The 115,343-nt window shown below is 41.6% G+C and carries 103 protein-coding genes, 1 tRNA gene and 2 pseudogenes (1 of these 106 running past the window's edge); 55 read left to right on the top strand and 51 right to left on the bottom strand.

From position 1 onward, the window contains the following. Positions 1 to 28, top strand: partial view of a glycosyltransferase family 2 protein gene (locus BV375_RS34500; RefSeq protein WP_086768985.1) — the end only. The gene continues 962 nt to the left of window position 1, outside the view; 28 of the gene's 990 nt are visible here — the last part of the coding sequence; its start codon lies off the left edge, out of view; the stop codon is at positions 26 to 28. 21 nt (positions 29 to 49) lie between these two features. Here BV375_RS34500 and BV375_RS34495 read toward each other — a convergent pair whose 3' ends face one another. Both BV375_RS34495 and BV375_RS34490 read right to left on the bottom strand, forming a co-directional pair. Continuing rightward, positions 50 to 3,307 (bottom strand): efflux RND transporter permease subunit, encoded by a 3,258-nt coding sequence (locus BV375_RS34495; RefSeq protein WP_086768983.1) that lies wholly within the window; start codon positions 3,305 to 3,307, stop codon positions 50 to 52. A 39-nt stretch (positions 3,308 to 3,346) separates the two neighbouring features. Beyond that, entirely contained in the window at positions 3,347 to 4,771 is a 1,425-nt protein-coding gene (locus BV375_RS34490; protein WP_086768981.1) for an efflux RND transporter periplasmic adaptor subunit, read from the bottom strand. Positions 4,772 to 5,287: 516 nt separating this feature from the next. Here BV375_RS34490 and BV375_RS34485 point away from each other — a divergent pair. Beyond that, entirely contained in the window at positions 5,288 to 5,830 is a 543-nt protein-coding gene (locus BV375_RS34485; RefSeq protein WP_086768979.1) for a phycobiliprotein lyase, read from the top strand. Between the two features lie 433 nt (positions 5,831 to 6,263). Continuing rightward, positions 6,264 to 6,572 carry an RNA-binding protein gene (locus tag BV375_RS34480; protein WP_086688497.1) on the top strand — a complete coding sequence of 103 codons (309 nt, stop codon included), beginning with the start codon at positions 6,264 to 6,266 and terminating at the stop codon, positions 6,570 to 6,572. A 243-nt stretch (positions 6,573 to 6,815) separates the two neighbouring features. Here BV375_RS34480 and BV375_RS34475 read toward each other — a convergent pair whose 3' ends face one another. Then, the gene (locus BV375_RS34475; RefSeq protein ID WP_086769028.1) at positions 6,816 to 8,528 is read right to left on the bottom strand and encodes a diflavin flavoprotein; all 1,713 of its coding nucleotides are present in this window, start codon (positions 8,526 to 8,528) and stop codon (positions 6,816 to 6,818) included. Positions 8,529 to 8,635: 107 nt separating this feature from the next. Next, positions 8,636 to 10,360, bottom strand: coding sequence for a diflavin flavoprotein (locus BV375_RS34470; RefSeq protein WP_086768977.1), 1,725 nt, complete (start codon positions 10,358 to 10,360; stop codon positions 8,636 to 8,638). A gap of 110 nt (positions 10,361 to 10,470) precedes the next feature. Here BV375_RS34470 and BV375_RS34465 point away from each other — a divergent pair, with 110 nt between their 5' ends. The 3 genes from BV375_RS34465 to BV375_RS34455 are packed head-to-tail and all read left to right on the top strand — an operon-like array spanning position 10,471 to position 12,589. After that, entirely contained in the window at positions 10,471 to 11,295 is an 825-nt protein-coding gene (locus tag BV375_RS34465) for a pantothenate kinase (RefSeq protein ID WP_086768975.1), read from the top strand. A 47-nt stretch (positions 11,296 to 11,342) separates the two neighbouring features. Further along, positions 11,343 to 12,020 (top strand): TrkA family potassium uptake protein, encoded by a 678-nt coding sequence (locus BV375_RS34460; protein WP_086768973.1) that lies wholly within the window; start codon positions 11,343 to 11,345, stop codon positions 12,018 to 12,020. 5 nt (positions 12,021 to 12,025) lie between these two features. Beyond that, positions 12,026 to 12,589 carry a DUF3124 domain-containing protein gene (locus BV375_RS34455; RefSeq protein WP_086768971.1) on the top strand — a complete coding sequence of 188 codons (564 nt, stop codon included), beginning with the start codon at positions 12,026 to 12,028 and terminating at the stop codon, positions 12,587 to 12,589. A gap of 53 nt (positions 12,590 to 12,642) precedes the next feature. Here the strand turns inward: BV375_RS34455 and BV375_RS34450 are convergent, their stop codons facing one another. The 3 genes from BV375_RS34450 to BV375_RS34440 form a co-directional block, all read right to left on the bottom strand. After that, positions 12,643 to 14,196 (bottom strand): Na+/H+ antiporter, encoded by a 1,554-nt coding sequence (locus BV375_RS34450; protein WP_086768969.1) that lies wholly within the window; start codon positions 14,194 to 14,196, stop codon positions 12,643 to 12,645. Between the two features lie 102 nt (positions 14,197 to 14,298). Continuing rightward, a complete protein-coding gene (locus BV375_RS34445) occupies positions 14,299 to 15,126 on the bottom strand; it encodes an alpha/beta hydrolase (RefSeq protein WP_086768967.1) in 828 nt (275 codons plus the stop codon). Positions 15,127 to 15,362: 236 nt separating this feature from the next. Further along, the gene (locus tag BV375_RS34440) at positions 15,363 to 15,857 is read right to left on the bottom strand and encodes an NUDIX hydrolase (protein ID WP_086768965.1); all 495 of its coding nucleotides are present in this window, start codon (positions 15,855 to 15,857) and stop codon (positions 15,363 to 15,365) included. Positions 15,858 to 16,954: 1,097 nt separating this feature from the next. On the opposite strand from BV375_RS34440, the gene BV375_RS37430 reads away from it, so the two are divergent. Further along, positions 16,955 to 17,119: a hypothetical protein gene (locus BV375_RS37430; RefSeq protein ID WP_009457656.1), complete on the top strand. Its 165-nt coding sequence runs from the start codon at positions 16,955 to 16,957 to the stop codon at positions 17,117 to 17,119. A gap of 132 nt (positions 17,120 to 17,251) precedes the next feature. Here BV375_RS37430 and argH read toward each other — a convergent pair whose 3' ends face one another. The 6 genes from argH to trmD form a co-directional block, all read right to left on the bottom strand. Then, on the bottom strand, positions 17,252 to 18,646 hold the full coding sequence (gene argH / locus BV375_RS34435; protein WP_086768963.1) for an argininosuccinate lyase: 1,395 nt from the start codon (positions 18,644 to 18,646) through the stop codon (positions 17,252 to 17,254). Positions 18,647 to 18,714: 68 nt separating this feature from the next. Then, a complete protein-coding gene (locus BV375_RS34430; protein ID WP_086768961.1) occupies positions 18,715 to 18,918 on the bottom strand; it encodes a hypothetical protein in 204 nt (67 codons plus the stop codon). Between the two features lie 74 nt (positions 18,919 to 18,992). After that, the gene (gene larB / locus BV375_RS34425) at positions 18,993 to 19,772 is read right to left on the bottom strand and encodes a nickel pincer cofactor biosynthesis protein LarB (RefSeq protein WP_086768959.1); all 780 of its coding nucleotides are present in this window, start codon (positions 19,770 to 19,772) and stop codon (positions 18,993 to 18,995) included. Positions 19,773 to 19,901: 129 nt separating this feature from the next. Next, positions 19,902 to 21,686 (bottom strand): ABC transporter substrate-binding protein, encoded by a 1,785-nt coding sequence (locus BV375_RS34420; RefSeq protein WP_086768957.1) that lies wholly within the window; start codon positions 21,684 to 21,686, stop codon positions 19,902 to 19,904. A 25-nt stretch (positions 21,687 to 21,711) separates the two neighbouring features. Next, entirely contained in the window at positions 21,712 to 22,197 is a 486-nt protein-coding gene (gene ispF / locus BV375_RS34415; protein ID WP_086768955.1) for a 2-C-methyl-D-erythritol 2,4-cyclodiphosphate synthase, read from the bottom strand. 47 nt (positions 22,198 to 22,244) lie between these two features. Continuing rightward, complete coding sequence (trmD, locus tag BV375_RS34410; RefSeq protein WP_086768953.1) at positions 22,245 to 22,973, bottom strand: tRNA (guanosine(37)-N1)-methyltransferase TrmD; 729 nt, start codon at positions 22,971 to 22,973, stop codon at positions 22,245 to 22,247. A 724-nt stretch (positions 22,974 to 23,697) separates the two neighbouring features. Here trmD and BV375_RS34400 point away from each other — a divergent pair. Further along, positions 23,698 to 24,561 carry a cyanophycinase gene (locus BV375_RS34400; protein WP_086688482.1) on the top strand — a complete coding sequence of 288 codons (864 nt, stop codon included), beginning with the start codon at positions 23,698 to 23,700 and terminating at the stop codon, positions 24,559 to 24,561. A gap of 171 nt (positions 24,562 to 24,732) precedes the next feature. After that, positions 24,733 to 27,435: a cyanophycin synthetase gene (gene cphA / locus BV375_RS34395; protein WP_086768948.1), complete on the top strand. Its 2,703-nt coding sequence runs from the start codon at positions 24,733 to 24,735 to the stop codon at positions 27,433 to 27,435. 97 nt (positions 27,436 to 27,532) lie between these two features. Here the strand turns inward: cphA and tatA are convergent, their stop codons facing one another. Further along, a complete protein-coding gene (tatA, locus tag BV375_RS34390) occupies positions 27,533 to 27,703 on the bottom strand; it encodes a twin-arginine translocase TatA/TatE family subunit (RefSeq protein ID WP_279432994.1) in 171 nt (56 codons plus the stop codon). Between the two features lie 44 nt (positions 27,704 to 27,747). Further along, positions 27,748 to 29,151 carry a serine/threonine-protein kinase gene (locus BV375_RS34385; protein ID WP_086768946.1) on the bottom strand — a complete coding sequence of 468 codons (1,404 nt, stop codon included), beginning with the start codon at positions 29,149 to 29,151 and terminating at the stop codon, positions 27,748 to 27,750. 94 nt (positions 29,152 to 29,245) lie between these two features. On the opposite strand from BV375_RS34385, the gene cbiT reads away from it, so the two are divergent. Then, on the top strand, positions 29,246 to 29,848 hold the full coding sequence (cbiT, locus tag BV375_RS34380) for a precorrin-6Y C5,15-methyltransferase subunit CbiT (protein WP_086768944.1): 603 nt from the start codon (positions 29,246 to 29,248) through the stop codon (positions 29,846 to 29,848). 159 nt (positions 29,849 to 30,007) lie between these two features. Continuing rightward, on the top strand, positions 30,008 to 30,898 hold the full coding sequence (locus BV375_RS34375; RefSeq protein WP_086768942.1) for a phosphatidate cytidylyltransferase: 891 nt from the start codon (positions 30,008 to 30,010) through the stop codon (positions 30,896 to 30,898). A gap of 202 nt (positions 30,899 to 31,100) precedes the next feature. Here the strand turns inward: BV375_RS34375 and BV375_RS34370 are convergent, their stop codons facing one another. Further along, the gene (locus tag BV375_RS34370) at positions 31,101 to 31,814 is read right to left on the bottom strand and encodes a DUF2993 domain-containing protein (RefSeq protein ID WP_086768940.1); all 714 of its coding nucleotides are present in this window, start codon (positions 31,812 to 31,814) and stop codon (positions 31,101 to 31,103) included. 137 nt (positions 31,815 to 31,951) lie between these two features. Between BV375_RS34370 and BV375_RS34365 the strand changes: the two genes are divergently transcribed. Then, on the top strand, positions 31,952 to 32,767 hold the full coding sequence (locus BV375_RS34365; RefSeq protein ID WP_086768938.1) for a pseudouridine synthase: 816 nt from the start codon (positions 31,952 to 31,954) through the stop codon (positions 32,765 to 32,767). Then, on the top strand, positions 32,742 to 33,554 hold the full coding sequence (locus BV375_RS34360; protein WP_086768936.1) for a RodZ family helix-turn-helix domain-containing protein: 813 nt from the start codon (positions 32,742 to 32,744) through the stop codon (positions 33,552 to 33,554). Before BV375_RS34365 ends, BV375_RS34360 begins: the two co-directional genes overlap by 26 nt. A 101-nt stretch (positions 33,555 to 33,655) precedes the next feature. Here the strand turns inward: BV375_RS34360 and malQ are convergent, their stop codons facing one another. Continuing rightward, positions 33,656 to 35,164, bottom strand: coding sequence for a 4-alpha-glucanotransferase (gene malQ, locus BV375_RS34355; protein WP_086768934.1), 1,509 nt, complete (start codon positions 35,162 to 35,164; stop codon positions 33,656 to 33,658). A gap of 146 nt (positions 35,165 to 35,310) precedes the next feature. Here malQ and BV375_RS34350 point away from each other — a divergent pair, with 146 nt between their 5' ends. From BV375_RS34350 to BV375_RS34340, 3 genes and pseudogenes are all read left to right on the top strand, one after another. Further along, positions 35,311 to 35,742: an NUDIX hydrolase gene (locus tag BV375_RS34350; RefSeq protein WP_086768932.1), complete on the top strand. Its 432-nt coding sequence runs from the start codon at positions 35,311 to 35,313 to the stop codon at positions 35,740 to 35,742. Between the two features lie 44 nt (positions 35,743 to 35,786). Further along, a pseudogene (locus BV375_RS34345) lies at positions 35,787 to 36,182 on the top strand (Rid family detoxifying hydrolase); the annotation flags it as partial. 186 nt (positions 36,183 to 36,368) lie between these two features. Beyond that, the gene (locus BV375_RS34340; RefSeq protein WP_086768929.1) at positions 36,369 to 36,851 is read left to right on the top strand and encodes a cupin domain-containing protein; all 483 of its coding nucleotides are present in this window, start codon (positions 36,369 to 36,371) and stop codon (positions 36,849 to 36,851) included. A gap of 106 nt (positions 36,852 to 36,957) precedes the next feature. Here the strand turns inward: BV375_RS34340 and BV375_RS34335 are convergent, their stop codons facing one another. Further along, positions 36,958 to 37,383, bottom strand: coding sequence for a hypothetical protein (locus BV375_RS34335; RefSeq protein WP_086768927.1), 426 nt, complete (start codon positions 37,381 to 37,383; stop codon positions 36,958 to 36,960). A gap of 96 nt (positions 37,384 to 37,479) precedes the next feature. Continuing rightward, a pseudogene (locus tag BV375_RS38515) lies at positions 37,480 to 37,917 on the bottom strand (endonuclease domain-containing protein). Between the two features lie 218 nt (positions 37,918 to 38,135). Here BV375_RS38515 and BV375_RS34320 point away from each other — a divergent pair. The 4 genes from BV375_RS34320 to BV375_RS34305 all read left to right on the top strand — a co-directional run bounded on the left by BV375_RS34320 (position 38,136) and on the right by BV375_RS34305 (position 42,416). Further along, positions 38,136 to 39,110 (top strand): phosphate/phosphite/phosphonate ABC transporter substrate-binding protein, encoded by a 975-nt coding sequence (locus tag BV375_RS34320; protein WP_086768922.1) that lies wholly within the window; start codon positions 38,136 to 38,138, stop codon positions 39,108 to 39,110. A gap of 74 nt (positions 39,111 to 39,184) precedes the next feature. Beyond that, on the top strand, positions 39,185 to 39,913 hold the full coding sequence (locus BV375_RS34315) for an ATP-binding cassette domain-containing protein (protein WP_086768920.1): 729 nt from the start codon (positions 39,185 to 39,187) through the stop codon (positions 39,911 to 39,913). A gap of 23 nt (positions 39,914 to 39,936) precedes the next feature. Continuing rightward, on the top strand, positions 39,937 to 40,731 hold the full coding sequence (gene phnE, locus BV375_RS34310) for a phosphonate ABC transporter, permease protein PhnE (RefSeq protein WP_086768918.1): 795 nt from the start codon (positions 39,937 to 39,939) through the stop codon (positions 40,729 to 40,731). 65 nt (positions 40,732 to 40,796) lie between these two features. Then, a complete protein-coding gene (locus BV375_RS34305; protein ID WP_086768916.1) occupies positions 40,797 to 42,416 on the top strand; it encodes a glycosyltransferase family 39 protein in 1,620 nt (539 codons plus the stop codon). A 748-nt stretch (positions 42,417 to 43,164) separates the two neighbouring features. Here the strand turns inward: BV375_RS34305 and BV375_RS34300 are convergent. Continuing rightward, on the bottom strand, positions 43,165 to 43,845 hold the full coding sequence (locus BV375_RS34300) for a (2Fe-2S) ferredoxin domain-containing protein (RefSeq protein WP_086768914.1): 681 nt from the start codon (positions 43,843 to 43,845) through the stop codon (positions 43,165 to 43,167). 48 nt (positions 43,846 to 43,893) lie between these two features. Further along, positions 43,894 to 44,145 (bottom strand): Asr1405/Asl0597 family protein, encoded by a 252-nt coding sequence (locus tag BV375_RS34295; protein ID WP_086768912.1) that lies wholly within the window; start codon positions 44,143 to 44,145, stop codon positions 43,894 to 43,896. Positions 44,146 to 44,677: 532 nt separating this feature from the next. Here BV375_RS34295 and BV375_RS34290 point away from each other — a divergent pair. The 4 genes from BV375_RS34290 (at position 44,678) to BV375_RS34275 (ending at position 51,246) form a co-directional block, all read left to right on the top strand. After that, positions 44,678 to 45,232 carry a Dps family protein gene (locus tag BV375_RS34290; protein ID WP_086768909.1) on the top strand — a complete coding sequence of 185 codons (555 nt, stop codon included), beginning with the start codon at positions 44,678 to 44,680 and terminating at the stop codon, positions 45,230 to 45,232. Between the two features lie 506 nt (positions 45,233 to 45,738). Beyond that, the gene (gene carB / locus BV375_RS34285) at positions 45,739 to 48,990 is read left to right on the top strand and encodes a carbamoyl-phosphate synthase large subunit (protein ID WP_086768907.1); all 3,252 of its coding nucleotides are present in this window, start codon (positions 45,739 to 45,741) and stop codon (positions 48,988 to 48,990) included. 708 nt (positions 48,991 to 49,698) lie between these two features. After that, entirely contained in the window at positions 49,699 to 50,655 is a 957-nt protein-coding gene (locus BV375_RS34280; protein WP_086769027.1) for an RNA polymerase sigma factor, RpoD/SigA family, read from the top strand. A 246-nt stretch (positions 50,656 to 50,901) separates the two neighbouring features. Beyond that, on the top strand, positions 50,902 to 51,246 hold the full coding sequence (locus BV375_RS34275; RefSeq protein ID WP_086768905.1) for a DUF760 domain-containing protein: 345 nt from the start codon (positions 50,902 to 50,904) through the stop codon (positions 51,244 to 51,246). A gap of 14 nt (positions 51,247 to 51,260) precedes the next feature. Here the strand turns inward: BV375_RS34275 and BV375_RS37420 are convergent, their stop codons facing one another. After that, on the bottom strand, positions 51,261 to 51,401 hold the full coding sequence (locus BV375_RS37420; RefSeq protein ID WP_166507592.1) for a hypothetical protein: 141 nt from the start codon (positions 51,399 to 51,401) through the stop codon (positions 51,261 to 51,263). Positions 51,402 to 51,559: 158 nt separating this feature from the next. On the opposite strand from BV375_RS37420, the gene mutT reads away from it, so the two are divergent. From mutT to nblB, 3 genes are all read left to right on the top strand, one after another. Next, positions 51,560 to 52,000: an 8-oxo-dGTP diphosphatase MutT gene (gene mutT / locus BV375_RS34270; RefSeq protein WP_086768903.1), complete on the top strand. Its 441-nt coding sequence runs from the start codon at positions 51,560 to 51,562 to the stop codon at positions 51,998 to 52,000. 93 nt (positions 52,001 to 52,093) lie between these two features. Further along, complete coding sequence (locus BV375_RS34265) at positions 52,094 to 52,558, top strand: CBS domain-containing protein (protein WP_208099237.1); 465 nt, start codon at positions 52,094 to 52,096, stop codon at positions 52,556 to 52,558. A gap of 101 nt (positions 52,559 to 52,659) precedes the next feature. Then, the gene (gene nblB / locus BV375_RS34260; RefSeq protein ID WP_086768899.1) at positions 52,660 to 53,322 is read left to right on the top strand and encodes a phycobilisome degradation protein NblB; all 663 of its coding nucleotides are present in this window, start codon (positions 52,660 to 52,662) and stop codon (positions 53,320 to 53,322) included. 266 nt (positions 53,323 to 53,588) lie between these two features. On the opposite strand, the gene BV375_RS34255 is transcribed toward nblB, so the two are convergent. The 4 genes from BV375_RS34255 to rpaB form a co-directional block, all read right to left on the bottom strand. Further along, positions 53,589 to 54,305, bottom strand: a complete 717-nt coding sequence (locus BV375_RS34255; RefSeq protein ID WP_086768897.1) for a PEP-CTERM sorting domain-containing protein — start codon at positions 54,303 to 54,305, stop codon at positions 53,589 to 53,591. A 1,028-nt stretch (positions 54,306 to 55,333) separates the two neighbouring features. After that, the gene (locus BV375_RS34250; RefSeq protein WP_086768895.1) at positions 55,334 to 55,852 is read right to left on the bottom strand and encodes a DUF456 family protein; all 519 of its coding nucleotides are present in this window, start codon (positions 55,850 to 55,852) and stop codon (positions 55,334 to 55,336) included. Positions 55,853 to 55,858: 6 nt separating this feature from the next. Continuing rightward, positions 55,859 to 56,521 (bottom strand): cofactor assembly of complex C subunit B, encoded by a 663-nt coding sequence (locus BV375_RS34245; protein ID WP_086768893.1) that lies wholly within the window; start codon positions 56,519 to 56,521, stop codon positions 55,859 to 55,861. Between the two features lie 53 nt (positions 56,522 to 56,574). Beyond that, entirely contained in the window at positions 56,575 to 57,303 is a 729-nt protein-coding gene (rpaB, locus tag BV375_RS34240) for a response regulator transcription factor RpaB (RefSeq protein WP_045868271.1), read from the bottom strand. Between the two features lie 170 nt (positions 57,304 to 57,473). Between rpaB and radA the strand changes: the two genes are divergently transcribed. Together radA and BV375_RS34230 are read left to right on the top strand one after the other, a co-directional pair. After that, the gene (gene radA / locus BV375_RS34235) at positions 57,474 to 59,015 is read left to right on the top strand and encodes a DNA repair protein RadA (protein ID WP_086768891.1); all 1,542 of its coding nucleotides are present in this window, start codon (positions 57,474 to 57,476) and stop codon (positions 59,013 to 59,015) included. Between the two features lie 286 nt (positions 59,016 to 59,301). After that, positions 59,302 to 60,195, top strand: a complete 894-nt coding sequence (locus tag BV375_RS34230) for a hypothetical protein (RefSeq protein WP_086768888.1) — start codon at positions 59,302 to 59,304, stop codon at positions 60,193 to 60,195. A gap of 31 nt (positions 60,196 to 60,226) precedes the next feature. On the opposite strand, the gene BV375_RS34225 is transcribed toward BV375_RS34230, so the two are convergent. Continuing rightward, positions 60,227 to 60,964, bottom strand: a complete 738-nt coding sequence (locus BV375_RS34225) for a peptidoglycan-binding domain-containing protein (RefSeq protein ID WP_086768886.1) — start codon at positions 60,962 to 60,964, stop codon at positions 60,227 to 60,229. Between the two features lie 261 nt (positions 60,965 to 61,225). Between BV375_RS34225 and BV375_RS34220 the strand changes: the two genes are divergently transcribed. The 10 genes from BV375_RS34220 to BV375_RS34180 all read left to right on the top strand — a co-directional run bounded on the left by BV375_RS34220 (position 61,226) and on the right by BV375_RS34180 (position 72,067). Further along, positions 61,226 to 62,668, top strand: coding sequence for a hypothetical protein (locus BV375_RS34220; protein WP_208096331.1), 1,443 nt, complete (start codon positions 61,226 to 61,228; stop codon positions 62,666 to 62,668). A gap of 237 nt (positions 62,669 to 62,905) precedes the next feature. After that, complete coding sequence (gene rimP / locus BV375_RS34215; RefSeq protein ID WP_086768884.1) at positions 62,906 to 63,367, top strand: ribosome maturation factor RimP; 462 nt, start codon at positions 62,906 to 62,908, stop codon at positions 63,365 to 63,367. Positions 63,368 to 63,403: 36 nt separating this feature from the next. After that, positions 63,404 to 63,559: a hypothetical protein gene (locus BV375_RS37415; RefSeq protein ID WP_166507591.1), complete on the top strand. Its 156-nt coding sequence runs from the start codon at positions 63,404 to 63,406 to the stop codon at positions 63,557 to 63,559. 75 nt (positions 63,560 to 63,634) lie between these two features. After that, positions 63,635 to 64,933 (top strand): transcription termination factor NusA, encoded by a 1,299-nt coding sequence (gene nusA, locus BV375_RS34210; RefSeq protein WP_086768882.1) that lies wholly within the window; start codon positions 63,635 to 63,637, stop codon positions 64,931 to 64,933. 147 nt (positions 64,934 to 65,080) lie between these two features. After that, positions 65,081 to 65,356 (top strand): YlxR family protein, encoded by a 276-nt coding sequence (locus BV375_RS34205; protein WP_086768880.1) that lies wholly within the window; start codon positions 65,081 to 65,083, stop codon positions 65,354 to 65,356. A 105-nt stretch (positions 65,357 to 65,461) separates the two neighbouring features. After that, complete coding sequence (locus tag BV375_RS37410; protein WP_208099238.1) at positions 65,462 to 65,644, top strand: hypothetical protein; 183 nt, start codon at positions 65,462 to 65,464, stop codon at positions 65,642 to 65,644. 135 nt (positions 65,645 to 65,779) lie between these two features. Next, positions 65,780 to 68,908 carry a translation initiation factor IF-2 gene (infB, locus tag BV375_RS34195; RefSeq protein ID WP_086768878.1) on the top strand — a complete coding sequence of 1,043 codons (3,129 nt, stop codon included), beginning with the start codon at positions 65,780 to 65,782 and terminating at the stop codon, positions 68,906 to 68,908. Between the two features lie 137 nt (positions 68,909 to 69,045). Beyond that, entirely contained in the window at positions 69,046 to 69,699 is a 654-nt protein-coding gene (locus BV375_RS34190; protein WP_086768876.1) for a low-complexity tail membrane protein, read from the top strand. A 91-nt stretch (positions 69,700 to 69,790) separates the two neighbouring features. After that, positions 69,791 to 69,988 (top strand): hypothetical protein, encoded by a 198-nt coding sequence (locus BV375_RS34185; RefSeq protein ID WP_086768874.1) that lies wholly within the window; start codon positions 69,791 to 69,793, stop codon positions 69,986 to 69,988. 396 nt (positions 69,989 to 70,384) lie between these two features. Then, positions 70,385 to 72,067: a DUF1565 domain-containing protein gene (locus tag BV375_RS34180; protein WP_086768872.1), complete on the top strand. Its 1,683-nt coding sequence runs from the start codon at positions 70,385 to 70,387 to the stop codon at positions 72,065 to 72,067. Between the two features lie 565 nt (positions 72,068 to 72,632). On the opposite strand, the gene BV375_RS34175 is transcribed toward BV375_RS34180, so the two are convergent. Next, on the bottom strand, positions 72,633 to 72,902 hold the full coding sequence (locus tag BV375_RS34175) for a DUF3493 domain-containing protein (protein ID WP_086768870.1): 270 nt from the start codon (positions 72,900 to 72,902) through the stop codon (positions 72,633 to 72,635). A 35-nt stretch (positions 72,903 to 72,937) separates the two neighbouring features. Between BV375_RS34175 and BV375_RS34170 the strand changes: the two genes are divergently transcribed. After that, a tRNA-Thr gene (locus BV375_RS34170) sits at positions 72,938 to 73,009 on the top strand. Between the two features lie 150 nt (positions 73,010 to 73,159). Here BV375_RS34170 and BV375_RS34165 read toward each other — a convergent pair. Together BV375_RS34165 and BV375_RS34160 are read right to left on the bottom strand one after the other, a co-directional pair. Next, a complete protein-coding gene (locus BV375_RS34165; protein WP_086768867.1) occupies positions 73,160 to 73,402 on the bottom strand; it encodes a hypothetical protein in 243 nt (80 codons plus the stop codon). 999 nt (positions 73,403 to 74,401) lie between these two features. Continuing rightward, positions 74,402 to 75,445, bottom strand: coding sequence for a M42 family peptidase (locus BV375_RS34160; RefSeq protein WP_086768866.1), 1,044 nt, complete (start codon positions 75,443 to 75,445; stop codon positions 74,402 to 74,404). A gap of 70 nt (positions 75,446 to 75,515) precedes the next feature. On the opposite strand from BV375_RS34160, the gene BV375_RS34155 reads away from it, so the two are divergent. Next, complete coding sequence (locus BV375_RS34155; protein WP_086768864.1) at positions 75,516 to 76,292, top strand: class II aldolase/adducin family protein; 777 nt, start codon at positions 75,516 to 75,518, stop codon at positions 76,290 to 76,292. Here the strand turns inward: BV375_RS34155 and BV375_RS34150 are convergent. The 5 genes from BV375_RS34150 to BV375_RS34130 form a co-directional block, all read right to left on the bottom strand. Beyond that, entirely contained in the window at positions 76,234 to 77,292 is a 1,059-nt protein-coding gene (locus BV375_RS34150) for an SGNH/GDSL hydrolase family protein (RefSeq protein WP_086768862.1), read from the bottom strand. The genes BV375_RS34155 and BV375_RS34150 overlap by 59 nt on opposite strands. A gap of 392 nt (positions 77,293 to 77,684) precedes the next feature. Next, positions 77,685 to 79,100, bottom strand: a complete 1,416-nt coding sequence (locus tag BV375_RS34145) for an S-layer homology domain-containing protein (protein WP_086768860.1) — start codon at positions 79,098 to 79,100, stop codon at positions 77,685 to 77,687. 109 nt (positions 79,101 to 79,209) lie between these two features. Then, the gene (locus BV375_RS34140; RefSeq protein ID WP_243714141.1) at positions 79,210 to 80,097 is read right to left on the bottom strand and encodes an LPS biosynthesis glycosyltransferase; all 888 of its coding nucleotides are present in this window, start codon (positions 80,095 to 80,097) and stop codon (positions 79,210 to 79,212) included. 96 nt (positions 80,098 to 80,193) lie between these two features. Then, positions 80,194 to 81,195: a hormogonium polysaccharide biosynthesis glycosyltransferase HpsE gene (gene hpsE / locus BV375_RS34135; RefSeq protein WP_086768858.1), complete on the bottom strand. Its 1,002-nt coding sequence runs from the start codon at positions 81,193 to 81,195 to the stop codon at positions 80,194 to 80,196. A 123-nt stretch (positions 81,196 to 81,318) separates the two neighbouring features. After that, entirely contained in the window at positions 81,319 to 82,860 is a 1,542-nt protein-coding gene (locus BV375_RS34130; RefSeq protein WP_086768856.1) for a hypothetical protein, read from the bottom strand. Between the two features lie 127 nt (positions 82,861 to 82,987). Here BV375_RS34130 and BV375_RS34125 point away from each other — a divergent pair, with 127 nt between their 5' ends. Next, positions 82,988 to 84,193 (top strand): histidine kinase, encoded by a 1,206-nt coding sequence (locus BV375_RS34125; protein ID WP_208099236.1) that lies wholly within the window; start codon positions 82,988 to 82,990, stop codon positions 84,191 to 84,193. A gap of 83 nt (positions 84,194 to 84,276) precedes the next feature. On the opposite strand, the gene BV375_RS34120 is transcribed toward BV375_RS34125, so the two are convergent. Continuing rightward, positions 84,277 to 85,299, bottom strand: a complete 1,023-nt coding sequence (locus BV375_RS34120) for a PleD family two-component system response regulator (protein ID WP_086768852.1) — start codon at positions 85,297 to 85,299, stop codon at positions 84,277 to 84,279. Positions 85,300 to 86,781: 1,482 nt separating this feature from the next. Between BV375_RS34120 and BV375_RS34115 the strand changes: the two genes are divergently transcribed. Beyond that, positions 86,782 to 87,042, top strand: coding sequence for a chlororespiratory reduction protein 7 (locus tag BV375_RS34115; protein WP_086768850.1), 261 nt, complete (start codon positions 86,782 to 86,784; stop codon positions 87,040 to 87,042). Between the two features lie 59 nt (positions 87,043 to 87,101). Here the strand turns inward: BV375_RS34115 and BV375_RS34110 are convergent, their stop codons facing one another. Further along, a complete protein-coding gene (locus tag BV375_RS34110; protein WP_086768848.1) occupies positions 87,102 to 87,650 on the bottom strand; it encodes a DUF2854 domain-containing protein in 549 nt (182 codons plus the stop codon). Positions 87,651 to 87,875: 225 nt separating this feature from the next. On the opposite strand from BV375_RS34110, the gene BV375_RS34105 reads away from it, so the two are divergent. Continuing rightward, entirely contained in the window at positions 87,876 to 88,058 is a 183-nt protein-coding gene (locus tag BV375_RS34105; RefSeq protein WP_086686403.1) for a hypothetical protein, read from the top strand. 143 nt (positions 88,059 to 88,201) lie between these two features. Here BV375_RS34105 and BV375_RS34100 read toward each other — a convergent pair whose 3' ends face one another. Further along, positions 88,202 to 88,624 (bottom strand): response regulator transcription factor, encoded by a 423-nt coding sequence (locus tag BV375_RS34100; RefSeq protein WP_086768846.1) that lies wholly within the window; start codon positions 88,622 to 88,624, stop codon positions 88,202 to 88,204. Positions 88,625 to 88,781: 157 nt separating this feature from the next. Further along, a complete protein-coding gene (ppk1, locus tag BV375_RS34095; protein ID WP_086768845.1) occupies positions 88,782 to 90,992 on the bottom strand; it encodes a polyphosphate kinase 1 in 2,211 nt (736 codons plus the stop codon). A 319-nt stretch (positions 90,993 to 91,311) separates the two neighbouring features. Here ppk1 and BV375_RS34090 point away from each other — a divergent pair, with 319 nt between their 5' ends. Further along, the gene (locus BV375_RS34090) at positions 91,312 to 92,718 is read left to right on the top strand and encodes an ATP-binding protein (protein WP_086768843.1); all 1,407 of its coding nucleotides are present in this window, start codon (positions 91,312 to 91,314) and stop codon (positions 92,716 to 92,718) included. 603 nt (positions 92,719 to 93,321) lie between these two features. Beyond that, positions 93,322 to 94,140, top strand: a complete 819-nt coding sequence (locus tag BV375_RS34085) for a hypothetical protein (RefSeq protein WP_086768841.1) — start codon at positions 93,322 to 93,324, stop codon at positions 94,138 to 94,140. Positions 94,141 to 94,198: 58 nt separating this feature from the next. On the opposite strand, the gene BV375_RS34080 is transcribed toward BV375_RS34085, so the two are convergent. Then, on the bottom strand, positions 94,199 to 95,335 hold the full coding sequence (locus BV375_RS34080; RefSeq protein WP_086768839.1) for a tetratricopeptide repeat protein: 1,137 nt from the start codon (positions 95,333 to 95,335) through the stop codon (positions 94,199 to 94,201). 104 nt (positions 95,336 to 95,439) lie between these two features. Continuing rightward, positions 95,440 to 96,066 (bottom strand): RNA polymerase subunit sigma-70, encoded by a 627-nt coding sequence (locus BV375_RS34075; protein WP_086768837.1) that lies wholly within the window; start codon positions 96,064 to 96,066, stop codon positions 95,440 to 95,442. Positions 96,067 to 96,264: 198 nt separating this feature from the next. Here BV375_RS34075 and BV375_RS34070 point away from each other — a divergent pair, with 198 nt between their 5' ends. After that, complete coding sequence (locus BV375_RS34070) at positions 96,265 to 96,861, top strand: glyoxalase-like domain protein (RefSeq protein WP_086768835.1); 597 nt, start codon at positions 96,265 to 96,267, stop codon at positions 96,859 to 96,861. Positions 96,862 to 97,141: 280 nt separating this feature from the next. Here BV375_RS34070 and BV375_RS34065 read toward each other — a convergent pair whose 3' ends face one another. From BV375_RS34065 to lysS, 3 genes are all read right to left on the bottom strand, one after another. Next, positions 97,142 to 97,621 carry a hypothetical protein gene (locus tag BV375_RS34065; protein WP_086768833.1) on the bottom strand — a complete coding sequence of 160 codons (480 nt, stop codon included), beginning with the start codon at positions 97,619 to 97,621 and terminating at the stop codon, positions 97,142 to 97,144. A gap of 44 nt (positions 97,622 to 97,665) precedes the next feature. Continuing rightward, positions 97,666 to 98,361 carry a hypothetical protein gene (locus tag BV375_RS34060; protein ID WP_086768831.1) on the bottom strand — a complete coding sequence of 232 codons (696 nt, stop codon included), beginning with the start codon at positions 98,359 to 98,361 and terminating at the stop codon, positions 97,666 to 97,668. A gap of 223 nt (positions 98,362 to 98,584) precedes the next feature. After that, complete coding sequence (gene lysS / locus BV375_RS34055; RefSeq protein ID WP_086768828.1) at positions 98,585 to 100,270, bottom strand: lysine--tRNA ligase; 1,686 nt, start codon at positions 100,268 to 100,270, stop codon at positions 98,585 to 98,587. A 393-nt stretch (positions 100,271 to 100,663) separates the two neighbouring features. Here lysS and BV375_RS34050 point away from each other — a divergent pair, with 393 nt between their 5' ends. Together BV375_RS34050 and BV375_RS34045 are read left to right on the top strand one after the other, a co-directional pair. After that, positions 100,664 to 102,295, top strand: a complete 1,632-nt coding sequence (locus BV375_RS34050) for a GUN4 domain-containing protein (protein WP_086768826.1) — start codon at positions 100,664 to 100,666, stop codon at positions 102,293 to 102,295. Between the two features lie 415 nt (positions 102,296 to 102,710). Next, complete coding sequence (locus BV375_RS34045) at positions 102,711 to 102,818, top strand: hypothetical protein (RefSeq protein ID WP_086769021.1); 108 nt, start codon at positions 102,711 to 102,713, stop codon at positions 102,816 to 102,818. A gap of 5 nt (positions 102,819 to 102,823) precedes the next feature. Here BV375_RS34045 and BV375_RS34040 read toward each other — a convergent pair whose 3' ends face one another. Together BV375_RS34040 and BV375_RS34035 are read right to left on the bottom strand one after the other, a co-directional pair. Continuing rightward, positions 102,824 to 103,234 carry a hypothetical protein gene (locus BV375_RS34040; protein ID WP_086768824.1) on the bottom strand — a complete coding sequence of 137 codons (411 nt, stop codon included), beginning with the start codon at positions 103,232 to 103,234 and terminating at the stop codon, positions 102,824 to 102,826. A gap of 142 nt (positions 103,235 to 103,376) precedes the next feature. Continuing rightward, positions 103,377 to 104,339 (bottom strand): M48 family metallopeptidase, encoded by a 963-nt coding sequence (locus BV375_RS34035; RefSeq protein ID WP_086768822.1) that lies wholly within the window; start codon positions 104,337 to 104,339, stop codon positions 103,377 to 103,379. A gap of 146 nt (positions 104,340 to 104,485) precedes the next feature. Here BV375_RS34035 and BV375_RS34030 point away from each other — a divergent pair, with 146 nt between their 5' ends. From BV375_RS34030 to BV375_RS34020, 4 genes are all read left to right on the top strand, one after another. Then, positions 104,486 to 106,045 carry an ATP-dependent DNA helicase gene (locus BV375_RS34030; RefSeq protein ID WP_086768820.1) on the top strand — a complete coding sequence of 520 codons (1,560 nt, stop codon included), beginning with the start codon at positions 104,486 to 104,488 and terminating at the stop codon, positions 106,043 to 106,045. A 33-nt stretch (positions 106,046 to 106,078) separates the two neighbouring features. Further along, positions 106,079 to 106,210, top strand: a complete 132-nt coding sequence (locus tag BV375_RS38955; RefSeq protein WP_279432992.1) for a hypothetical protein — start codon at positions 106,079 to 106,081, stop codon at positions 106,208 to 106,210. 80 nt (positions 106,211 to 106,290) lie between these two features. Then, positions 106,291 to 106,506, top strand: a complete 216-nt coding sequence (locus tag BV375_RS34025) for a DUF2839 domain-containing protein (RefSeq protein ID WP_086768818.1) — start codon at positions 106,291 to 106,293, stop codon at positions 106,504 to 106,506. A 955-nt stretch (positions 106,507 to 107,461) separates the two neighbouring features. Next, positions 107,462 to 107,806: a DUF1815 family protein gene (locus BV375_RS34020; RefSeq protein ID WP_086768816.1), complete on the top strand. Its 345-nt coding sequence runs from the start codon at positions 107,462 to 107,464 to the stop codon at positions 107,804 to 107,806. Between the two features lie 320 nt (positions 107,807 to 108,126). Here BV375_RS34020 and BV375_RS34015 read toward each other — a convergent pair whose 3' ends face one another. Beyond that, entirely contained in the window at positions 108,127 to 110,199 is a 2,073-nt protein-coding gene (locus BV375_RS34015) for a CHAT domain-containing protein (RefSeq protein WP_086768815.1), read from the bottom strand. A gap of 203 nt (positions 110,200 to 110,402) precedes the next feature. Here BV375_RS34015 and BV375_RS34010 point away from each other — a divergent pair, with 203 nt between their 5' ends. Continuing rightward, on the top strand, positions 110,403 to 110,903 hold the full coding sequence (locus BV375_RS34010; protein ID WP_086768812.1) for a thioesterase family protein: 501 nt from the start codon (positions 110,403 to 110,405) through the stop codon (positions 110,901 to 110,903). A gap of 57 nt (positions 110,904 to 110,960) precedes the next feature. Here BV375_RS34010 and BV375_RS34005 read toward each other — a convergent pair whose 3' ends face one another. Next, complete coding sequence (locus BV375_RS34005) at positions 110,961 to 111,158, bottom strand: hypothetical protein (RefSeq protein WP_086768810.1); 198 nt, start codon at positions 111,156 to 111,158, stop codon at positions 110,961 to 110,963. A 399-nt stretch (positions 111,159 to 111,557) separates the two neighbouring features. Continuing rightward, positions 111,558 to 111,962 (bottom strand): hypothetical protein, encoded by a 405-nt coding sequence (locus tag BV375_RS34000; RefSeq protein ID WP_086768807.1) that lies wholly within the window; start codon positions 111,960 to 111,962, stop codon positions 111,558 to 111,560. 676 nt (positions 111,963 to 112,638) lie between these two features. Here BV375_RS34000 and BV375_RS33995 point away from each other — a divergent pair. Further along, positions 112,639 to 113,067, top strand: coding sequence for a hypothetical protein (locus BV375_RS33995; protein WP_086768806.1), 429 nt, complete (start codon positions 112,639 to 112,641; stop codon positions 113,065 to 113,067). A gap of 55 nt (positions 113,068 to 113,122) precedes the next feature. On the opposite strand, the gene BV375_RS33990 is transcribed toward BV375_RS33995, so the two are convergent. Beyond that, positions 113,123 to 113,656 carry a CAP domain-containing protein gene (locus BV375_RS33990; protein WP_243714143.1) on the bottom strand — a complete coding sequence of 178 codons (534 nt, stop codon included), beginning with the start codon at positions 113,654 to 113,656 and terminating at the stop codon, positions 113,123 to 113,125. A gap of 622 nt (positions 113,657 to 114,278) precedes the next feature. Further along, positions 114,279 to 114,908 carry a hypothetical protein gene (locus tag BV375_RS33985; protein WP_086768804.1) on the bottom strand — a complete coding sequence of 210 codons (630 nt, stop codon included), beginning with the start codon at positions 114,906 to 114,908 and terminating at the stop codon, positions 114,279 to 114,281. Between the last annotated feature and the right edge of the window lie 435 nt (positions 114,909 to 115,343).

The raw sequence follows: 115,343 nt of genomic DNA, 5'->3' as shown, positions 1-115,343 counted from the left end.
TACAGAAGTTTGGGATAGTGGCACATAATCTCATTATGGATTTGCGGATTTAGGAAAAGTCTTTCTTCCATAAACGCAGTCGCGTAAAAATCGGCTTTGCCCAACGCCATCCCAAAAGATCGTGCAGCAGAATATAAAAACAAGGGATGATAAATAGTGTCAGCATTGTAGCGATCGCCATCCCAAAGAAAACTACAATTCCTAAGGGTTGCAAAAACTCCGAACCTTCGCCAATGCCTAATGCCAAGGGAAAAAGTCCCAAAATAGTAGTGACTGTAGTCATCATAATCGGGCGTAGACGCTGAGGAGCAGCTTTCAGGATGGCAATTTGGCGAGTACAACCAACTTCATCCCGAATTTGGTTTGCCAGTTCTACCATCAGAATTCCTGCGTTCACGACAATTCCCACCAGTAGCACCACACCGACGATGACAGTTGCGCCTATTGCCGTTTGGGTGATGTAAAGTCCAAAAATTCCTCCAGCTAAAGCCAGCGGTACAGTGAACATAATTACCAACGGGTCAATCAGCGAATTATATTGCACCGCCATCACTACGAAAATTAAGAACGTCGCTAACGCCCCCAAAGTTTTTAGAGCATTCTGAAGCTGCTGATTAGTGGCTTCGGCAGAACTAGGCACAATTGAAACGCCTTCAGGTAAATCTACACTCTTGAGTACCTGATTGACTTCTGCTATGGCTTCACCTAAGCTAGCTCCCTCGCTCAGGTTACCTGCAACAATAAAAGCTTGGCGCTGATTAATTCGCTGCACCTCGCCAGGCGCTTGACCTTCTTCGATGCGAGCAACATCTGAAAGCCGAACTAGTTGATTGTTTTCCGTAAAGAGTGGTAGTTGTTCTAGCTGAGAGGGACGCTGAATAGCTTCTTTATTCAGTTGCACCCGCACATCAACTAAACGGTTACCGCGTTGAATTTGTGTAGGTACTGAACCTTCAATTGCTGTCTGAATTGTGTCACCAATTTGTTGAGCAGTCAGCCCCAAAGCCGAAACTCTTTCCCAGTCTGGGCGAATTTGAATTTCCGGTTGCCTAGCATCGGCATCTGGTCGGAATGTGGCTAATTTTGCCTTTTCCTGCAAAGCTTGCAGTACTTCGGCTCCTGCTTGCGTTAAGCTTTCTTCATTATCACCTTGGAGAACAACGTCAATTTCTGACCCTTGTGCTGGAGAATTACTCAAGATTAAACCCCGCACCTGACCAGGATTGAGGCGCAACAGAATTCCTGCTAAGTTGAGTTTGTTAAATTCCTGAGTTACTTTTTTGACAAAGGCTTCAACATCTGTGCCTGGCTTTAGATTGATTGTGCTACTGGCACGTAAAGGATTCTCTGTAGTATTACTGCCAAACAGATTACCCCCGACAGTTGTGAAAGCATACTCGGTTTCTGGTTGTTTCAGCAAAATGTCATCGACAATTTGCATGACTTTCTCAGAAGTGGCTAAAGGTGTACCGGGAGGAAACTGCGCTCTTAAGTTGGCTTGTCCAGTACTAATCCGGGGTAAGATTTCTTGGGGAATTTGACCAAACATAAACAAACTGCTGCCGCCTAAAATTACCAAAGCAGCAATGACTACAAAGAACCGATAACGTACAACCTTAGTTAAGAAGTTACCGTATCCCCGCGTAGCATCTTCAAACCGATGATTAAACTGTCTCAGCAGCCAAAATTCGCTGATCCGACTAGACCAACGAATTCCCAGAAGTCGGGAAGTCAGCATTGGCACTACTGTGATCGCGACCACAAGGGAAGCTGCTACGGCAAAGCTAATTGTCAGAATCAGTTCATTAAATAGCAGAGCGATAAAACCACCAACTAACAGAAATGGCGCTACAGAAACTAAGTTGGCAGCAGTAGCCGCAACTAAAGCAGATTCTACTTCTTGAGAAGAAGCGATCGCACTTTCAATAAAGTATTTTGAATTATCCTGCTCCCCTTGCTCCCCCTGCTTCTCTCTCTCCCCCCGCTCTCTTTGATTGGGAGTCATGCCTGTTTTTTCGGAAATGTTTTCCAAAATCACAACCGATGTATCAATTGCTTGACCAATTCCCAATGTCAGTCCTGCCAAACTGAAGACATTCAAAGTCAAGCCAAAGATTTTCATCAATGCGATCGCGGCCAGAGTACACAGCGGAATTGTCAAACTGATAATTAATGTTTGCCTTAACGATCCCAAAAATAACAATACTGCTGCTGCTGCTAACAATGCCCCAGAAATTGCCGAAAAGATGACATCATTTAAAGAATTACGGATGAAGCGAGATTCATCTGTAGTGGGATTCAATGTCATGTCGGCAGGAATTGTACCCGATTGCCGTAATTGTTCAATTCGCTGCTTGACAGCTTCTACAACTGTAATTGTATTAGCATCAGGCTGCTTTTGAATTGACACTTTAACAGCAGGCTGACGGTTGAGATAGACAAATACTCGTTGGTCTTCTGTGTCATCAATTACCTCAGCAAAGTCTCGCAGATAAACACGGCGGGAAGGCGCAGGGGTAGTTGTAGTAGAAGGAGAGGAAGAAACTTCTAAAGAGAGATTTTCAATTTCTCTAGCATCTCGAAAGCGTCCTACAGTCCGAGTTAATGGCTCAGAATTCTGCCCTAAAATTCGACCACCAGAAGTATCTTGGTTACGGGCTGTTAATTCATCTAGTACATCATTTAACCCCACACCCAAAGCTTGTAATCGGTTTAAATCAACAAGCACTCGTACTTCTTCTTCAGCACCGCCTGAAACATCGACTGAGGCGACTCCTGGCACCACACCAAGTTCACGCGCTAAATCTTCATCGGCGAATACACGTAAATCTTTACCTTGTAGGGAAGAGGATGTCAGTGCCAATTCATAAATCGGCAATTGGGAGGGATCGACTTTAAATAAGCGCGGTTCTTCTATCGTATCAGGCAGTTGTCCTCGCCCTCGGTTAAAAGCAGCAGTAGCATCGTTGAGGGCTTGGTCAATATCGCCCCCTGGTTGAAAGTATAAATCGAGGCTAACTTGCCCTTCACGGGTGCGGGAAAACACTTGCACCACATTTTCAGTGGCTGATAAAGCTTCTTCTAGGGGTCTGGTGATTTCATCTACTGCTACTTCTGGGGAAATACCAGGTGCTTCTAGCCGGACACCAATTCGGGGATAGGTAATTGCTGGTAGAAGATCGACTTGGATAGTTGAGAGAAAGAACACCCCTACAACAATCACTGCCAGGGTGAGCATGAGTGTACCAATGTGTTGGCGAATAGCGATCGCACTAACACTAAATCCACTATTATTTGCCTGCTGCATCGTTTCTAATTCAAAATTCAAAATTTAAAAACACAATTTCTAATTGCCCCTAGGGACTGAATCTGTTTTTTCTGAAAGAATTGAAAGGCTTACAGCAGCCCCATCTTTTAGCGGTTTACCACTGCGAACAACATAGCGCTCTCCTGGTTGCAAGCCAGATAAAATTTCGACTTTGCCATCAGCCCTTTTCCCCAGAGTGACAGAACGGGCTGTTACCTTTGCTTTACCTTCTACGTCTGTAACTACGAATAAAGTTCCATTTTGGTTATTTGACTCATTTTTATCTACGGGAGCTAGGGAAGACGCTTTGTTCCTTGCTTCCTTGTGAAGAGCTGTTTGCGGCACCACTACTCGCTGTGCTGTCTGAGTTGCAAAATTTACTCGTGCTAGCAGTCCGCTACCAATTTTGCCGTCACTGTTGGGAATTACTACCTCTACAGGTATCAAGCGAGCTGTGGCATCAGCAGCTGGAGAAATGCGCGCCACTCTACCAATTAATTCTTTATTAGGAAAGGCATCTAAACGGACTTGTACAGATTGCCCAATCTGAATTTGTGCCAATTCTAATTCCGAAACTTGCACTACAACCTTGACTCGATTGAAGTCGGCAATTTTTAAGACTTCACCGCCTGCTTGGAGCAAATTGCCTGGTTCTGTTACCTTTTCGGTGACGACACCAGTGATAGGAGATGTCAACCGGGTGTAAGATCTACGTTCTTTGGCTTGGGCAACTACTGCTTGTTGGGCAACTACTCTACCTTGAGCAGCAGCGACGGCTTGCTGTTCTGTACGCACTTGTTCAGTAGCGGCCCGTAGGGCTTGGGCGGCTGTTTGCGCTTGAGTGCGGGCTTGTTGGGCAGTTTGTTCGGCGATCGCACCTTGTTTGACTAGCTGCTGCTGGCGTTGTGAGTCTGCTTGCGCTTGCAGCAATTCTAAGCGCGCTCTTTCCACTTGGGCACGGGCATTACTTACCTGATTTGTTGCCCTTGCTACTTCCGATTTTAGGGAGGCTAATTCGGCTTCTGCTTGCTTTAAGTCGGTTAACAGCAAGACATCATCTAATTGTCCAATGTTTTGCCCTTGTTTAACTCGATCTCCAACATCTAGATTCAACGCTAACAGCCTGGCTTCTACTTGCGATCGCAGGGACACTGTGCGGAATGGTGTGGTATTACCTGTATACTCTGGTGGTTTTTCCAGGATCTCAGTACGGGCGATCGCAACATCTACAGGTGTTGCACTTCCCCCCTGTCTAGCCGATCTGGGCCCTTGAGTTTCTGCTTCCGCAGATTCTTTCTCTAATGAGCCACAACCAGCTGTCATTAATCCCATGCTTAGGAAACAAGCAATCAATAAAGTAGACTGCGATCCAAGGCCACGGGAGGACTTCCGTCGATTTTCTATATTACCTATGTCATGTAACTGAGAGTTAATTATCTGAGATGCAGTTATGGTATTTGGCATTTTCAGCAGTTTGTGCGGCTAATGTCCGTCCAAAATCATTGATTTACTCCTTATAAAACGGCTTCGGGTTAAAACAGCCGTCTAGTAACGAGTGTTTTTGATAGCTTTGTTTAATAAGTCTAAGTTTTCTCTCAGAATTGTTCGAGTATAAAAAGTCATGTTTTTCTAAAACTGAAGCAGAAAAGCTCGCAACACCGTAATGCTGAAGCCGATGCTGATACTTTTGTCTTCAGTCAATTGTAAAGATTAGTATACGTATTTTCAGCTTTTCTAAACTCTGCCTCAAGGTATAAGCAAGATCAGAATGACAACAGTAGTTTTCTCATTTTTAGCTTCTCTCCTCAGACAGAATCCACTTGCCATTTGAATGCTTAGGATTGTAGCCAAACTATCAGTAAATATTCTCTTATCTAGTTTAGATTAAGAATAGTAAAGAAATTTGGTATTGGGGACAAAGGTAATGTATTGGGTCTCAACACCTAACTATATATTGATTGTGCGTGAGGAAGGCAAGCAGTGACATCACCTCTAAAAGTTGCAAAAACCGCTGAAGAATACCTGATTGCAGAATTTTTTCTAGAATCCGTGGGTAAGTGGCGATCGGAACGGCGCTATTACACTTTGTCATCTGGGACTACTAAAGAAATGGTGAGTGCGATCGCCGTCCGGTTTTTAGAACAGGGATGCAAAGAATTACAAAAGCTGGCTCAGTTGCACGACTTACCAGATTCAGTAAGTTTGGTATGTGGTACTGAAGTGATCTGGGAAAGTACAGATTCAATCACAGGAAAGAAAGAATCTCAAGGTTCCACCCTATTTGGTGCTTTAGGAAACATTTTGTATCGCGATCGCGGTTTTGCCACATCTAAACCAGTTACCGCCGAATATTATTTTCCCAATCCTAAAACACTGTGTTTGCGAACAGAATACAATGGCTCAGTCTTTGAAGAAGAGTTAAAGCTGATTGGTAGCAAATACCGTACTCGCCAGACTATTATCTCGCGTGCTGGTGAACAGTTGATGATTGGTCAGTATTTAGAGAAGAGATTAGAGAGTTAGCCTTTCAGGTAGGTGAGGCGAAGATTTGCAAGGGAAGGGAGATAGAGGGACAAGCAAATTCAAAAATCAAAAATCAAAATTCACAATTATGACTTTTGTCTCTTGTTTATTGCCTATTAACCCTTGTATGGGAGGGTTGAACTCACATATCTCATTGCCAACTGAAATATTTCACAAAACCCGACCCTACTCACCCTTGCCCATTACTTCTTGACAATCTATGATTCTAGCGATTTCACTTTATTTATGACTAGCTAATTAAAACTTTTTTAAATTCTCCTCTTCCATAGTGAGTTAGGGTATTATTATGAAAGATGAGAATTAATTCGGTGATAGTGTTTTTTGTTAGTATTGATGGGCTTTTTCCTTTTAGTATTTGCAGACTCTCTCCGAAATCTAAATCTCTACACTCTGATGATTTTGGAGACATTGTATGTCAGTTTATGTAGGTAACCTTTCTTACCAAGTTACAGAAGAGGCATTGACCGCTGTTTTTGCAGAATATGGTTCTGTAAAGCGTGTGCAAATCCCTACCGACCGTGAAACAGGCCGTGTACGCGGCTTTGCTTTTGTGGAAATGGGTACAGACACAGAAGAAACAGCTGCCATTGAAGCTCTTGATGGTGCTGAGTGGATGGGACGTGACCTGAAAGTCAATAAAGCCAAGCCCAAGGAAGATAGAGGTTCCTTTGGTGGTGGTAACCGTGGTGGCTACGGCGGTGGTAACCGCAATCGCTACTAAGTTACAGGTTTTATAAAAAAGGTTAGGGGCTGTTTGTAATTACATCAGACCCATCAACTAATTAAATTTGTAAAAGCTCAAGCATCGGTGCTTGAGCTTTTTTAATCTAAAAACTCTCACATCTAAGTTCAAGGTTGAGGAAGGCAGAGGGCAGAAGGTTCTATTCAGCTATAGGTCTGAATCCTATGGCTGAATCGGAACTTCAAGCGCAGAACTCGAAACTTTGAGCTTGGAACTCAATACTTAATAATGAGTCCCCGACTTGCGATGATGTACGGCTGTGACACCATCTTGATTTAGCACTTTGCCATTCTCGACAGTCGCATAAACCAGCCAATGATCGCCAGATTCCAGGCGATTTTTTACGGAACACTCCAAATATGCCAATGCATCATTGAGAATGGGAGAACCGTTTTCGGCTTCTTGAGTGGCGACATCCGCAAATCGGTCTTGGGCTGGGCCAAAGGGCTTGAGAAAGTGTTTCATCAAACCTAAGTGATTGCCTTCTTTGAGGATATTCAGGACAAATTTATTTCCTGTGTGCGTCAAAGTTTCCACTGCACGGTCTTTGGCGACGGCTATGGTTAAACCAGGCGGACTAAAGCTAGCTTGCGCCACCCAAGAGGCTAACATCGCACTGGATATTTCGCCTTGCTTGGCTGTAACAACGCATAGGGAACCGACAATCCGACCGACAGCTTGCTCTACAGTTGTAGCCGGAACACTTTGCGATCGCACTTTTTTGGCTTTCTTTAGTGTTTGGGCAAAGTCAGTTCCAGCTTCTTCGCACAGTTGCAAGGTAACATCGTTGGGTTTAAATTTAACGCGGATGGTGTCAAAGCCAAAACGATAGCCAGCGTCTTTGAGTTTTCCTTCAATTAAATCAACAGCCTCACCACTCCAGCCAAAGGAACCAAATACGCCTGCGAGTTGATTGTTAGTAGCGGTGGACAACACAATTCCCAAGGCTGTTTGTACAGGTGTAGGTGCATGACCACCAAGAGTAGGTGAACCGATGACAAAGCCACTAGATTTTTCTACAGCAGTACGGATATCTTCTGGATCGGTAAATTCACAATTAATGGATTCTACAGCGACACCAGCTTTAGTAATGCCACGAGCGATCGCTTGGGCTAAAGTGGCTGTATTTCCATAAGCTGAAGCATAAATCAACGCTACTTTTAAGTCGGCAGATGTCTGCTGTTGACTCCATTCCCGATAAGCTTTGGTCAGTTCGATGAGGGCATAACGCACCAAAGGCCCGTGTCCAGTGGCGTACAATCTTACGGGTAAATCGGCAAGTTTATCTAAGGCTGTTTCTACTTGCCGCGCATGGGGTGCCATTAAGCAATCAAAATAATAGCGTCGGTCTTCGTTAATTATTTCCCAGCCTTCATCAAAAACCTGATCGCCACAAATATGTGCCCCAAAAAATTTATCTGAGTAGAGAATTTCTGTTTGTGGGTCATAAGTGCAGAGTAAATCGGCATAGCGGGGATTGGGAGTGGGAATAAATTGCAAATTATGACCCTTACCTAAATCGAGGGTTTCTTCTCCCCGCATCACGATAATTGATAAATCCGGGTTTTCTAGTGCCCCACGTAAATTGATCGCCCCAGGATTAGAAGAAACAAAGGTAATTTGTGGTGCAACTTCTAGCAAAGCTTTTAAAGTAGCGGCGCGGTTGGGATTGACATGACCCAAAATTATATAATCAATGGCTTTGACATCAAATCTTTGCTGCAATGCATCCAGGTAGATTTGGGTAAAAGTTTCCCCTGGCGGATCGATCAGGGCGATTTTATCCCCTTGAATCACATAAGAATTAGCAGTAGTTCCCTTGGCCAAAGCGTATTCAATTTCAAATCTTAACCTTGACCAACTGCGCGATCGCAGTACTGTTGTATCCGTAGCGATGGGGAGTATTTGAACGTCGCGGGGTTTGGTTGTTGACATGGCGATTTGGGGAATTGGGCATTGAGCATGGGGCATGGGGTATGGAGCATGGGGCATTGGGCAAGAGTTTTCCTAATGCCTAATCCCTGTTCCCTGTTCCCTAGTCCTTAATAGTGATTACCAACTTTACGGTGATGCACAGCAGTCAAGGCATCTGGTTTAGAAACTCGTCCAGCATAGACGGTGCTGTAGACTGCCCAGTGATCGCCACAATCCATCCGGCTGACGACTTCGCACTCAATGTAGGCCAAAGCATCGGTGAGGATAGGTGCGCCGTTTTCAGCTGGCTGAGTTTTCACGCCTTCAAAGCGATCGGCACCAGGGGCGAATCGCTTCAAAAAGTGCTTCATCAGTGTTTGATAGTTACCTTCTTCCAAGACGTTGAGGACAAAGCGATCGCCTACTTGCATCAGTGATTCAATTGCCCGATCTTTGGCTACTGCAATCGAGAATCCAAGAGGTTTAAAGCTTGCTTGAGCCACCCAAGAAGCTAACATCGCACTGGAGACATCGCCTTTTTTGGCAGTGATGATATAGAGTCCGCCGCTAAGTCTACCTAGGGCTTTATCCAAATCAGCACCCAAAGATTTCATCGCTTTGATGCTGCGATCGCGTGTTACCCATTGCCCTAAGTCAGTTCCCGCTTCTTCACACTGCTTGTAGGTGTTTTCTGTGGGGGTTTGTTTAATCCGAATGGCCGGGAAAACTGTTGTTAGACCCAAATTCCGAAATTTACTTAATAAAGGATCTATTGGTTCGTCATCGCCACCACCAGTTTCAAATATGCCGATGGCTTGTTTTTCTTTAGCAGATCCTAAAACAGTGCTGAGTGCTGCTTGGGTACTAGCAGAACTAGAAACTGGAGGCATACCCACAACCAATCCAGCACAACGGCCTACCAATTCCCGCAGTTCTTGTAAATCAACTCCCGAACTCAAGTCTACCCATTCTACAGCCACCTCGGTTTTGCTAATACCGTTGGCAATTGCTTGTGCAAGGCGATCGCTATAACCGTATTCGGAAACGTAAAATATTCCTACTGTTGTTTCTGCTTTAGTTTGTGTTTGACTCCAACTGCGGTAACGTCCGGTCAGTTCTTCAACATTGTGAGCTAATAGCGGCCCGTGACCAGTGGCAATCATACCAATATGTGGTAGTTCTCCCATACGCTTAAGGGCAGACATTACTGACCGCGCATTCGGCCCCATTAAGCATTCATAGTAATATTTAAAATCTGGTTCAATAGCTTTTAAATCGTCATCAAAAGTAATTTCGGTGCAATAGTGCATCCCGAAAGCGTCGCAGGTGTAGAGGATTTGGGTTTTGTGGTCAAAGCTGAAGATGGTATCAGGCCAGTGAAGATTTGGGGCGATGACGAATTCAAATTCGTGACCGTTACCTAAATCTAAGCGATCGCCATTTTTCACAATCCGACGCTTAAACGGCTGATGTACCAAATCTTCTAAAAATTGAATCGCCACTTTCGAGGCGACAACAGTAATTTCCGGAGCCATTTGCAGCAAATCTTTAATTAAGCCGCTGTGGTCTGGCTCGGTGTGGCTGACTATTAAATAATCAATCTCTGTAGGATTGATTAACCCTGTGAGCGTGTCAAAATACAACTGGCGAAACTTTTCGTGGGAAGTATCAACTAGGGCAGTCTGCTCACCGCGAATTAGAAATGAGTTATAGGTTGTACCGTTTTGCAGACCAAATTCAATATCGAAGCGATCGCGATCCCAATCCAAAGAGCGAATTGCTGTAGTATCTTGAGCAATCTCCACAGTTTGTATGGTGAGCCGTTTTTCAACTTTTTCGGTGAGCGCTACCATAACTCCCTTCCTTGACAAAATGAGTATATTTTCCTCTGACTTTATTGTTACACGTGTTGAATGTTAATTTTTATTAAAAAGCCTATAGATAGCTTAAGAAAGTTAAAAGAGTGGAACCACAGAGGCACAAAGTACACAGAGAAAATATTTGGCTAGCCTTGGAGATTGGCAATTCCCGGCTACATTGGGCGTTGTTTATAGACGCAAAGCTTGACTGTACCTGGGACAGTGACTATTTACCTGAGTCAGTCATACAACAGTTAGCACAATGTCAAACACTGGATAATTTACCATTAGAAGTTTTCCCTACATCCCTGTGTCACCGCCTCTCCCCGTCCCGGCGTCCTCTCCCCCTCGTCATCGCTTCTGTAGTTCCCCGCCAAACAGTCATTTGGCAAACTTACCCCAATGTTAAAGTAATTACTTTAGACCAAATACCGCTTAAAGGTATCTACCCAACTTTAGGAATTGACCGCGCCTTAGCGTTATGGGGTGCTGGTAAAACTTGGGGATTTCCTATGCTGGTGATTGATGCGGGAACTGCACTGACTTTTACGGCGGCGGATGCTGACCAATGTCTAGTTGGGGGTGCAATTTTACCAGGATTAGGTTTGCAATTTGCCACTCTTGGTCAACAAACAGGACAATTACCTTTAATAGAGACGCAATTGATTTCATTCCTACCACCACGCTTCGCTGTAAATACAACAGAAGCCATTCAAAGCGGAGTGATTTATACGCTACTTGCAGGAATCAAAGATTTTATTGAGGCGTGGTGGCAATTATATCCTGAGGCTCATGTTGCGATTAAAGGAGGCGATCGCACAATTCTATTAAACTATTTGCAAGAATTATATCCTGCGATCGCATCACATTTGACTCTAGAACCCAATCTGAGTTTTTGGGGCATGGAAAAAATAGTAAGAGTCGCATAAAAGCCGCCTTTGGTAAAGTAAGAGTCGAACAGTAACAAAAAGTAGCCATGTACGTGCTAATTGGTGGATCTGGTTTGGTGGGACTAAGCTTGGCACAGAAATTGGTAGAACTAGGACATACCGTAGCTGTGATTGATATTGATCCTAATGCTTGTCGCTACGCACGCGAACAAGTAGGAGCAATGGCTTTTGAAGGTAGCGCTGTTAGTACAGGCGTGTTATTAGAAGCAGGAATTCGGAAAGCCGACGCTTTGGCAGCTATGCTGCGAAGTGATGCTTTGAACTTGGCAATGGTAACTCTCGCCAAACATTATGGTGTTCCCCACATTGTGACTCGGATGCGTCATGCCGATTTCGCTGAACCTTTTCGATTAGCTGGAGCCAATCATATTATCGGCACAGTTGAACTAGCGGTTTCCACAATGGTAAATGCGATCGAATATCCGCAAGTCGAATCAATGATGCATTTTGAACAAGGTCAAATTGAGGTTTTAAAACTTTCGATTCCTAACAATTGCTATGTTGTTGGTCGTAGCATTGCCGAAGTTGCGCAAGATTCACGCTTTCCTAGCGGTTCTTTAATTATTGGCTATCAACCTCATCCCCACGAGGATTTAAATATTCCTAATGGGAGTACAGTATTAGAACCAGGTTCAACAGTATTAGTTGTCACCAAACCAGGTTCATTGCATCAAATGATTGATTTTATTGAAGGCTGTAAATAAATTTAATGAAGCACTACTTACGTTTTTATTTAGTAATTGCTTTAAGTTTTTTGGTGGCTTGTACATCATTAAAGAATCCACCAAAGCCACAATCCCAAACTACCCAGCCACAATCATCTCAACAAGTAGTGACTCTCGATAAAAACTTTCAAATAGCAATGGGACAAACTATTTATGTACCTGTCTATTCTCATATCTATCATAACGATGAGCGCAAGATTTTAGATTTAGCAGCTACCCTAAGTATTCGGAATACAGATTTAGCTAATCCTATAATCATTACTGCTGTGCGTTACTATGATTCAAATGGTAAATTAATAAAGCAATATTTAGAACGTCCTATTCAACTTAATGCTTTAGCTTCTACAGATTTTTTTGTTAATAGAACAGATACCAGTGGAGGTTCAGGAGCAAATTTTATTGTAGAATGGGTATCCCAAAAAGTCATTTCTGAGCCTATAGTAGAAGCAGTAATGATTGCAACTGAATTCCAACAAGGAGTTTCTTTTGTTAGCCCCGGTAAAGTAATCAAAACTCAAAAAAACTCCGCAAGCACATCTTCAAAATAGCAAGGTAAATTTTGTGTTCTTTGTGTCTCTGTGATTTTTTATTTTATGACTGATTAATCATCTTCTAACTTCAACAATTGCTCATCAATTTTTCTCAGCCGTTCATACACAATCTCTTCTGAAAGAATGCGCTGACGTATTGCCTCATTTAGTGCTGCTTTCTCCGCTAGTAGCAATCGACGACGAATAGCATCAAGCTTACTGGGTTCACCACTTTTGGTTTCCAACTCATCCGAACGGCGATTATATAATTCTCGTAGTGCCTTTTCTGCACCTGCTACCTGCACTTGGTAAGCAGAACGCATCTCTTCATATACAGCTTTTGGTAACACCCCTGTTTTCAATAGGGTATCTAATTCATCCTGTGCTGCTTTAGCGGTGATTAATTGGGCTTGTAATTCTTCAACCTGCTGACGAGTTGCTGATACCTGAGACAATTGCAACCGCTTCACCAACCAAGGTAAACTTACTCCTTGCCCAACTAAAGACAGCAATACTGTGCCAAATACTATGGCAATTAGTTGTTCTCGTCCTGTTACTGTTGTAGGGATACTCAACGCCAACGCCATCGAAAGAGAACCTTTAATATTGCCGAAAAACAGAACGTGTTGCCAGCGCCAAGGAATTGGACGGTCAAACCAACGTACTATAGCTAAAAGTGGATAGATAGAAACTATGCGTGCTATCTGATAAGCTGCGATCGCTAGCAGTACAGCAGGTAAGGTTTTCCATAGAGTTGTTAGGTCAACTTCTATACCAATAAGCAGAAAAATAAAGCTATTCACCCCAAAAGCAATAGATTCCCAAAAGCTAAGTAATGTCAATCGTGTAGAAGCCGATACTTTCCCTGACAGTCCTACTGCGCCGACAATTAACCCAGCAACAACCACAGCCACTACACCAGAGACGCTAAAAGAATGTCCAAGTTGAAAAGCGCCTAAAGCCACAGCTACTGTGAGCAAAATACTACTAAGTGGTTCATCAGCACGTACAAATAAGCCCGTACTCAAATACCCTACAGCTAACCCTACTAAAGTTCCCCCAATAATCACCACAAATAATTCTTGCAGTCCGGCGAGAATTGAGAGTGAACCAGCTGCATGAACTTTTAAAATCAAACTAAATAAAACTAGCGCCACTCCATCGTTAAATAAGCTTTCTCCCTCAACAATAGTTGAAAGACGAGAAGGGACGTGTACCTCCTTAAATACAGCAATCACAGAAACAGTATCAGTAATTGCCAAAATCACCCCAGCTAGCAGTGCTGCTGTCCAATTTAGTCCCAGTCCCCATTTCAAGATTGCGGCTGTGACACCAGAAGAGATGATAATTCCCGGTCCAGCTAATAAAGCAATTGGTTTAACCGTGGTACGGAGACGGCTAATATCTGTATTAATAGCTGCCTCAAACACCAAAATTGGCAGAAATAAATTTAAAATCAAGGAATCATTGAGACCAATGCGCTGTGGTAAGAGTTCTGTAACTGCTAAACCTGCTAAAACTAAACCCGCAACATAGGAAACTCGTAGCCAGCGCGACAGTAGAGCGACAACGGTGGCTACGAGTAGGAGAATAATTGAAACAGTGACTAATTCAGCAACATTCACTTTGAAATGGGGAGGAAATGGCTGGAAGTACTAAAGAAGAATACCACTTCCTTGTGCACTTGTATTTAGTTTTATAAAGCCGTGATTCTCTGGCTGAAAAATCTACATAACCCAGGAACATCGTTCTTTGATATATTCCTGAATATCTTCAGTTACAACTCCAACACAAGATTCTAGAAGATCGTTTTCAGCATGAGAAATGATTTTTAACTCGACTTTAGGAATTAGTTGAGCATAAGTTTGACTTTTGGTTAGAGCATCTGGTGTATCTTTACCACCTTGTAAAATTAAAGCTGGGACTTCTATCAGGTGTAATCGGTTTTGTAGTAATTCTGCCTCCAATTCTGGCTGTTGCCTTTGGAACAATAACTGGCAGGCTGTAGGATATTGCAACATCAACTTACGTGGCTGCAAATATTGTTGAATTTTTGAGTGCAAGCCTAGAATTTTCGTTAAGGGACGAAGCAGTTGAAAAACTTTAAATATCAACGGAGAATATTTCACTAATCGCTGCATCTTTTGCCATTGCTTTTCTTGTCCTGCTATCTTTACACCCTCTGGTGAGAGCAACACTAAACCATCAACTTGCTCTGGATACTTTAAAGCATAGCTAGCCGCAATCCAACCACCAAGAGAATGCCCTACTAAATATACTTTTTCTAGCTTCAAAGCTCGCAAAAACTCAGCTAGACACTCTACTTGTAAATCAATTGAGTAATGGATATTAGGATTTTCGGATTCACCAAATCCTAATAAATCTGGTGCAAAGCAATGGAAATTACAAGACAAAGAATCTATCACCGATACCCATTGACTACTATCGTTCCAAGCACCATGTAACAAAATTACCGGAGTTCCTTTACCAGCTTCGCGCCAGAATAATAGCCCTTGCGAGAGTTTTCTCCGAGAGTTATGAAATAGCGTATCCATCTGAATTATAAGAGTTATAGCAATTCTCACTTGGTGATGTACATAAATTCTGGCATGAGGAAATAAAGAGCAAACAACCGTTGTCTATTGCCCGTTACCCTAAGACCAAAATTTGTATTACACTCAACTGCAAACCGCTTTAAGTTTTAGCATAGTTAGTCAATAGTTAATAGTCATTATTTATGGAAAACCGAATTTGGACACAGGACTAATGACTAATGACAAACAAAATATTGTTATGCCACTTTTGTCAAGCCATTTAAATAGTCTTGCAACTGCTGAGAGTGATCGTGAGACATGGGTTCTAGAGGTAGGGAGTTTGGAGAGAAAGCTTGAATATCTATGACTTCCAATGGATCGTAAATCTCCATTGTTCCTTGTACTTCTGCTTCCACAGCAATACAAATTGAATGAATTCTGGGATCGCGGTTTGGGGAAGAATAAACCCCGACTAAACGCCGGATTTGCACCAACTGCAATCCAGTTTCTTCCTGTAACTCTCGGCGGACTGTAGTAGGAATATCTTCCCCCCAGTCCACCATACCTCCAGGCAATGACCAGCGACCATTGTCGCTGCGCCGAATCAGCACAATCCGGCCATCAGGTAAAATCGGGATGATGCTGGTGCCAGTAATGGGATGACGAAATATTATACCCAATACCGTTTGTCCAAAGCGCCATAAGCTACGTGTGGACTTTACAGCGATCGTGAAAAAAGCAAGAACGTTCAATCTGCAAATGTTTGTGTTGTATTCTATAATTCCTTACCACTTAACATAGATGTCTAAATACTAATGTATTGAGTTATTAATTATACAACTATGTTGGTAGTTTGGATTTTTATTCTAACACTTCATTAGAATATCTCAATCTTAACATCAACGCTAATTTATTAGCGTATATCTTTATACAAATAAAACTGATAAATGAGTTTTTTAAATTTTACTTAGTATGTATGTACATTATAGCAATTTGAGAGTTGAGATCTTGAGCAGCAGGCTTTTAAAAAAATCTAATACAATACTAACTATTGCAAAATACTACTTGTACTAAAGAACGAGAGCAATTTCAAAAGCGATTTAGAAAATATACGGTTTAATCTCTTAAAACAAAATTTTGCATAAAACCTATTGATTATTGAGCAATTAACATTAAATATTTAGCAAAAATGCAAAATTAGATTTTGCAATATCTCATATATCATAAGGTTTTCCAAGCTTAACCAAAGTTATAGTTTGAGAAATATATCCGAAATTACAGATATTTTACTACCTAAGTCAGATTAGAGTCCAAAAAACATTATTGATTATTTAAAATAACAGATAAAAACCCATTGACAACGATGAATGATTGTGTTGACTCATGACTTAGTTATTGAGAAAATTGTTTTTTGGTCAAAGATGCTTATAAAGTATAAAGCCCAACAAAGACTGAAATTTTTTCCTTCTTTCTGCCTGATTTTTCAGATAAAAACCTGACTCGATTTTCCACAAGCAAGCGATCAAAATCTCTGTTTTTCTAATTCTATATTCCCTAATCTCCAATCCCTACTTTCTCTATTCAAGATGTCTGCTTATATAGTTAATACAAAACAAATTGAAGAAAATCCTTACCCGTTATGCAATATCTGTCACAGATGATTTGCTTAAGAATGCTAATTAGCAGTAAAATGATTCAATATACACATTGACATTTTAAATATAAATACGTTATAATTGTACGTTGTTCAAACTGTGTGATAGCTAGACTAGGCTAACAATATATCAATAACAACGGTAGCTGATATTGCCTAGTAGCTCTTTTTTGTTGTTTATTTAATGAGGTGAACATGGCTAAGCGCCGTAACCCGAAAAAAGAAAAGGCGCTACGGAACCAGGCATATGCCAGAAAGTTTCGTAAACGAACTACTACAGGAAGAATGCAGAGAAGGTTCCAACAAAGACCTCCTAAGAGTGAAGAAGATGAAGGCGCAGCAGCAATTGATGCTGAGTAAGCTGCCTAATAAAATCCTGACTCTTTGAGTTTTTAATTCTTCAGGGCGTACACAATTTGTACGCCTTTATTTATTTAGTAGGGCAATTTATTTCTTCCTTGTCTCTCTTGCCTCTGTTTCAGTTCCTAGCACTTAGTCTTTCGGTTCAGCAATTTGAGTACGGGCTGCAAGAATTGCATGGCGTACTTGTTCAAAGCCAGTACCACCATAACTATTACGAGCAGCAACTACTTGGCGAGGGGATATTGCCTGATAAATATCAACTGCAAATGCTGGATGAATTTGTTGCCACTCTTCTAATGTTAAATCTTTGAGGAGTTTACCAGCGGTAATACTAGTTTTTACAACTTTACCCACGAGATTGTAAGCTTCTCGGAAGGGAACACCTTTTGCTGCTAAATAATCTGCTACGTCTGTAGCATTGGAAAAGTCTTCTGTGACTGCTTGTGCCAAGCGCTGCGGGCGAAATTCCAATCCTTCTCGTAGCAAAATTGTCACTGCTTCTAAGCAGGCTTTAACTGTATTAACGCTGTCAAATAGGCCTTCCTTGTCTTCTTGCAAATCTTTGTTATATGCCAAGGGTAGCCCCTTCATAATTACCAACATCGCTTGCAGATGACCAAATACACGCCCCGTTTTTCCCCGTACTAGTTCTGGAACATCGGGGTTTTTCTTTTGGGGCATGATGCTAGAGCCAGTAGCACAGGTATCTTTGAGGGTAACAAAGCGAAATTCCTCTGATGACCAAAGAATCACCTCTTCTGAGAGGCGGCTGAGGTGAACCATAATGATACTGGCAGCACAGAGAAATTCGATCGCAAAATCGCGATCGCTCACTCCATCGAGGCTGTTAGCATAAATATTCTCAAACTCTAAGAGTTGGGCTGTGTAGTGGCGATCAATGGGAAAAGTTGTTCCTGCCAAAGCCCCACACCCTAAGGGAGAAATATTAACTCGCTGATAAACATCTCTTAGACGTTCCCAATCCCGTTGCGCCATCTGAAAATATGCTAGGAGGTGGTGAGCCAAACTCAGGGGTTGGGCCCGTTGCAGATGAGTATATCCGGGAATCAGAGTTTCAATGTTTTTTTCAGCTATATCTAGTAAAACAGTTTGAAATTCTCGCAGTTGGCTCTGAATTTGTTGGATTTGGTCGCGCAGATAAAGTCTAGTATCGGTGCCTACTTGGTCGTTACGCGATCGCGCAGTATGGAGCTTTTTACCAACATCACCCACAATTTCTGTCAATCGCCGTTCTACAGCAAAGTGAACATCTTCCGCATCAATACCAGGCTGAAATTTTCCTTGGCGATATTCCTGGCGAATTTGTTCTAATCCGGCAACTAGTTGTTCTCCTTCTTGTGCGGAAATGATGCCAGTATGAGCCAGCATTTTCGCGTGGGCTTGGGAACCAGTAAGGTCATATTCGATTAGTTCAATGTCGAAATCTATACTGGCATTAAAACGAGCGATCGCTGGATGCAACGCTGATTCAAACCGCTGGCTCCAAGTTTTTTGTTCGGTCATAAATTTTAAAAGTGGGGCAATCAATTTTAGATTTTGGATTTATCTAAAATCCAAAATCTAAAATTACCTTAACCGTAGCTACTTAGATTCCGAATGATATAGCCAATGATTAAACCAATCAACATTGCCCAAATTTGACCTGTCTTGACAAAGTGCTGCCAGCCCTGCTGAATCTGCCCCATAACGTTGGCATCGTGAACGTATTGAGCTAACACTGAATTTAGAGGCAAATGCCAAAATAACTCAGATAGTAAATCGCTGAAGTAGTTCATACTTAGTCACGTAAAAGATTTTTATGTCATAACCTTTACTTCTGGGTGATGTCCAGCGATCGCTCTACTGATGTTTAATACATTTTCTTTAATTTCTCAGCTGTTCGCAAAATTTGCCCAGCTAAAACTGCTGCACCAAAGCCATTATCAATATTGACTACACCCACTCCAGGCGCACAAGAGTTCAGCATTGTCAATAATGGTGCTAACCCTCCAAAACTTGCACCATAACCGATGCTTGTGGGTACAGCTACCACAGGACAATCCGCTAAACCTGCAACAACGCTGGGTAATGCGCCTTCCATCCCCGCTACGACAATCAAGACTGAGGCTGACTCGATCACGTGGCGATTACTTAACAAGCGGTGGATACCCGCAACTCCAACATCCCAAAGGCGCTGAACCCGAAAACCAGAAAGTTCTGCTGTTACTGCTGCTTCTTCAGCAACAGGTAAATCAGCCGTTCCCGCAGACAGAATACTGATCACACCGTCAAACTGAGGTTCGATTTCAGCAGGAGTAATTGCACAAATTCGTGCCAATTCGTAGTATTGCAAACCTCTAACTCTTGATTGCAATACAGCATATACCGCTGGTTCAATCCGAGTTGCCATCACTACTGGATTGCGGTGACGCATTACTTCTATAATTTGGACAATCTGATCGGGAGTTTTACCTAAACCCCAAATTACCTCGGGGAAACCAGTTCTCACCGCCCGATGGTGGTCAATTTTGGCAAAATCACCTACTCTTTCATAGGCTAAGTCTTTGAGTGAGTCTAATGCCTTATCGGGAGTAACGTTACCATGAGCAACCGCTTCTAAGAGCGATCGCAAAGCTTTTTCATTAGTCATTTGTAATTAGTCCTTTGTCCTTTGTTCTTTGTCCTCTGTTACAAAGTACTAAGTGGAGGTTTCCTTCGCTCAGACTTTGCACTTTATCAGTAGTTAGTTGCTACTACACCAATGACTAATAACCAATGACTAATCTGTAATTTTGATTTCATGAATATTCCAGAATGCTCCACCAAGTCCTGAGAATTTAATACCTTCAAAGCGATTACGAACCGCTGACATCGAATAGGCGTTAACTAAGTGAATAAATGGTAAGTATTCCTGAGCAAGTTTTTGAGTGTCAGCATAAATTGCTTTACGCTTGGCTTCGTCTAACTCTCTTGCTGCTTGGATGTAAAGTTCACCAATTTGCGCTTCCCAAGGAGCAACTTGCCAACCCTGTATTGGTTTTTGTCCTGCTTGGGGTTTTTGATTAAACATATGTAATCCCCCTTCAGGAGACCAAACATTAGCACCATCATTCGGTTCTAAACCACCTGTTAAACCTAACAAAGATGCTTCCCAGTCCAAGGTATTAGCAAGTTTATCTGTATATGTATTCCATGCAAGTGGAGTAAAATCAACTTGAATACCAATCTTGCTCAAATCTCGTTTAATTTGCGATCCTACTGCTTCACGAATTTTATTACCAGCATTCGTCAGCAAAGTGAAGCGAACATTATTGCCTTCAGAATCTATTAGCTGATTCTTTTCATTGTATTTAAATCCAGCTTTAATTAGCAATTGCCTAGCTTTATCTAGATTAAAATTATAGACTTTTAGTCCTTCTTTTGGCGAAAAATAATAGGGACTTTGTACAGAAATAGGTGAATCTTGAGGTTGCCCTAAGCCGCGAAACGTGTTGTTAATCATCGTTTGCCGATCGATTGCGTAAGCTACCGCTTGCCGGAATTCTACATTATTAAACCAGCGTGATTTTTTGGGATCAATTAGTGGTTTGCCATCTCGTGAACCCTTATTTAAATTAAAGATTAAAAAGGTTGTACCGGAGCCAGGTCCACCATTATATATCTTAAAATTACCTTGTTTTTCTTGCACTTTCAGCAAAGAAAAGTACTCTGGCGATACGCCTACTGTATCTAAACCGCCGGAACGAAATTGCAGTAAAGATGTATCTGTTGATTCGACAATTTGCCAAACGATTCTTTCGATATAAGGTTGGGCTTTTCCTTGTGCATCCTTGCGCCAGTAGTAGGGATTGCGCCGGAAAACTATACGTTGACTAGTATCGTATCGCTCTAGCTTAAAAGGGCCATTAACGATTAGCTGATCTGGTGGAGTATCCACGCTCCACTTTGAAAGAAACTTGGGTTTACCTTCCTGGTCTTTTGTGGTTACTGATTCTCGCAATGCGTGGGCTGGTAAAATCGGGTATCCTGTAGCGCTACGTAGGAATGGAGCAAAGGGTTCGGGAACAGCAAACTCAACTCGCCGATTATCAACTTTTCTGACAGTTGGTAGCTTGCGACTTTCACCAATCCTCATACCATCTCTGGCATCTGTGGGGATTGCTTCGTTGAGATAAATATCATTGTAGGTAAACACCACATCGTCTACTGTTAGTGGTTGCCCATCAGACCATTTCAGATTCTCACGTAGAGTAAAAACAATCTTTAATTTGTCATCAGAAATTTGCCAAGATTCTGCTAAAGCTGGTTCAACTTTGCCATTTTCATAATTTTCAGTAATTAAACCTTCATAAGTTAGACCAAAAATATTTGGAACTTCAGAACTTAGAGGAAAATTAAATGTTTTAGGATCACTGAGAATACTAGTTACTAATTGTGGGACTTGAGCAGCTGTTGTTTTGAAATTAGATGGGTTACAAGCAGCAACTGTTAGTACTGTTGCTATGCTGAGAATTATTAGTAACCAAAACCGTTTAATCGTAGCCAAGATAGTAATAAATTTCATAATTAAAAATACGCGCACAAAAAATTTAATCAGCAGCTACCAATAAGACAACGGCATAAGCGCATATGCCTTCTTCTCGTCCGACGGGTCCTAATTTTTCGTTAGTAGTAGCCTTGATGCCAATTTGATTCGGTTGTAGTTCTAAAACAGCCGCTAGCTTGTCGCGCATCGTTTCAATATGAGGTTTCAATTTTGGTCGTTCTGCTACTACTACAGAATCAATATTTCCGATTTGCCAACCGCGATCGCGAATCAGCTGGTGTACTTGAGTTAATAGCACCAAACTATCTGCTCCCGCCCATTGGGGATCGGTGGGAGGAAAATAATGACCAATATCTCCTAAAGATAGTGCCCCTAGCATGGCATCCATAATCGCATGGGTCAGTACATCAGCATCACTATGCCCCAGCAAACCCAGTTCATGAGGAATATTCACTCCTCCTAAAATTAAAGCGCGATCACTCACCAGTCGGTGAATATCGTAGCCGTTACCAATACGTATGTTTGTCATTTGTTATTTGTCACTTGTGATTGGACATAGGGCACTGGGCATTGATACTAATTATTCTCCTTGTCTTCCTTGTCCCCCTCATCTCCCTCCTTCCCCCGCTTCCATTTTTCCAGTAAATCGGGGCGGCGATCGCCTGTTCTTTTAATCTGTTGTTCGTAACGCCACCTGGCAATTGCTGCATGATTCCCAGACAGCAAGACATCTGGCACTTTCCACCCGCGAAAATTTGCCGGACGAGTGTATTGAGGATAATCCAACAAACCTTCTTCAAAACTCTCTGCTATCAGTGACTCTACCTTCCCTACAGTTCCTGGTAGCAGTCGTACCACACCATTAATCAAAGCCATTGCGGGTATTTCACCACCTGTCAGAATAAAATCACCCAAGGAGACTTCACGGGTAACTAAATGCAATACTCGCTCATCCACTCCTTCGTAATGTCCGCAAATAACAATTAATTGGTTGTAATTTGTAGCCAAATCGCGCAAAAGCGGTTGATTTATGGTTTGTCCTTGGGGACTCATCAAAATTACCTCTCTTTGAGGTAGAATCGGCAGCGATTCCACAGCAGCAAAGATGGGTTCTGGCTTCATCAGCATTCCCACACCGCCGCCGTAGGGTTCATCATCCACTTTCCGGTGCTTATCAGTGGTAAAGTCCCTTGGATTAATCAGATTGACTTGAGCAATCTGTTTGGCTAAGGCTTTAGCCAGCAATCCAGAACTCAAAACAGAGGTAAAACAGTCAGGAAAAAGCGTAACTATATCAAAGCGCACAGTTATTCGTATTCAAGAACACTAATCTTAAATTTGTATGTCTAGGAAAAACAAGAAGCTAATGTCTGCTAAAACTACAGATAAAGTTTGTCAATAGTAACTAAAAGTACCAGAAAATTTAGATCTCGCGTGAGATTAAAAGTTTTTCTAATTACTTGATTTATGTTTAAATATTGTCACAACTACATTTAAATTAATATTCTGAACTAAGTTAACAACTTCCAGGATGCATCGAGCCAGCCTCAGAACACAGCTTGTCAAAACCTGCTTGCCCCATTCTAGGGCGCAGTCTAGTCCCCACTTAGCCCTCCAAGCACTATTTTGCCAAATTGGCAAAAGTGGACAGGTGAACAACAAGGCACTGGCTTTGAGGACAATGGACATATGAAGACTGAGGCGTCGTGTGGATCGAGCAAAGAATTTGGAGCAGCGGCAATGGCTAATCCAAACTTTAAAAAAGTGTCCTCCCCAAGAAGCAAAGTGCTAAAAACAATCAGGCTACTGAACCTTGTTATATTCACACGCCATTCGCCATAAGCCGACGACAGTTCCTATGCAGGGGGAACCACCAAGACCCTTCGGGTTCGGTAGTCCCCCAGACGCTCGTTCCTCGCTACCGCTAGCGCTAACGCCGGGAACCGCCAAGACGGGGGCTACCTCACCGGACTGCCTTGGGAACCCGTCCAAGGCGATGGCTCCTGAAGTTGTTGACAGGAGAAACACAATGCCGCAATTACAAGCTAAATCGCTGGAAATGAGGACACCCCAAGCTACTAAAACCGCCGTTCTGGTTATCGGAGGCGCAGAAGATAAAGTTCATGGACGCGATATCCTCAGAACTTTTTTTGGTCGTGCTGGTGCTAGCAAAGCCTATATTACAATTATTCCATCTGCCTCTCGCGAACCTGCCATCATTGGTGGTCGGTATATTCGGATTTTTGAAGAAATGGGTGCTGAGAAGGTTGAGATTTTAGATATTCGCGAAAGGGAACAGTGCGAAGCCCCTCAGATTAAAGCATCCCTAGAAGCCTGTAGCGGAGTTTTCTTGACAGGGGGAGATCAATTGCGTCTGTGTGGCGTATTGGCAGATACGCCAGTGATGGAAATTGTTAGGCAGCGAGTTAGGGCAGGACAACTGACCTTAGCGGGCACCAGTGCGGGAGCAGCGGTAATGGGGCATCACATGATTGCTGGGGGCGGTAGTGGGGAGACACCAAACCGTTCTTTGGTTGATATGGCCACAGGTTTAGGATTTATTCCCGAAGTGATTGTAGACCAACACTTTCACAACCGTAATCGCATGGGGCGATTAATTAGTGCGATCGCCGCTCATCCCGATCGCCTAGGTATCGGTATTGATGAAGATACTTGTGCTGTGTTCGAGCGCGATGGTTGGCTACAAGTCATGGGCAAAGGTAGCGTCACAATTGTTGATCCCACGGAGGTAACTCACACCAACGAACCCCATGTAGGTGCCAACGAACCCTTAACTGTACATAATTTACGTCTGCATATCCTCAGCTATGGCGATCGCTTCCACCTGTACCAGCGGACTGTACTGCCTGCTGTACACCGGATCTCCAGCTGACGGAATAGAGTATCTGAGGTTACACTGAGTTGATCGCTGATTTGTTTCTTACTGTAGAAAAATCAGAGAAATAACATTTAAAAAGAAAAAACTGTTCATCATAAACAGTTTAGCGGTCAATTCCAGTAAGAAACTAGAATTTTGGTTCCGAATCTCCATCTACCTATTCCCATGAGAATCCTCAAGATCCAGACCTTACGCGGCCCAAACTACTGGAGCATTCGACGCCACAAGTTGATCGTCATGCGCCTCGATTTAGAAAACCTTGCCGAGACGCCCTCGAATGAAATCCCTGGTTTTTACGAAGGATTAGTAGAGGCGCTGCCAAGTCTGGAGGGCCACTATTGCTCCCCTGGCTGTCGTGGTGGTTTTTTAATGCGGGTTCGAGAAGGCACAATGATGGGCCATATCGTCGAACATGTAGCCCTAGAGCTTCAAGAATTAGCTGGTATGCATGTAGGCTTTGGTCGCACCCGCGAAACAGCTACACCTGGCATTTACCAGGTAGTAATTGAGTACTTAAATGAGGAAGCGGGACGCTACGCTGGACGAGCAGCAGTGCGGTTGTGCCAAAGTATTGTCGATCGCGGTCGCTATCCCAAAGCAGAACTAGAGCAAGATATTCAAGACTTAAAAGACTTCTGGCGAGATGCGTCTTTGGGGCCATCTACAGAAGCGATCGTCAAAGAAGCAGAAAAACGAGGTATTCCCTGGATGGCTCTAGGGGCACGCTTTTTGATTCAGCTAGGCTATGGCGTGAACCAAAAGCGGATGCAAGCAACAATGACCGACAACACCAGCATTTTGGGAGTAGAACTAGCTTGCGATAAAGAAGCCACCAAACGCATTCTCGCCGCAGCTGGCGTGCCAGTACCTAAAGGTACAGTCATCAATTTCTTGGACGATTTAGAAGAAGCGATTGAATATGTTGGTGGTTATCCCATAGTCATCAAGCCGTTAGATGGTAATCACGGGCGGGGTATCACCATTGATATTAGAACCTGGGAAGAAGCAGAGGCAGCCTATGAAGCAGCCAGACAGGTCTCGCGCTCAATTATTGTTGAACGTTATTACGTTGGACGAGATCATCGGGTATTGGTGGTAGATGGCAAAGTTGTAGCAGTAGCTGAACGCGTACCAGCCCATGTAGTTGGTAATGGCAGATCTAGCATTGCGGAACTAATTGAAGAAACAAACCAAGACCCAAATCGTGGTGAAGGACATGACAATGTTCTTACCAAAATTGAACTCGACCGTACTAGCTACCAGCTATTAGAAAGGCAAGGCTACACCCTAAATAGCATTCTCCCTAAAGGTACAGTTTGTTATCTGCGAGCCACGGCTAACTTAAGTACAGGGGGCAGTGCCTTAGACCGTACTGATGAAATCCACCCAGAAAACGTTTGGCTGGCACAACGGGTAGTCAAGATTATTGGTTTGGATATTGCAGGATTGGATATTGTTACCACCGATATTAGCCGCCCCTTAAGGGAAGTAGATGGCGTAATTGTCGAAGTTAACGCCGCCCCTGGCTTTAGAATGCACGTTGCGCCCAGTCAAGGCATTCCCCGCAATGTTGCTGGCGCAGTCATGGATATGCTGTTCCCTAACGAACAATCCAGCCGCATCCCTATCCTTAGCATCACGGGTACTAATGGTAAAACCACTACCACCCGACTGCTGGCACACATCTACAAGCAAACAGGAAAAGTAGTAGGTTATACAACCACAGATGGAACCTATATCGGTGATTACTTAGTGGAAGCTGGAGATAATACAGGGCCGCAAAGTGCTCATTTAATCTTGCAAGATCCCACTGTAGAAGTAGCCGTATTGGAAAGTGCCCGTGGTGGTATTCTCCGTTCCGGCCTGGGTTTTGAAGCCGCAAATGTTGGTGTAGTGTTAAATGTTGCTGCCGATCATTTAGGTATAGGCGATATAGATACCATTGAGCAATTAGCTAACCTCAAGAGTGTAGTAGCAGAAGCAGTATTTCCTGATGGCTATGCCGTACTCAACGCTGACGATCACCGGGTTGCAGCGATGGCAGAGAAAACAAAAGCTAATATTGCTTACTTCACAATGAACCCCGACTCGGAACTGGTGCGCAAGCATATTCAAAAGGGCGGAGTAGCGGCAGTTTATGAAAATGGCTATCTATCAATTGTTAAAGGTGATTGGACACACCGCATTGAAAGGGCAGAAACTATTCCCTTGACAATGGGCGGACGTGCCCCGTTTATGATTGCTAACGCTTTAGCAGCGAGTTTAGCGGCTTTTGTACAAAACGTCACAATTGAGCAGATTCGCGCTGGCTTGAAAACCTTCCGGGCTTCTGTAAGTCAAACCCCAGGAAGAATGAATTTGTTTAATTTAGGCAACTACAACGCTTTGGTAGATTATGCTCACAACCCGGCTAGTTACGAAGCTTTAGGTGCTTTTGTCCGCAACTGGAATACGGGACAGCGCATTGGTGTAGTTGGGGGACCTGGCGATCGCCGCGACGAAGATTTTGTCACTTTGGGCAAACTAGCAGCAGATATTTTTGATTACATCATCATTAAAGAAGATGATGACACTAGGGGACGTCCTAGGGGTTCAGCCTCAGAATTGATTACTAAAGGCATTACCCAAGTAAAACCAAATTGCCGTTTTGAAGCCATTTTAGATGAAACCCAAGCCATCAATAAAGCTTTAGATATGGCTCCAGATAACAGTCTGGTCGTGATTTTGCCAGAAAGTGTCAGCCGCGCTATTCGGTTAATTAGGGCACGTGGCGTAGTCAAAGAAGAAACACATCAACAAAATCCGACTACGGCAATCGTAGATTCTCAAAATGGCGTTGCATCTGGGATCGTCAATAAACTGCTTTAGTCAATAGTAGAGATGCGATCGCTCGTATCTCTACTATTGACCCTTGCTTGGCTCTCAATTTTGAATTTACACTTCCCCTGCCTCAGGGAGTTAAATATTATTGGTCTCGTTCTGAATTAGTATCGGCACCGGAACCTTTGATTTCCTCCTTAAAACCCCGGAGAGTTTTACCCAGTGCATTTCCTAGTTCGGGAATTCTTTTAGGTCCGAAAATTACAATAGCGACTATCATAATCACAGCAATCTCTGGCCATCCCAGTCCAAACAACATACGCCTCTCCTGTAAACCTTACTTAAATTAACTATAGACATTTAAGAGTCTTTCTCTGTTGAGATTTCCATACCTAACCAATCACTTAATTCATGAGCTAGCCATTGCAGTTCTGCTTCAGATTTAATCACACCATGATTATTACCAACCTGATATTTTTCTACTCCTGCCCAAAGCTCTAATTGGGCAGGAACTTGAGTTCTATTACCATCAGAGTCTTTAGTAAAGTGTTGCGGAATATATACTAACTTAGTAATATTTTGCTTGGGCGATGGTCGGGGACGATGGAATTTAAATCCGAATAACTCGTAAGTTAAGCCTACTTGCTGCCGATCCAAGCGTAGTCGGATGCTTCCCCAGACAGTAAATAAAAAACCATACATCATAAAGCAGCCAGCACCCCAAAAAGGCAGGGAGAACAAGGCAAAGGGGAGGTTCATGGGAAACGGTGCAGAGAGCGCGCCAATTGTCCAGAATAGGATAAATGAATTCCAGGCGATCGCAAACGAACCTAAGAACAACATCGACGATTGCCAACCACTTGGCGGAATGATAATTTCCAACACATCCGCATTTTTCGTTAGTTGAATTTTGCTGCCTGGTGGTTTGCTAATTACTAATTGTGAGGAATGGGGAATTTCAGGCCTATCTAGAGCTTTGAGTGCTTCCAAGGCAGAACTGACACGCCGTTGTAGGTTAGGTTCGATTAGCCACCGCAACCAATTAGTTAAGCTGGGGCTAAGATTAGCCACTGACTCAAACTGCATCCGAAAATCCTTTTGGGGTAAATCTGCTGGCTGGATACCCGTTACTAAATAAATTAATGTCGCACCTAAACTATAAAGATCGGAAGCGGGAACGGTGCGTCCACCAAATTGCTCTGGAGGCATATAACCATAGGTTCCGACTATAGTTCGAGTCGCCCCTTCAGTTGCCAAAACAGTTTGTACTGAGCCAAAATCTACCAAATAAACTTGACCTACACTGTTACCAGAGCGATCGCCCAATAAAATATTGCTAGGCTTAATATCACGGTGAATTACAGGCGGATGCAGCCCATGCAGGTAACAGAGAATTTCTAAAAGTGCTTTGGCTATTTGTTTAACTTCTGCTTCTGTAAAAATCTGCCCAGCTTTTAAATATTGCTCTAGAGTTTGTGCTGAGATATAAGTTTGTACAAGGGCAAACCCCTGAAGAGTAGTTGAATTTAGCTCAAAATAATCTAAATAGCGAGGAATAAAGGGATGTGATAAAGATTTTAAAGTTTCAGCTTCCCGCTCAAATAGCTTGAGATCGTCCCATTCAAAGTCACCGCCAAAAATAAGTAACTTGATAATGACAAGTTCCTGAGTTTGTAAATCACGGGCTAATAGCGTCCGCCGTCCTGCCTTTTTTCCTAATTGCTGCTGAACTTCGTAGCGACTTCCCAATATTTCTTTAGTCATGATGATTACTGATAACGCTACGCCTAAAGCTGGTTATAGCCTACGACCGTCAAATATAGACAAGCTGACATCTTTAGTATAAATATGTAATTCTATGCCCTCCGAAATTTGGCCTTATATTACGCCTGGTATTCCCGATGAATTGTTCGAGCACTTGCCAGGAATACCCATGAGCCAGCGAGAAGTTAGGCTATTGCTAATCGCTCAACTACGACTTCAGCCAGATTCCGTATTGTGGGATATTGGCGCAGGTACAGGTACAATTCCTGTAGAGGTGGGACTGTTGTGTCCAGGTGGGCAGATTATCGCTGTAGAACGGGATGAAGAAGTAGCCAATCTGATCCGCCGTAACTGCGATCGCTTTGGGGTAAAGAATGTCGAAGTTATTGAAGGTAGCGCCCCGGAGTGTTTGCAGAACCTTCAAATTACCCCTCATCGCGTTTGCATTGAAGGAGGACGCCCCATTCAAGAAATTTTGCAAGCCGTGTGGGATTATCTACCAGCAACAGGTAGAGTTGTGGCTACAGCTGCTAATCTAGAAAGTCTGTATGCTATTTCTCAAAGCTTTGCCCAATTAAGAGCTCGGAATATAGAAGTTGTTCAGTCTGCGGTTAATCGCTTGGAGATGCGCGGCTTTTCTCAAACCTTTGCCGCCTTAGATCCCATTTTTATCCTCAGTGGTGAGAAACTAGACTAAATCTACATAAATTTTAGATTTTAAACTGGGGATCAGGGACTAGAGAATAAAGAACGCGGACTAGGGAAGGAGATCAGAAGGATAATTAATACCCAATGCCCGATTTCCAATACCCGATTCCCAATCCCCTATCCCGCATACCTAATCCAAAATACTTCTATGCCTTGGTCTCGGATTATTAGTGGAATTGTTGCGATCGCTCTGGCTCTATTTGCAACCCTGTTGGGGGGTTGGTACTTTACCGTGATGATTGCGGTTGTGGTTTTTTTAGGGCAACAGGAATATTTTAATTTGGTGGTAGCCAGAGGCATAGCTCCCGCTGCTAAAACCACGATGTTTGTCAGTCAAGTCTTACTAGTGATTTGTACCCTTGATGGAAATTTAGCTGACGCTGTCATGCCAATAGCTGGGACATTTATTTGTTTTTACCTACTGTTTCAGCCGAAAATGGCCACGATCGCTGATATTTCCGCTTCGATTATGGGGCTATTTTATGTGGGTTATTTACCAAGTTACTGGGTGCGATTGCGATCGCTTGGCAGTGTTGCCGTCAGTAATCTACCTTTAGGGGGTTACTGGCCTACCACATGGAAAGATATTCTAAATCAAAGAAATATTGCCTTATTACCACAAGGTTTGAGCGCGACTGTGCTGACTTTTCTGTGCATTTGGGCAGCTGATATTGGCGCTTATACAATTGGCAAGTTCTTCGGTAAAACCCGTTTGTCTGACATTAGCCCCAAGAAAACTGTTGAAGGTGCCGTGTTTGGTATCAGTGCTAGCGTTGCTGTCGGTTTAGCAGGGGCTTATTATCTTCACTGGCCCAGACCACTCTACACTGGGTTAGCGTTGGGTTTGCTGATTGGGATTGCTAGTCTTTTAGGCGACTTGATCGAGTCTGTTCTCAAGCGCGATGCTGGTGTTAAAGATTCAGGACAGTTGATCCCTGGACATGGTGGCATCTTAGATCGTACAGATAGTTATATTTTTACGGCTCCGCTAGTTTACTATTTCCTGACTTTGCTATTGCCACTGATTGCAGACAAGTAAGTCGGCGCAGTACCTGACTACTATCGATCAAGAAAGGGAGTAGACGCTGGCAGACTGGGCAGATGAAGAAGCAAGAGAGACGAAGGAAGGGTAGTGGGGAAATCATAAATTACCCATCACGACTAATGTCCAATGCCCATTTTTCTTTAAAAATATAAATTATTATAAATAATAAGTATTATTAGTTTTTGATTTCTAATCTTCAGGGAATAACGTTAATCCGTCCGCGACACACTAGCTTACCTGGGATCAAGGTGAGTTCTTGGATATCAACCTCTGGACCGAGATCGAAATTGTACTCATGATCACTCTGTGCTAGAGTTCCCATGTTGTATTTTATTTGAAGCGGTGCTAGTTGCAACTCGTGACTACTGATTAAATCTAAACCTGTGCAAATCTCCACAGGCGTAGGTTGGCCTTCAGATGTTAGAATGCCACTCAGTATAATTTGATTATTCTCTAGAATAATTTTTTGCCAAGCAATAGACTTGGTTTTTGCGCATTGTTCTGGTAAAAGTTTAACCAGTACATCATTTAAAGCCCCTGATAATAGCTCAGATGAGAGGGAATGATTGAGATCCTTCTCTTCGACGAGCAATTCACCAACTACTGGTACTGTTTCTAACAGTCTTAGTGGCTGTCCTTTGATGACTGAGCCAATGTTGACCTGAATATTTTCTGCGACAAGTTGAATTTGTCCAATATGGAGACCTTGATAAACGGTATGACTAGCAAAAATCGATACCCAGGGAACTTTCCCCGAGAGAAGTTGGCGATCACTGGCTCTAATTTCCACTTCTATTTGCGATACTTGACTGACTTGCGCTCTCAACCATAGCTTTAGTGCTGTTGTGAGCATATTCGTAATTATCCGTATCTTATGGGTACGTTTAGAATCTGAATTTTGCTCAGGCATTTAACTTTTGTGTTTATGGGTAGAAATTCAACAATTGGCTGAAGTTAATCAGTCCTTAAATGTAACATTTATGGCTATTAACTCCAAAATGCAAATAATATGATTTAAATCCTAGCGAAAGAATAAGCAATTTCCACATGGAGGCACGGTTACAAAAAATTCTCGCCCAATGGGGTATTGCCTCACGTCGTGAAGCCGAAGAAATGATCCGGCGATCGCGTGTGCGGATTAATGGGGTATTGGCTCATTTAGGTCAAAAAGTTGACCCTGAAACAGACAAAATTACAGTTGATGGCAAACTTGTAGTTACAAAACAACGTCCGGCTCTTATATATTTGTTGCTCAATAAACCTGCTGGCGTAGTTTCTACTTGCTACGACCCTCAGGGAAGAACGACAATCTTAGATTTATTGCCAAAAGATTTCCGAGAGGGTACAGGTATTCACCCAGTTGGGCGTCTAGATACAGATTCCACTGGAGCATTAATACTTACTAACGATGGCGACCTCACATTCGCACTCACGCATCCAAGTCACAGCGTACCTAAAACTTATCGTGTTTTAGTTAAGGGACATCCCCCAGAAGAACTGTTACAAATGTGGCGTCAGGGTGTAGTGTTAGACGGCAGAAGAACAAGACCAGCCAGGGTGCGCCTCATAGAAAGTTTGACTACACAAAGCTCTTTAGAAATTGTTTTACAGGAGGGACGCAATCGCCAGATTCGCCGTATAGCCGAACAATTAGGCTACCCGGTAATCAAGCTGCATCGGACTGCTATTGGACCGATTCAATTACAAATTCCCAAACAACCCTACTTAAAAGAGGGTAAATATCGTTCCCTAAAAGATGATGAGATGCGCTTTTTGCAACAGCAAATCAAGCACATACCTATTAAAGATTCAGCTGAGTTAAGGAGTGTAACTACGCATGAAATGGTTAAGCAGGAAGGATAATCAGCCACCAACTCTTCCAGTAGAGCAACAAAGGGCCGAAAAGTTAGCAGAAATTGGTGGTCAACTATGGGCATCGCGTCAAGAACAGGGTTTATCTCTAGAGGAGGTGGTTTCATTAACCCGAATTCCTAAACGGCTGTTGCAAGCTATTGAAGAAGGTAACTTAGAGGATCTACCAGAACCAATTTATATTCAAGGCTTAATTAGGCAATTTGCAGATGCATTGGGCTTTAACGGCGTGGAATTTGCTAGTAATTTCCCTATTGTCTATCAACAGGTGAATCCCAAGCCAGCTTGGACCACTAAGCCAATTAACCAATTGCGTCCCCTGCATCTTTACTTGCTTTATATATTTGTGATTATCTGCTCTGTCAGCGGCTTATCTCAACTACTGAATAATTCTGCTTTACAAGCAAGTACTACCCCCAATCGGCCAAATTCACAAAAAGAGTCTTTGGCACAACCTCAACAGACACAATCAAAACAAGCACCAGAAGTCAACCCTTATAGCAATACCCTCCTGACCACGAAAGATGGTCAGCCAGTGCAGATTGGTGTCACCTTGAAGGCTTCATCCTGGATTCGAGTAGTAGCTGATGGCAAAACTCAGTTTGAGGGTACTCTTCCAGAGGGAAGTCATCGCACTTGGAAAGCTCAAGAGCAACTAACGGTGAAAACTGATAATGCTGGGGGTGTGCTGATGAGTGTAAATCAGCAGCAACCTAAGGAAATGGGAGAGTTAGGAAAGGTAGAGGAAGTTCAAATTGCTGCCAAACCTAAGTTTTGAATAGTACTGAGTCCTGAGTTAGTGCTGAGTGCTGAGTCCTGAGTATGAGCTTTTTTACTAAATACTCGGTACTCGGCACTTAGAAAGACTTAAGTTTTGGCTCAGGACTGTCTAGGAGCACGACCATAGAGTGTGGTAAGAATTTTCAGCCTCTGGCCTAATTCCTCAGTCAAAGCTGACTGAGGGTAGCGCCACTCCCAATTACCCTCAGCAATACTAGGAAAATTCATCCGTGCTTCTGTTCCCAATCCTAAAACATCCTGCAAAGGAATAATCGCTTGGTTGGCTATAGAACTCAAAGCCAGCCGAATTAAATCCCAGTGGATACCTTCGGGACTGATACAACCTAAATAAAGCAACAAGTTTTGCTTTTCCCATTCACTAGCTTGGTTGTACCAGCCTACAGTTGTGTCATTATCATGAGTCCCACTGTAAACTACAGCATTTCGCGGGTAGTTAAAGGGTAAAAAAGGATTACTGGGATCAGAACCAAAAGCAAACTGCAAAACTTTCATACCGGGAAATTCAAACTTGTCGCGCAGTGCTTCTACCTCTGGCGTAATTACTCCCAAATCTTCTGCCAACACAGGTAGGGTGCCCAACTCTTGTTTGATCGTCTCAAACAATTCTTCCCCAGGAGCTTTTAACCACTCTCCATTAATAGCTGTTTCTTCTCCTTTTTCCACAGCCCAGTAAGCTTCAAAACCTCGGAAGTGGTCAATGCGAATAACATCTACATAATCCAGCATTGCTTGAAAGCGTCCCAGCCACCACTTAAAATCTTGTTTTTGCAATTCTTCCCAGTTATATACTGGGTTACCCCAAAGTTGACCAGTAGCGCTAAAGTAATCTGGTGGAACTCCTGCCATCAGCGCCGGTTCCCCTGTCTCTTCATCTAAACAAAAGATGTCGGGGTTTGCCCAGACATCAGAGCTATCATGAGCTACATAAATGGGGATATCGCCGATAATGCGGATACCGCTCATATTGGCATAGGTTTTGAGTTCAGACCACTGGCGAAAAAATTCAAATTGAATAAATTTGTGAAAGAATATCTCAGCAGTTAGCTGTCGCCTTGCTTGATCAATTGCTTGGGGTTCGCGTTTGGCAAGTTCTGGCTCCCAAGTATGCCAGCTTGACCCTTCATGGGTATCTTTCAGCGCCATAAATAAGGCATAGTCATCTAGCCAATAAGCTTTGCTATGGCAAAAACCAGCGAATTCTTTTTGCTGCAAGGGCGTGGCTTTAGTTTGAAAGTTCTCGCAGGCTTTCTTGAGCAGATCAATCTTTATTGGTTTAATCTTCTCGTAATCTACTTTAGAAGAGTCAAATACTGGTAAGTTAGCAAAATCATCCTCTGCTAATAAACCTTGCTCTTTGAGTTGTTCTGGACTAATGATCTGCGGATTTCCTGCCATTGCTGAATAACAAGCATAAGGAGAATTACCATACCCAGTTGGACCCAAAGGTAAAACTTGCCAGTATTGTTGGTTGGTATTTTTGAGAAAATCAATAAAGGTATAGGCTTCTAAACCTAAATCTCCAATGCCAAATCGACTAGGAAAGGAAGTGGGATGCAGCAAAATGCCGCTGGATCTGGGAAAAGGCATACTTAATTTGATGATGTAGAGGAAGCGATCGCATCGAATTTATCACGGTAGGGCCTGGTTTAGAAGCTGCCAATAGTGAGAGAAGTACAGAATGTAACAAATCACTATGAAACCTCATAATTACTACTTAATACTTAATGCTGCGTATGAATTACCGCAATCCTGCTCCAACAGTTGATGTAATTATTGAATTAGTAGATCGACCTCATCTACCTATAGTGTTAATTGAGAGACATAATCCGCCTCTAGGTTGGGCGCTTCCTGGTGGTTTTGTAGATTACGGTGAAGCTGTGGAAGTGGCGGCGAAACGAGAAGCCCAGGAAGAAACGGGTTTGCAGGTGGAGTTAATTGAACAATTTTTGGTATATTCTGACCCCAGCCGCGATCCCCGTCAGCACACGATTAGCATTGTGTTTTTAGCAACTGCGAAGGGTGAACCAAAAGCAGGTGATGATGCTAAGAATATCGGCATTTTTGAGTCATGGCTTGTGCCTGGAAATTTATGTTTTGACCACGATCGCATTCTGCGAGATTATTGGCAGTATCGCCATTATGGGTTACGTCCCAGATTGGGTTAGGATAACGAACCGCAGAGGCGCAGAGGGCGCAAAGAGAAGAGAAGATGAGTAAGACTGTTATTCGTACTGATAATGCACCCGAACCAGTGGGGCCATATAATCAAGCGATCGCGGCTTCTGGTCAAATGGTGTTTGTCGCTGGACAAATTGCGATCGATCCCCGCATTGGTCAGGTTGTCTACACTGATGATGTGAAAAGGCAAACTGAGCAAGTAATCGCTAATTTGGAAGCTATTTTGACAGCAGCGGGCGCAAGTTTTAAAGATGTGGTTAAAACCACTGTATTTCTCGCTGATATGAATGATTTCGCGGCAGTGAATGCGATTTATGCCAAATATTTTCCGGAGGATACTGCACCAGCGCGGGCTTGTGTGGAAGTATCGCGGTTACCGAAGGATGTGTTGGTAGAGATTGATTGTATCGCAGTCATACCTGGTTAATAAAGGTTGACATAGCAGAAGTTGGAGGATGTAGGAAAGAATATCTTGAGATTTTGATCTATATATCAACATGATTGAACTTGCTTTAAGCATAATTATCTCAAAACTACCTGAAGAATATATCAGTTGAATTAAAGTACACCTATTGAAGATGCAGACTGTTTAACAAAAAACAGGAGAATCATAATGACAACCACAATAGTTCAGCCAGGTAAAGGTTCCACATATTTGGTGCTGGGTGACTTCTACACCTTTCTGGATAGCGGGGAAGATACAGGTGGAAAATATGGACTAGTGGAAATGGTATTGCAACCGCAAAGCGCTACACCACCCCATAATCATGCTGAAGCGGATGAAGCGCACTATATTGTTGAGGGTAAGGTTGAGTACCAGCTTGACGACCAAACTATCATCGCCACTCCGGGAATGTATCTCCACTTTCACAAAAATCAGAACCATGCTTTTAAGAACATCGGTTCAACGCCAGCAAAAATTCTTGCTTGGATCGCACCATCAGGCCCTGAACTATTTTTCGCAGAAGTAGGACAGCCAATCAACCTGCCTTTGAATGAAGAAGAACGCAATCTTTTGACTCCTCCCAATCCCGCCGATATCGAAAAAGCCATTGAAATTGCCATCACAAAATATGGCGTAAAGTTTGCCTTCTAGTAACGCAGAATTAGTTTAAGTTAGCGCCACAAACAAGGGGAGCGATTGTTATGCAAACTATATTAAATGCAATATTAAATGCGATCGCCCTCCTCTGTGCATTCTTTTAAACCCACTCAAACCCCTGTGCTGCTAAATATTCCTTAGCTGGTTCCAAAACATCTTTCCTCAAAATCAGCTTGATCTCTGGCGAACTGAGATACAAACGAAACCGTTCTACAAATAGTTGGTTAGCTGGTTCAATTTTCCTAATCGCACTCCAAGGAATTAGCAACGGCGGAAGCCCAAAGCTAAACAAAGGAAAGATACTCAAGTAAAGCCCTTGACGTGTTATACCTACATTCAAAGTTCCTTTGTAATACACCAAACCCACAGCACCGCTTTCCATCCGCCAGAAATTTGGTGGTGGCTCTTCATAGGTGCGGTAGAGTTGAGCGAGGCGACTCCAGTCATGACGGAATAGAAGAGTCATGCCTACAAAGTTAAGTGCAAAGAAAAAAACGATATATATCCAATGAGTATTATTTGACATTTATTAGTACTAGTAGAAGCAGTAATTATACATAATCTCAACTACGTCATTAGCCCCCTCCTCGCTTGCGGGGAGGGGGTTGGGGGTGGGGTGCTATCAACTTTGCAACCTATGCGCAATCTTTTCTAACGCCCCATCAATTGAATTTAAAACATCCTCATTTTTCAAGCGCACCACCCGCAATCCAAGACTTTCTAAAAATTCTTGACGAATTGCATCTTCTTATTGGGTATAGTCGTGAATTCCACCATCCACTTCAACAACTAAATACGCTTCCCCACAGTAAAAATCTACAATAAAGCGATCAATTACATGCTGGCGGCGAAACTTAAAACCTAGAAGTTGCTTAGATTTCAACTTCTGCCATAGCTTCTCTTCTGCAAGTGTCGGTTCACACCGCATCTGTCGTGCTAATGGCTTAAGTTTCTCCCAGAGTTTTGGCGAAGTTTGCCAAGGAACCCCACCCCCTAACCCCCTCCCCGCAAGCGAGGAGGGGGAATCGGAGGCGGAATTTGGCTGTTGGTGTTGAGACATTTATTTATGTGTGATTTTCACTAACGTTTACTTATCTTTCCCAGCCAAAGTAACTCTGCTTCATTGATGAACCTGCGGCTTCAGTCTATGAGCTTCATTAGCGAATCGCTACACATCTCATATTGACTTTTATTCTTAAAAAGCCTAGATTGCTTTATTAAGCTAGTTGCAACTAATTTGCAAAAATATTGAGAATCCTTACTAATGGAGAGTGAGCAATGAGTGTGAGGATAAAGGGCTTGTTGGGTGCTGGGGCTGTATTTGTAGCGCTTGCAGGTTTAGAAATCAGCACATTTGGAGAAGTAAAAGCGACTACTACTAATTCCACTTTTAATCAACAACTACCAACTTTGCTTGCCCAAAAACTGAAGACTTTGACAGTAGTTTTTCCTAGCAGAGCTGATTCCACAGATTTGCAAAATAAGGCGAATTCTGTAGGTGCATTTTTGTCTAAAGAACTGGGAATACCAGTCAAAGCGCAGGTAGGCGATGATACTGCTGCGGTAGAAGCATTAAGAGCAAATCGGGCTGATGTGGCTTTCTTGAGTAGCCGTCCGGCCTTGAAGGCAGAACAATTGGCGAATGCTCGCTTGTATCTAGCTGAAGTGCGTGAAAATTATTCAGGAAGATACACTTATAGCTCAGTATTTGTTGTCCCTAACAATAGCATTTTGAAAACAAGGAATAACGCCAAAGCAACCCTAGAACAACTGCGGGGTAAAAAAATGGCGTTTACTTCTCCTACTTCTGGTTCAGGGTTTATTTTCCCCGTAGGTGAATTGGTGAAACAGGGATTTGTACAGAGTAGCGATCGCTTGGGTGGTTTCTTCGGTCAAATTAGTTACGGTGGCAATTACAGTAAAGCATTGCAAGCCGTTGTTCGGGGTCAGGCAGATGTGGCTGTAGTATCAGAATATGCACTGAATTCGCCGTATATTACACCAGAAGAAACAAGTAAGTTGCGGGTGCTGCATAGAATTCCTGGTGTACCTGCTCACGGTATCGCCATTGATGATGACGTTCCAGCCCCCGATCGCGAAAGAATTATTAACGCTCTACTCAAGTTAAATCAGTCACAAAATAATCCGCTACTACGCAACTTGTATAACTCTACAGAGTTAGTGAGAGTAGATCACAATCGTCATTTAGCCCCCATCCGGGATGCACTCACACGTGTTGGTATTGCCCCTTAATTAAGTTAACAGTTGTCAGTAATCAGGCTGACAACTGTTAAGTATTAATAACTGTTAGCGAGATTGATCTAGGGATGAGAGATTACGTAATTGAGTGTCACAACTTAGAGACAGCTTATGCTGCTGCTCTAAATCGCCCCATTCTTAACGGTATAAATTGTCAGATTAAGCGGGGTGAATTTGTAGTGTTGCTGGGACTCAATGGTGCTGGTAAATCTACCTTACTGCGATCGCTTGTGGGATTAGTTCCATTAGTGCGGGGAAAAATCCAGATTAATGGTGTAACATTGGCTCCCCGCACACTACCAGCAATACGGCGTGATGTCGGGATGTTGTTTCAAGGTGGCGGATTAATTCGGCAATTATCAGCAATCGAAAATGTATTGTGTGGACGCCTCGATACTAGAACAACTTGGCAAACTCTATTTGGATTTCCTAAACACGATCGCCTATTGGCATTAGAGTTATTGGAACAGTTGGGTTTAAAAGAGTTAGCCAATCAAAAAACCAGTCAACTCAGCGGTGGACAACAACAACGAGTTGCGATCGCCCGTGCTTTAATTCAATCACCACAAATTCTCTTAGCCGACGAACCGATAACTGGGTTGGATGCGATCGCGTGTCAACAGGTGATGCAGACTTTATCAGAATTACACTCCCAGCAAGGCATGACAATTGTGGCAGTTTTGCATGATTTGGGGATAGCAGCAGAATATGCCCAAAGAGCGATCGTTATCGATGCGGGACGCATTGTTTACAATGGCCCTTGCGACAACCTGCAAGCGAAATTTTCCCAAGTGTAGAGTTTTCAGCGCAAGTACAAATCATGAATTACTTCTTAAATTCAAATCTCTTCCGGCGCTACCCTTGGGTGAGTCCCCTAATCATTCTGTTGATTGCGGTTGTAGTTTATAGTTGGGCTTTACAAGGACTGAAGGTCGATTTTAATTTAATTACTAACAGCTGGCCCTACATTACTGATTTCATCTCCAGGTTATTCCCTCCAGATCCGACAGTTTTAGATATAGCGATTAAAGCACTGATTGAAACTGTACAGATGTCGCTTTGGGGAACGACTATCGGGGCAATTCTTTCTTTGCCAATTGCTGTGGCTAGCGCCAACAATGTTGCACCGCAATGGTTGCAATGGTTAGCCAATTTATTGCAAAACGCTGTGCGTTCTGTTCCTTCGATTATCCTTGGTCTAATTTTTGTCGCCGCAACTGGACTAGGGGCACCCGCAGGAACCTTAGCTTTGGGAATTTATACTATCGGCTACTTAGCAAAATTCTATCAACAAGCGATCGAAGCGGTTAACGCTCGTTCAATAGAATCTTTAGAAGTGATGGGAGCATCCAGGTTCCAAATTGCTCAATACGGAATCTTACCCCAAGTACTGCCATTGGGGTTAGGTTATACCATATGGATGTTTGAGTACAATATCCGTGCTGCTTCTGTGTTAGGTGTAGTTGGCGCAGGTGGAATTGGCTTTCAATTGAAAAGTTACATTGACGGTTTTGAGTACAACAAGGCTACAACCATGATGTTGGTGTTGCTGGTAGTTGTGACGGTAATTGATGCTTTTAGTAGCCAACTACGTCGTCGCCTCGATTCGATGTAGTCACGCAAATATGCAGTAAATTGGTATAAGCTGAAAATCATTATTTATGATGATATTCTGTTTTCATGTCTGACTCATCTAAAACGATTCAAAGAAAAAATGATGATTTATTCTTGAATAGTTTCAAGCTGCTAACTATGGTTTTGATAGTCATAGGTATTTTGCTGAGATTTATTAATCTTGATGGAAAAATATCTTGGGCAGATGAAACATTTACTTATTTAAGAATTTATGGTCATACAAAAGCAGATTTAATGCAGGAAGTAGTTAATAGTCAAATATTAACTGCTGAAACTTTATTAGAGAAATATCAAAGTCCTGGTGTTGGTAAAACTATCATAGATACTGTTAAAGGTTTAGCGATAGAAGATCCAAAGCATCCACCCCTATATTTTGTTCTTACAAATTTGTGGGTGCAGTGCTTTGGAAGTACAGTCGCAGCCACAAGAAGTTTTTCTGCATTTATAAGTTTATTAGTTTTGCCTACTCTCTATTGGCTATGCCAGGAATTATTTCAATCAAAAATTGTCGCTTTAGTAGCAATTGCCTTTATAGCTGTATCACCATTTCATCTTGTGTATGCTCAAGAAGCAAGAATGTATAGTTTGCATACACTAGCTATCTTGGTATCTAGTGCCGCATTGCTCAGAGCAATAAGGTTGAATACAAAATTCAGTTGGGCCATTTATTCTGTAAGTTTATTCCTGGGATTATACACACATTTATTATTTGGTTTAGTAGCGATTGGACAAGGGATTTATCTAGCTGTAAATCAAGCAATCCGAACTAGGAGAATATTAATTGCTTATCTGAGTGCATTAGTAGCTGGAATATTACCTTTTCTTCCTTGGTTATTTTTAATTATTACCCAATCAGACAAAGTTCAAGAGACGATAGAATGGGCAAAATATAGTCTTCCACTACATGATTTAGTAGATGCATGGCAGATTCACTGGGCACGGATTTTTTTTGATATTACAGCCGAGTATAGTTACCCAAATAAGCTACAAAATAATCTCTGGTTTTTAATCATTAGACTTTTAGTAATTTTATTATTTTATGCAGTTTATTTACTGTGTCGTAAAACTCCTAAGACAACTTGGTCTTTTATTTTAATATTAATTTTATTGACAGCACTAACTCAAGCTATACCCGATGTAATTTTTGGCGGGATTCGTTCTATCAATCCGAGATATTCAATTCCTGTTTTTTTAGGATGCCATTTAGCTATAGCTTATTTATTTGCCCAAAAAACTATCTTATCTCCAGATATAAGAATACGTAAGCACTTGTGGAGGCTATTGCTGGTTGGCTTAATTTGTATGCAAATAATATCATGTGTGATTATTTTACCGAAAAAAGCTTGGTGGAATAAAGCTTATAATACAGATAATATTTCTATGGTAAATATTATTAAGCAATCTCCCAATCCATTAATTATTTGTGCGCAATGTAATCAAGATTGGGGTTGGGGAAATGTATTATCTCTAAGTTACCTTCTAGAACCACAAACAAAATTTCAATTATTTTCCGGAACAGATATTAAAGAAATTCCTGATACTTTCAGTGATGTATTTTTCCTCAATGCTTCTGAAAAATTACAAGCTACCTTCAAAAAAGAACACAACTGGAATATAGTTTCAGTTTTCAAGAAAAATCTATCTCTATGGAAGTTAAAATCATAAATTATATCATGTCTAGTTAAACACTTGTCATTGCGTTCGCCCTACAGCCCTTCGGGCATCCTACGGCAGGCGTTCCCCATTGGTGTCAACTTAAGAAGATTTTGCCCAAATTTGTTGGGTGTAAGCGTCAATCTCGCGATGGCGCTTACGCCTGGTTTTTACCAATCCAAACAACTTTTGTCGTTCAACAAGATAGGGAACAGCCTCAGTGCTATACCTCTTGTTCGCCACTCTGGAGACAAAGAAGTATTGAACATCAGGCGTGATTTGCAACTAAAAATGCACACAGCTGATTCATTGCGTGCACTTATATTTATTGGTTGTTGAAATTTTACCTCGGCAATTTTAACAATACGTAACCTGAGCTCGGGATAAGAAATCCTCAAACCCTTTGATTTTGCGTTGTCCGGTCTGAAGCTTGGTTTTCATATATTCTCAATAAGGCATGTTGTTGATATTAATCTCATTTGTAAACCTTATTGACGCAACGATTCCACTTTAATCACTTCTTTTACGACTTAGAATTTTTCTCAATCTATACACAATAAGCTTTTTAGCTTCTGGCTTAATCCGAACTCAGGTTACGTAGTAAGCAATCAAGTCTTGACTACAAACTTCTTCGCCTATGATGATTAATCGCACTCAACAATTATTTTTACAAATATCTTGTAAAAACTGACAGTAGAGAATCAAAAGGGAACACAAAAAATTTCTGATTATATTCTCTCATTAAAGAGTAGTTATTTAATTAACTGTTGATCGCTACAGGTATAACTATTTCCTTGTGATGATCTGACTGGTGTTCTTCGCTCTTGTCGGCAAAATGTTTATCCATGAGTGCGGGAACTTGTCCAGCTTGAATACGGCTGTAGCGAGTTTTATCTGGCATTACTAGGTTAGGCCCAGCTTTGCAGTTTTTCATGCAGCCAGTACCTTTGATGGTAACTTGGTCTTCTAAACCGCGATCGCTCAAAGCTGCTTCCAAAGCCTGACAAACTGCTTTACCACCGCGTTTCATGCAATCAGATTTTTGACACACCAAAATCGTGCTTTTAGCCTTAGTTGATTTTGCGTTGCCTTTGCTAGTCAATGAGGGTTGCTGTGGCTGAGAGATTGGTGAAGGAATTCCCATCTGTGTAATTCTGTCATTGTCTACATCTGCCCGTGCTGCCATCACCCGTTCAGCTTTCAGTGTGACTTTGCCTGTTGCAGATTCGTGTTTCTTTTTACCCACAATTTGTAGCCAAGTACCTGGCGGTAGACGCAAGTCAAAAGCAAACCTTAAATGTTTAGCAAGTTTTACATAGCATTCACCTTCAGCAGTCCATATCTGCAAGCCTTTGAGCTTATACCCATCCTTAAGTATAAAGTCTATAAACCTGCCTTCAAGGCAAAAATTTGATACTTCTTTACTGTGGGAATCACTCATTTTTTTCACCTATATGTTTATTGGGACACATTATTAAGCGAGACAGCCTTAGCGATAGCGACTTTGCCAGCATTTTTCAAGACTCCAAATTAGGTCTTGGCGGGGAAGTGTGAATTGCCGCATCAAACTCCAAAGTTGAATAGCTGCGATGGGATTGCCAATTTCAACTGTCAATGGCTGGTTAGACTCGCAACAACAGGGAATCTCTAGCTCCTGCAAGCGTTGATAGACTTGCCAGCGATCTGCCCAATTCACCTCTAAAATGTGCTTGCTTTCTACTTCTGAACTAAACGGTTTCAAGAGATGTACCCTCAAAGTGCAACAAACTTGCAGTAACTACCGCGCTTTTAGTACTTGCCGTCTCCCATTTTTGGGAGTTTAGCTTCTTAAACCAGCATAACCTAAGTGCAAACAATTCTCATTTATTTTGCATAAAAATCTCAAATATTTGGCATTATCTTCCATTAACAAAAGGACTAGGTGGCAAGAGGAGGGACGTAGGTAGAAATTTGACCTCATAATTTCTTTGTGTCACCCTACTTTTGGTAAAGCTGTCATGCGCGCCAGAAATTGCGAAAACGCGATCGCTAACACCGAAAGCAGCCGCCTGGGTTGGCTCTCCACGTCCCCGCGTCTGGTTTGGGAAAATAGCAACAGCAAGAAGATTGATAAGCAGTACATTACGGGCACGCAACCTTGTAAAGTGAAGATTTTTAATAGCAAAAAAATTAAAAGTATGTGAATTTAATTGGAATTGCTTTTAATTTTTAGAATGTTAATATGTAGAGACTCAGAAGTTAAAAACCCTAACTGAGAAAAAGCGAGGAGAACAATGTCAGAAACCACAACTGTGTTACGCAATTTTGGTCATGTATATGACAATCCTGTATTATTAGATCACAGTGTAACCGCACCAGTTACTGAAGGATTTAACGTTGTCTTAGCTAGTTTTCAAGCGCTTTCCTTGCAGTACCAAAAACATCATTTTGTAGTTGAAGGTGCAGAATTTTACTCATTGCATGAGTTTTTTAATGAAAGCTACAAAGAAATCCAAGAGCATATTCATGAAATTGGAGAGCGCTTGGATGGGCTGGGTGGCGTGCCAGTAGCTACCTTCAGCAAGTTGGCCGAACTAACCTGTTTTGCCCAAGAGCCAGATGGCGTATATTCTTCCCGCCAGATGGTAGAAAATGACTTAGCAGCAGAGCAAGCTATCATTGGCTTAATTCGTCGCCAAGCTGCTCAGGCAGAGAGTTTAGGAGACCGCGGTACACGCTATCTCTACGAGAAAATTCTGTTGAAAACTGAAGAGCGCGCTTATCATTTATCTCACTTCCTTGCTAAAGACAGCTTAACTTTGGGTTTTGTACAGCCTGCTCAAAACTAAACCCTTATAATTTAGATAAGTCGCTCTTGACTGAATAAAATCTAGGCAGAAATCAGTCTTAAAAAAATATAAAATGTAGCAGAGAGTAGTATAACTACATCTCTGCAATTTTTAATTGAGTATATAAATTAACACAAGATATAATATTAGCAATTATTAATAATAAGCTAGTTAAGAATTATTTTTATCAAATGTTACAGTTATCAACTTAGTTATCAGGTATCGATTATGTAAAAAACTCACAAGCTTCTGCCAAAAAATATCAGCACAAATAAAAAATATTTGCAAGTTATATGTAATTTCCTGAAGAGAATTACATAGAATTTCGACACACAAAAAATTGGAGACTAGCAAAGTGAAATAAACAATCATTCTTTGATCGCTCCAGTTTCTCATCCCCCATCCCTGTCATCAAACCTAGAAAACTTGATAATAAACAGCGTGACCAGGGAGAAAGAATCTTAAAATAATCAGGATTTGTATTCTCTTACTCCATCCCAAAGACTATGCCCCGCCGTCAAGACCTCCGGAAGATACTGCTGTTAGGCTCTGGCCCAATTGTAATTGGACAAGCCTGTGAGTTTGACTACTCTGGCACTCAAGCCTGTAAAGCTTTACGGGAAGAAGGCTATGAAGTGGTGCTGGTCAACTCCAACCCAGCAACCATCATGACCGACCCAGAGACAGCCGATCGCACTTATATTGAGCCGCTAACACCGGAATTGGTCGCAAAAGTCATTGCCAAAGAACGTCCCGATGCCTTACTGCCAACAATGGGTGGACAAACTGCCCTCAATATTGCTGTTGCTCTAGCGAAAAATGGTGTTTTAGAGCGGTATAACGTTGAGTTAATTGGCGCTAAACTCCCAGCTATTGAAAAAGCTGAAGATAGAAAACTCTTCAACGATGCAATGGCCAAGATTGGGGTGAGTGTGTGCCCTAGTGGCACAGCCTCATCTTTAGAAGAATCTAGAGCGATCGCCCGCCAAATCGGCACCTATCCCCTAATTATTCGTCCTGCTTTCACTATGGGTGGTACGGGTGGCGGTATTGCGTACAACCAAGAAGAATTTGAAGAAATGGCACAGGTGGGTATCGATGCTAGCCCAGTTTCGCAAATTCTCATCGACCAGTCCCTACTCGGCTGGAAAGAGTACGAATTAGAAGTAATGCGTGACCTAGCAGATAACGTCGTCATTATCTGTTCTATCGAAAATCTCGACCCAATGGGCATCCATACCGGAGACTCAATTACCGTTGCTCCTGCCCAAACCCTCACCGATAAAGAATATCAACGGCTGCGGGATATGGCAATTAAAATCATCCGTGAGATAGGTGTGGAAACTGGTGGTTCCAACATTCAGTTTGCGGTTAATCCGGTAACTGGGGATGTGGTTGTGATTGAAATGAACCCCCGTGTCTCCCGTAGTTCTGCCTTGGCTTCCAAAGCCACTGGGTTCCCCATCGCCAAGATGGCGGCCAAGCTAGCTGTTGGCTATACCTTGGATGAAATTAAAAACGACATCACCAAGAAAACTCCAGCATCCTTTGAACCGACAATTGACTACGTAGTTACCAAAGTTCCCCGCTTTGCTTTTGAAAAGTTTCCTGGTTCCGAACCAGTTTTGACAACCCAAATGAAATCTGTTGGAGAAGCAATGTCAATTGGCAGGACATTCAACGAATCCTTCCAAAAAGCACTGCGTTCTTTGGAAACTGGACGCGCTGGCTGGGGTTGTGACAAAGCCGAGAAATTACCTAGCGGTGAACAAATTCGTGCCCAATTGCGGACGCCCAATCCCGATCGCATTTTTGCTGTGCGTCATGCTTTGCAATCAGGACTAACTATTGAAGAAATCTACGAACTTACAGGCATTGACCCTTGGTTCCTCGAGAAATTGCAACAACTGCTGGAAGTCGAGAAATTCCTCAAACGGACTCCTTTAAAGCAGTTGACAAAAGCTCAAATGTATGAAGTTAAACGAGATGGATTTAGCGATCGCCAAATTGCCTTTGCCACCAAAACCACCGAAGACGAAGTTCGAGAATACCGCAAACACTTAGGAGTTATCCCAGTTTACAAAACTGTGGACACCTGTGCTGCCGAGTTTGAGGCGTTTACTCCTTACTACTATTCCACCTACGAACAAGAAACAGAGGTTTTACCGACAACCAAACCAAAAGTGATGATTTTGGGTGGTGGTCCCAACCGCATCGGACAAGGAATTGAGTTTGATTATTGCTGTTGTCACGCTGCCTATGCTCTCAAAAGTGCAGGCTATGAGACAATTATGGTCAACTCTAACCCAGAGACGGTTTCTACAGACTATGACACCAGCGATCGCCTCTACTTTGAGCCATTAACCAAAGAAGATGTACTCAATATCATCGAAGCTGAGAACCCAGTTGGCATCATTGTGCAATTTGGTGGACAAACACCATTGAAGTTAGCTGTTCCTCTCCAGCAAGCACTCGACACCGTACCCAACACGAAAATTTGGGGTACATCCCCAGATTCTATAGATATGGCAGAAAACCGGGAACGGTTTGAAAAGATCCTCAACCAGTTGAATATTGCTCAACCACCTAATGGAATTGCCCGCAGTTATGAAGACGCGCTAATTGTCGCCAAACGCATTGGTTATCCAGTGGTAGTACGTCCTAGCTATGTATTGGGAGGAAGGGCGATGGAAATCGTCTATTCCGATGCGGAATTGGAACGCTACATGACCTTTGCCGTACAGGTAGAACCGGATCAGCCAATTTTAATTGATAAGTTTTTGGAAAATGCCATCGAAGTCGATGTTGATGCGATCGCAGACCACACTGGGCGGGTAGTAATCGGCGGTATTATGGAACACATCGAACAAGCTGGGATTCACTCTGGAGACTCAGCTTGTACTTTACCTTCCATCTCGCTACCGCCAGCAGTACTCAATCAAATTCGCACATGGACGGTGCAGCTAGCACAGGCGCTTTCAGTTGTCGGGCTGATGAATATTCAGTTTGCTGTTGTGGGTGCTAGTAGCTATTCTCCGCAAATTTACATCTTAGAAGCTAACCCCCGCGCCTCTCGGACTGTGCCCTTTGTATCTAAAGCAACTGGTGTGCAATTGGCAAAACTCGCATCCTTGATTATGTCAGGCAAAACCTTAGAGGAGCTAGGCTTCACCAAAGAAGTCATCCCCTCTCACATTGCTGTTAAAGAAGCAGTATTGCCATTTAATAAATTCCCCGGTACTGATACGATATTGGGCCCAGAAATGCGCTCTACTGGTGAAGTCATGGGAATTGACAGCGACTTTGGCCGCGCCTATGCCAAGGCAGAAATCGGTGCTGGTGAACGCTTACCTTTGTCGGGAACCGTTTTTGTGTCCATGAGCGATCGCGACAAAGCACCTGCGGTTAACGTCGTCAAGGAATTTATGGATCTAGGCTTTACGGTGATGGCTACATTTGGCACGCGTAAAGTACTGCAAGAACATGGCTTAGATGTTGAGTTAGTGCTGAAACTCCACGAAGGTCGTCCCCACGTCTTAGATGCCATCAAAAATCAGAAAATCCAACTCATTATCAACACCCCTTCGGGAGAAGAAGCTCAGACTGATGCTAGATTAATTCGCCGCACAGCCTTGTCCTATAAAATTCCCATCATTACTACAATCGCGGGAGCAAAAGCCACTGTTGCTGCTATTCATTCTCTGCAAACTACGACTTTGGACGTAAAAGTTATCCAAGATTACTGCATGTTGAATTAGGGCAGAAGGCACAGAGAAGTCCGAGTGGAGGAAGCCTCCGCTCGGAACTTCGGGTAGGCAGAAGGAATAAAGTCTGATCTTTGTGCCCTTAGCCTGAGATCTCTGGCAAAAGGTACTTTTATCAGAGCAACAGAAAGGGTAAAAGTTAGGGAACAGACAAGGATGCATTTTTCCTTGTCTGCCTTGTCCCCTTCCCGCCCTAGCTCCTTATGGCTCACGATATAAAATCTCGCTTATGAGTACAGCAAAAATTAAGCAATTGTTATAGACGATTACTTATACTTATCATTGAGTTATTTTAAGAAATATGAGTAAGTTATTGCTGCTTACAGAGAGATTATTATTTAGTTGCTAAAGGTATTTAGCGATATGATTGCGTTACCCAAACTCAATCAGCTTTTAAATTTCAGGCTGCTAAATGTCCAAACTATTCTCATAAATGTTACAATTATTAATGATGAAATAATCCAGAAAATGTTCAACTTACAACCTTTTATCTAACTCTAGATACTTGTGAAACCGGGTAAATAACTGTAACGTCTAGAGCAGTTAAGAACCTAACTAGATTAATATGAGCAGCCGAGTTTCTCGGGCACATAAATCGCCAACCATAGCATGGGTTCCCCTTTAGACTGGGTATCACCCTGGCAAAGCATCTATCAGTTAATGACCCTACTGTCAAGTCCAACATTACCAATGAGTAGCGCCATGAAGACCGCTCAGACAGCCACGGACCTCGTGCGGACTTACCTGCGTGAGATTGGCCGTGTGCCACTCTTAACCCACGAGGAAGAGATTTTTTATGGCAAACAGGTGCAGCGTTCAACTGCTTTGCATGAATTGAGGGAGGAGCTTGCCACCCAGCTAGGCCGTCAACCAACCTTAGAAGAGTGGGCCAAAGCAACCCAGCTAGACTTGGCTCAGTTGAACGAAGCGATCGCTGAAGGTGAATATGCCAAGCGCAAGATGGTAGAGGCCAATTTGCGACTGGTAGTATCTGTTGCCAAAAAGTATATTAAACGCAATGTCGATTTACTAGACTTAATCCAAGAAGGTAGCATCGGTATGCAGCGGGGTGTAGAAAAGTTTGACCCCACAAAAGGCTATAGATTTTCAACTTATGCCTATTGGTGGATTCGGCAAGCAATCACTCGAGCGATCGCAGAAAAAGCTCGTACGATTCGCTTACCGATCCACATCACTGAAAAACTAAATAAGATTAAAAAAGCACAGCGACAATTATCGCAAAAACTGGGACGTGCCCCTTCAGCCTCCGAACTAGCTCAAGAATTAGAATTGACGCCCAAACAGGTGCGAGAGTATCTCGAAAAAGCACGTCTACCCCTATCTCTAGATTTGCGGTTGGGAGACAACTACGATACAGAACTCGGCGAAATGTTGGAAGATCCGGGTGCTTCTCCAGAAGAGTTTGTCATGCAATCTTCCTTATCTAATGACTTGGAGCGCATAATGGGGGATCTGACTCCCCAACAGAAAGAAGTGATCACACTCCGCTTCGGGTTAATGGATGGACAGGCTCTTACATTGGCAAGAATTGGAGAGATTCTGAATATCAGCCGCGAACGAGTACGACAAATTGAACGAGAAGCATTAACTAAGCTGCGTAAGTCTAAAGCCAAGATGGATGAATATTTGGCAAGTTAGTCAACAGTCAAGAGTCAAGAGTCAATAGCCAAAAGCTCTCTGGCTTTGGACTCTCGACTATTGACTAATAAGGTGAGAAAACACGCTGCTTTTGGTACGGTTACACCGACTGCCTAGCGATCTCTAACTTGTTACATTAGTTGACAGGAACAGCCAAGAACTAGCTAAGGTCAATACAAGCAAAGGCATTGATTCTTAAAAGTTGTAAGTACTGTAGCTAGTACTACTTAGTCAAGGAGATAAAACGTGAGTAACCCATCCAATCGAGTCTCAGAATTTTTTAACAGCGAGTCTGAAACTAGCGATTTACTCTGGCAATATGTTAAATCCTTGAGTCCAGAAACAGTCACCCAGCTATCTAAACCTACTTCTCCAGAAGTTCTCCAGGTGATGGAACGCAATATTGTGGGACTTTTGGGTAACTTACCTTCAGAACACTTTGACGTTAGCATCACTACCAGCCGAGAAAGTCTAGGTCGGCTTCTGGCCTCTGCAATGATCAGTGGTTACTTCCTGCGTAACGCTGAACAGAGAATGAACTTTGAACTCGCCATACAAGGCACTGAAATCAACGATAGCGAAAATGAGTAGCGATGTTGTTGGCTTTATGTCTTGAAGCAGCCACACTGACACAAGCGATCGTATTCCTCTGCGCAATCCTGATAGTCTCGCGATCGCTTATCCCAAATATAGCGAATTAAGTAAAAGCTGTGATTGCGGATAGCATCTAAGCAAAAACTCGCCATTTACGGTAATATACAGACAATCAAGGATTCATAAAAAAACAATAGTTCAGCTAGTAAATTGATTTTTAGATAGCAATAAAATATAAACTCGGCAGATAAGTTAACTTGCCGAGTTCTATTATTAGATAGCCGATAATAACTCCTTTTTCCCATAAATCATGAGTGAAACTAGTTCTCTGCTACCCCACAAAATTATTGGTGTTGCCGTAATTTGGAACGAGCAGGAGCAAATTTTAATCGATCGCCGTCGTGCGGGGGGTGCAATGGGTGGTTTGTGGGAATTTCCTGGCGGCAAAATCGAACCTGGTGAGACCGTTGAAGAGTGTATTCAACGGGAAATTTATGAAGAACTGGGAATAGAAATTGCCGTAGGAGAACATCTAATTACCATCGATCATACTTATACAGAGTTACGCGTTACCTTGACCGTACATCACTGTCGTCATCTGACAGGTATACCGCAAGCGCTGGAATGCGATGAAATTCGCTGGGTAAGTTTAGCAGATTTAGAACAGTTTGCTTTTCCCAAGGCAAATGTGCAAATTATCGCGGCGCTGAGGCAAAGTCAAAATTTAAAGGAGAGTAATTCTCTGGCGTAGCCTGGAAGTAACGATGTATTAACTCCATCAGGTTGCGACCCGCAATTTTTTAAAATAATCCCAAAGACGTTGATAAAAGGTGTCAGCAAACAAATGCCTAAAACCGTTGCCGACGTGATGAGCCGTGACCCAGTTGTTGTTCGATCTGAAACACCCCTGAAAGAAGCCATTCAAATTTTGGCAGAACGACGTATTAGCGGGCTACCTGTAGTGGATGATGTTGGTAAATTGGTAGGCATTATCTCAGAAACCGACTTGATGTGGCAAGAAACAGGTGTAACTCCTCCGGCATACATCATGTTTCTCGATAGTGTCATTTATTTAAAAAATCCTGCCGATTATGAGCGAGACTTGCATAAAGCTTTAGGACAAACTGTTGGGGAAGTGATGAGTAAGAACCCGATTACTATCTCCCCCGAGAAAACTTTAAAGGAAGCAGCCAAAATTATGCATGACCGCAGCGTTCACCGTCTGCCGGTAGTTGACAGCGCGGGTCAAGTAATTGGTATCCTCACTCGTGGTGACATTGTTCGGGCAATGGCAGCAAGTCAAGATTAGTCAAAAGTTAACAGTCAATAGTCCATAGTCAAATGTCCAATGACAAATGACAAATGACCCTTGACTGTTTTTTAAACGTTTGGAAAATTTAGGATAAGTAAATGAGTATTACTCCTGAGTCGGTTCAGCAATTGCTCAGTTCTGAAGATTTAGGCGATCGCTTGCGAGCTGTGAATCAAATTCGTGAACTAGAACCAGCGATTGGCTTTGAACTTATTCAAAGTGCAGTTGGTGATAGCAGTGCTCGTGTCCGTTACTCAGCAGTGAGTCAGATGGATACACTAGGAGCACAAGATTTAGAGTTATCTTTGAATTTACTGCGCGAAATGCTGAATGACCCCGAACCAGATGTCCAAGCAGCAGCAGCAGACTGTTTAGGTGCGCTGAAATTAGAAGCAGCTTTTGAAGACTTGCAGCAACTTTACAATACAACGCCTGAGTGGCTGGTAAAATTTAGTATCATCGCCACTTTGGGAGAGTTAGGCGATCCGCGAGGCTTTGAACTACTTAAAGAAGCACTCGCTTCCGAAAATGACTTAATTAAAACTGCTGCTATTAGTTCTTTTGGCGAGTTGGGAGATATAGATGCAGTTCCACTGTTAGCTCCCTATGCGAACAATCCAGATTGGCAAGTCCGCTATAGAGTTTTACAAGCTTTGAGCAGTTTGGGTGGCGCAGATGCCAAAGCTGTATTAGAGATTCTGGCGGACGATGAAGTAGAAGCGATCGCTAATGAAGCTAAAAAATCCTTGCAGTCAGTCTAAGTTCATATTGCAGTAAAGTTGCTTGTCTGAAATTTGAAATAGAAATCTTTAAGGGTACAAAATTTTTGTGCCCTTATTTTATAGGTGCATTCAAACGAAAAGGGCTACAAAAGAAAATTCGTAGTAATTATTTCAGTAATTACTACGAACTTACAGCTATAACACTTAATGCAAACCGAATATATTTGAATAATTTTTTACAACTTTGTTTTCTTGATAATAGTTTTACCTCCTAGATTTCTCACCATTTATTTTTGGGGGAATGCTCAAGAACTAACTTGAGCTTTGCGACGGCGAGACATAGCCATCACTGCACCTACAGCACCCAAGCCTAGTATTGTTGTTGGTTCGGGAACAGTAGCGAAAGCACCACCGGAAAAACTCAAGTTACTAACTGAACCACCACGATCGAGAATTGAATTAACCTGAGCAACAGTCTGATTATTTACTTGGAAAGTCAAATTTCCTGCACCATTAGATTTTTCTCCAGTCGCACTGGTAAATAAACCCCAAAGTTGAACATCAATAGCAACGTTGGCACCACTTTGAGCGATGGAGTAATCAGCAGATGTCAATGAAAAGGTATTTTTACCATCTGTTATGGAGCTAGTGTTATCTGTAGGAAGAATTACTCCAGGAATCAAAAGGTTTCCCAAGTCAATAAATGGATTCTCGGCAATATCTGATGCAAATGAAATGATGTTACCTATATTGCCTGTGTTGAAAGCGGCAAAAGTTCCCGTATTAGAAGCTAGACCAATTGGAGTAATGGGTTGAGGAGTGAAGGTTAAGGTATCCTTTGTTAGTGAGACTTGGCTAGTAGCAAATGGATTAACAGTTGTACCACCTTGAAACTGAAACTCTCCATATAATGCAGCTGCTTGAGCAGAACCAGCAAATGTAAACATCCCAGCAGTAGTCAAGGGAATTGCAACACTAGCCGCTAAAGTTGCATTTATAAGTTTTGATTTAAAATCAAACATTGTAAATTTAAGGCTCCTATAAAAGAATTTACGAGACCGAATGCGTTAATTATTAGGCAGCAATCTTAAAACTAGTTATGAATGTAAGAGATAGTTAGAAAATAGAGTATAAATGCATTTCGTATTCATAATCTATATGAGATTGCTGTATTAAAACTTAGGTAGAATAGTTGCCCTGTTGGTAATCAGTTGATGATTTGTTTGTTACTTCTACAGAATTACATACCCTTTTATTAATACGCAAGGTCTACCTATGTAACTTGATAGAATCTTCATTACTTGCATAGTGTTCTTTCTTATAGCCCTAATTTGACAGTATTTTAATTGACTGTATTTTCCTCAAATTACAGCAGTTTTGCTTCAGTATAATTGGCAGGCTTAAAAGTTTTATTTTTAAAGATTACTACACAATTGAGGATCTGATACGTGCTGATTTCTAGAAAATAAAGATGTTCATTTTTATATGAACTGTATTTGTTTTTTGTATAAACTCAATGCGAAGAGGCTATAAATTAAAATTGAAGAAATTGTATTTCAGTTTATTAGACTAAGTTGTAAGCAAAAGTAGTATCTGCCATTGCGATCTAGATTGCCATCCGCAACACGCTCTGAGGAGGTAAGAAACACAGATAGCAATTTAGTATTACTGTCTTTTATAAATTAATGAATTGTTGTTTATTGATAATTTAATTGCCTAATTTTCATAAAAAAATAACAGTAAGGAGACAATATATTGCTCCCTACAATCACCCATATTCGATACTTTTAAAAATAGTCCAGCCTCGGCAAATGAAATTTGTGCGCCAGTTGCTACGAGTTGGGAAACCCATCCAAGGCACTAGCTTGGCTACATAGAAAAAACTCCGAACTTCTACACTTCGTTCGCGTAGCGTCTTCTGATGGAGACACCATCGGCAGAAGCCTCCGTTTCGGCTTCTCTGTGCTTACGCGGGGTTCAAATTTCTGGAGTCCGCACAAGTGCTGAGTCCAGTGCTCTTGTTAGGGTTATGATAACTCTACATCAAACTCTAGCTACCAAAAACCTGGGGCCAAGTTGTCACCAAGAAAACTACAACTGCGGCGATCGCTAATACCCCTTGAATTAAATTTCCAACCACTGTTCCGACAACAATTCCGATCCCAGCTTTAATTGCCAATCCTAATTGCCGTTGGTAGAGGTATTCACCGATAATTGCTCCCAACAATGGCCCAATTAAAATACCTAATAGCGGCCCGCCAAAAGGTAAAGCTGGTAATAATCCGAAAAAACCCAGAAGCAACCCGACAAATGCGCCAATTTGTCCCCATTTGCTAGCACCTGCTTGTTTTGCTCCTATATAGCCAGCTAAGAAATCTACACCAATACTCAGAAGCAACACAATAACTGTGACAATCAGTGGTATCTTAATTGCTGCAAAGGAACTGCTAACTACTCCCCAGATAATAATTGCAATTAATATTAAACTGGTTCCAGGAATGGCAGGAACTACAGCACCGATGATACCCACAACCATTACCGCAACCAGTAACCAATAGATAATTTGCATAAAGTTTTAATTGTCTGATGCAACTTGCAAATAAAAACTGAGAGTAACAGCTAATTTATCAGCAATTCCGCTAATCCAATTTTCATCTTGCTTGGTGTAACTGCGAGGTGCATTTGCTCCTAAAATCAATACACCTTGATTACCAAGAGGTTGACAAATTACACCTTGAGTATTTTCTGGTAAATAATCAAATTCAATCCGTCCTGGATAGACTTTTAAAGCAACTAAATAAACTGCTTTTTGTGTTTCCAAAACCCTTTTTAAAATTGGCCCTGGTACAACCTCAGATTTAGGAGCTAAAATACCGCGACGTAACAAAACCTTACCTTGATAAAAAATTACTAGCGATCGCGTGACTGTGTTAGTTAATAATAAATGCGATGCCCAAGCTAGTTCTGTTTTTACGGCTTCTGGTAAATCCGCCGCCAACACAAAACCTTCCTCCCCAATCAGTTGTACAGTATCAGGCGATCGCGGTTGTACTTGCTGCCAAATTAAACCAGTCAAAATTAACACCGCACTCAAAATTACACCCAAGACATCCCCGCGTGCTTGGGATTCCGTAAGTTCTGGTGTTAATAAACGATTAATCAGCAAAAGTACAGCGCCTAGACAACCAACTACTATCGGTAGACGCCGTAAAACTAGATTGGGATCAGGTTTAGTCATTTGTCATTTGTCAACAGTCATCTGTCTCCTCTGCTTCTCTGCTCCCCTGCTCCTCATTCCTCTCCAGGTTCAATGATTCGTTGGAATAAATAACCAGTACCTCGTGCTGTAAGAATTAATTCGGGATTGCTAGGATCGTCTTCCAATTTGGCTCGCAGACGGGAGATATGCACATCTACCACGCGGGTATCTACATGGCGTTCTGGTGTGTAACCCCATACCTCTTGCAAAATTTCCGAACGGGAAAAAGCTTCCCCAGAACGGCTGACTAATAACTCTAGCAAGCTAAACTCCATCCCTGTTAAGCGAATGCGCTCATCGCCCTTGTAAACTTGCCGCTTATTGGTATCAATCTTGATATTGGCAACGTGGATTACCCCAGAACTGGGAATACCAGAGGCACTGGTTTTATCAACCCGTCGTAGGACAGAGCGAATGCGGGCTTCTAGCTCTTTTGGGGAAAAAGGTTTAACTACATAGTCATCAGCACCTAATTCTAAACCAGTGATGCGATCGGCTACGTCCCCCAAAGCTGTTAGCATAATAATAGGGACATCTGATTCCTTACGTAATTCTTGGCACACACCATAGCCATCTAGTTTTGGCATCATTACATCCAAAACCACTAGGTCAGGGTCAGCTTTGCGAAAAGTTTCCAAAGCTTCTTCACCATCGCCAGCCGTCACTACATCGTAGCCAATCATGGAAAGGCGCGTTTCCAAAATCCGGCGAATGCTGGCTTCGTCGTCTACCACCAGGATTTTTTCTTTATGACTTTCCAAGTTTCTCAATGCTCCTTAACTAAAATTTTTCATGATTAATTTTTAATACCATAATATTAAGATATCATTCCATGAATTGAATGAAAAAAAGCCGTAACTACTACTATTATTGAACTTTTCTTTTCTCCAAGAATTAAGGAAAAATTAAGATTATTTAATAAGATTTAAGAATGGCGAAGTCCAAAACCTTTTACGTTTGTAGCGATTGTGGAGCAGAATCTTCCCAGTGGTTTGGCAAGTGTCCAGCTTGTGGCACTTACAACTCTTTAGAGGAGCAGTTTTCCATCCAATCATCAGTGGATATACCTAGCCGGGGAGGAGTGAGTGGCTGGCAATCGGCGCAAAGCAATGGCAAGTCTCATGCTAAACCAGCTAAACCGAGATCTTCTCTAACATTTGACCAAATTAGCGATCGCCAAATCGCCCGATGGGAATCCGGTTATGGAGAATTAGATCGAGTGCTGGGTGGTGGGGTTGTTCCTGGTTCGATGGTGCTGATTGGCGGCGATCCAGGAATTGGTAAATCAACGTTGCTGCTTCAAGTATCGAATCAATTAGCGCAGAGATACCGCATCCTTTATGTTACAGGAGAAGAATCAGGACAACAGGTAAAATTAAGAGCTTCGCGCTTAGGAGTATCAAAAAGTGTAAATGTTGTTGGTGATGAGAATCCAGTCATAGCAGAAGCGATACCTATTCCCATAGATCCTAAAAGTATAGATCCTGACAGTATAGGTGCAGATTTATATGTATTGCCAGAAACCGATTTAGAAGAAATTCTGCGGGAGATAGACTCCTTGAAACCAAATGTCGCGATAATTGATAGTATCCAAACGGTGTTCTTTCCGGCACTAACATCTGCGCCTGGTTCAGTAGCTCAAGTTAGGGAATGTACAGCTGCACTAATGAAAGTGGCAAAGCACGAAGACGTGACAATGTTAATTGTGGGGCACGTGACTAAAGAAGGTGCGATCGCCGGTCCGAAAGTTTTAGAACACTTAGTTGATACAGTATTGTATTTTGAAGGCGATCGCTTTGCTTCCCATCGGTTATTACGGACAGTAAAAAATCGTTTTGGAGCAACTCACGAAATTGGTATCTTTGAAATGGTATCCCACGGATTACGTGAAGTTCCCAACCCTTCAGAGCTATTTTTAGGTAATCGTGACGATCCAGCCCCAGGTACTGCTATTGTTGTTGCGTGTGAAGGGACTCGCCCGATTGTTGTGGAATTGCAAGCTTTAGTAAGTCCCACCAGCTACCCCTCACCCCGGCGTGCAGCCACAGGCATAGACTATAACCGCCTCGTGCAAATTTTGGCAGTCTTAGAAAAACGGGTAGGAATTCCGATGTCGAAGCTAGATTCCTACGTAGCCTCGGCGGGAGGGTTGAATGTCGAAGAACCAGCAGTAGACTTGGGAATAGCGATCGCCATTGTTGCCAGTTTCCGCGATCGCATAGTCGATCCAGGTACAGTTTTGATTGGCGAAGTCGGGTTAGGGGGACAAGTGCGATCGGTTTCTCAAATGGAACTGCGGTTAAAAGAAGCGGCCAAACTCGGATTTAAAAGAGCGATCGTCCCTAAAGGACAAAAATTCCCCGATCTTGATATCGAGATTTTACCAGTTTCCAAAGTAATAGATGCGATTATTGCCGCCATCCCCCATCAAGAACTGACAGAAGACGATTTAATACCCGATGAAGATGAGTAGTTTGGCATGAGTTAAAATCCATGCTTCATAATTTTTAACCACAGATGCACACCGATAAACACAGATAAATATCGGTGTGCATCTGTGTTTATCGGTGGTTTCATTTCTTCCTAGAAGATTTTGATTACGCCTCACCACAGCAAAACCCACCATCATATCTCTCACCCAAAATTTACCAAATCACATAGCTTAGTCAACCCTCAGATAGACCTCCAGATAGAACTGCGATCGCCTGAAAATTGTCACAATTAATGACGACAACCGTTATTTTTTAACAATCAATCCTATGGCATTCGGTATTGGCGATTTATTCTGGATTTTTCTTCTTCTCTCTTCTCTGCAACCAATCTGGCAAAAGCGTCAAATAGAATATCGGCGTGTGCGTGCTTTACAAGAATTTGAGCAGGGACGTAACAGCCGGGTGATTTTGCTAATTCACCGTCAAGAGTCTATCAGCTTACTGGGGATACCCCTATCGCGCTACATTACTATTGAAGACTCCGAACAAATACTACGGGCAATTCGCCTCACCCCGCCAGAGATACCAATTGACTTAATTTTGCATACACCTGGTGGTTTGGTATTAGCTACCGAACAAATCGCTAGAGCATTAATTCGCCATCCAGCAAAAGTTACCGTTTTTGTACCCCATTACGCTATGAGTGGCGGTACGATGCTGGCGCTTGCTGCTGATGAAATTGTGATGGATGCTAATGCTGTTTTAGGGCCAGTTGATCCGCAATTAGGTAACTTCCCAGCAGCTAGTATCTTAAAAGTAGTTAAAGATAAACCCATCAGCGAAGTTGATGACCAAACGTTAATCATGGCAGACCTTGCAGGCAAAGCAATTCAACAGGTACAGCGCTTTGTGCGAACTTTGCTCAAAGACAGTATCCCCAAACAAAAAGTTAGCCCAGAAAATATTGAACCAATTATTGAAGCCTTGACAACTGGACGCGTCACCCACGACTATCCCATCACTGTAGAGGAAGCAACAGAAATGGGGCTGCCCATAACAGTTGGACTGCCCCGTTCGATTTACGATCTCATGGATCTATATCCCCAACCACAAGGAGGCAGGCCCAGCGTTCAGTATATTCCCATGCCTTATGATGACCGCCGTCCCCTTTTACCTACACCTAAAGGCAGACCTTTAGAAGAACCAAATCAGACACGTTAACACTTCGAGGTGATTATTTTAATGGTAAAGGCTAGGGTGTAGATGTTGGTGTCGGAGATGGTGTAGATGTTGGTGTCGGAGATGGTGTAGATGTTGGTGTCGAAGATGGTGTAGATGTTGGTGTAGCTGTCGGCGTAGCCGTTGGTCTAGCTGATGGTCTGGTTGTGGGTCTAGTTGTGGGTCTAGTTGTGGGTCTAGCTGATGGTCTGGTTGTTGGTCTGGTTGTCGGTGTAGCCGTCGGCGTAGGTGTTGGTGTAGCCGTCGGCGTAGGTGTTGGTGTAGTCGTCGGCTGACCTATGGCTGACTTAGCCTCTTGATTCAGCCTTTGGCGGAATGCTAAATCAGCAATACCAGTTTCTTGTAACTGGAATTTTCTCTGAGCTTCCTTTACCGCTGCCTCGGTCTGAGGTCCATAAAATTGATCGCGGGGTAAGGGAGTTGTGGGCTTAAGCACCGCATTCAAGTTTGCCTGCAAAATTTGAACTATCTGGGCAGCCCAATTTTGAGTTTTTGGACCTGCTACCCCATCTACAGGTAACTTATACCCCTTTTGAAATTCAGTGATTGCTTTTTTTGTTTCGTCATCTGTCAAGGGTGAATTGTTTACGGTCACTTTATAGCCCAAGCCATGTAGCACAGCCCGGAACTGTTGTGGCGAGTAATTACGCTGCTGGCGCGCAGCAAAAGAAGTATTGGAAGCTACCACGCTCGCTGTGATTAGGCAAGCAGTAGCAATGGTAACGCTTGATTTTCCAAAGCCACACCACATAAATTAAACTCCTTTGGGTTAAATCAGCAGAATATAAAGGCTTACAGGAGTATTTTAAGTTTCTTTAACATCTGTTTTCGCAATTATTAATGATTTTTGATTAAAAATACTTTGATTGGTTAGTTTAATTAATATTTTATTAATTATTTTTCATCTTTCTAGAGACTGATTTTTAAATAGTAGTAGTAAAGTCTGGAAAGCTCTAAAACAATATAATTTCAAGACTTATATACAATTAGGGTATAATTCAACACTAAAATAATGGCTAATCTTAAACCACTAAAGCGGCCACAACTTTACTTTGAAAGGTTGATGGCAATTACTGCCACAGTGAATTTGTGCTTAGTTTTGTTTGATTTAAGTTACGTACCTTGGCGGGATTTTTACTGGCGGCGATTTCCTCAAATTACTCAAATTTATGACCCAATTAAAGGGATTGAAGCCCATCGAGAAACAAATAATTATCTCAAAACAGTAGACGCATTAGAAGAACAGGTAAGCCAAACAGGGTTAAAGTCGCCTCAAGTACAAACAAAGCTAGAGGATATTAGGCAACTCAGCGCTGAAATGATTGACAGTAATCCTTTTGCAGCCGTGGGAAAGAGTGGGACTTTAGAAAAAATCAAAAACCGAATGCGCGATCGCGCCCATCAAGAATCTGCAAAGCAAGCTTTTAGAATTTTTTGGAGTCAAGCATATTTATCTCAAAAAGGCTGGAACCAAGAAATTAATTTTTTTAACCAGAAAATCCGACCTTTAATTTCCACAAACTACTACCGCCGTATCGGAGAAGATGGCGAACTTCTGGATAATTTTTGGCTAATTGACTTACCTTTTATCACTTTATTTGCTTTAGAGCTGCTAGTACGCAGCTTTTATATCAGACGTAGCCATCCTGGTTTTAGTTGGCTAGATGCTCTGTTGTGGCGTTGGTACGATCTATTATTGTTGCTGCCGTTTTGGCGATGGTTGCGAATTATCCCTGTCATCATCCGCCTCGATCAAGCGCGGTTATTGAATTTACGTCCGCTATGGCGGCAAATTAATCAAGGAATTGTCGCCAATTTTGCCGAAGAAATCACGGAAATTGTCGTGGTGAGGGTAATTAACCAGATTCAGGGATCGATACAGCAGGGTGAGTTCACGCGCTGGCTAATGCAACAAGAGAACCTGCGCCAATATATAGATATTAATAATGTCAATGAAATAGAAGCGATCGCAGGTATTTTGGTGCAAACCGTCGTCTACCAAGTACTGCCTCAAATTCAACCAGAACTCACTGCCATTTTGCGCCACAATATCGAAACTGTCTTGCAACAGTTGCCCATGTACCGCAACCTGCAAATATTACCAGGAGTTGTACAGACACAAACCCAGCTAAGTGAGCAACTGGCAAACCAAATCACAACTAACCTATATAACGCTCTGGTCAGTGCAGTCCAAGATCCCGTAGCGGCAAAACTCACCAGCAAACTAGTAGAACGCTTCACCCAAGCCTTAGGTGCAGAAGTGCAGAAAAAACAAGTACTTTCCGAAATTCAGAGTTTGCTTTTTGACTTTTTAGAAGAAGTCAAACTTAACTACGTTCAGCGTTTATCACAGGAAGATATAGATCAAATTGTCGAGCAAACCAGGCAGTTACGCACAAAAGTACCATTTCAACCAGTGATGGGTGGTAGTGCACTAACAACGAGGAAAAAGTAAAGGAGCAGGGGGAGTAAGGAGAATAATTAATAAAATGCCCCATGACAAATGACAAATAACTTTTGACTATTGACTGTTGACAAATGACTATATAATAATTTCTTCCTAGTCCCTCCAAAAGAAATGCGCTAAACTCAGATTAGAGTCGAACCTTATTAGGTTCGTCACAAGACTTCTTGGAAGATATCCCTATCGCAGGAAGTGGGTCGATGCCCACTTTTTTTATTGGATTTTTGCATGGCTCATCCCTTAGTCCCACAAATTATTGAATTGGCAACACCAGTGGCAGAAGAACTGGGGTTGGAAGTTGTTGGTGTAGTTTTTCATACTAACCAAAGTCCGCCAGTTTTGCGAGTAGATATTCGCAATCCCCAGCAAGACACTGGATTAGATGATTGTGAACGAATGAGCCGTGCTTTAGAAGCCTCCTTAGATGCAGTGGAGATCATTCCAGATACCTACGTCTTGGAAGTGTCTAGTCCTGGTATTTCGCGGCAACTGGTGACAGACAGGGAGTTTATTTCCTTCAAAGGATTTCCTGTAATCATTTCCACTTCCCCACCCTACGACGGACAGCAACAGTGGACTGGTCAGTTGATTCGCCGGGATGAAAAAACAGTTTACTTAAACCAAAAAGGTCGTGTAGTCGAAATCCCTCGCAGCCAAATTACTAGGGTGCAATTGGATGAGCACCGTTAATCGATTTTAGATTTTGCGAAAAGTTGAGCCAGTGCGTTGGACGGGTTTCCCGGCTTGAAGCAACTGGCGTTGTCAGGAAGGTTAGTCCGACCTAACAAACTTTTAAAGACAGATTTTGGGTCGGTGATTGAGGAAGACGTTGGTAGTAGGCCTGAAGTACTATTACCAGCTAATTACTATCGCCAATCCTAAGTATTTAATCCAAATTCCAAAATATAAAATCCAAAATTGTGCCGTGTACTTACGTAAAATTTAAGGAGATTGCTTATGTCAATGGTTAGTTTACCTGGATTAAAAGAATTAATTGAAAGTATAAGTCGTGAGCGCAATTTACCTCGTCTTGCCGTTCAATCAGCAATTAGAGAAGCCTTGCTTAAAGGTTATGAACGCTATCGTCGTGCCCAAAATTTAGAGCGCAAACAATTTGAAGAAGATTACTTTGATAATTTTGAGGTAGAACTCGATATCGAAGGAGAAGGTTTCCGCGTTCTTTCCACTAAAAGCATTGTTGAAGAAGTCAGCAACTCCGATCATCAAATATCCTTAGACGAAGTGCAACAAGTAGCTCCCGAAGCTCAGTTAGGAGACTCTGTAGTCCTAGATGTGACCCCAGACCAAGGAGAATTTGGTCGGATGGCGGCAATGCAAACCAAGCAGGTATTAGCACAAAAACTGCGGGATCAGCAACGTCAGATGGTGCAAGAAGAGTTCCAAGACTTGGAAAGCACTGTCTTGCAGGCACGAGTTTTGCGGTTTGAGCGCCAATCGGTGATTTTGGCTGTTAGCAGTGGTTTTGGTCAGCCAGAAGTAGAAGCTGAATTACCAAAACGGGAACAACTGCCCAATGATAATTATCGAGCGAATGCCACTTTTAAGGTATATCTCAAAAAAGTTTCTCAAGGACAGCAAAGGGGACCGCAGTTATTAGTGTCTCGCGCTGATGCTGGCTTGGTAGTTTATTTATTTGCCAACGAAGTCCCAGAAATTGAGGATGAAGTGGTACGGATTGTAGCTGTGGCTAGGGAAGCCAATCCTCCTTCCCGTTATGTAGGACCTAGGACTAAAATTGCTGTTGATACTCTGGATCGTGATGTAGACCCAGTAGGGGCCTGTATCGGTGCGCGGGGATCGCGGATTCAGGTGGTAGTAAACGAGTTGCGTGGTGAAAAAATCGATGTCATCCGCTGGTCTCCAGACCCAGCAACCTACATTGCTAATGCCCTGAGTCCAGCCCGAGTGGATGAAGTACGCCTCATGGACCCAGAAACTCGGCAAACACACGTACTGGTGGCTGAAGATCAACTAAGTTTGGCAATTGGTAAAGAAGGACAAAATGTTCGTTTGGCAGCCCGTCTAACTGGTTGGAAGATTGACATTAAAGATAAAGCTAAATACGACCATGCAGCAGAAGATGCTAAATTTGTAGCTTCTCGTGCAAAATATCAAGCAGAGCAAGATGAAGACGAAGATGAAGATGAATTAGATCTATTGGAACTAGAAGATGATGAAAATCAGGAAGAATTAGAATTAGAGGATGACTCTTTTGACAATAACGATGACGAGTAGTTTATTGACCTCATGCTATTTTGGTACTATTTTTGACAGGAAACTTATTAATAATTACCTTAGATTTAGCGAATTGGTACAAGTAAAGATAGATGGTTAACCACTATTTTATTAGCCAAACTGCTGAGGTGAGGTAGCACAGAAGCAATGAAACCGAATTATCGGCGATGTATTAGTTGCCGCCAACTAGCACTAAGAGAAGAGTTTTGGCGGATTGTCCGCGTCTTTCCATCGGGAACGGTACAATTAGATGAGGGCATAGGGCGTTCTGCCTATATTTGCCCACAAACGAACTGCCTACAAGCGGCTCAGAAAAAAAATCGACTAGGGCGATCGCTACATGCAACAGTGCCAGAAACACTGTATCAAACATTGTGGCAACGACTAGCCAAAAGCAATAACCAAAATCAAATTTTAGTTTAAGAAATTTGTGGCGGTAATCCCTAGAGGAAATGTGCCAAGAGCCGAACAGGTGCTAGCAACACATCCTCTCTAGATTGCTGGGGTTAGTGCCAAAATAGTAAAGGGGTGAAGTTGACAAACGGCTCTCATAAAATCAAAAGAGGCGGAGCAATACCCCCACAAGTTTTACTCGATTGTGTTGTGGAAGACTCAGAATCAGCAAAACAAAAAACTACAGAATGGCAACCTGGTAGCGCTCAGGCGCGGTTTGGTATCTATCATCATTACTGGTGGGGATGCCAGCATTAACCCGAGACATCTCTCTTTCCTGATTGGAGGCACCGACAAAATCTAAACGGCAACCAAAAAACAGTAGTCAAAGGATGGAGATGTCACAAACCAGGCAACCATCCGCTAAAACTGTAAATTAAAGGGGAAGAGTGGATGAACAACGGCAAAGTTAGAATCTATGAATTATCAAAGGAATTGAATTTGGATAACAAAGAGCTATTAGCAATATGCGACCAGCTCAACATCGCGGTTAAAAGCCATAGCAGTACAATTTCAGATTCGGAGGCAGAACGCATCCGTTCGGCTGCGGAAAAACTCGCAGCTACGAATGGAACACATAGAAAAGAAATAAGTATAACGACTCATCAAACAAACGCGCCACAAGCTGGCTCAAGAAACCGACCTGCCCTACCTCACAAACAACAAATTTTGGAAATTCGTAAACCCAAAATATTGAGAAATCCTAATCCAAACGCCTCAGAGGCGTCAGTTGCTAGCAATACCCAAACTGCTTCGTCTGAAGTTAATCCTCTTTCACCTCCACGGCCTTTCGCTACACCAGTCTCACCCATGCAGCCGACGGCACCAACTCGACCCGTACCCCGGAATCTGTCTGAGACCACACAGCAACCAGCTGTCACAGACGCGGATCAAACGCTTAATACACAGCCAAAAGAAAAAGAAAAAATAGTTGCGGAAAAACAGGAAAAAATAGTTCCATCCAGAGCTAAACCAGAAAAAGCGCCAAAACCCCAACTAGTTGCCCCACCAGCAAGACCAGCAGAAGCCCCACCAGCATCAGAGCAGCTTAATCAGGCGGATAAGCCGATCCTTAAGCGCGAACGCCAACGGCGCGTAGAAGACGAACGCGAGCAAGTGAAGCCTAGGGCTGCCAAGCCGACCACAGACCAAACTTCACAGTCTGTACCACAAAAACAAGCTCGTCCTACTCCAGGACCAGTTAAACCGGACAGAACGAATCGACCTCCTTCTGCACCAGGAACATTCGGGGACACGCAACGGCCAAGCAGACCAGTACGTCCGAGTGAAGCTGTAGCAGCAATGCCCATTGCCACACCACCAAGGCCGATGCAAGGCGGACAGGCAAAAGCGGCGACAGTCGATGAGGCGATTCCTAGCGACATTCTCGACTTAAAACGCCCCACACCACCACGTCCAGCTAAAGGTGGTAAGAAGTGGCAAGAAGAAGAAATAATTGATGAAATCAAAGAAAAGTCTGGCAAGGCTGGCGTCAAAGGCAAGCGGGTTAAGCCAGTCTTAGATGATGATTTTGAGGAAGAAGATTTACTAGATGAAGAAGGTCTAGAAATTCCAGCTACAGTCCAGGTCAGCCTTTCCATTGCCCGTCCTCCTAAACCAAAGGCGGCTCGACCTGCACAGCAACCAGCAATAGCTATTGCCACGCCAACTGCTAGAGGTAATAAAAAATCTAGTTCCAGCCGTGACCAGAACCGTCGCCAAGAAGTAGAGGTCAAGCGTGAGCGTCCAGAAAAAGTAGTGGTCACAGGTCCGCTGACAGTGCAAGAGCTGGCTGATGCTTTGGCTGTTGCTGATACAGAGATTGTGAAAATCCTGTTTATGAAAGGCATGGCGGTGAGTATCACCCAAAATCTGGATATTCCCACAATTACTTTGGTAGCAAAAGAGCTAGAAGTAGAAGTGGAAACTGCCGAACCAGAAGCAGAAGCCCGCAAAGTCACAGAAATGTTGGATGTGGCAGACATGGAAAATCTCCATCGCCGTCCGCCAGTAGTGACAATTATGGGACACGTAGACCACGGCAAAACAACTCTGCTGGATTCGATTCGCAAAACCAAAGTGGCTGCTGGCGAAGCTGGTGGTATTACTCAGCACATTGGTGCATATCATGTTGATATAGAACATGAGGGTCAACCACATCAAATAGTATTCCTTGATACCCCTGGTCACGAAGCTTTTACAGCGATGCGGGCACGGGGAGCGCGGGTGACAGACATCGCTGTTTTGGTAGTAGCTGCTGATGATGGCGTGCGTCCCCAAACTATCGAAGCTATTAGCCATGCTCAAGCAGCGGAAGTGCCAATTGTTGTAGCAATTAACAAAATTGACAAGGAAGGGGCACAACCAGAGCGCGTCAAACAAGAACTTACCAATTACGGACTGACCGCAGAAGACTGGGGTGGTGAGACGATTATGGTTCCGGTGAGTGCGATCAAAGGCGAAAATCTGGATACACTCCTAGAAATGATTCTCTTGGTCGCAGAAGTGGGCGAACTATCTGCCAACCCAGATCGTGTTGCCAAAGGAACTGTCATTGAAGCACATTTGGATAAAGCCAAGGGAGCAGTTGCGACCTTGTTAATTCAAAATGGCACCTTGCATGTCGGAGATATGTTGGTAGCTGGCTCGGCATTCGGTAAAGTCCGGGCAATGGTCGATGACAGAGGCAGAAGAGTAGAAGTTGCTAGTCCCTCCTTTGCTGTCGAAGTGTTGGGATTAAGCGATGTACCAGCCGCAGGCGATGACTTCGAGGTCTTTGCGAACGAAAAAGAAGCACGTGCATTGGCCAGCGATCGCGCCGACAAACAACGTCAATCCCGCCTCTTACAGGGACGTGTTACTCTCACAACCCTGTCGGCTCAGGCACAAGAAGGCGAGTTGAAAGAACTCAACCTGATTCTGAAAGCAGATGTGCAAGGTTCAGTGGAAGCAATTGTGGGAGCTCTCAGACAAATCCCGCAAAACGAAGTCCAAATCCGGATGCTGTTAGCTACCGCTGGGGAAATCACCGAAACAGATATCGACTTAGCTGCTGCTAGTAACGCTGTGATCATTGGTTTCAACACCACCTATGCTAGTGGAGCCAGACAAGCCGCCGATGAGGCTGGTGTAGATGTGCGGGAATACAACATCATCTACAAACTCCTAGAAGATATTCAAGGAGCCTTGGAAGGGCTACTAGAACCAGAATTGGTGGAAGAACCCTTGGGACAAACCGAAGTTCGTGCCGTCTTCCCAGTCGGTCGTGGTGCGGTTGCCGGATGCTATGTTCTATCTGGCAAGCTAGTCCGCAACTGCAAAGTGCGGGTGCGTCGTAGCGGTAAGGTGATTTACGAAGGCGTTCTTGACTCCCTAAAACGGATGAAAGAGGATGCCCGCGAAGTCAACGCTGGTTATGAATGCGGCATTGGCGTTGATAAATTCCATGATTGGGCTGAAGGTGACATCATCGAAGCCTACCAAATGGTAACTAAGCGTCGCACTCTGACAATGACGAAGTAGTGCTGAGTCTACTAGTGCTGAGTTCTGAGTAAAAGATCTGGGTCTTGAGTTGAAGAAGTTTTTATTTTTCATCCTCAATACTCGCAACTTAAAACTTACAACTCAGCACCCATAACTCAGAATGGATAGATGTAGCTATGTCCTCATTTCGCTCTGAACCTATCTTGTGGATTCACGTCGCTGGTTTGGCGACGCTGCCAATTTTTTTGTTTTTGTGTTTATTGTTCCTGTCCATAGGTGAGCCACTCTTACCTGTATGGATGGAGCTATTTTTGGTTGCAGCCATAGGAGTATTCCCACTTCTGTGGATGCAATTCCGTCGGCCTTTTTACATATTTGCTATTTTGGGAGTCGCGCTCAAGCCAGAAAATCTGACTGAGCAGCAACGAAAAATTCTTTGTTTAATTAATACAAATTTCAACCGCGTGTTGGCCCTTTTGGCCGCAATATTGTTAGTAGGGGTGCTGTGGCAGATATACCAAGTTGCTCCACGAGTAGCAAATATTTTTGGTTTTTTACCCCAATGGCGTAGCCTAAGCTTGCTGCTCGCTGCTTTAGCTTTTCTAGCAAGCAATCTATTTTTGCAAATTCCCGTGAGCGTAGCCAGAGTTTTGGTGACTAATGACACAGAATTTGCTGCCATAAAACCATTACCTTTAGAGAAGATTCAGCAAGATTTTACAATCGTAGGGGTGCAGGTAAATAACATATTACCGCAATTATTTCAATCCCTCATCGGGAGGAACACAAGTACACAACCGCCCCTGGAGCAAAACTCCGATGAAGATTAAGTAAATATACTGTCTGATATGGGCAAGCTTGTATTTGCTTAAACTAAAAACTGCTACAAGTTGTGAATTTAAAACTGAGGAATGAAACACTATGACTCAAATTCCAGCTTCCAGCGATCGCCAATTCGCTCATGATAGTGAAATTTGGCACAGCCTCAAATACGCGATCGCTGCTAGTTCTGGTTTCCAACGCTGGCAACTAGAACGTGATATACAATCACAAGGGATACGTTTAGAACAGCAAGTACAACGGTATTTGCGAGAAACTTTAGAAACACTAGCTTACTAAAAATTAAGTAGCTGTTTTCAGTTTGCTAGCAAATGATGAAGTTGACAGTAGCCACTTTGCTTCAACTTCCACTTTAAATATTATAAATATTTAAAATTAGTTACATTGGCTTAATCTGTTTTTAATAGGAACTTCCAATTAAAAAAATATTCAATATGTAGGGTGCGTTAACAAAGTGTGGCGCGCCCTAGTTGCTTTGCACAGCTAATTTAATGGGTTAATTTTGAGGCTGTAAGGCTTAATAAAATAAAAACTGTTTTTTATTTAGGTATTTTAGAAATTAGCTGATCAAACGCTGATGATCCGGTATAGTTTGGCATGGGTTTGATAGCTAGATAGCTGCTACCTAAAACCTTGTTTAAGGTAACGTAATTCAGCAATTCACAGACGAAAAAAATGATATATCGGGGTTTTCACATTTCTCTAGCGAAACATCTTCGCTTTGTTTTTGACAGTAGTCTGAGATCTCATCTACCATTACGAGCCGGACTCACTACTGTGTTGGTTTTTTCCAGCGGTTTAGCACTATTACCTGGTGTAGTAAATGCTGATCCCATCCACCCAGAGGGTATCGCGCCAACTCTGACAGCCCAAGTCCCTGCAACTGCAACTGTGATTTACGTTAACCCAGCTACGGGTGCAGATACTGCTAGTGCTGGTGCAACGGAAGCCGCACCTTACAAAACTATTACTTTTGCTGTTAGTAAAGCCCAAGCAGGTACAGTCATTCAACTGGCTCCGGGAACTTATAACCAGCAAAGTGGAGAAACGTTCCCACTTTTGCTGAAATCAGGAGTAACACTGCGAGGTGATGAATCAAGCAAAGGCCAGGCAGTATTGATTACAGGTGGAGGTTTCTATACTAGTCGCACTTTTGCCAGACAAGACATCACAATTCTTGCTGACAATGGAACCACTATCGCAGGTGTTAGTGTTACTAACCCGAATCAAAGGGGTACAGGTGTATGGGTAGAATCTACTAATCCACTCATCACGAATAACACTTTTGCTAACAGTGTCAGAGAGGGGGTTTTTGTCACAGGTACAGGAAATCCCAAAATTGAAAACAATATCTTTGTGCAAAATAAAGGCAATGGGGTTTCCGTAGCTAAATCTGCCCAAGGAGAAATTCGGAATAACTTGTTTCAGGATACTGGTTTTGGTATTGCGATCGGTGGTTCTTCCACACCTTTAATCGCGGAAAACCAAATCATCCAAAACCAAGACGGTCTTTTTATCTCAGAAACTGCTAAGCCAATCCTACGTAAGAATGTAATTCAGAACAATAAACGAGATGGCGTTGTAGCAACTATTGATGCCTTACCAGATTTGGGTACCAACGAAAATCCTGGTGGTAATCTCATTCGTAATAACACTCGTTATGACCTGAACAATGCCACGAAAATTAATAAGATTGTCGCTATTGGCAACGATATCGATCAAAAGCGCATCTTTGGTTCCGTAGATTTTGTTGCGGCAAACGTTGGCGGTGCTACTGCCTTTAACGATGTTCCCACAGGTTACTGGGCTAAAGGCTATATCGAAGCCTTAGCCTCCCAACAAATTATTGCTGGCTTTCCGGATGGCAGCTTTAAACCGAACGATCCTGTAACACGCGCGCAATTTGCCACTATTATTACCAAAGCTTTGACACCACCAGCTAAACGCGCAGCCATTGAATTTAAGGATGTCAAAAGCAATTTTTGGGCTTACGCAGCAATTAAATCTGCTTACCAGAGTCAATTTGTCTCTGGCTATCCTGATGGTACCTTTAAACCACAGCAGCAAATTCCGAGAGTACAAGCTCTAGTTTCTTTAGCTAGTGGTTTAGGTTTAACTGCGGACAATCAAAATATTCTGAGTTTTTACACTGATGCTGCTCAAATTCCCAATTATGCACTTAATCAAGTTGCTGCTGCAACTGCACGGCAATTAGTGATCAACTATCCCACAGTTAAGCAACTCAATCCAAATCGTGATGCAACTAGGGCAGAAGTTGCTGCCTTTGTTTACCAAGCACTGGTAAATGCTGGACGTGCCCCAACAATTCCATCAACCTATGTAGTGAAAGTTCCATAACCGCAGTACAGTGTGGCGGAAATAAACGGACTAAAAGCCCATAATCTCAATTAGTTTCCGCCTACTGAAGTTTCATATTCAGGAATTACGATTGCAACAGGTTTTTAGGTTTGACTGTATAAAAACAGACCTAATATTAAGAACTGAACACGGCATAAACCTGATAAAGACAATTGATTGTTAGGGCAGAATATGAATTAAATTCCATGCAGCAGTAATAGTTTGAAAAATAGAAGCGCCAAGACTGACAAATTGTTAGCTTGGCGCTTTTAAAATTTTGAGTTTTTTAAACTTAGGTCCTAAAAAATTAACTGACCCGGATTTAAATTTGATTTGTATATATTCAGGATCTTTATATTTGCTGACCCCGTTTGAACAATTTTCAGTTTCCCAGAAATTTTTGCATTTTCAGATTTCCTAATATTTTTTTTATTTTTTCTCTCTTTAGATTTCAAATTCTGAAAAAAAATTAATTAATCTAAAGAATATAAATATATGTAAAGGAAAAGGTAGTAGAACATTAATTGCTCAGTCTTTTCTGAGAGCCTGTTACTTTTCCCCTATTTTATGAGCGTTTTTGGCGGCTCTGTTCCCAGCGCCAGAGACATCCGATTAGGGTAACAATCCCTATCTGGAGGAATAGATTAGACAAAGCGTTATCAACGTCTCGCCCTGCAAGCAGTTTAAAAAAAAAGATGAATATACCTATTAAGCCAGAAGCACCACAAGCAATATAGATAAATTTTCGCAAGCTACGATAAGGTGTTGCTATTTCAGCTTTCAGACGGGCATATTGTTCAGGGGTAAGGCGACTTTTGGAATTTTGTTCTACCATGAAGAAAAAATATGCTATGATTTTCGATTGTGTACGCCGATGTGGCTCAGTGGTAGAGCAGCTGATTCGTAATCAGCAGGCCACGGGTTCAAATCCCGTCATCGGCTCTAATTGAATGTTGTTGTCTACTATAGACTGAACATAAAGTAAGCTTATAACCAATTGGGTGTAAAAAATTGCCCTCAGATTAGGATTGTTTCTTCCAATATTTATGCTTGGCTGTACAAAACTTACCTAATGAAGCTTCTGAATTCGCCTCATAACTCTGGAATGTCTTCGCCAATTCTCAATTTTTGTTTGGTGCGTTTTAATTCTTTCCATAGCAATTTTATTTGCTTGTAAGCTTCATTAGGTGGTATTTTTCCACCTGTTTCTAAATTACAGATATAGCTTACTCGCTGACTAAATTCTTGCAAATTCGCATTAAAAATTAAGTTTTTAGGCTTAACTCGACCGTAGTAGCGACTACGTGGGTAGAGAAAATCATCTTTGCTAACCAATATGTTTTCTCCTTATTAATTTATGATTATATTCAAAATAAAAATAAACTTATAGCAGCCCTATTTGATTTGTAAAAAACCTAAGTACACCTGTACATATTTCTCACTATCCCTGCCTCAACGAGTAATTTTACGACGTCTACGACTCATTGAGGATTGCTATATAGCGATTGATAGTAGTTTATAAATTAGATATTTTGACATTATTTTTAAATAAAATTATTGAGATTAAACTGATAATAATTATCAAGCCTCAAAATTTTTAAAGGTTCTAAGATTTTACTGATAATAGGATCATCAGTCTTAATTCCGTGTTAACGATTTGTATCTTTGATGAAACAAAAAAATAGTAGGGCTAACGTATCTCAACTCTAGAGGTTGTATAAAATAAGGCTTGTAGGTTATTTAAGCGTAAATGCTTAGAGCCTAGAATCCTTTAGGAAAACAAGTTTTACAACTAAATGCGTTAGCCCTACTGTAAACTGACGTACTCACTATAAATTTATGCCTTCTACCAACCCTTTTTTACTATGGGAAAAAATCATAAAAAATCAGGTATTTCGCCTAACAAGACAATTTAGTTAAGTTAATAAACTTAATATCGGTATGAAAATCAATTTTAATGGCAAAATTAGCATAGGTTTATCACCTAGATGCCTCCTTTTTAACTAGTGGATTCTAAAACTAACTTAATGAAAAACTTTCAATAGGCTAAAATGCATAGATTGCAATAAGAAATATGGCAAGGGTAGAAATGAAAAGTTAATTGAATATGCAGCAATACACAAAATATCTCGTAATTAACGATAGTTGTGTAGTAATAACGAGTAATTCTTTAGTAGAGAAGCGATCGCCGTTTACACTCACAATCTGAATCTAAAAATTATCCAGTGAGTAAAAAGGAATTATTTTAATACTAGAAAATTTAGATTATAAACGCCTAAAAAACGCCATAAATTGGAATTATGTCCATCTTATAGCTTAATTCTTGACTGTGAGTCACTCAAACTCAGTTTGACAAAAAGCTGTTAACAACTCTATACAGTTAACGATCGCCCCTAGATGCGCAATTTCATAGCCATGTGTATTTTCTGTAGGAAATGCCAAACAAGCAGCACGACCTACATGACCAAATTTCATCGCAATTGAGGCATCGCTACCAAACTGACTCAAGATTGTGAGTTGCACTGGGATATCTCTCTGTTTGGCACAGTGGCGTAGTTGGCCATTTAGGGTTTCATCATACATTCCATATGCATCTTGAGAAAGGATGACAGGGCTTTTACCATCCTCAATGGGATATTCGCTTGATAGCGGACAAACTTCCAAAGCAATCAATGCATCCAATAGCTGATTTTGGGTGAAAAATAGTGCACCAATTGCGCCAACTTCTTCTTTTGCTGACGCCACCAAATAAACATTGACTGCTGGCTGTTTCAGTTGTTGAGCCAGCGCTAGGAGAATTGCCACAGAAGCTTTGTTATCTAAAGTGTAACTAGCAATATGATCCTTTAATCTAACTGGGCGCTTGCGATGCTTGCCAATCACCATTCTCGTTCCGGGTCGAATACCAGCAGATTCAAGTTCGGCAGTGGTAAGTTTTGTTTCAATCCAGGCATTTTCCCACTTCACAGTAGAATCTTCCTGTTGGACTTTTTGAGGTGATTCATGAGAAACATGACGGGAACCAAAGCTGAGAATACCACTAATAGTTTCGTTATCGCCCAATAAATCTACAACACCTTCACCGTAAACCCACGGGTAAGAACCACCAAGCTTACGAACTTCTACACGACCTTTATCGCCAATAGTTTTGACAATTGCACCAATCTCGTCTTTATGAGCAGTAATAGCGATCGCTCTGTCGGGATTTTTACCAGAAATTTTTGCAATCACATTATCAGCGCGATCGCTCCAAACTTCCACACCCAAATCTGCAAATTGCTGGAGCAAAAATTGGTTAATTTCAGTTTCTACACCGCTAGGAGAATGGTGCATCACTAATTCTTCAATAATTTTAAATAACTGCTCGTAATCCCACATAGATATATGATTTTAAGTTAACAATTAAGTATAAAAATTTTTTCTGACAATCACACACATTCAGGGCAATATGCAAGCTATATCCACAACAAAGCCAAACTTTTTTCAGCAACCAACCTTTGCTTCGTTGAAAGAAGAACGTCTGCATCGTAAGCAACGCCTAGCAGCAGCATTCCGACTATTCGCGCGATTCGGATTTGATGAAGGTATTGCAGGTCATATTACTGTACGCGACCCAGAACACTCAGAGCAGTTCTGGGTCAATCCATTGGGAAAACACTTCGGTTTAATTCGAGTCAGTGACCTAATTTTAATAAATCATCAAGGAGAAGTAATTGAAGGCGATCGCCCAGTAAACACAGCAGCTTTTGCCATTCATTCCCAAATTCATGCAACTCGTCCCGACGTAGTAGCAGCAGCCCATGCCCATTCTATCTATGGCAAAAGCTGGTCTAGCCTTGGTCGTCTTCTTGACCCCTTGACTCAAGACGCCTGTGCTTTTTATCAAGACCATAGCCTCTTTGATGACTATACAGGCGTGGTTTTAGAACTAGCAGAAGGTAAGCGGATTGCCCAAACATTAGGCAGTAATAAAGCCATGATTCTCAAGAATCATGGCTTACTGACAGTTGGTCATTCAGTTGATGAAGCTGCTTGGTGGTTTATCGCTATGGAGCGTTCTTGTCAAGCCCAGTTACTTGCTGAGGCCGCTGGTAAACCTAGCTTGATCAAACCAGAATCTGCTAGTGTGGCACATCAGCAAGTAGGAGGACATGATTTAGGTTGGTTTAGTTTTCAACCTTTATACGAGTTGATTGTCCACCAGGAACCTGACCTGCTGTCGTAAGTAGTGTCTGTTTGCGTTTACGCTTTAGTACTGCTGCTGCACCCCAAGCGCCTATTGCCAATGTTCCCAATGCTGTTGAAGGTTCGGGGACTGACTTAGCCTTAATCGCGGAGAATGCTGCATCTGCTAGTAGCTGATGAGCACGCGTTGTGGGATGGATAGGGTCCCAATATAAATACTCGTCTGGGTTAGTACAAATTGTTTGAGCAACTGTATTTAGACAAGGTTCAACAGAATTCGTGAACCCTAACTTTGTTGGATCGCTGAACAAAGAATTGACATCAACAGAGATAATGTCTAAACCCAAACTAGGGTCTTGGTCTAACTTTTTTAACAGTTGTGACAATCCGTCATTATGTAATTTGGTTAAATTGTTGAAACCGTCAGATTGACCTAAACTCCGAACCAGTGGAGTATTGCCCAGATTTGGCAAATTGGGCACCAAAACATTTTTAACCCCCAGGCTGGCAAGGGTTCTCAGCGAATCTGAGATATTTTTTAAGGATGTGTCAGGGTTAGTAAAAGGTATAAAATCTTTAGATTGGGTAGGCAGATAATCATTGGCCCCTGCCCACAGTATATAGAGTCCATTTTGATCGGCAGACTGAGAAGTTGAATTTAGCAGAGTTTGAAATGCCCCAATCTCCTGTGGTAACCCAGGTAATAACGACGAGATTGTATTTGCCGATGTGGTAGTAGCTCCGCCAAAGGCAAAGTTAATCCCATTTTGAGGAACTACACCCTTGGCAACATCAGTATACAGAGTAGGAGAACTATCTAATTGCAGCTTCTGTGCCAGCTCATTTATCCAGATAGGGCCATTGGAAAAATGTCCATTGGAGTAAGGAAAAGGCGGAAATCCGACTAAGTTATATACATTACCGTCATCGGAAAGACTATCGCCAAATACATAAAGTCCACTAAACTGTGCAGCTGAAGCTTTCAGCGGCAACATGAAAGAGAAGAGAACAAATCCTGCCGCGACAAATTGTTTTTTCATGATTATCTGACCCTAGTATTATTTGATGCTTATTAACCTAAAAGGCTTTAAGAGAATAAATATACTTACTGATTTTCTTTTAGTCTGTTGCAAAAAAAGTATATTTTCTTAAATTCTCCAAATTTTTTGCGTGTTTATAATGAGCTAATAGGAAAATATTTATCAATAAAATATTAAGCTGAAATCACTGTTAATGCATAGATTTACTGAAATTTTATATACAAGCCACAGTTTTATTATAAAGAAATTACAGAGGTGGCTTTCAAAAATTCGTAAGTTGAAATACTTACCTTACTGCTAACTACAGATCAATAAGGTTAAGATAGCTGCATCCTGTAAGCGATCGCTACCTTTAACAAAAATCTTTCAAATGTGGGTTAACCACCCCAGAATTAGGTTTGTGGACGCTTTAACTTTAAAGCATCAACAGCCGATATTCCCTCACCCTGAGTTCCGAAGTACCACAAAGCTGCTGCCGCCTCAGCGCGAGTAACTGGTTTTTTGGGTTGAAAAAGTGTTGTATAACCAAATACCCTGCGGATATTAGATTGTTCACCATTTTGGTAATCAGCTAACACTGCTCTTAAAGCTTTGGGGTCAATTTTACCTGCATCTTGGAAACCCCAGGTTTGTTTTACAGCATCTAAGTTAGCTGCGGGTAAGGCTTGGCGAGTATCCAAAGGTAATTTCCACAGTACCAACTGCTCCCGCGTTAGAGGAGCATCAGGGCGGAATAAAACTGCTGTAGTATCGCCAGACAACGAACTGGGAATTAATCCCGCTTCAGCTAATCCTTGAATTTCTGGAAAATCAGGATCTTTTGCCGACACATCACTAAAAGCAGGTTGAGCAGTTTCGGAAGCTAGGCGAATCTGCTTCGCTGGATTGTTAACATTCATTGCATTGTTAGCAGCCACTAGCCAACGGGCGTATTCTCGACGAGTTATGGTTTTACTTGGTGTGAATTGATTAGTTGTACTATTCGAGTTGCTCTTAGTTACTTGAGATTCCGTAGATAAAACACCTAATGTTGCTAAGTCTTGGATGTGTTGTCGCAGTTCTTGAGGTGCTTTGTTCAAATCGTTAAATTCTTGAGAAGCCACTGTAGGTGTAGCGGCTGATGGACTTTCAGATGTAGTTCCTGGCTGTGTTGCTACGTTTTGAGGTAGTAGAGGACCTATAAATTCAGAATCGCCTGGTTGGGGAACCTCGTTAGTAGTTTGAGCGTTAGTAGTTTCTCTCGGATTGGTAGTTGGCGTAGGTTGTGCCGTTGTAGTGCTAGAAGGTGAGTACTCAATTAGTAATTGAGTGGCTGTTTGTGGTTGATTGGGTGTTGGGTTGGTGACTGATTGAGCTTGAACAGAAACCTTTACCAGCAGATCATTGCGCTGCGCCTCAAAAACACCTCCCACATCATCTGTTGGTTTTTGCAAAATCTGCCAATTATTCGCTTGCAACTGGTTACGGTAAAAATCGGCAATAAAATTGCTAGGGTCAGAACTTAGCCAACGAGTGGAGACTCTGTTTTCTGTACCACTAGTTGGTGTAACTTCTTCTAGTTTGGCATTAGGATATAACGGAATATCTTGGGGAAAATCAGCTGGCAATTTAACTGTGGATTGGTTTTGCTGTGCTTGCAGTTGGTTATCTTTAGCTTCTCCAAACACAACTGGGTTAGTTTGCAACTGAGGATCAGCCGCCACAGACTGCTCAAGGTTTTTGGCGACGGGACTATTAGCACAGGCTGTTAACGAAGAGAGTAAAACAGCCAAACTCAGAAATACAGCTGGGTTTTTACAGGGCAGCACAGGAAATTATCAAATCTAGTGTCAATTCCTACCCTAGCGCAGACTGTCAACTGAAGTTAAAGCCTCAAGTAAGAAGTTTCAAAGATAATAATCTTTGAGACTTGACTATTTACACATTCAAGGTCAACTGTCTGAGAACTGCAAAACTGAGTAGTCTTATAGGAGAGCTAGAACCCTGGAGCACTTTTACTCGCAGAAAGCGTCCAGTTAGCAAACGGGTAATTCCCTTAATACGTGCCCAGAACCTTACTGACAGTAACCTCAAGTTACCATCATTTTTACCAACAGCATACAAGGGTATAAAAGCAAGCTTACCGTGGAGAACATCAGCACGGTGAGTTTTACTTAACTTGTTTTGGTAATGCTCTGGATTAGGTAAACCTCCATGTTCACCATAATTGCGCCAAGGAATGTAATTCTTCAGTTTTTTTTGGCGGAGAAAGGAATCAATGGTGGAATCCCAAGTTGAATAGTTAGTCACACCCACATTTGTTCGGATTTCCTCTGCCAGTTCTAGTAAATAACAGGCACTTTGAGGATTCACAATATAGGCAACGGCTGAAGTGGAAAACCCTTCAGCATAACCATCAGATGAAACGTAGTATAGTTGCGGTGCACAAGTGTATAGCCAGCTAATCCCAACATCATTTTGATTAGGATTGAAAGGTAGAGGTAGCTCACCAAAATCAACTACTGGCACAAAGTCTGCTTCAATAATTATCGTTGGTTGGGCTGCTTGCATCGCTCTTTGCCAAGCTCTGCAATGATTCATTAGGCAAAGATAACTCCGGGAAAAATTTTGATATTCTGGTTTGGCTTCCTGCCTGAGAACTTCAACATCAAACCCTTCACTAGTTAATAATGCTTCAAGTTCTTGAGTTGATTCTTTATAAGCAATAATCAAGACTCTGCTAATACAATCAACTAGCTGAGTTCTAGTAAGTCCATCTTTAGAACAAGTCTCAATAGCCTTAATTTCCCTAGAATCTAGTTGCATAAATTAATGAAATTTTTAGAATAATTTTTATAAAATCTTTGATTTCAAATAAACCAAAATTTCAGCCTTGGCAAGACCTTATCAAATATATGAGTTTTAACTCTTGTTTAATTTTAATAAAGCTCTTTTCCAAATATAAAAAGGGCTGAAAAAAGCTCCAATTAAAAGTTCCATTTCACAGGCTGCTACAATATCGGTTCTGAGAACCATACGATATTTAAGCAAATGCATAACTATTTTTCGGATATCATTAGCCATGTAAGCCAGAGAAACAAACGGCTGTTGCCAAATTTGCAAGTCTAACATCCGAGTGTAATGACGGCTCAGACCTATACTACGCATCAATTTTAACAAATACCCTTTTTCTAAACGCTGTTTAGGAATGCGGTGATAAATTTCCATTTCGGCGTTGTGCCAAATTTCCCAGCCAGCTTTTTTAATGTGAGTTAAAGCTTCTATATCTTCAGCAGTTACTAAGGAACCATTAACTCGACCCTGAAAAAATAGATTTTGTGGAACATTTTCAATCCATGCTTGTTTGCGAACTACTAATCCTGCACCTGCGGGCAGGACTTTTTTATAGTACAAGCTGTTTTCAGGGGCAGTATAGCAAATTGTTTTGCTACTACCGCCAATAGCTAAAAACAAGCTGATTCTATCAAAATTATTTGGGGGAGTAACTTCATAGTCACCGTGAATTCTTCCACCGTAAGCCCCAGCTTGAGGATGATTTTTTCCAAAATTATAGGCAGATGCAATCCAATTACGCGTAGGTAAATTATCATCATCTAGAAACCCAACAAATGTACCTTGAGCTTCTTGAATAGCACGCTCTCTAGCAAAGCTTAATCCTTGCTTATATTCCAAGAAATACTTAATTGGGTACGTTGCGGGCCAATCTGCTTGATATTCTTGAACTATTTTTGCTGTATTATCTTTACTATTATTATCAATAATAATAATTTCCCAATTTATCGGCTCTGCATCAATTGCTAATTGGGTAGTATATGCACAGCATTCTTTTAGTTTATCTAAAACATCCGGTAAACGTTTTTCTCCATTAAATGTACATATAGCCACACTAAAATCAATCATCATTTTAATGATAAAAAATTAGAAAAGTTTATATCTTTTCCTAAAATGGTAGTGATTGATGATATGAATGTCACCAGCAGAAACACTGAATAGGTATTGGCGAGCACGGAAATATGAGAGTAACGATCAAGAATTTATAGACGTTTCTAAGTCTTTAATTTGTGGTTCGGGAAACTGAGTTAAAACTCGCCAAAGAATCGTGTAGCTACCATCAGAACGGCGACGCACTGGTCGAAAGGCAAGCAGGATATCACTGCTGCGCAACTGTTGTATTTGCCCTAGAGATTGGCGTTCTTGTGGGGAAAGTGCTCTACCGCTCAAAATCATATCTGGTAGTTGAAATTGTAGCGATCGCACTAAATACGTATGATTTAATTCAGCTTTAGCATCAGCTAAAATGACTTGATTTAAATTCCAATTTTGGTCTTTGCCAGTCAGAAACCGCCGCCGCTCTACTTGTAATTCATTTAATTGTTTGGGAGGCTGGTAGTTGAGAAAAAATTCTCGTGTTGACCGTGCTACAGCTTGTAGCTTCGGCTCTAAGTTGTTTAGAGGAACATCCCCCAAATCTACCATGAAACTGTAATCTACACCTTGATAGCCAAGCCCAAAGCGTAGACCGCAGGACTTGCCGCAGGAGGCATCGCCAACCAGCTGAAGTGCTAGACTGGGAGTAAATCCACCTTTAGGATTATCCAATAAAGGAAAAGGATAGCGTCCGCTGACATCTATTACCAATCGATTCTGGAGCGTATTCAGCGGACGCTGGTAAGCCAAGTTAGGTAACACACGGAAAATGCCAGTATGAGGCAATTTCAGAAAGTTAGCGTAAGTTTGCGGTTCTTGGGGATCAATGTCGTAGGTAAATCGGTCTAGTATCGCAGTAGTTTCCTGAGGATTTGTAAATTGATTTTTTAAGGGGAATTCTACCTGTGCTGCGCTCAAGAATTTCTTGGCAGATGCAAGCGTAGTGAGCGCTTCTGGAGGTGCTGTGATCGCGGGTTGTATGGGTGATACATAATCAGCTATGGCTGTTTTCGCAGTCCTACCAATAATTGGTGGTGAGGGTGAAACTACGTTTGGTTCTTGTGCCGAAAAGGGTGTCGCTAGCTTGTCGAGTTGAGGATGCTGTATCGGTGCAATAGCCAACGCCGGATCTGATTGTCGCTCGCCAGTTACAAGGGGTAGACTTCGGACTAAAGCCAGCTCCCCCCGCCGAGATAACAAACGATCCAATATTGGAGAAAGTTTTAATAATTCTTGGTTAGAAGTATACAAAGAGCAGTAAATTTTTATTTGTGACCCAGTTAATTGCTCGGCTAAAGGGAAATTCTCAGTTAAATCCACTCCTGAGGTACATAAAGTTTTGGGACTTTTGCTTTGACGGTTCAGGAAAGCGTCTACAGACTTCGTCTGGACAGTTAATTGCCCTAGAACGGATCGCATCTGATTAGCATCGGGTGTGATCAGAGCTTGCTCAATGCGGGCAATCAGATTGATCTGTTGCTGTACCAGATGGCTGGCTGTAGTATAAAAGCTTTCATTGGCTGGTTCTGCCGCCAGATTTTGATTTGGAGAGGATGTGAACTGACGATCAAGAATTTGCATCTTACCTGGAACAGAAGCAAAGCTAAAAGGAAGCAAAAGGCTGAAAAAGATGTATCTCATATGAAAAACGCAGGACTGATAGGTGTAGAAAAATCTAAAATAGATATTAAATTTAAAAGAAAGAACGACCACCGACAAGCGTCAGTCCATCTTAAACTTTCTGTCAAGCGCGACCGGGTTGTTACCAGTGCTGAAACACGATTACATGCCAGTTTCCCAAGATCAGCCGATCTCTTCTGATGCTCCGCTCCAGCTATTGCTGTTTGTCGATGGACGTCCCAAGTCCCGACAACAAGTACAGCGAATACGTGCTTACTTGAAAGAATTGCAGACTGGATATCACTTTGAACTTCAAATTATTGATGTCGGGCAACAACCCTATATGGCGGAACACTTTAAATTAGTGGCGACGCCAGCTTTAATCAAAATCCACCCGGAACCCAGGCAAATCATTGCGGGGAGTAATATCATCGGTCAACTAAAAAACTGGTGGCCCCGTTGGCAAGCCTCTGTAGATGCCTATTTAAAGCTACAAGAAGACTTACAAGAACGTCTAGACGAAAATGGTCGGGTGGTATCACCCAAATCTACAATTAGTTCAGTTGCTGTTTCCGCCGAACTTATCCGCCTCTCGGACGAAATTTTTCGCTTAAAACAGGAACAAGAGAAACTCCAAGAGCAGTTGCAATTTAAAGACAGGGTGATCGCTGTGCTGGCCCACGACCTCCGCAATCCTTTGACTGCTGCCGCGATCGCTATAGAAACTCTCCAATCTAACTACAACATAGATACAGGCCAATTCCAGCGCCTCAAACCAGCAATGACGGCGCATTTATTAAAACAAGCCCGTACTCAAACGAAGACAATTGACCGTATGATTACTGATCTTTTGCAGGTAGGTAGGGGCAATGATACTGAGCTACCAATCGTACCGCAAAAAATGGAAATCGGCAAACTCTGTCTAGATGTAGTCGAAGAATTGCGCGATCGCTACACCGCTAAATCTCAACAGATAGAAACAGATGTCCCTCAGGACTTACCCTATGTGTATGCCGATCCAGAACGCATACACCAAGTACTGGTTAATCTGTTGGACAATGCAATTAAATATACGCCTGCTGGTGGCAAGATTAGTCTTGCCGGACTACACCGCACTACTCAAAAAGTTCAGATTAGTATTGGTGACACTGGTCCAGGAATTCCTTACGAAAACCGCGATCGGATCTTTGAAAATCATTTCCGCCTACAACGGGATGAAGCTACAGAAGGGTACGGCATTGGTCTTTGTCTATGTCAACGGATAATTCGGGCGCACTATGGTCAAATCTGGGTTGACTCTGTTCCTAATGCTGGAGCATGGTTCCACTTCACACTGCCAGTTTACCCTTCTTAGTCACCGCATTTTTTACCTGAAAACCGATTATTAAAATTGTAATTTTTAGATTTTGATTTATTGGCTAGTTCAATATTTATTAATTATTTGAGGATAATGCGATCGCGCCCCTCCGCCTTTGCTTGGTAAAGTGCCTTATCTGCGGTCACAATCAAATCTGAGGGTGATGATTCCCAAGTAGGAACTATAGTTGCCACACCCATACTCAGGGTGACATATTGGCTCACCTGTGACCCATCATGAATAATTTTTAAATCTCTGACTCCAGCTTGCATAGCAGCAGCAACGTGAACTGCACCAAATGCATGAGTATTGGGCATAATTACAGCAAATTCTTCGCCACCATAACGTGCTACTAAATCTTGATTTTTTTGTGCCGTATGATTTAAGATAGCACCCACTTTTTGTAAGCAAAGATCTCCCGCAGGGTGACCATATTTATCATTATAAAATTTAAAAAAGTCGATATCACACAAAATCAGTGACAGAGGTAATTCTTCTTGTGCTAAATTAATCCACTGAGTATTCAGGTAATCATCAAAGCGGCGACGATTAGCTAACCCTGTTAAGCCATCAACGTTGGCGATATGCTGCAAAGCTTGGTTTGCCGCCTCTAACTGTTTGTAGACTTGTGCTTGTTGCAATAACCGTCGCAAACGCTGGCGTAAAACTGCCCAGTGAATTGGTTTGGTTATGTAATCCATTGCCCCCGCTTCAAAAGCACGGTTGACGGACTCTTCATCGTCCAAGCATGTGATCATCAATATAGGAGTGCGCTCCCATAGTTTAGAAATAACAGTATTACCTAAAGCAGAGTCAGTGTCAAAACTTGCAAGTGCTGACATCAAATTATTTCTAGCAATTTTGAGTAATTGCTTACAGCATGTAAAGCCATCCATCACGGGCATTACCGCATCTAGCAACACTATATCCGGTTTAATAGTATCGTAAGCATCTAAACATTGCTGACCATCATTGACCTCGACCACTCGATAGCCTTCTTGTTCCATAGCTTTACGCAACAGCACTCGCATGGTCTTGTCATCATCAGCCACCAAAATCAGTGGCGGTTGTTTGGAAAGAGAAAATGGACTTATGCCTGACATGAGTTGCGTTCCACAGAAAATGAGAGTATCGGTAAGGGCGAACGTGAGAAAACTTGCCCCCTTAACCAAATCACCTGTAAGTAAAAGTTTTTTGCCTTAGTCACAATCCTACTGAACAAGCAATTTGATAGAAGATACTTAGGCAACACATGTGTTTTATGTACAATGATTGCCCAGTTTGTACTGGATTTCTCGAGGCAAGCAAAGATCTGCTTGCTGATGAATCGATTTTTTGTGCAGTGTAAATATTACGATTGAACAATTTGTTTAGGCGGAAAGCTTTGAGAGTAGCTTGAAAAAAACTTCTCCTCCCAAGCAATAGGGCTGATAGCTCTCTGTTTAATGCCAACAGTCGCCGTAAAAGGCTATCCAGCAGTTGAAAAATAAAATGCTCAATTATTCTTAGCCAAGCAAACGGTAGATGACTAGGTTGCATAGACAGTTTATTTGAAACACAAAGGCAATTTTTACCTTCTTGTCTAGTTAAGGAACATGGTCACAAAGGTGTTATCTACGTTGAATGTGAATTAAGTCTTGAAACCCTTGTAATTTCGTTGATAGACACAAAACCATGATTTTGGGCTAGTTGAGAAACCCTTATGGGGTAAAAGACCTTTCTCATTCACATCAGGCGTATTATTTATATTTCCCTACTGCTAAAGTCGAATTGTCATTTCCGGGAAAACTTCAAATATTAACCTTGCTTTTTTTGTTAGACGGTGATTTTTAACACTAAAGATAGGTGATGTAATAGCTAAAATGTGCTAGATAAATATCTAGCTATAAATCCCATAATCGCTTAGTTTCAACCCCTTTATTACCATAGGCAAGCTTTTCAGAGTTGTAAGCTCATGACATTGGCTAAAGGAATAGTAAATAGTAATACTTGGTTTTTAAGTAACTCTTAAGTTAATAAGTTAAGTGAAAACGCTGAGAATAAAACTGAGCTACTGATCTATCTCCCCTCACAAGCTTTAAAGAAAACTCTGCTTGTGTCCAGATGGTATTGGAAAAAGACAAAATAAAAGTTATTTGTTTAGCTGTTCGGGGTTTTAGTAGAAGTAGCAATGGTTCTAAACCTTCCTTGGCTCTTTAATGAAGTAGCCTCGTTTCATCGCTCGCCTTGCGATCGCATAATCTAGGTGACAAGCTTGAAAATACACCCTGGGATTATCGGTTTAGATTTTTTGCTGTATTCCGCCTGGGTATGCTCACTATCTTGACAATAAAGTAGAAAGATTATAAAAGTTTTATAATTGGTTGTGTACTAAGTAGGTATCAGCATAAATTGCCAAACACAATTGGCTTTTATGAAAATTCATAAATTTGATAGCTACAATAATATTAGAAATTTAAAATTTTCAACCAAAAAAACTTAGATTAATAAAGAATTTTTCTTAGTAATTGTAAAATTATTTCATATTAAGAACGCCTTTCTTCAAAAGCCAGTAAAATCTTGACAAGAATCTATAAATAACCTCAATGCCCGATCCCTTAATGTATGCAGAGGACTACTTTGTTGTCCTAGAAACAAACCAACCGGAACAATTTCTCACTGTCTCGGAGTTATTAGAAAAGCTCAAATTAGTTCTGCAAAATTTAAGTTTTGGCGATTTACCGCCAGATGTTCAAAAAATTGAGGCTGTACAAGATCGAGCTAAGTATTTAATTGATACGAGTTGCGAATTAGATCTAGGGCCTGGAAAATATTTACAGTGGTACGCAGTCCGCTTAGAAAAGTGAATTTTTCAGTCAAGAGTTATTAGTATTTGAGCTAATAACTCTTGAATATTGACTAATACCTATTTTTGATTAGTAATCAATGCTAATTCAATTTTATTTTCACCAGGCTGTGTGATTTGGACTTCTACTCCAGGCCCGAAATAGCTAGTCATTTTTTCCTGCTTTTGCTGCCAAACATCAATTGGAATCAAGGGTGAATCAAATTCTAAAATTAAAGCGTAAGCTCCATTAATTTCTTTTTCTCGTAATCCTGTAATGATTGGTCTTTCTTCATCCGTCGGACTTAGACCGAGAAAAGAAAGTGCCCTATCAAAATGGGCATCTTGACCATAGCAAAATCGGGTGATGTCTTTACGAATTTTATTTTGGGTAACAGTTGCCTGTTGTTCGCGCAATCTCAAAACTGCGGGTGTAGTAGTTTGGCTAAAAGGTATAGGTTTGAGTTCATTAGCTTTCAGCGCTAATCCTCCTAGCAAGAGAGGAAATCCGTAAAAAAATCCGGCAAGATTGAGTGTGGCATTATCAGCGGCGTAGGCTATAAAGCCGACAATGGTTAAGATACCGCCGACTGTTAAACCGAGTGTTCCCAAAGAAATTTGGCGTAGCATGAGCTGAGGTTACTATAAATTCTTAAAACCTTAATTTTACTATCATCTGATATGAGTAACATATAAGGGAAGAGTCTTAGCTAAAGTAAAGCTAATCAGTAAGTGTAGCGTTGGCAAAACCGGAATTTATTTTGCAAGCGACCTAGAGTTAACCAGTAAATTCTCGCCCTAGCCTTTTTTTGCGTTAATTTTAAACTTGAAGATAGTTAAGGACTGCAAAAAACAATGGATATACAGACTATAAAAGAACGAATTGCCGCAGTTGAGAGCAAACGCCAATACCTACTGAGTTTATTAGAACAACCCAATCTAGGAACTTTGAGAATTGACGTGAATCAGGCTTTGGAAGAATTAGATGATTTAGTAGACGAATTTAGACGCACTATTCCGGAGACAGGAAGTAACTAAGCCTATCTAAGCGTTACCAAAGAGCAAAATTGCGTCGGTACACCGTTAATTATCCGGTCTACCGACGCTTTTAAGGCTTAAAATGTCCCTAAGTCCCCAGAATTTAACTGTACCTGGGTTCACCGACCAATTTTGCTGCATCATTAATCTGGTAACTCAGTTAAGTCATCTCCTGCACGGTTTCCTAACTGTCTAACCAAAGCAATGAGTTCGGTTGTCGGTACATCCTTTCTGCAAAAATCATCAAAGCTAGGCATGGTTTTAGTCTGGAGCAAACTTGCATCTTCTACTGAAGAGTAAGCAAGGATTTGAGTATTAGGAGAGATAGCCTTAATATGACCAGATGCACTCCAACCATCCATGACTGGCATCTGCAAATCTAGAACAATCACATCAGGATGGTAACGCTTAACCATTTCTATAGCTTCTTGACCATTCTTGGCTAAACCGACTACTTGAATATTTTCTTGGCAAGAAAAAGCTAATTGTAGAGTTAAGCGGGTTAGTTCGTGATCGTCAACCACTAGAACACGTAAGGTAGAAGACTTACAGGACAACATTAACATTTATTAGGAAAAGACTAAATAGAATAACCTTTATAGTTTATGGGAACAAGTGCCAGGAATTACTCTATCCTATGGTTGAATAATCTAGTTTCTAGCAAGGGCAAATAATTGAGATTTTGTGAGGAAAAATTAAAGTTTTCTAAAAGAATACATTGAGCTAGTTGTCAAGATAGAAAGAATTCTTTTTTGAATCAATGAGAGTTGAGGCAATACTAGTTGAGCGTAGTGCCATATTGATGAGACTTTTTTGTGAGTTAGCTTCTGGAGCATGATCGCATGGATGCCGTTGGATGTAGCTGCCATTGGCTTGCAACTCCCAAGCTTGCCGATTGTCTGCCAGCATAATTCCCAGGATTTCTTGCAAGTCTTTGGCAATATCTAGATCTTTTATAGGAGTAATTACTTCAACTCGGCGATCTAAGTTGCGACGCATCCAATCAGCGCTGCCAATATAGATTTCCTCTTGAGCATTGTTATAAAAATAAAAAATGCGGGAGTGTTCCAAAAATCGTCCAACTATGCTGATGATACGAATATTGTCACTAATATCTTTCAGTCCTGGGCGCAAACAGCAAACACCTCGGACAATTATGTCAATTTGGACTCCGGCACGAGATGCTTCATATAAAGTGGCAATAATTTGCGGATCGACAAGGGAATTCATTTTGGCAACAATTCGCCCGGTAAATCCATTTTTAGCATTTTCGATTTCACGATTAATTAGTGCCAAAAAGCGATCGCGCATATTTACAGGGGCAACTAGTACTTCTCGATAAGACTTTTGCCGCGAGTAACCTGTTAAAAAATTAAACAAATCGGTGATGTCAGCACCGATTTCTTCTTGACAGGTAAATAATCCTAAATCTGTATAAAGTCGTGCCGTTTTCTGGTTATAGTTGCCAGTACCAATATGCACGTAGCGACGCATCCGGTCTTTTTCTCGGCGCACAACCATGATAGTTTTACAATGAGTTTTCAGCCCGACTAAACCATAGACAACGTGAACGCCAACTCTCTCTAAACGCCTTGCCCAGTAAATATTGTTCTCCTCATCAAACCGCGCTTTCAATTCTACTAATACAGACACCTGCTTACCATTTTCGGCAGCAGCAATTAAGGCATTGACGATAGGCGAGTCACCAGAAGTCCGGTAAAGAGTCATCTTGATGGCTAGCACATTCGGATCGTGGGCAGCATGAGTAATAAAGCGCACCACTGTTGTGGAAAATGATTGATAAGGATGGTGTACTAGTAAATCCTTTTCCCGAATGACCGCAAAAAAGTCTTTTCCTTCGTCTACCTCTGGTATATCGGAACTGACACTGGGTTCTCGCAACCATTGCAAGCGCGAAGGTACTACAGATTGTCGTGGTGGATCTTTGAATTCTGGTAGCGGTAACGCTATAAAATACATCAAATCTCGCAGTCCCAAAAGCCCATCTACTTCGTAAACATCACTTTCGGTTAATTCCAAATCTTGTAACAAACGCGATCGCACTCCTTCGGGAGTTTGAGATTGAATTTCTAACCGTACGGGAGTTCCACCAATGCGACGTTTTCGTAATTCTTGTTCGATCGCCAACAGCAGATCGTCGGCTTCATCCTCTTCTAATGCCAAATCAGCGTCACGAGTAATCCGGAAGGGATGATACTCCTGAATATTCATTCCCGGAAATAAAGAATCTAAATTATGCGCGATCGCCTGTTCCAAAGGTACACCAGTCCAGTGAGCAGGTTGACCGTTATGGTGAATTCCTAACTCTGGCGGTAAAGGTAAAAATCGCGGTAAGACTTTTGGTACTTTAACTCTGGCAAAAAACTCTTCCTCAGTTTCTGGGTTTTTGACCACTACTGCCAAATTTAAACTGAGATTGGAAATGTAGGGAAAAGGATGGCTAGGGTCAACAGCCAGGGGAGTCAGAACGGGAAAAATCTGTTCTTCAAAGTAATTATCTAGATAATTCCGCTGTTTTTCTGACAAATCTATATAATCCAGAATGTGTATCCGATGATTTGCCAGCAGGGGTCGGAGTACTCGCTCAAAATGTTGATGCTGTTTGGTCACCTGGGGACTCAAGGTAAACCTAATATCGTCTAGCTGTTGTTGTGGTGTGCGACCATCAGGGCTTAACTGGCTGACTTTTGCCTCTACTTGTTGCTTTAAACCTGCAACCCGTACCATGAAGAACTCATCTAAATTTGAGGTGAAGATAGCCAAAAATTTCAGTCTTTCCAAGAGTGGCGTTCGCTGATCGCAGGCTTCATGTAACACCCTGCTATTAAACTCCAACCAGCTTAATTCTCGGTTGATGTAGTATTGTGGATCGCTCAGATTGATGGGAGTAGCGCTCTTCTTGGATTTTGCCATAATCACCTTAGGGCGGATAGTTGCAGCCCATTCAACAGTCGAATAATAAACATAGTAAATGAAATAGTGTATTGGGCGCGAAGCAGCTTGTTATCTGGCAGCGCTTTTATATATAGAAAATCGCAATAGTGTTAACAATATCTAACGTTCGCTAGTGCTTTATGTGATTAATTTTGAGAGGAGAATAAGTTTCTAGACAGGACTTTAGTCCTAAATTTTTACACATTAAAGTACTTACCCTGCGGGTTCGTTAGTCGCTCATGAGGGAAACCCTCAAGACCGCGCTAACTCACTACAAACCTATTAACAAATAAGATCTATGTTTCAAGTTACTCGCCGCCGTCTCGCTCTTTGGTACACTGCCGTAACGGCCGTATTACTATTATTATTTGCGAGTGGAGTATATTTATATGTCCGTAGTACGCTGGTTGAGCGGATTGACGATACCCTCAATCATGTGGTGGAAGTAGTAGAGCGATCGCTGGTAATTGAGCCTGTCAACACTGGTAGTGAGACATTACGCATTAATGTAGAAGCTAGTTTTCGCGACAATGCTGACACCGTAGAAGACGATCACATTGATTTGGAATGGTTTAGTGCCACTGGTGAATTACTGTGGTCAACTCTCTCCACACCTCTCAATATCCCCATTCATGCCAATCGTACTGGTGAAACTGTACGTGTAGCACAAGAGGGATGGGGAAAATCAGCAGTATTATTACGCCAAGTAACACAACGGGTAGAAGTAGGACGGCAAGTCTTAGGCTATTTGCGTGTTAGCCATCCCTGGTTTGAAGTTACCAAACCTAGTCGTCAATTAATTTTTGATTTGGCGCTGGGTACTGGATTGATGGTGCTTTCTGTAGGCGCAAGCGGTTGGTTCCTTTCTGGTAAAGCAATGGAACCAGTAGGCGATTCGTACCAACGCCTCAAACAATTTACTGCTGATGCTTCTCACGAACTCAGAAATCCGATTACTTTGATTCAAACTAATGTGCAAGTTGCTCTTGCTGATTTAGAGTTAGCAGAGGTAGAAGTTACTACTTCTTTACACTATCGCCAACAGTTAAAATTAGTTGAACGACTCACCCAACGTTTAGGTAGATTAGTCAATGATTTACTGTTTCTCGCCAGGCAAGATAGTGGAATAAGTAAAGATAACTTTTCATCTTGTCCAATGGACGCTTTGCTGATGGAAGTGCTGGAAGAACAGCAATTGTTAGCGACTGAAAAGACAATTACCCTTGCTTTAGACTTAGTAGATCCTCCCGTTGCGGAAACTAGCCCGGAATTGCTTGACAATTGGTTCACACTTGTAGGCAACTGGGATCAGCTGGTGCGACTTTTCACTAATTTGATTGCTAACGCTTTGCAGTACACTCCATCTCAAGGACGGGTAACTGTCGAGTTGGCGCGTCTAGAGGGTAGCGATCGCATTTCTGGACTACGCTACAGTAGCGCTCAATTACAAGTTAAGGTAAGCGACACAGGGATTGGCATTCCAGGGGATGCACTACCACGCTTGTTTGACCGCTTTTATCGGGTAGATCCAGCACGTACCCATAACAATGGGAATACAGCTACAGATATTTCTACTGGTTCAGGATTGGGGCTGGCGATCGCTCAAGCTATTGTCGAACATCACCAAGGTCAGATTCAAGTTGAAAGCAGCCTGGGCAAAGGTACTACTTTTACAATTACTTTACCAGTAACTCTTGAGTCTTAATTCTGTCCTCGATATTTGTTTCCTGTGACAGATGAATATAAACAAGTTTATTGAATAACTTAGATAGCAAAACTTACAGTCTTGATCTATCTATTAATAGCTAACAGTAGAAAGGTTCTGGTAATTTTAAGATTAATAGCAATAGCTTAAACTCCACCTTGACAATATAAAATAATTATCTAAATCCTGATTTTGCCAGCAAGTTGAGCAGATATTGAACCTCTATTCCTAATTAGAATTAAAGATAGCTTATCTAAGCTTAATATTATTTCAAAAAAGTAATAATTTTCATTTTTTCCCTTTAGCAAAAGAAAATAAAGTAGTCAGCAATACTTATTTTTAACTATTGGATTATAACTAATGATTTATATTAATCATACTTAGGAAGTATACCATTGCTTTAGCTTGCATAAATTTTCAAACCTATAGTTAGATCCAAAAACTTCAGCTAATAGATAAATTAATATCATCTAAATAATAGTCATAAAAAGCCGAATAAATTCAATGGCAGAGGGTAATTTTTGACAAATTTATTACCTGAAATATTTTGCTGATTTAGAAAATTTCCAAAAAGCTAAGCTGAGATTTTTCCAGGAGTCAACAATGAAGAGCAATTATCCAAAGTTTCGTAAGTCGGCTGAGTTAGTGGCTGCTATCTGTGGCGGTTTACTGATGAGTTTTCCAGCATTTGCTCAAACACCAGTAACACAGCAGCCTAGTTCTGCTAACGCTAAAGTCAATCCCTGCCCGAGTATTTTCTACGAACCTCAACATACTAATCGTGTATTGGTTCCTCAAGGATGTCCACCCAATGCTCTAACTCAAAGAATGCAATCCCAAGGGATGCTTCCTTCTAGTTCCGTTCCGGCTACGCCATCGGCAGATCAAACAAGAATGGGTGTAGGTGGAGAAACACCTTCAACTACTACTAACTCAACTAACTCAGGAGTTAACCCCAATCCTGGCATTTTAAATGAACGTCCCTACAATCGCTCCCAGCAACCTTCACAGACTGATAGTTCAACTACCTACACAACGCCTCAGCAGGTTCCTACACAACAAAATTCTGTAACTGAACCGTCATTACAACAACAGGGACAAACCCCAGTTACTACAGTGGCACTCGCAAATGGCAATGTTAATGTCAGGCTAGTGAATGATACTGGAGCTAATGTAACTTACCAAGTCATTGGCGATACTGACCAGCGATCGCTAAGCGGCAAGTCTGATGTAGTATTACAGGGTTTACGTGCGCCAGTAACAGTGACATTTCAACGAGAAGATGGCGGATTGCTGTCAGTGACTCCACAGCCTTCTTCAGAAACAGGATTATTGGAAGTTAGATTAAAGGAAACCACAAACCTAGCCCAAGATAAAAAAGCCATGAGAATTCAATCTAATGGCTCAGTGTATTTGAATTAGATAAGAATCAAAAATCCTCAGGATAGGTGGGCATTGCCTACCCTACGAAAGATTGCCTTTAACGTTTGGGCAATTTAATCAGCTTATCAACTAAGAATACTTCCTGTTTGCTGTCTTCTAGAGCTTTTGCTAACACAAGTGCTCGTTCGTAAAAGTTACGGGCAGTTAGATAATTATTTAACTGCTCGTACAAATTACCGTAAGTCATAAAAGATTTAAATTCTTCCCGCAGATTTTGCAATTCTCTAGCAGTTACTAAGCGTTGTTCTAATAAGTCAAAAGCTCGCTCATAACGTCCTACAGAACTGTGCGCCATAACTAAACCATCAATCGCGCGTAAATAGTTAGTGCGATCGCCTGTGGTTTTGGCTATCCGCATAGCTGCTCCATAGGTGCCAATTGTATCGGGATAATTTCCCACTGCTAGGTAAGCGTCGCCTAAGTTGTTTAGGGTATTGGTTTCACCAAGAATATCGCCAACTTGACGGCGGAAAGATAAAGCACTTTCATACAATTTAATTGCTTTATTGTAATTGCCTAACCTGGCGTTTACTAACCCTAAATTACTTAAAGACAGTCCTTCACCTGCACTATTTTGGACATTCTGAGCGATTGTCAGTGCTTCTTCAACGGTTTTACCAGCTGGAGTAAATTCTCCTTTTTGCAGCAGCACAGTACTAATATTATTCAGTGCGAAAATCTGAGCCTGAAAATCTTTAGTGTCGCGCGCGATCGCTAAGCGTCGCCGCAACGCATCTTCCCCATCCTGAAAACGATTGAGCTCGATGTAGGCTTTAGCTAGCAAATCATAAGTCATCCCTTGGGCTTTGTAGTCACCAAGGGCGTGATAAATTTCCAGTGCTTGCAAGCAAGAGTCAATTGTTTTCTCAGCATAACCGGAGATTTGTTGTTGCTCACCGATACGCAGTAAGCTGTCTGCTTGATCTCTTGATTCTCGCAACGAGGAATTATTTAATGGGCGGTGCAATTGTTGCGTAATGTCAGCAGCATTGGCCGTTAGCGGGCTAAAAAAAACAGCCAACATTAAAAAGCAAGAAGTCAAAAATTGGAATTTACCATTTGGGCGCGAGGCTAGAATAGCAAAATCCAAAATCTCCAACCCATAGCGTCCAGATCTGAGGGTGGGATTGAAATCCAGAATGCTACCCTCTGGTAAGAAATACCGTTGTTTCATAAAACTTACCCGGGAAATTTCGCTTTTAAGTACAAAGTCTAAGAAGGAGTGTTAAATTTCCAAAATAGAGGTAGAAAATATACGCGTTTATACTTAAGTCGTGATTAAGCTAAATCTTCACCCAAGTAAATGGCGCGAATATCTCCAGGTAATTTAGCCTCTAACATACGATATCCTTCTTGAAGAAAATTGGCTACTTCAAGCGGCGTAATATTTTCTCCTTCGGCTTGGAGATAGGCAGCAATTCGAGTTTCGCTCCAGCGGAAAGTTTGAGCCATTAAGACCACAAACCGCAAAATCGGTGATAGCTGTTCTAAAGCCTGTTCAACGTAGCACCATAAAGCAGGCGAAGTTGCCTTGAGAGAATAATGAATTGCTTCTGTTGGTGGTAGTTCAATCTCATTAATGCAGAAGGCTGTGATATTAATCAGCCAATTTTGCAGGGTTAAGGACTCTTGATCTGGTTGGGAACTTTTGCTTAAATCTAGTCCACCAAGTTCATAATAGATATGTCGCCAAGTGAGGGCAAACAAATAATCTGCTTGTACAGGCGATCGCGCCGAATGGCGAATCAAGGTGTACACTATCGGGCTATAGCGACAAAATATCGCTGTAAAGTACTTTCCGGTATCCGGAGAGCGCTGAAAAGAAGTTAGCAGTTCTTGGTCACTTTGATGAAACAGTGACTTGACTAGCGGGTGGTTAGCTTCAGGAAAGTGGGGTATTTGCACAAGCCTTGGAGTTGATAGTTGTTAAAATATGTGTGGGATGTTAGTCTCCCATTTAAGCGCACAATATCTTCATGTTTGTCTGTTTTGCTTCAGACTTCAGACCACTAGAGTTATTGATACACTATAAACAAAGACTTAATTTTAGTCTTAATCGACAATAATAAAAGCGGCTCCCTTATACAATAATTTGACTTGTTCATGGTTATAGCAGCTAGTGTGATACCCTTCCTACTTAGTCCTTTGACTTTAGGCTCTTTTTTACCTTCTTTGCCCCTGGATAGCCTGTTCTCTACTCAAGGCATTATGGTGTTGCTACTGGCGGCTTATGCTGGTGCGATGTGGATGTTCCTCACCAGTGCCCCAAAAGTACATACCGTAATGGTGTCGGATATGGAGATTGCGCGACAGTTGTATGAAGGGTTGCTAGATTTACCTGCGGCTGAAGTGCCTTTGCACTACTACTACAACTACGAACAAACCATAGGCGCAACAGGCATAGATCCACTTTATATGTCCACAGGCCCTAGTTTCTCTGGCAGAATGATGAATAATGCTAGCGATGGTTTGTGGTATCAGCTTAAGAAAAATACCCAATTACACGTAATTACTGGCGCTAGTTTGGGGACAAAAAATCAGCAACGCCATGTTTGTTTTGACCGTGACTGCCTCGAAATGATTCTAATGCGAGTCGAAACACGCGGTTTGAAGTTTAAGATTCGGAATCAGAAGCCCCTAAATTTTTTAGTGAAAGATTATGAAGGGCGAATTATTGAAATGGCTGAAGTTGCCAATTAACGATTATTTGAGGGTGCGTTCAGTAAATCGATAACGCGCCCTCTTCATTTTTGATAGATTTCCCCCGATCAAGTAATATCAAGTTTGGTTAATTACTGACTGATTCATCATTGCCAGTGGAACTTAGACGGAAACTGGCTTCCCCCAGGGTAGCAATATCTAAATCTTGTCCTCTCAAACACGCTACACGAATGACTTCGCTGAACGCTAAGGTTTCACCTACGTAATGACAAGTAATTAGCAGACTTCATATAAATTAATTTTCAGCACCGGAGGAAAATTACCGAAATTCCTCTAGATTGTTTCCTTGAATCTCTACCAATTTCTTTAAAAGTTCTGCGGCTAAATCCCGAAGTTCCATTTCCTCAGATTCATTACTGATATTTCTGTTAATTTCTTCGACTGTAAACCTACTTGCTAAAAAATTCTTTATAGCAAAAATGCGCTCTTCTTCTGGGAAACTTAGGTATTTTTCTAGCTTTTCGGCAATTTCTAGGATTGGTTTGTTTGCTAGCTGCTTACGTACTCTTACCGCAAGCCAGTCATCACTTTTGAGAAACTCTATAACTGAGTCTACAAAACTTTGGTGTTCTTCTTCTGCCCACTTTTCCCACCAGTCTTCATCCACATCTTCAACATAGATGTTTACACAGTCAAGCCCATAAGTCATCCAATTTCTTTGTAATTCTCTGGCTGCTTCTAAATGTTCTAAAAATTTTTCTAATCTTTGTTGAGCTTCAACTGAACTGTGTTTCCCCATAATTATGTAGTTTGGTTAAGACAGTGAAGGAAAATGACCTGAAACTATAAACTAAATTTTAAATAAACGCCCGTTTTCAAATGATCGCTGTTATACAGTGATATATTCACTACTTGATTAACAAAATCCGTAATGTGGGGATTGTAACTTAAGAATAAACCTCTATCTATGCCCCAGCGTTGCAAAGTATTTTCCCAATTATCAGACTTTTCTTGAGAAAATTCATCAGAGAGGCTAGTGATCTGAATGCATAGTGGCTCTTTGTGCCTACTACTAACAATTATATCAGTTGCCATTGAGAAGTCTGCGATATAGCACTGCCAAAAAGTCCCTTCACGATGGACGATATCACTAGCAATCAATTGCAGAACATGAGTATCAGCCGGATTAAACTCTCCAGCCATTAATTTTTGTTTCCATATAGAAAACTTTGGATCAGGTTGATTTATCCATTTGGGAAATAAATACCTATACCAATAATATTCCGTTGGCGTCATACGGTCATAATACTGTTGCTGCTCCTCTGGTGATGCTAGGGCTTGAATATCCAGCCAAATTAAAGCATCTTTAATTAACTGTTGCAAAAAAAAGAGTACAAATTTTTTAGCCGTTAAAGAACCAGGCTTAACATCTTTAACCCAGCGATTGATCTCTTCTAATCTTTTCGCCAAACTAGGATCTATTACAGATGCTTCCTCAATAAGCAATTTTAACTGTTTTTTAATATCTTTTGCTTGCAAATAATGCTAAACCTCAAAACTGGAGTGAGTCGCAGGAATTTTAAGATTATTTTATAGCATTCTCAAGCCAGAACTTGTAAAAACGCAAAAGCAACGTCTTTCAGCTTTTACCTTGTTGTCAGTGTTAGTAATAGAAGATGGAAAATAGGACTTGCCCAAGTCATAAAAATAGTGCGTTAGGCAAAGCCATAACGCACCTAACTCTTGAATGGCACTTACTATCTCAACTTAATTGTTCATACTTAAATTTCCCTTTAATAAACTTGTTAAAATATTGACCTTTAGACGGTGCATTGTCTAAGTCTTCCTTGACACTAGGAGGTACTTTGAAATATTCGTAAACACTTCCACTATCAAATTCAATAGTCAGTGTTTGAGTTGTTGGATCATAGCGAAATTCCTTCAGAAAGCTGCCTTCGGGTTTAAGAAGGGGAAATGCGATCGCATCCCGAATGCTGGCACAATCTGTTAATAACATCACCAACCGATCAATCCCAATCCCTAATCCGCCCGTAGGTGGCATTCCGTATTCCAGGGCAGTCAAAAAGTCTTCGTCAACACCTTGGGCTTCCAAGTCACCAGCAGCTTTACGTGCGGCTTGTGCTTCGAGACGTTCTCTTTGATCAATCGGGTCGGTAAGCTCTGAGAAACTGTTGGCAGTTTCCCGCCCAACTATAAATAACTCAAATCGCTCTACCAAACCAGGCTTAGAACGGTGCGGTTTTGCCAAGGGTGAAATTTCTACTGGATAGTCAATCACAAAGGTAGGCTGAATTAACTTGGCTTCTACCTTTTCTTCAAAGGCAAGATTCAGTAACTTACCAATCGATTGAGCTTCATCTACACCAGGAATTCCAGCATCCTTACTTGCTGTTTTGGCTGCTTCTAAGGTTGAAAAAGAATTGAAATCCAAGCCTGTGTATTCTTTGACTAAATCGTGCATTGTTACTCGTCGCCAAGGTGGTGTCAAATCAACAGCTTCCCCTTGGTAGGTAATTTGCAATGTCCCGAGTACATCTTGAGCGACAGTGGTAATAATCCCTTCTGTCAGCGCCATCATATCGTTGTAGTCGGCGTAGGCTTGGTAAATTTCTATCGTGGTAAATTCAGGGTTGTGTCGAGTCGAAATTCCTTCATTACGGAAAATTCGCCCTAATTCAAATACCTTTTCAAAACCACCTACAATCAACCGTTTGAGATGAAGTTCTGTGGCAATCCGCAGATACAACTCCATGTCTAAGGTGTTGTGGTAAGTGATAAACGGACGTGCATCCGCACCCCCAACCTCACTTTGTAGAACAGGTGTTTCAATTTCTAGAAAATCCTGCTGTTCTAAATAGCGACGAATACCCGCAGTAATTTGGGCGCGACGGCGGAAAGTTTGTCTTACTTCAGGGTTGACAATCAAATCAACATAACGCTGACGGTAGCGCTTTGCTACATCCGTCAACCCGTGCCACTTGTCGGGTAGAGGCAAGAGTGATTTGGTGAGGATGCTGTATTGTTTGACATAGACCGATAACTCGCCCTTTTCAGTCCGTTTTATAGTGCCTTTAACTCCCAGGATGTCACCTGCATCTGAGAGTTGCTTAAGATGATTGAAAGCATCAGCATCAATATCTGCCATGCCTTCTTGGATGCGATTTTTCTCTAGATAAAGCTGAATAGTGCCTGTTTCATCTTGCAAGGTAAAGAAAGCTAGCTTACCAAAGACGCGACGCGCTAGAATGCGTCCGGCAATAGCGACTTCTAAATCAACTTCTTCACCGCTGGGTAAATCAGCAAATTTTTCCTGCAATTGGGCTGCGTAGTGGGTAGATTCCCAACGATAGGCATAAGGATTCATCCCTAGCTGTTTGAGCTGCTCTACTTTTTCCAGCCTCGCGGCACGGATATCTTCTTCCGACATGGTAACGAACTAAAGAGGGCAAGATTAATTATAGATGCTGTAAAAGTAGCCGAGACTCTCAAGGATCGAATATTTGGTGAGCAGATGTGAGGCAGCTAGCCTTTTGGCTATCAACTTATTCATTTCTCAGGTCAAAGCTGCTAGTATCATTGTGTCCCTAGTACTCCAAAACTTTTAATTATCCATCTTTTATTAGTCTCTATCTTTAAAAAATACATATCTTTATAAATATTTTCGCTGGTTATCATTGTTTTTAATGTCTAAAAGATTGTGTATTAAAATATTAAGGTTTTTTAGTATTTGGTGATACTTTCAAAAAAGAATTAGTGACAGATTTACTGATAGCAGGCTACAACAGAGTGGATTCTGGAATGAAATAATATCTGCTTTGTTATGGCGAACCCTGCAAAAGTTATACCCTTAGCTGCTTCAATTGATAATATTCTCTCAAACTTATTGAAAAATACTGCTGCTAGCATTGCACGGAAACTAGGAGAAATAGCTAATGGCTACAGCACCTCTACTTTTTTGCCATCTACTGTGAATGATGATAGCCGCTATATAGAAGCATTAATAAAATCTCAAGAAACATCTGCCAATAAATTCAACGAACTACCTTTGCAGTTGCGATCACAATTTAGCAAACAACTTTTAGAGCTATTGCTCGAATCGCAAGCTAATCAAATTCAGCACAAATTAAAAGATATCCGCAAAGTGTTTGAGCAGAAAAATCTGGCAAATATTTTTAGTCGAGAAGAAACTTATAATATTTTAATTGAAGGGCAGCAAAGATACCGTTTATTGGTATTAGTTTCTCCGCCAAATATTAGCCCAAATTGTCCATCTTCTTTGCAATATGACTTACCAATAGAACTGCCAGAAAAGTTAAAAGCTTTTTTACATAATGATTATCCTCTGAATAGTGAGTTATGCCCGGTCGAATTTTATAGCGACTATTTTCTCCGTTCGGTTAGTCATACAGATGTGCTCCAGCTACAGCAAATTTTAGCTCTTGTCCCCACAGTAGTGCTACACAGCAAAATCACTGATTACGAAGTTTATTTTCATGTAAATTTTTGGCATCCTCAAAATAGTAACATTGCGAGAATTTCGTTGCCCGCTTGGAACTGGGAAGAAATCAAGGAATCTTTAGAAGCAGCAGATCATGATGATATCCGAGCTATTCGTACTATTCGGCAAATCATTGTGACAATTCACCAACTATTAGCAGCTTTTATTACAGATTGGTATTATCTACATCTCAATCATACCTATGAACCACAACTATTTCATTTAGAATCAGAGTTTGCATTAGGCAGATGGTCATCAGATTTGCTAAAGCCATATATTGATACTATTAAGGATATTTATTTACACCAAAAGCAAGGATATGAGGAAAATTTGCAGCAGGTGACTGATGATCAATATGCAGAAGCAGATGAGCAAGGCAACGGAGTAGAAAAGCTGATTATTACAGGCGAAGATTGGAGAATAGGTGAACAAGAGACTCATACCCTCAGTACTAAATCGGGTATCTATTACTCTAAGCTGCGTTATCTACTATCAGAAAGGAATTGGAAAGAAGCTGATGAAGAAACTAGCAAAATTATGCTCAATCTGGCGACTCAATACAGAAAGGAATTACATCTTGAACAACCAATTATCAATGAGCAAGTTTTGTCTAGTGAATGTATTAATAATTTTTCTTGTGAAGATCTTCGCATCATTGATAAGCTCTGGTTAAATTACAGTAATTCACATTTCGGCTTTAGTACTCAAACATGTATTTGGCAAAAAATCAGCCAAAACCAAACAGATGTGAACTTGAACTGCAAAGATTTTGTTGAGCGCGTTGGCTGGATTGTGAATGGCAATTGGAGCAACCATGAGCAAATAATCTATGGGCTTGATGCTCCTATAGGTCATCTTCCTTTTGCTTTTACAAAATTTTTTACAAGAACAGAGGTAAACAATTGGGGCTGTTGGTACAATTTTTATTATCGTTTGCAAACTTGCGAACTATAAAATATAGCACTCTTATTTAATTTGTGGACTTAGTCATAGAAGTAGGGACTAGGCAATAGCTTTTTTCATGAATTATATGGGATTGCTATGGTAAGTATTGTTATTATTTGAGTATGAGAAATTGAAGTTCAAATTAGTCAACTATGTCCTGAGTTCTTGATTCCTTACGAACTCCGCACGAGACTTTTGTCAACAGCAAAATTCACAATGACGCTTTTGCTCGTGAGTGGTTACAACAGAATCTTGTATATAGCGTTTACCAAGCCAGTGAGGTACAGAAAGAAGTAATTAACCACAGATGAACACAGATGAACACAGATAAATTCGTACCTGAGCAGACTGGGAACCGCTATAAAGCCAAACCTATCGGATTCTGCTGAACCGCTAACATAGATATGTTTGTAAACCATACTATATTGGATATCTTGTTTACTCCTATGTTAACTCTGTAGCCTTCAGCCCAGATGGGCAGACACTTACTAGTAGTAGTGACAAAATTATCAAGATTTGGCGATGTGATTGAAATCGTTATTTATTGCCTAATATTAGCGAATGTCGCGATAAAATTGCTTTTATTTTCAAGTTAGTCAATTGCATGATTGCTTTGACAAAATCCTTTTGTTCTGATCGCAAATTTAGTTTTTCTAAAGCCTGATTTAAGTTATTACCATGTCGCAGATGTTGAGCAAGCTTGGCACGTTGGGATGAGTCTAAAATAGCCTTAATTTCCTTATTTCTGCGTTGATGCACAGCCTGGAGTTGTTGACGTTCTTGGGGAGTCAGGTCAAGCTCTAAGGATGAAGTGGCAGCTTGGGCAATAATTATGCTATTGATACCTTCGATTTGAGTCGGTGTTGCTAAGGCGATCGCAGGTATCAACAAGGCTAGGGTAACAATTGTAACTAATACAAAGATGATTTTTGTAAATTTATTGATCATTTTCAGAAATTTCTATAGCACTCCTATTCAATTTCTGAACTTACTCTTAGAGGTAGGCAATAAGCAATAGGGTCAAGATTAGGGTGCATAACGCGATCGCTCACAGTTCACACCCTAATAAAAACTCATTTGGCAATCAACATCACTCAGAATTTTTCATTCTATTAATTTCTCTCTGTAATTCTTCAATTTGACGGCGCAAAGTTTCCGCATCATTCTCAGGAGTTTGCGAAGTAACATTTACGGCTCCAGATGCAGGCGATCGCTGATAGTTGCCTCGGCGAATTTGCTGGTATTCTTCAGATACTGCCCACTCCCGTAAATAGCGCAAACGTTCCACAGCAAAAGGATGGCTCAACATCATTCCTTGAGCGCCATTGTACATCAGGAATTTGTACACTTGATTGAGTCCATCGGCGTCCAATGCTTGATAATTTTCTGACTGACGGATAAATTCTTGTAAACTACATTCATTGGCATATTTGGCACTACCGCCACAGACTTTCATCATCGAAGACATGACTGGATTCAAGTCATCCAATACTAATAGCGCCGCGCGATCCGACGACAATTCCGCTTTGCGCCGCCATTCAAAAAAGGCGTAAATCAAAGCTTGAGTCACAAAATTTCCAATGCCAAAGGTTAATTCACCTAAGGCAGAGGCAGCACTCATCGCCCACATGGCCATTTGAATTAAAATAGTATGACCACATTTAATATGCCCCAGTTCATGGGCTAGCACCGCCCGAATTTCGACTTCGTCTAGTAAGTCTAGTATCCCTGTATTTATGACTATGTAAGGATTCTCTTGCCCCAATGCATAGCTATTGGCCTGGGGATTCTGCAAGACAAACAGTGTCGGTTCTGGATAAATATCCAAATCGCGCACACATTCTCGAAACATCTGGTAAATAGTGGAATATTGACGCGGCCCAACTTGGATGGTGTTACCCATTAGATAAACTAACTGCGGGCGTTCGTAGAGAAATTCCACAAATTTACGGGCGATTAAATCAAATCCCGGTAAACTTCGTAAAGCTTGCTCGGCTTGGCGATCCAGTGGATGCCTGAAGGCTTCGCTGGAAATTCCTGTGTAAGTTGGCATAATTCAGGGAAATAGGTAAATGGTCAGTAGTCAGTGGTTAGTCGTCAGTAAGAAAACAACTGGCAACGGACAAATGACTAAGTGACAAGATAATAGAAATGGGGCTATTCGGAAGTAAAAATCGTTTTATATGGGATTAGAAGCGTGTGATTGAGGCAGAAGTTCATTTGTCACTACATAACTTTTTGCGATCGCAGGCGGGTTTTCCTTCCTGGCCCCATCATTTGACGATGGCAAGGTTGGTAGCACGCGCCTTGCGCTTGGGACGTAGCGCTTTAATTCAAGTCGGGGCTGTTTGTGGTTATCAAGGACGATATCGCACTAGTTTTGTGGCCTCGGCATTGATGTGGCACGGCCCTGTAATTATTGTGGCTCCTGAAGCAGTGCAGCAACGCTTGTTAAACGTCGAAATTCCCCGACTACAGCAGTGGCTGCAAACCAGAAAACCGATTAGAACTGGTGACGATTGGCCTGGTTCTGAGTTCCAAGGACTACTGCTGACTACCCCAGCAGCTTGGTTACGCAGACAGATAACAGATGTGGAACATTTTCCTGTGGGGATTCCCACAATTATTGATGGGGTGGACGATTTGGAAGATTGGGTACGTCATCAACTTACCCAAAATATTCAGCCCCAGGATTGGGAGCAACTCATGCTTGCTTGTCCAGGACAAGCTGATTTAATTCGCTCTGCACGAGCGCAACTGACGAAGGAATTTTTCCAACACCCAGCTAATCCCTATGAGTGCTATCTCATTTCCCAACCCGAAATAGAGGTTTTGCACCAGCTTTATTTGGCGTTAGATCAAGCAGAACTTCCAGATGCTTGGAAAAATTTCTGGCAGGAATTTCAATATACAAATGAAAATCTTGCTTCTCCCGTCTCCCCCCCGCCTCTACTCTGGGCAACTATTGCCCGTCGGCAAGGTTTATTTTCGTTACACTGTGCTCCCATTGAGTTAGGGAAAATCATCTTACCGATTTGGCAGCGACAACCTGTGGTTTTCATTGGTAGTGCCTTAGAACCAGAAACTGAGGCTCCTTTGTTCCGTCAGCGCTTGGGGTTGGAAGATGTAACTTGCCTGAAGTTCTCTGCTGATAGCCAAACAGATGCCATTCAACTGTATGTACCCTATCAGTTACCCCTACCAAACACTCCAGAATTTCAAGCGGCGTTTATTCACAAAGTCAGGACACTGCTATGTCTGAGTGCTACTGCACCAGGATTAACAGTTGTGTTAATTGGAGATGTGCCACTTAAAGCTCAAGTAGGAGCAATTCTGGCTTCTGAGTTTGGTTCGCGGGTGCAGGTGGAAAAAACTTGCTTAGATGAAAATGGGATTTTAATTAGCGGCTGGGAATTTTGGCGAGAACATCAAGGTGTCTTACCTGCACCTCATCTGTTAATTATTGCGACTTTACCCTTGCCATCTTTAGAAAGTCCCCTAGTGGCTGGTAGAGTAGCTCACTATAAGCGATCGCATCAAGATTGGTTTCGTTTATACTTATTGCCTACAGCTTTGAATGAATTGCAACGAGCAGTAGCTCCAGTGCGAGAAAGTCAAGGCATTGTTGCTTTACTTGATGGGCGTGTAGTGAATCGCAGCTACGGTGCGCAAATTCTCGCTGCTCTCAGCCCTCTAGCCCGGATTAACTATCTCGATCCGAGTCTGTTCTCCCATGCCAATGAAGAAAATTCTGCTTAGTCTGTATTTGGTGAACAGTTGACACAATAACAAATGACCAATGACTATTTACGTTTTGTCAACCGCAGCGCGATCGCCTCACAGCAAACGCTATTATCAGCTTATTCAGGCATTTTATGCTGCTTAGGCTGTTACGGATGTCATTGGCACCAACGAGCAAATTAATTACTGGCTCTGCTGTATTGGCGATCGATGCCAATCTAAACTAAGAACTTAAATGAAATTAGAATTTTAAATTGCTGATTATGGGTGAAGCAAAGCGTCGTAAAAACACATTGGGAGAACAATACGGTCAAGAGGCTCGGATCTTACCCTGGGTTCCCATTACAAAAACTCAATCTGAACTATTTATCCGTTGGACTACTCGCGGTGCGTGGATTGGTATTGGAGCTATGGTTGTTGCTTGGGTAACTATCCGTTTTATCGGTCCAGCTTTTGGTTGGTGGCAAATAGTCTCTTGACAGTGCCAACCGCTATGATCGTTGCTAAGGTGGGTTTTACAATTTTGAATTTTGAAACCCCTACCGAGGCTCAAGCCAAGTAAATATTGAATTACAGATGAGGGGCACAATCAGATTGTGCCCCTCATCTGTATGTATCAAAACGAAAACTAATATGGCCGATAAGCGGCAGAATTACGACCGCGTATGAACTTTTCTGTATTTTATGTAACTTTTCCTGATCATTACCAATAAATTTTCAGTAGCTTATGCAACATTTTCGCTATAATCTCAAAAGGTCTGAAAATCTTGCCTAAATGGCAACATGAGTTTTCTAGGTCAAGTTATTCTCAGTATTAAATCTCTTGATTTTAGGTTTTACATTTGGCATCGGGTTAACGGTACACCGAATGTATAATGAAAAACGGCTAGGTAAGCTAGCGGTGGGGAATACCAAATCTCAAAGTTGTAAGATCATCTGCCAAACGCCATAGATTGAGGAGAATGTGACTCGGGGTGTGAAGTAATTGGGCACTACCAAGCAGATGTTAAAGAATAAACTGGCTCATTAAGCCAACTTATGTTGTTCAGGCTACAAAAAGTAGTCCGAAATCCTTTACAGATAACAGATTTGCTGCATTAGTCAATAAAAACCTAATATGTATCTTTTATATGGTTGACTAGTGACAAATTTGAGTTACTCTTAAAGCGGATCGCTTCTCGCAAGCATCTAAACTGACAGAAGCGCATAAAGACAATCTTAAATTTAGCAATTCTGTCTGATATTTTGACTTTACAAACTGAATACTTTGATACGGTACTCAAAACCGTTATCCACTACCCTAAGCAAGGTAGTCAACAAAAGTCTACGTAAACGTTTGGTTATTGTAATGAATAGTTTACAATACCATTGGATGAGAAAATCTAAAGAAAATATAAAAGAAACTCAAGTGACTGTGGTGTCTGGAGGATAAAAGTGTTTCTGAGACTAGCGCATCAACATCGGCAATTCGTTCAAGACTTGGTAATGAACCTGCAAGCCTTAGCAATTGTACTGGAGCGACGTGGATATCCTGCGTCCTGTTATACCTGCGGCGACCAAATGAATAGTGCTTCATTTATGGTGAGCTTGGGAGATAATCACTTAATTCGGTTTTTAGTATCCGACTATGGTATTACTTGGACAGAAATGCGGGATGACCGCGAATTAATGAAGTTAGAAGGTGCAGAGGCGATTAATCAATTACAAGAGCTTGCTAATATTGTCAAGCAACCCGCACCAGCCTGTACAGCTAATAAAGCCCTTGCCAAGAAGTTTTAAGGATTCTTGCATCAATGGGGTATTCCAAAACAACTAGCAAAGCGCTATTGGGTAATTGGGAATCGGTAATTATGAGTTAGTTTTCACTCATTTATTACCTATTCACCATTACCATTAATTGATTTCTCTATGACTGGCTGACCATATCTTTTTAAAAAATTCTCTCCAAGGAAGCTACAGTTGATGCTGTGTCATGCAGTGATTTACAGCAAGAGTCAAAAGTAAAATAGGCTTACTCTCTAATTTTGCTCTGAGAAAATAATTTATAAATTTGGCAATTGCTTTAAGCAGTAAATCGTTGAATCTCTAGCCATAAATCATCACAACCCGTTACCAATCAGAATAAAGGGGGCCCAATAGTAGGGATGGCTGAGACCACTGCTTGTTGCTATGGAGCTATTGTTATTTTTGCTCTTCGAGTCCGCAGTAATTAATGCGATTTGTGCTTGCCGCAAGGCTTCAGCTTTTGTTAGTTTACCTGAAGATAACAAGGTGTAAAAAGCACTCATCAATGCTTGAGTACCACCATCGTCCACAGACCACAAAGAAGCAATAGTTGCTCTAGCGCCTGCTTTTTGTATTTGGTAGCCAAACCCTAAAATTTCCTCACCGTTACCTAATTGACCTCCCAAACCGGTTTCACAGGCACTTAAAACTACCAAATCTACATGGGTTAAAGACCAAGCGGCTACATCTGTGAGATTAACGCGATCGCCGTTACCAAATAAAATAAATGAATCTTCTGGTTTACCCACCACAAAGGCTGCATGGGTCGCTAAATGGACGATTGTGTAATCATCCATTTGCGGTATCGTACCTTGGGGGCTGAAAGCTTCGTCGATTAGTTTTTGAGTTCCGGGGATAGTAGCGGCTAAACTGTCTACTTCTTGTCCTGCAAATGGTAACCCAGCAAAAGCCAGCCGTTGATTACCTACCTCAACTTGATAGCTACCCTTAATAAAAGCACCAGCTAAAACTTTTAACTTCGATGCTGGTTGGGTGTTAAAGTTACTCAAGCTAGCAGCAGTAATGTAATTGACACTAAAGCGCTCGACTAGCCATTGTTTGCCATCATACAAAGCGGTTAAAGGAATATAGCGTAACTGCTCATCTGGTGCGTAAATCAGATGCTTGGCACCGGAAAGTTTGATGTCATTTTCTATTGGTTTGATCAGCCAGTCATACAACTGGCTACCAGCTTTTTTGGCATTATTGCTACGGGGACTTTGTAGATCTTGGCGAAAACCCGCAATTGCCTGGTTTAGCTGCTCTCTCGTTACAGCAACTCTGCGATGAATTGGCACAGATTCCGGACTTACTACTACCAATTCCAAGCTATCTTGCAGAACTAATGGATAAATTAAGATAGCTTTTTGAGGTAACTTTGCTAAATTATCCCGAAGTTCGTTGATACCTTCCAAATCCAAATTTTGCCGCTTTGCTATGCGGCTAATTTGCTCTAACTGTGACCTAACTGGCGGACTAGCAATAAAATCGTTAAATTGCTGTAAGAGTTGCTGTTGATTTAATACTAGTTGCTCGATACGTTGTTTTTCTTGTGGCGATCGCTGTTCGGGTGAAATTTGACGTAGTTTTGTTAATTCTTTACCCAGTTCTACAGCATTATTCAGCGTTTGATCTAATTTTTGTTTAGTGGCTTTTTCTTCAGGAATGATATCAATGCCTTTAGCAGTCCGTTCATTACCACGCACTTCCTGAAGATACCCCTGTAGTTCTTCAACTTTAAGTAGATCTATAGTTCGTTGTGCTTCTGCCACACGTCCCTGTTTGAGGAGTTTATCACCTAAAATGCGATATGTTTGGGCAACAGTGATGCTGTAGGCTTCTGGTTGCGGTTCTGAAAGCGCTGATGGATTCAGCCTTGCAATCTCACGATTAATCAGACAATGCTTGTAGAAAAAAACTGCTAACTCTGGTTGGTTCTGGATATCAAACAAGTAACCGATATTACTGTAAGTTTTACCAGTTTGGACGCGATCGCCAAGTTCTTTATTAATTAATAAAGCTTGCTGATAAGATTGGAGTGCTTGGGAGTAATTGGCTTGTTTTTGGTAGATTCTGCCAATATTGTTCAAAGTTACAGCTTCCCAATAACGGTCTCCCAAATCTCTGCTAGTGGCTAAAGCTTGTTCTAATCTCTGCAAAGCTTCTTTTAACTGACCTTGCTCAGATATTTTAATAGCCTCTGCGTTGAGGATTCTGATTTTAGAGTCTTTTTGGTTATCAGGTGATGGCTGAGTTGTTTCTAGGGAGTTTTGCTGTGCCCTGACATTTGGATTTACCTGTTGATTCTCTAGCTGGCTACACCCAGAAACAAAAAAAACAAGGTTGGTAACAAAAATAACATTTAAACGCTGAATATAAGACAGCATAACAAAACACCTCCTATTTTTGGCAGCGTCAATGCAAAATTTGTAAATTCTACAATTTGACACTTCCCACAACTATGAAACCATAGCTGCGCTTGGTTTTATGAGAATTGAGAGGATGTTTGGAATGAGCACTGCCAATTCTCCGTAACTAATTTTTATGCTATTTCAAAGAAAGAAATTTATAGTTACCCAGAAATTGCAAGATGTCACCAGGAAAACCAAGTCAACCCGAACTCCCACCAACTAGTGCCATTGACAGACCATTAAATCATGCATTTGACAATTGGTTTGCTTATCCTGTCAGAGTGCAACCTCACCATACCGATTATATAGGCGTTGTCTGGCATGGTTCATATATAGCTTGGATGGAAGAAGCACGGATAGAATGTTTGCGCTCTATTGGCATTGAATATGCCGATTTAGTGGCATTAGGTTGCGACTTACCAGTTGTAGAACTTTCTGTACGCTACCATCGTTCTATCCAATTAGGTATGGCAGTAGTAGTTAAAACCCGCATGGCTGATGTGACTGGTGTGCGGATCAATTGGGATTACGCTATTGTCTCAACCGATGGACAACAATTGTATGTAACTGCCAAAGTGACTTTAGTAGCATTAGATCGTGAGCGAGGTAAAATCATGCGTCAGCTACCTGCAAGTGTCAAGGATGCTCTAGCAAAGTTTTCAGCATTACACAACAATTAATTAATAAAGGTTGAAGGATAAAGGATGAGAACTTTGTCACTTCATCCTTCATCCTGATTATTTGCCACTACGTAGCTGAGATAAGGTGTCAGGTAAATGAATTATCTGATACAAAATATCTTGGGGAGTAATACCAAAACCTACTTGTAATAAAACCAGGATCGCAGCCATAGTCAATGCAGTTTTTACAGTGGTTTTCAGAATTTTCCACAATATAGCAAATACGATCCAAGCTAAGATTAGGGTAATAATCATAAGTATAAATTGTTTGACAGTTGCCCTTATCTAAAAGGGACTTAATTCAAAAAGGATAGTTTTTCATTGTGCTAACAATTACGACTGCAAAAGCTAGAAGCTAGCTTTTTATGCGAACGGTTGCGAAGATAATACCAGAAGGTAGCTTAATATTTTAAGGTCAATATAATAATTTTTGCAAAATTATCATAAATATTTCAGATTCAGAGGTGGTAAACAGCTATAAACTAGACTTACAGGCGATCGCCCTAGAGAAGCGTCAAGTGCGATCGCCAAATTCCCCCACAAATGTATTTACAGCCGATTTCAATTTGGTAAAGTAAACAAACAGGGTTTAAAGCTAGGCATTTAGCCTGTTTGACCTCTGAATTCTGCTGTAGTAACAAAACTAAAAAATTACTAAGAATTCTCATCCCTGTCAAACATATTTTTAGGGGAAAATTTGCTTTTATGTGGTGAGTATTCGGAGCAGTTTTTAGCTTCTTCTGTCATCACGATAGAAGGTTGTACTGCACATTTAACATAATGGTTATTTGAATAATACTTACAGTTTTTACAAGGAACTTTATGTAGACTATTGATGATAAAAATTCTTTTATTGTCTACAGATGTTTGGTTCTTGCGTAAAATTAGAAAGAAAACTATCCAACTGATGAGCAACGCCAGAGGAGTTAAAGATATAGCAACATCGGGTATGGTAAATTGATCGGATTTTACTTGTTCATGTTTGACCTCATTCCGCGTTACTGGATGAATATTTTCATCTGCAACCAGGTTCTTTTGCAGTATTAACTCAATAGACATATTCTTTACCTTTGGCTATTATATATCGGTTAAAGACTGTGATATTTGATACTTGAAAATAGCATTAGATATACGGAGCGCTGACATGACAACAGATAGTAGATTTTGCTCAATATAACTTTTGACAAAAAGTTAAAATTGTCTAGCAACTGAAAATAATTTTTATAAATCTTCTACTGGCTTGTGTGAAATTCAGAAACGTAAAGCTTCAATTATAGGTTTAGCAAAAGAAAAGTTATCGTATATCTGCCGAGAGTTTTGCTTGTTAATTACAGCTATATATCTAAAGGAGTAAATTAATGATTTAACATGCAAATAAAAGCTGTTATGATAAAATATATCCGCATCTTAAGTAGCGAGCAGTTACAGACTTAAACTTTATATTAATAGTATTCGCGTTAAATCAAAACCAATTTTAAAAGTCGTTTAACAATAAATTTCACCTATATAAAATTAGTGTTTTTTAACAAACTTTAAATATTTCTATTCAAGATAATTATTTTTTTATTTAGAAGATAAAATTTTACTAGCTCTTAAGGTGTGTACTGCTCACCTTGTACTGCTTAAGGTTTTTGATAAATGCTCTAGGATTACTATAGCTAGATTGAATTGCGCTATAGAATTCCAATGTTTTATTAAATCAAAACCTAGGTTTATAGTTGGATTTTTGAAAATTATGAATATAGATTTTTACAACAGGATTCCTTGGATACCTTTGGTATTACTCTGGCTAGCTTATACGCTTCTAGGATGGTATCTTGCTGCTCATCACATTATTTGGTTAGCAGGAGGTTTTATAACGGCTGTGGCTCTAGCTATAGCTAGAAAAAGTATCACTTGGTTAGAGCAATTGTTTAGTTTTGGCTCACAAACCTTAGTAATTATTTTATTTTTAAGTATATCAATTGCTCTAGTCGCAACTTGGTCGCTACTATTCAGTCTCTTTCTCATACCAGTAGCAACGACATTTTTAGCTGATTTAGAAATGCGTTTTTCAGGCTTTAGTAAATTTGATTCATTTTTAGTTTTAACTGTTTTAGCAGTATTGGGATTAGTAATAGGTGAAATGGTAGACATTCTAGTTTTACCCAGTAGCAGATACTAATTCCTATTTAGGATTTTGGATTGTAGAAACCAATTCCCATCTTTGCGCGAACTTGTTAACCCCGCAAAAACAACTGAGTAATGATGTAGGTATTGCCTTGGCGCCACACTCCCACACCCGTTTCTCTGAATACCGGACGGAGAAGATTTTCTCGGTGTCCAGGACTTGCTAACCAACCCTCAACTGCTGCTGATACAGGCTGGGGAATATTTTTGCTTTTGAATAAGTTTTCTCCCACCATCCAATATATTATTTTGCCAGCGCGAACTCTATCGCTGAGAGTACTACCATCCGATCCAGTGTGACTGAAAAAGTTTTTTTCCATCATCTGCCGACTGTATTTCCGAGCAACTTGCGCCAATTTTTCATTGTTTTGTAAGGGTTGAAGTCCATTTTTTTGGCGAACTTGGTTGATTTTTTGGCGAACTTGTGCCTCAATTTGGGCAGTTTGTGGGGTTTGGGCAAGTTGTAGCGGTTGTGGCGGCTGATTTGATGGTATTTCAATTCTCGGCAACGGTGGCAAATACTCCATCACTTGCTCACATCCTGTTAAGCAAAGTGCGATCGCTGCCCATCCTGTCCCAATTATCTTAGATAAGTGGCGTTTGCCTCTCCAATTTATCCAATGGAACAGCGTTGGTTGTTCAAGTTGCTTAATCACTAAATTATTTTTGCTGTTTGATGTCCAATCTCAAACTCAAATGTAACAAAACTAAACTAATGCGATCGGACTACTCACAAAATTCTTCCAAAATAGGTAGGTTGCTATTACTCTAGTGCGAATTTTATTAACTTAGTAAGCAACTTAGAATTAGCACTAATAGAATCTAAATACCAATATAGGAATCCGATTTGATTATTGAAAAAATCTACCTGCATTTCAAAAATTAAGTAAGAATCCTATACAATTCGAGCAAATATGTAATTCAATAATTAATTTGTTCTAGAAATGCTGGCGGGAGCATCCCACTTTTTTGAACGTCATTGCGAGCGGAGCGAAGCAATCGCATGGACTCGTTCTTAGTTGAAGATTTTGTGATTGCTACGTCGTTCCTCCTCGCAATGACAGTTATTCTCTAGTTGCAAAATAAAAACTGGGATGCACCCAATGCTGGCATTTTGGTAGTGAGAAATTTTTAAATCAAATTTTGCTACCAAAAGTTTCTTAGAGAAACCATAATTTTATGCCAGCAGTAACTGTTCAATGCAATTTATTGGGCGCTACCAAGAGCAGATTTGAGTTGTAGCTTAATTTTTGTGCCTTTTTTGAGTACTACTTCACCGCCAGGACTAGATAGAACATAAGCAGTCGCAGCAGCAGCACCTGCTAAACCACCATGTTTCACATTAGTTTTCTTTCCAACAAAATGACCTGCAACTGCTCCGCCTAAAATCAGTCCAGCATTTTGGATGAATTTTCCTTTAGTTTTTGATTCTACCTGAGTATTTACTAAAGCAGCGTCAATGGGATAAGTTTCACCATTTTTGAAGGTAATTTCATCAAAAACTAGACGTAAAGTAGCTTTTTTACCTTTAGCTGCTTTGACTACATTTTCTAAATGTCCCTGAATTTGAGCATCTTTTAAGTCAGGTTTTACGCCCTTTACAGAGTCTTTTACTCGGAGACTAAAGCCCTCATCATTACTATTTTTACCCGTAGACAACCCTTGTTGAAGGGTAGTATCAAAGCTTGTTCCTGCTGGTATGGATACTTGTGAATTTTGAGGATTACTAGTTTTAGTAGAATTAGTAGTAGTCGCAACTTGATCGTTTGGCTTACTACAAGCAACAGTGTTACTAACTAAAGCCACACTTAGTAACAATGGGATGAAGTTTTTCATTTTTGGGAGATTTTGAAATATGAAAATAAACTCGGAAAAACGGGGCAAAGCCTAATTTTTTAAAGATTATATGCCAAATTTCAAAATTGCCAAGCAATATTTTTAACTATCGTCCTGCTTGCTGAACCTGAGGAAGCCTTTCTTTTTCGTCAAATCTGCTGCTGTATTACGGGAGCATCCCACTTTTTTAATTAGCGTCATTGCGTTGGCGGAACGCCTTCCCGCAGGGTACGAAACGAAGTGAAGCGTAAAGCCTTCTCCTAGCGGAGACGCTGCGCGAACGGTATAGCTTCACTTAGCGCTGAAAGCGTTCTCGTTCGACGAAGTCGTTCCCGAAGGGTAGAGTAGCAATTGCAGAATCCCTAACTAATACCAAATCAAATAATGTTTGCGACACATCAATAAATATTCTAGAGGTCACGGCAGTGCCCATTG

This window comes from Nostoc sp. 106C (genome assembly GCF_002154725.1).
GTDB lineage: Bacteria > Cyanobacteriota > Cyanobacteriia > Cyanobacteriales > Nostocaceae > Aulosira.
Note: the sequence above shows the minus strand (reverse complement) of the source record. Positions and strands in the feature narration are given on the sequence as shown.

What these genes read in the sequence shown, in the direction of transcription:
- BV375_RS34225 (WP_086768886.1), bottom strand. Translation starts at nt 60,964, where the DNA reads ATGTGGTGTGGCTTTGGAAAATCAAGCGTTACCATTGCTACTGCTTGC.
- BV375_RS34480 (WP_086688497.1), top strand. Translation starts at nt 6,264, where the DNA reads ATGTCAGTTTATGTAGGTAACCTTTCTTACCAAGTTACAGAAGAGGCA.
- ispF (WP_086768955.1), bottom strand. Translation starts at nt 22,197, where the DNA reads ATGACAAACATACGTATTGGTAACGGCTACGATATTCACCGACTGGTG.
- BV375_RS34385 (WP_086768946.1), bottom strand. Translation starts at nt 29,151, where the DNA reads ATGACTAAAGAAATATTGGGAAGTCGCTACGAAGTTCAGCAGCAATTA.
- BV375_RS34155 (WP_086768864.1), top strand. Translation starts at nt 75,516, where the DNA reads ATGCAAGCTATATCCACAACAAAGCCAAACTTTTTTCAGCAACCAACC.
- BV375_RS34445 (WP_086768967.1), bottom strand. Translation starts at nt 15,126, where the DNA reads ATGGATACGCTATTTCATAACTCTCGGAGAAAACTCTCGCAAGGGCTA.
- infB (WP_086768878.1), top strand. Translation starts at nt 65,780, where the DNA reads ATGAACAACGGCAAAGTTAGAATCTATGAATTATCAAAGGAATTGAAT.
- BV375_RS34470 (WP_086768977.1), bottom strand. Translation starts at nt 10,360, where the DNA reads ATGGTAGCGCTCACCGAAAAAGTTGAAAAACGGCTCACCATACAAACT.
- BV375_RS34090 (WP_086768843.1), top strand. Translation starts at nt 91,312, where the DNA reads ATGTTTCAAGTTACTCGCCGCCGTCTCGCTCTTTGGTACACTGCCGTA.
- BV375_RS34080 (WP_086768839.1), bottom strand. Translation starts at nt 95,335, where the DNA reads ATGAAACAACGGTATTTCTTACCAGAGGGTAGCATTCTGGATTTCAAT.
- nusA (WP_086768882.1), top strand. Translation starts at nt 63,635, where the DNA reads ATGTCAATGGTTAGTTTACCTGGATTAAAAGAATTAATTGAAAGTATA.
- larB (WP_086768959.1), bottom strand. Translation starts at nt 19,772, where the DNA reads ATGACTAATGAAAAAGCTTTGCGATCGCTCTTAGAAGCGGTTGCTCAT.
- BV375_RS34120 (WP_086768852.1), bottom strand. Translation starts at nt 85,299, where the DNA reads ATGTCAGGCATAAGTCCATTTTCTCTTTCCAAACAACCGCCACTGATT.
- carB (WP_086768907.1), top strand. Translation starts at nt 45,739, where the DNA reads ATGCCCCGCCGTCAAGACCTCCGGAAGATACTGCTGTTAGGCTCTGGC.
- malQ (WP_086768934.1), bottom strand. Translation starts at nt 35,164, where the DNA reads ATGCCTTTTCCCAGATCCAGCGGCATTTTGCTGCATCCCACTTCCTTT.
- BV375_RS34340 (WP_086768929.1), top strand. Translation starts at nt 36,369, where the DNA reads ATGACAACCACAATAGTTCAGCCAGGTAAAGGTTCCACATATTTGGTG.
- BV375_RS34315 (WP_086768920.1), top strand. Translation starts at nt 39,185, where the DNA reads ATGAGAGATTACGTAATTGAGTGTCACAACTTAGAGACAGCTTATGCT.
- BV375_RS34305 (WP_086768916.1), top strand. Translation starts at nt 40,797, where the DNA reads ATGTCTGACTCATCTAAAACGATTCAAAGAAAAAATGATGATTTATTC.
- BV375_RS38955 (WP_279432992.1), top strand. Translation starts at nt 106,079, where the DNA reads ATGACCAATGACTATTTACGTTTTGTCAACCGCAGCGCGATCGCCTCA.
- BV375_RS34000 (WP_086768807.1), bottom strand. Translation starts at nt 111,962, where the DNA reads ATGTCTATTGAGTTAATACTGCAAAAGAACCTGGTTGCAGATGAAAAT.
- phnE (WP_086768918.1), top strand. Translation starts at nt 39,937, where the DNA reads ATGAATTACTTCTTAAATTCAAATCTCTTCCGGCGCTACCCTTGGGTG.
- BV375_RS37420 (WP_166507592.1), bottom strand. Translation starts at nt 51,401, where the DNA reads ATGGCGAGTTTTTGCTTAGATGCTATCCGCAATCACAGCTTTTACTTA.
- cbiT (WP_086768944.1), top strand. Translation starts at nt 29,246, where the DNA reads ATGCCCTCCGAAATTTGGCCTTATATTACGCCTGGTATTCCCGATGAA.
- BV375_RS34160 (WP_086768866.1), bottom strand. Translation starts at nt 75,445, where the DNA reads ATGTGGGATTACGAGCAGTTATTTAAAATTATTGAAGAATTAGTGATG.
- BV375_RS34370 (WP_086768940.1), bottom strand. Translation starts at nt 31,814, where the DNA reads ATGCCTGAGCAAAATTCAGATTCTAAACGTACCCATAAGATACGGATA.
- BV375_RS34115 (WP_086768850.1), top strand. Translation starts at nt 86,782, where the DNA reads ATGCCCGATCCCTTAATGTATGCAGAGGACTACTTTGTTGTCCTAGAA.
- BV375_RS34175 (WP_086768870.1), bottom strand. Translation starts at nt 72,902, where the DNA reads ATGGTAGAACAAAATTCCAAAAGTCGCCTTACCCCTGAACAATATGCC.
- BV375_RS34035 (WP_086768822.1), bottom strand. Translation starts at nt 104,339, where the DNA reads ATGCCAACTTACACAGGAATTTCCAGCGAAGCCTTCAGGCATCCACTG.
- BV375_RS34360 (WP_086768936.1), top strand. Translation starts at nt 32,742, where the DNA reads ATGAAATGGTTAAGCAGGAAGGATAATCAGCCACCAACTCTTCCAGTA.
- BV375_RS34065 (WP_086768833.1), bottom strand. Translation starts at nt 97,621, where the DNA reads ATGGGGAAACACAGTTCAGTTGAAGCTCAACAAAGATTAGAAAAATTT.
- BV375_RS34180 (WP_086768872.1), top strand. Translation starts at nt 70,385, where the DNA reads ATGATATATCGGGGTTTTCACATTTCTCTAGCGAAACATCTTCGCTTT.
- BV375_RS34015 (WP_086768815.1), bottom strand. Translation starts at nt 110,199, where the DNA reads ATGCTGTCTTATATTCAGCGTTTAAATGTTATTTTTGTTACCAACCTT.
- radA (WP_086768891.1), top strand. Translation starts at nt 57,474, where the DNA reads ATGGCGAAGTCCAAAACCTTTTACGTTTGTAGCGATTGTGGAGCAGAA.
- BV375_RS34185 (WP_086768874.1), top strand. Translation starts at nt 69,791, where the DNA reads ATGACTCAAATTCCAGCTTCCAGCGATCGCCAATTCGCTCATGATAGT.
- BV375_RS34365 (WP_086768938.1), top strand. Translation starts at nt 31,952, where the DNA reads ATGGAGGCACGGTTACAAAAAATTCTCGCCCAATGGGGTATTGCCTCA.
- BV375_RS34010 (WP_086768812.1), top strand. Translation starts at nt 110,403, where the DNA reads ATGTCACCAGGAAAACCAAGTCAACCCGAACTCCCACCAACTAGTGCC.
- mutT (WP_086768903.1), top strand. Translation starts at nt 51,560, where the DNA reads ATGAGTGAAACTAGTTCTCTGCTACCCCACAAAATTATTGGTGTTGCC.
- BV375_RS34110 (WP_086768848.1), bottom strand. Translation starts at nt 87,650, where the DNA reads ATGCTACGCCAAATTTCTTTGGGAACACTCGGTTTAACAGTCGGCGGT.
- BV375_RS34495 (WP_086768983.1), bottom strand. Translation starts at nt 3,307, where the DNA reads ATGCAGCAGGCAAATAATAGTGGATTTAGTGTTAGTGCGATCGCTATT.
- BV375_RS34070 (WP_086768835.1), top strand. Translation starts at nt 96,265, where the DNA reads ATGGTTATAGCAGCTAGTGTGATACCCTTCCTACTTAGTCCTTTGACT.
- BV375_RS34455 (WP_086768971.1), top strand. Translation starts at nt 12,026, where the DNA reads ATGAAGCACTACTTACGTTTTTATTTAGTAATTGCTTTAAGTTTTTTG.
- BV375_RS34100 (WP_086768846.1), bottom strand. Translation starts at nt 88,624, where the DNA reads ATGTTAATGTTGTCCTGTAAGTCTTCTACCTTACGTGTTCTAGTGGTT.
- BV375_RS34460 (WP_086768973.1), top strand. Translation starts at nt 11,343, where the DNA reads ATGTACGTGCTAATTGGTGGATCTGGTTTGGTGGGACTAAGCTTGGCA.
- BV375_RS34150 (WP_086768862.1), bottom strand. Translation starts at nt 77,292, where the DNA reads ATGAAAAAACAATTTGTCGCGGCAGGATTTGTTCTCTTCTCTTTCATG.
- BV375_RS34245 (WP_086768893.1), bottom strand. Translation starts at nt 56,521, where the DNA reads ATGACTAAACCTGATCCCAATCTAGTTTTACGGCGTCTACCGATAGTA.
- BV375_RS34085 (WP_086768841.1), top strand. Translation starts at nt 93,322, where the DNA reads ATGAAGAGCAATTATCCAAAGTTTCGTAAGTCGGCTGAGTTAGTGGCT.
- BV375_RS34050 (WP_086768826.1), top strand. Translation starts at nt 100,664, where the DNA reads ATGGCGAACCCTGCAAAAGTTATACCCTTAGCTGCTTCAATTGATAAT.
- argH (WP_086768963.1), bottom strand. Translation starts at nt 18,646, where the DNA reads ATGACCGAACAAAAAACTTGGAGCCAGCGGTTTGAATCAGCGTTGCAT.
- ppk1 (WP_086768845.1), bottom strand. Translation starts at nt 90,992, where the DNA reads ATGGCAAAATCCAAGAAGAGCGCTACTCCCATCAATCTGAGCGATCCA.
- BV375_RS34005 (WP_086768810.1), bottom strand. Translation starts at nt 111,158, where the DNA reads ATGATTATTACCCTAATCTTAGCTTGGATCGTATTTGCTATATTGTGG.
- BV375_RS34280 (WP_086769027.1), top strand. Translation starts at nt 49,699, where the DNA reads ATGAAGACCGCTCAGACAGCCACGGACCTCGTGCGGACTTACCTGCGT.
- BV375_RS34040 (WP_086768824.1), bottom strand. Translation starts at nt 103,234, where the DNA reads ATGATCAATAAATTTACAAAAATCATCTTTGTATTAGTTACAATTGTT.
- BV375_RS34105 (WP_086686403.1), top strand. Translation starts at nt 87,876, where the DNA reads ATGGATATACAGACTATAAAAGAACGAATTGCCGCAGTTGAGAGCAAA.
- BV375_RS34475 (WP_086769028.1), bottom strand. Translation starts at nt 8,528, where the DNA reads ATGTCAACAACCAAACCCCGCGACGTTCAAATACTCCCCATCGCTACG.
- BV375_RS37430 (WP_009457656.1), top strand. Translation starts at nt 16,955, where the DNA reads ATGGCTAAGCGCCGTAACCCGAAAAAAGAAAAGGCGCTACGGAACCAG.
- BV375_RS34335 (WP_086768927.1), bottom strand. Translation starts at nt 37,383, where the DNA reads ATGTCAAATAATACTCATTGGATATATATCGTTTTTTTCTTTGCACTT.
- BV375_RS34375 (WP_086768942.1), top strand. Translation starts at nt 30,008, where the DNA reads ATGCCTTGGTCTCGGATTATTAGTGGAATTGTTGCGATCGCTCTGGCT.
- BV375_RS33985 (WP_086768804.1), bottom strand. Translation starts at nt 114,908, where the DNA reads ATGAAAAACTTCATCCCATTGTTACTAAGTGTGGCTTTAGTTAGTAAC.
- lysS (WP_086768828.1), bottom strand. Translation starts at nt 100,270, where the DNA reads ATGTCGGAAGAAGATATCCGTGCCGCGAGGCTGGAAAAAGTAGAGCAG.
- BV375_RS34430 (WP_086768961.1), bottom strand. Translation starts at nt 18,918, where the DNA reads ATGAACTACTTCAGCGATTTACTATCTGAGTTATTTTGGCATTTGCCT.
- BV375_RS34220 (WP_208096331.1), top strand. Translation starts at nt 61,226, where the DNA reads ATGGCTAATCTTAAACCACTAAAGCGGCCACAACTTTACTTTGAAAGG.
- BV375_RS34190 (WP_086768876.1), top strand. Translation starts at nt 69,046, where the DNA reads ATGTCCTCATTTCGCTCTGAACCTATCTTGTGGATTCACGTCGCTGGT.
- BV375_RS34350 (WP_086768932.1), top strand. Translation starts at nt 35,311, where the DNA reads ATGAATTACCGCAATCCTGCTCCAACAGTTGATGTAATTATTGAATTA.
- BV375_RS34250 (WP_086768895.1), bottom strand. Translation starts at nt 55,852, where the DNA reads ATGCAAATTATCTATTGGTTACTGGTTGCGGTAATGGTTGTGGGTATC.
- BV375_RS34400 (WP_086688482.1), top strand. Translation starts at nt 23,698, where the DNA reads ATGCCGCAATTACAAGCTAAATCGCTGGAAATGAGGACACCCCAAGCT.
- BV375_RS34025 (WP_086768818.1), top strand. Translation starts at nt 106,291, where the DNA reads ATGGGTGAAGCAAAGCGTCGTAAAAACACATTGGGAGAACAATACGGT.
- BV375_RS34130 (WP_086768856.1), bottom strand. Translation starts at nt 82,860, where the DNA reads ATGAGATACATCTTTTTCAGCCTTTTGCTTCCTTTTAGCTTTGCTTCT.
- rimP (WP_086768884.1), top strand. Translation starts at nt 62,906, where the DNA reads ATGGCTCATCCCTTAGTCCCACAAATTATTGAATTGGCAACACCAGTG.
- BV375_RS34420 (WP_086768957.1), bottom strand. Translation starts at nt 21,686, where the DNA reads ATGAAATTTATTACTATCTTGGCTACGATTAAACGGTTTTGGTTACTA.
- BV375_RS34255 (WP_086768897.1), bottom strand. Translation starts at nt 54,305, where the DNA reads ATGTTTGATTTTAAATCAAAACTTATAAATGCAACTTTAGCGGCTAGT.
- cphA (WP_086768948.1), top strand. Translation starts at nt 24,733, where the DNA reads ATGAGAATCCTCAAGATCCAGACCTTACGCGGCCCAAACTACTGGAGC.
- hpsE (WP_086768858.1), bottom strand. Translation starts at nt 81,195, where the DNA reads ATGATGATTGATTTTAGTGTGGCTATATGTACATTTAATGGAGAAAAA.
- nblB (WP_086768899.1), top strand. Translation starts at nt 52,660, where the DNA reads ATGAGTATTACTCCTGAGTCGGTTCAGCAATTGCTCAGTTCTGAAGAT.
- BV375_RS34140 (WP_243714141.1), bottom strand. Translation starts at nt 80,097, where the DNA reads ATGCAACTAGATTCTAGGGAAATTAAGGCTATTGAGACTTGTTCTAAA.
- BV375_RS34205 (WP_086768880.1), top strand. Translation starts at nt 65,081, where the DNA reads ATGAAACCGAATTATCGGCGATGTATTAGTTGCCGCCAACTAGCACTA.
- BV375_RS34300 (WP_086768914.1), bottom strand. Translation starts at nt 43,845, where the DNA reads ATGAGTGATTCCCACAGTAAAGAAGTATCAAATTTTTGCCTTGAAGGC.
- BV375_RS33995 (WP_086768806.1), top strand. Translation starts at nt 112,639, where the DNA reads ATGAATATAGATTTTTACAACAGGATTCCTTGGATACCTTTGGTATTA.
- BV375_RS34290 (WP_086768909.1), top strand. Translation starts at nt 44,678, where the DNA reads ATGTCAGAAACCACAACTGTGTTACGCAATTTTGGTCATGTATATGAC.
- BV375_RS34320 (WP_086768922.1), top strand. Translation starts at nt 38,136, where the DNA reads ATGAGTGTGAGGATAAAGGGCTTGTTGGGTGCTGGGGCTGTATTTGTA.
- BV375_RS34230 (WP_086768888.1), top strand. Translation starts at nt 59,302, where the DNA reads ATGGCATTCGGTATTGGCGATTTATTCTGGATTTTTCTTCTTCTCTCT.
- BV375_RS34490 (WP_086768981.1), bottom strand. Translation starts at nt 4,771, where the DNA reads ATGCCAAATACCATAACTGCATCTCAGATAATTAACTCTCAGTTACAT.
- BV375_RS34265 (WP_208099237.1), top strand. Translation starts at nt 52,094, where the DNA reads ATGCCTAAAACCGTTGCCGACGTGATGAGCCGTGACCCAGTTGTTGTT.